At 61.2% G+C, this 115,343-nt stretch carries 104 protein-coding genes and 3 pseudogenes (1 of these 107 running past the window's edge); 62 read left to right on the top strand and 45 right to left on the bottom strand.

Features of this window, described 5'->3' with window-relative positions:
* From HJC04_RS22985 to HJC04_RS22920, 14 genes are all read left to right on the top strand, one after another.
* Positions 1–174, top strand: the 3' end of a protein-coding gene (locus tag HJC04_RS22985; protein ID WP_221147226.1) for an LLM class flavin-dependent oxidoreductase. 819 nt of this gene lie to the left of the window's left edge; only the last 174 of its 993 coding nucleotides appear in the window; its start codon lies off the left edge, out of view; the stop codon is at positions 172–174.
* A gap of 25 nt (positions 175–199) precedes the next feature.
* On the top strand, positions 200–1,549 hold the full coding sequence (locus HJC04_RS22980) for an LLM class flavin-dependent oxidoreductase (RefSeq protein ID WP_210633525.1): 1,350 nt from the start codon (positions 200–202) through the stop codon (positions 1,547–1,549).
* A gap of 17 nt (positions 1,550–1,566) precedes the next feature.
* The gene (locus HJC04_RS22975) at positions 1,567–2,766 is read left to right on the top strand and encodes a M20 aminoacylase family protein (protein WP_210633526.1); all 1,200 of its coding nucleotides are present in this window, start codon (positions 1,567–1,569) and stop codon (positions 2,764–2,766) included.
* Complete coding sequence (locus HJC04_RS22970) at positions 2,763–3,317, top strand: GNAT family N-acetyltransferase (RefSeq protein WP_210633527.1); 555 nt, start codon at positions 2,763–2,765, stop codon at positions 3,315–3,317. The genes HJC04_RS22975 and HJC04_RS22970 overlap by 4 nt, the downstream gene beginning before the upstream one ends.
* Positions 3,318–3,352: 35 nt before the next feature.
* Positions 3,353–5,128 (top strand): amino acid ABC transporter permease/ATP-binding protein, encoded by a 1,776-nt coding sequence (locus tag HJC04_RS32120; RefSeq protein ID WP_221147225.1) that lies wholly within the window; start codon positions 3,353–3,355, stop codon positions 5,126–5,128.
* 91 nt (positions 5,129–5,219) lie between these two features.
* Complete coding sequence (locus HJC04_RS22960) at positions 5,220–6,164, top strand: ABC transporter substrate-binding protein (protein ID WP_221147224.1); 945 nt, start codon at positions 5,220–5,222, stop codon at positions 6,162–6,164.
* Between the two features lie 72 nt (positions 6,165–6,236).
* Positions 6,237–7,175 (top strand): ABC transporter substrate-binding protein, encoded by a 939-nt coding sequence (locus HJC04_RS22955; protein ID WP_221147223.1) that lies wholly within the window; start codon positions 6,237–6,239, stop codon positions 7,173–7,175.
* Between the two features lie 15 nt (positions 7,176–7,190).
* Positions 7,191–8,225 (top strand): LLM class flavin-dependent oxidoreductase, encoded by a 1,035-nt coding sequence (locus HJC04_RS22950; RefSeq protein WP_221147222.1) that lies wholly within the window; start codon positions 7,191–7,193, stop codon positions 8,223–8,225.
* A 67-nt stretch (positions 8,226–8,292) separates the two neighbouring features.
* The gene (locus tag HJC04_RS22945; protein ID WP_210633532.1) at positions 8,293–8,889 is read left to right on the top strand and encodes a 2-hydroxychromene-2-carboxylate isomerase; all 597 of its coding nucleotides are present in this window, start codon (positions 8,293–8,295) and stop codon (positions 8,887–8,889) included.
* Positions 8,890–9,009: 120 nt separating this feature from the next.
* Positions 9,010–9,570, top strand: coding sequence for an FMN reductase (msuE, locus tag HJC04_RS22940; RefSeq protein WP_210633533.1), 561 nt, complete (start codon positions 9,010–9,012; stop codon positions 9,568–9,570).
* A gap of 10 nt (positions 9,571–9,580) precedes the next feature.
* Positions 9,581–9,778 carry a hypothetical protein gene (locus tag HJC04_RS22935; RefSeq protein WP_210633534.1) on the top strand — a complete coding sequence of 66 codons (198 nt, stop codon included), beginning with the start codon at positions 9,581–9,583 and terminating at the stop codon, positions 9,776–9,778.
* A 121-nt stretch (positions 9,779–9,899) separates the two neighbouring features.
* Positions 9,900–10,070, top strand: coding sequence for a hypothetical protein (locus tag HJC04_RS22930; RefSeq protein ID WP_210633535.1), 171 nt, complete (start codon positions 9,900–9,902; stop codon positions 10,068–10,070).
* A 161-nt stretch (positions 10,071–10,231) separates the two neighbouring features.
* Entirely contained in the window at positions 10,232–10,813 is a 582-nt protein-coding gene (locus tag HJC04_RS22925; RefSeq protein WP_210633536.1) for an alpha/beta hydrolase, read from the top strand.
* An 11-nt stretch (positions 10,814–10,824) separates the two neighbouring features.
* Positions 10,825–11,130 (top strand): hypothetical protein, encoded by a 306-nt coding sequence (locus tag HJC04_RS22920; RefSeq protein ID WP_221147221.1) that lies wholly within the window; start codon positions 10,825–10,827, stop codon positions 11,128–11,130.
* Positions 11,131–11,227: 97 nt separating this feature from the next.
* Here the strand turns inward: HJC04_RS22920 and HJC04_RS22915 are convergent, their stop codons facing one another.
* Genes HJC04_RS22915 through tauA form a run of 3 tightly spaced genes read right to left on the bottom strand, consistent with a single transcriptional unit; the run spans position 11,228 to position 13,937 of the window.
* On the bottom strand, positions 11,228–12,082 hold the full coding sequence (locus tag HJC04_RS22915) for an ABC transporter permease subunit (RefSeq protein ID WP_221147220.1): 855 nt from the start codon (positions 12,080–12,082) through the stop codon (positions 11,228–11,230).
* On the bottom strand, positions 12,079–12,867 hold the full coding sequence (locus HJC04_RS22910) for a taurine ABC transporter ATP-binding protein (protein ID WP_210633539.1): 789 nt from the start codon (positions 12,865–12,867) through the stop codon (positions 12,079–12,081). The genes HJC04_RS22915 and HJC04_RS22910 overlap by 4 nt, the downstream gene beginning before the upstream one ends.
* A 56-nt stretch (positions 12,868–12,923) precedes the next feature.
* On the bottom strand, positions 12,924–13,937 hold the full coding sequence (gene tauA / locus HJC04_RS22905; RefSeq protein ID WP_210633540.1) for a taurine ABC transporter substrate-binding protein: 1,014 nt from the start codon (positions 13,935–13,937) through the stop codon (positions 12,924–12,926).
* A gap of 201 nt (positions 13,938–14,138) precedes the next feature.
* On the opposite strand from tauA, the gene HJC04_RS22900 reads away from it, so the two are divergent.
* From HJC04_RS22900 to HJC04_RS22835, 14 genes are all read left to right on the top strand, one after another.
* Positions 14,139–15,509: an FAD/NAD(P)-binding protein gene (locus HJC04_RS22900; RefSeq protein WP_221147219.1), complete on the top strand. Its 1,371-nt coding sequence runs from the start codon at positions 14,139–14,141 to the stop codon at positions 15,507–15,509.
* Between the two features lie 135 nt (positions 15,510–15,644).
* Positions 15,645–16,340, top strand: a complete 696-nt coding sequence (locus HJC04_RS22895) for a GntR family transcriptional regulator (protein ID WP_221147218.1) — start codon at positions 15,645–15,647, stop codon at positions 16,338–16,340.
* A gap of 474 nt (positions 16,341–16,814) precedes the next feature.
* Entirely contained in the window at positions 16,815–17,417 is a 603-nt protein-coding gene (locus HJC04_RS22890; RefSeq protein WP_210633224.1) for an amino acid synthesis family protein, read from the top strand.
* A gap of 15 nt (positions 17,418–17,432) precedes the next feature.
* On the top strand, positions 17,433–18,278 hold the full coding sequence (locus tag HJC04_RS22885; protein WP_221147217.1) for an alpha/beta fold hydrolase: 846 nt from the start codon (positions 17,433–17,435) through the stop codon (positions 18,276–18,278).
* On the top strand, positions 18,275–19,210 hold the full coding sequence (locus HJC04_RS22880; protein ID WP_221147216.1) for a flavin reductase family protein: 936 nt from the start codon (positions 18,275–18,277) through the stop codon (positions 19,208–19,210). Before HJC04_RS22885 ends, HJC04_RS22880 begins: the two co-directional genes overlap by 4 nt.
* A complete protein-coding gene (locus HJC04_RS22875; protein WP_221147215.1) occupies positions 19,207–20,247 on the top strand; it encodes an LLM class flavin-dependent oxidoreductase in 1,041 nt (346 codons plus the stop codon). The genes HJC04_RS22880 and HJC04_RS22875 overlap by 4 nt, the downstream gene beginning before the upstream one ends.
* A gap of 4 nt (positions 20,248–20,251) precedes the next feature.
* Positions 20,252–21,715: an aldehyde dehydrogenase gene (locus HJC04_RS22870; RefSeq protein ID WP_221147214.1), complete on the top strand. Its 1,464-nt coding sequence runs from the start codon at positions 20,252–20,254 to the stop codon at positions 21,713–21,715.
* Between the two features lie 5 nt (positions 21,716–21,720).
* A complete protein-coding gene (locus HJC04_RS22865) occupies positions 21,721–22,044 on the top strand; it encodes an NIPSNAP family protein (RefSeq protein WP_210633229.1) in 324 nt (107 codons plus the stop codon).
* A 48-nt stretch (positions 22,045–22,092) separates the two neighbouring features.
* Complete coding sequence (locus HJC04_RS22860; protein ID WP_221147213.1) at positions 22,093–23,103, top strand: ABC transporter substrate-binding protein; 1,011 nt, start codon at positions 22,093–22,095, stop codon at positions 23,101–23,103.
* 112 nt (positions 23,104–23,215) lie between these two features.
* A complete protein-coding gene (locus HJC04_RS22855) occupies positions 23,216–24,088 on the top strand; it encodes an ABC transporter permease (RefSeq protein ID WP_221147212.1) in 873 nt (290 codons plus the stop codon).
* A gap of 1 nt (position 24,089) precedes the next feature.
* Entirely contained in the window at positions 24,090–24,890 is an 801-nt protein-coding gene (locus HJC04_RS22850) for an ABC transporter permease (protein ID WP_221147211.1), read from the top strand.
* Complete coding sequence (locus HJC04_RS22845) at positions 24,887–25,966, top strand: ABC transporter ATP-binding protein (protein ID WP_210633233.1); 1,080 nt, start codon at positions 24,887–24,889, stop codon at positions 25,964–25,966. Before HJC04_RS22850 ends, HJC04_RS22845 begins: the two co-directional genes overlap by 4 nt.
* Positions 25,967–25,976: 10 nt before the next feature.
* A complete protein-coding gene (locus tag HJC04_RS22840) occupies positions 25,977–27,431 on the top strand; it encodes an NAD-dependent succinate-semialdehyde dehydrogenase (protein WP_221147210.1) in 1,455 nt (484 codons plus the stop codon).
* An 8-nt stretch (positions 27,432–27,439) separates the two neighbouring features.
* Positions 27,440–28,270 (top strand): phosphate/phosphite/phosphonate ABC transporter substrate-binding protein, encoded by an 831-nt coding sequence (locus HJC04_RS22835; RefSeq protein WP_221147209.1) that lies wholly within the window; start codon positions 27,440–27,442, stop codon positions 28,268–28,270.
* A gap of 14 nt (positions 28,271–28,284) precedes the next feature.
* On the opposite strand, the gene HJC04_RS22830 is transcribed toward HJC04_RS22835, so the two are convergent.
* Genes HJC04_RS22830 through HJC04_RS22790 form a run of 9 tightly spaced genes read right to left on the bottom strand, consistent with a single transcriptional unit; the run spans position 28,285 to position 39,755 of the window.
* The gene (locus HJC04_RS22830; RefSeq protein WP_221147208.1) at positions 28,285–29,814 is read right to left on the bottom strand and encodes an FAD-dependent oxidoreductase; all 1,530 of its coding nucleotides are present in this window, start codon (positions 29,812–29,814) and stop codon (positions 28,285–28,287) included.
* Complete coding sequence (locus tag HJC04_RS22825; RefSeq protein ID WP_221147207.1) at positions 29,811–31,028, bottom strand: NAD(P)-dependent oxidoreductase; 1,218 nt, start codon at positions 31,026–31,028, stop codon at positions 29,811–29,813. The genes HJC04_RS22830 and HJC04_RS22825 overlap by 4 nt, the downstream gene beginning before the upstream one ends.
* Positions 31,029–31,037: 9 nt before the next feature.
* A complete protein-coding gene (locus tag HJC04_RS22820; protein WP_210633238.1) occupies positions 31,038–32,018 on the bottom strand; it encodes a GHMP kinase in 981 nt (326 codons plus the stop codon).
* Positions 32,015–33,964, bottom strand: coding sequence for an HAD-IIIA family hydrolase (locus HJC04_RS22815; protein ID WP_221147206.1), 1,950 nt, complete (start codon positions 33,962–33,964; stop codon positions 32,015–32,017). Before HJC04_RS22815 ends, HJC04_RS22820 begins: the two co-directional genes overlap by 4 nt.
* Positions 33,954–34,895: an NAD-dependent epimerase/dehydratase family protein gene (locus HJC04_RS22810; RefSeq protein ID WP_210633240.1), complete on the bottom strand. Its 942-nt coding sequence runs from the start codon at positions 34,893–34,895 to the stop codon at positions 33,954–33,956. Before HJC04_RS22810 ends, HJC04_RS22815 begins: the two co-directional genes overlap by 11 nt.
* Before the next feature lie 32 nt (positions 34,896–34,927).
* Positions 34,928–35,887, bottom strand: a complete 960-nt coding sequence (locus tag HJC04_RS22805) for a lysylphosphatidylglycerol synthase transmembrane domain-containing protein (protein ID WP_210633241.1) — start codon at positions 35,885–35,887, stop codon at positions 34,928–34,930.
* Positions 35,884–37,854, bottom strand: a complete 1,971-nt coding sequence (locus HJC04_RS22800) for a hypothetical protein (RefSeq protein WP_221147205.1) — start codon at positions 37,852–37,854, stop codon at positions 35,884–35,886. Before HJC04_RS22800 ends, HJC04_RS22805 begins: the two co-directional genes overlap by 4 nt.
* 19 nt (positions 37,855–37,873) lie before the next feature.
* Entirely contained in the window at positions 37,874–39,112 is a 1,239-nt protein-coding gene (locus HJC04_RS22795; protein WP_221147204.1) for a glycosyltransferase family 2 protein, read from the bottom strand.
* A gap of 16 nt (positions 39,113–39,128) precedes the next feature.
* Positions 39,129–39,755: an SIS domain-containing protein gene (locus tag HJC04_RS22790; protein ID WP_210633246.1), complete on the bottom strand. Its 627-nt coding sequence runs from the start codon at positions 39,753–39,755 to the stop codon at positions 39,129–39,131.
* A 275-nt stretch (positions 39,756–40,030) separates the two neighbouring features.
* Here HJC04_RS22790 and HJC04_RS22785 point away from each other — a divergent pair, with 275 nt between their 5' ends.
* Both HJC04_RS22785 and HJC04_RS22780 read left to right on the top strand, forming a co-directional pair.
* Positions 40,031–40,282 carry a transcriptional regulator gene (locus HJC04_RS22785; protein ID WP_221147203.1) on the top strand — a complete coding sequence of 84 codons (252 nt, stop codon included), beginning with the start codon at positions 40,031–40,033 and terminating at the stop codon, positions 40,280–40,282.
* Between the two features lie 5 nt (positions 40,283–40,287).
* The gene (locus tag HJC04_RS22780) at positions 40,288–40,638 is read left to right on the top strand and encodes a type II toxin-antitoxin system RelE/ParE family toxin (RefSeq protein WP_210633253.1); all 351 of its coding nucleotides are present in this window, start codon (positions 40,288–40,290) and stop codon (positions 40,636–40,638) included.
* Between the two features lie 56 nt (positions 40,639–40,694).
* Here HJC04_RS22780 and HJC04_RS22775 read toward each other — a convergent pair whose 3' ends face one another.
* From HJC04_RS22775 to HJC04_RS22755, 5 genes are all read right to left on the bottom strand, one after another.
* On the bottom strand, positions 40,695–41,672 hold the full coding sequence (locus HJC04_RS22775; RefSeq protein WP_210633254.1) for an ABC transporter ATP-binding protein: 978 nt from the start codon (positions 41,670–41,672) through the stop codon (positions 40,695–40,697).
* A gap of 4 nt (positions 41,673–41,676) precedes the next feature.
* Positions 41,677–42,504 (bottom strand): carbohydrate ABC transporter permease, encoded by an 828-nt coding sequence (locus HJC04_RS22770; protein ID WP_221147202.1) that lies wholly within the window; start codon positions 42,502–42,504, stop codon positions 41,677–41,679.
* Positions 42,501–43,379, bottom strand: a complete 879-nt coding sequence (locus tag HJC04_RS22765) for a carbohydrate ABC transporter permease (protein ID WP_221147201.1) — start codon at positions 43,377–43,379, stop codon at positions 42,501–42,503. The genes HJC04_RS22770 and HJC04_RS22765 overlap by 4 nt, the downstream gene beginning before the upstream one ends.
* Before the next feature lie 65 nt (positions 43,380–43,444).
* Positions 43,445–44,728, bottom strand: coding sequence for an ABC transporter substrate-binding protein (locus HJC04_RS22760; RefSeq protein ID WP_221147200.1), 1,284 nt, complete (start codon positions 44,726–44,728; stop codon positions 43,445–43,447).
* Positions 44,729–44,765: 37 nt separating this feature from the next.
* A complete protein-coding gene (locus HJC04_RS22755; protein WP_221147199.1) occupies positions 44,766–47,087 on the bottom strand; it encodes an alpha-L-rhamnosidase in 2,322 nt (773 codons plus the stop codon).
* 142 nt (positions 47,088–47,229) lie between these two features.
* On the opposite strand from HJC04_RS22755, the gene HJC04_RS22750 reads away from it, so the two are divergent.
* Positions 47,230–48,288 (top strand): LacI family DNA-binding transcriptional regulator, encoded by a 1,059-nt coding sequence (locus tag HJC04_RS22750; RefSeq protein ID WP_210633260.1) that lies wholly within the window; start codon positions 47,230–47,232, stop codon positions 48,286–48,288.
* Positions 48,289–48,340: 52 nt separating this feature from the next.
* Here HJC04_RS22750 and HJC04_RS22745 read toward each other — a convergent pair whose 3' ends face one another.
* The gene (locus HJC04_RS22745) at positions 48,341–49,252 is read right to left on the bottom strand and encodes a dihydrodipicolinate synthase family protein (protein ID WP_210633261.1); all 912 of its coding nucleotides are present in this window, start codon (positions 49,250–49,252) and stop codon (positions 48,341–48,343) included.
* Positions 49,253–49,389: 137 nt separating this feature from the next.
* On the opposite strand from HJC04_RS22745, the gene HJC04_RS22740 reads away from it, so the two are divergent.
* Entirely contained in the window at positions 49,390–50,094 is a 705-nt protein-coding gene (locus HJC04_RS22740; RefSeq protein ID WP_221147198.1) for a GntR family transcriptional regulator, read from the top strand.
* A gap of 46 nt (positions 50,095–50,140) precedes the next feature.
* Entirely contained in the window at positions 50,141–51,283 is a 1,143-nt protein-coding gene (locus HJC04_RS22735; RefSeq protein ID WP_221147197.1) for a Xaa-Pro peptidase family protein, read from the top strand.
* Positions 51,284–51,317: 34 nt separating this feature from the next.
* Here HJC04_RS22735 and HJC04_RS31905 read toward each other — a convergent pair.
* Positions 51,318–51,534, bottom strand: a pseudogene (locus HJC04_RS31905) (alpha-L-fucosidase); the annotation flags it as partial.
* A 26-nt stretch (positions 51,535–51,560) separates the two neighbouring features.
* Between HJC04_RS31905 and HJC04_RS22730 the strand changes: the two are divergent.
* Genes HJC04_RS22730 through HJC04_RS22720 form a run of 3 tightly spaced genes read left to right on the top strand, consistent with a single transcriptional unit; the run spans position 51,561 to position 54,119 of the window.
* The gene (locus HJC04_RS22730) at positions 51,561–51,656 is read left to right on the top strand and encodes a hypothetical protein (RefSeq protein WP_405047672.1); all 96 of its coding nucleotides are present in this window, start codon (positions 51,561–51,563) and stop codon (positions 51,654–51,656) included.
* On the top strand, positions 51,647–53,389 hold the full coding sequence (gene araD, locus HJC04_RS22725; protein ID WP_221147196.1) for an L-arabinonate dehydratase: 1,743 nt from the start codon (positions 51,647–51,649) through the stop codon (positions 53,387–53,389). The genes HJC04_RS22730 and araD overlap by 10 nt, the downstream gene beginning before the upstream one ends.
* Positions 53,390–53,399: 10 nt before the next feature.
* A complete protein-coding gene (locus HJC04_RS22720) occupies positions 53,400–54,119 on the top strand; it encodes a ribonuclease activity regulator RraA (RefSeq protein WP_221147195.1) in 720 nt (239 codons plus the stop codon).
* A 251-nt stretch (positions 54,120–54,370) separates the two neighbouring features.
* On the opposite strand, the gene HJC04_RS22715 is transcribed toward HJC04_RS22720, so the two are convergent.
* Positions 54,371–57,520 carry an efflux RND transporter permease subunit gene (locus HJC04_RS22715; protein ID WP_221147194.1) on the bottom strand — a complete coding sequence of 1,050 codons (3,150 nt, stop codon included), beginning with the start codon at positions 57,518–57,520 and terminating at the stop codon, positions 54,371–54,373.
* Entirely contained in the window at positions 57,520–58,551 is a 1,032-nt protein-coding gene (locus tag HJC04_RS22710) for an efflux RND transporter periplasmic adaptor subunit (RefSeq protein WP_259668929.1), read from the bottom strand. Before HJC04_RS22710 ends, HJC04_RS22715 begins: the two co-directional genes overlap by 1 nt.
* Before the next feature lie 274 nt (positions 58,552–58,825).
* On the opposite strand from HJC04_RS22710, the gene HJC04_RS22705 reads away from it, so the two are divergent.
* From HJC04_RS22705 to HJC04_RS22690, 4 genes are all read left to right on the top strand, one after another.
* Positions 58,826–59,512 (top strand): response regulator, encoded by a 687-nt coding sequence (locus tag HJC04_RS22705; protein WP_210633270.1) that lies wholly within the window; start codon positions 58,826–58,828, stop codon positions 59,510–59,512.
* A 2-nt stretch (positions 59,513–59,514) separates the two neighbouring features.
* Entirely contained in the window at positions 59,515–60,804 is a 1,290-nt protein-coding gene (locus tag HJC04_RS22700) for an ATP-binding protein (RefSeq protein ID WP_221147192.1), read from the top strand.
* A gap of 158 nt (positions 60,805–60,962) precedes the next feature.
* Positions 60,963–61,445, top strand: coding sequence for a CBS domain-containing protein (locus tag HJC04_RS22695; protein WP_221147191.1), 483 nt, complete (start codon positions 60,963–60,965; stop codon positions 61,443–61,445).
* 463 nt (positions 61,446–61,908) lie between these two features.
* Entirely contained in the window at positions 61,909–63,360 is a 1,452-nt protein-coding gene (locus tag HJC04_RS22690) for an efflux transporter outer membrane subunit (RefSeq protein ID WP_221147190.1), read from the top strand.
* Between the two features lie 18 nt (positions 63,361–63,378).
* Here the strand turns inward: HJC04_RS22690 and HJC04_RS22685 are convergent, their stop codons facing one another.
* The 6 genes from HJC04_RS22685 to HJC04_RS22660 form a co-directional block, all read right to left on the bottom strand.
* On the bottom strand, positions 63,379–64,215 hold the full coding sequence (locus tag HJC04_RS22685) for a CoA ester lyase (RefSeq protein ID WP_221147189.1): 837 nt from the start codon (positions 64,213–64,215) through the stop codon (positions 63,379–63,381).
* Positions 64,212–64,664, bottom strand: a complete 453-nt coding sequence (locus HJC04_RS22680; RefSeq protein WP_210633277.1) for a MaoC family dehydratase — start codon at positions 64,662–64,664, stop codon at positions 64,212–64,214. Before HJC04_RS22680 ends, HJC04_RS22685 begins: the two co-directional genes overlap by 4 nt.
* The gene (locus HJC04_RS22675) at positions 64,664–66,529 is read right to left on the bottom strand and encodes an acetyl/propionyl/methylcrotonyl-CoA carboxylase subunit alpha (RefSeq protein WP_221147188.1); all 1,866 of its coding nucleotides are present in this window, start codon (positions 66,527–66,529) and stop codon (positions 64,664–64,666) included. The genes HJC04_RS22680 and HJC04_RS22675 overlap by 1 nt, the downstream gene beginning before the upstream one ends.
* A 7-nt stretch (positions 66,530–66,536) precedes the next feature.
* Positions 66,537–68,147, bottom strand: a complete 1,611-nt coding sequence (locus HJC04_RS22670; RefSeq protein WP_221147187.1) for a carboxyl transferase domain-containing protein — start codon at positions 68,145–68,147, stop codon at positions 66,537–66,539.
* Positions 68,144–69,289 (bottom strand): isovaleryl-CoA dehydrogenase, encoded by a 1,146-nt coding sequence (locus tag HJC04_RS22665; protein ID WP_210633282.1) that lies wholly within the window; start codon positions 69,287–69,289, stop codon positions 68,144–68,146. The genes HJC04_RS22670 and HJC04_RS22665 overlap by 4 nt, the downstream gene beginning before the upstream one ends.
* 273 nt (positions 69,290–69,562) lie before the next feature.
* The gene (locus tag HJC04_RS22660; RefSeq protein WP_210633284.1) at positions 69,563–70,615 is read right to left on the bottom strand and encodes an AraC family transcriptional regulator; all 1,053 of its coding nucleotides are present in this window, start codon (positions 70,613–70,615) and stop codon (positions 69,563–69,565) included.
* An 83-nt stretch (positions 70,616–70,698) separates the two neighbouring features.
* Between HJC04_RS22660 and HJC04_RS22655 the strand changes: the two genes are divergently transcribed.
* From HJC04_RS22655 to HJC04_RS22615, 9 genes are all read left to right on the top strand, one after another.
* A complete protein-coding gene (locus tag HJC04_RS22655; protein WP_210633285.1) occupies positions 70,699–71,466 on the top strand; it encodes a 3-hydroxyacyl-CoA dehydrogenase in 768 nt (255 codons plus the stop codon).
* Between the two features lie 22 nt (positions 71,467–71,488).
* The gene (locus HJC04_RS22650) at positions 71,489–72,676 is read left to right on the top strand and encodes an acetyl-CoA C-acyltransferase (protein WP_221147186.1); all 1,188 of its coding nucleotides are present in this window, start codon (positions 71,489–71,491) and stop codon (positions 72,674–72,676) included.
* Positions 72,677–72,693: 17 nt separating this feature from the next.
* Positions 72,694–73,821 carry an acyl-CoA dehydrogenase family protein gene (locus HJC04_RS22645; RefSeq protein ID WP_221147185.1) on the top strand — a complete coding sequence of 376 codons (1,128 nt, stop codon included), beginning with the start codon at positions 72,694–72,696 and terminating at the stop codon, positions 73,819–73,821.
* Positions 73,822–73,883: 62 nt separating this feature from the next.
* Positions 73,884–75,116, top strand: a complete 1,233-nt coding sequence (locus HJC04_RS22640; RefSeq protein ID WP_210633289.1) for a 3-methyl-2-oxobutanoate dehydrogenase (2-methylpropanoyl-transferring) subunit alpha — start codon at positions 73,884–73,886, stop codon at positions 75,114–75,116.
* Between the two features lies 1 nt (position 75,117).
* Positions 75,118–76,131: an alpha-ketoacid dehydrogenase subunit beta gene (locus tag HJC04_RS22635; protein ID WP_210633291.1), complete on the top strand. Its 1,014-nt coding sequence runs from the start codon at positions 75,118–75,120 to the stop codon at positions 76,129–76,131.
* Positions 76,132–76,134: 3 nt separating this feature from the next.
* Positions 76,135–77,379, top strand: coding sequence for a dihydrolipoamide acetyltransferase family protein (locus HJC04_RS22630; protein ID WP_221147184.1), 1,245 nt, complete (start codon positions 76,135–76,137; stop codon positions 77,377–77,379).
* A 4-nt stretch (positions 77,380–77,383) separates the two neighbouring features.
* Positions 77,384–78,781: a dihydrolipoyl dehydrogenase gene (gene lpdA, locus HJC04_RS22625; RefSeq protein WP_221147183.1), complete on the top strand. Its 1,398-nt coding sequence runs from the start codon at positions 77,384–77,386 to the stop codon at positions 78,779–78,781.
* Positions 78,782–79,073: 292 nt separating this feature from the next.
* Complete coding sequence (locus HJC04_RS22620) at positions 79,074–79,328, top strand: type II toxin-antitoxin system ParD family antitoxin (protein ID WP_221147182.1); 255 nt, start codon at positions 79,074–79,076, stop codon at positions 79,326–79,328.
* Positions 79,328–79,621: a type II toxin-antitoxin system RelE/ParE family toxin gene (locus HJC04_RS22615; protein ID WP_210633303.1), complete on the top strand. Its 294-nt coding sequence runs from the start codon at positions 79,328–79,330 to the stop codon at positions 79,619–79,621. Before HJC04_RS22620 ends, HJC04_RS22615 begins: the two co-directional genes overlap by 1 nt.
* Before the next feature lie 318 nt (positions 79,622–79,939).
* Here the strand turns inward: HJC04_RS22615 and HJC04_RS22610 are convergent, their stop codons facing one another.
* On the bottom strand, positions 79,940–80,728 hold the full coding sequence (locus tag HJC04_RS22610; RefSeq protein ID WP_210633304.1) for a slipin family protein: 789 nt from the start codon (positions 80,726–80,728) through the stop codon (positions 79,940–79,942).
* 29 nt (positions 80,729–80,757) lie between these two features.
* A complete protein-coding gene (locus tag HJC04_RS22605) occupies positions 80,758–82,161 on the bottom strand; it encodes a nodulation protein NfeD (RefSeq protein ID WP_221147181.1) in 1,404 nt (467 codons plus the stop codon).
* A 376-nt stretch (positions 82,162–82,537) separates the two neighbouring features.
* On the opposite strand from HJC04_RS22605, the gene HJC04_RS22600 reads away from it, so the two are divergent.
* Positions 82,538–84,760: an EAL domain-containing protein gene (locus HJC04_RS22600; protein ID WP_221147180.1), complete on the top strand. Its 2,223-nt coding sequence runs from the start codon at positions 82,538–82,540 to the stop codon at positions 84,758–84,760.
* 78 nt (positions 84,761–84,838) lie between these two features.
* Here the strand turns inward: HJC04_RS22600 and HJC04_RS31900 are convergent.
* Positions 84,839–84,964 (bottom strand): annotated as a pseudogene (locus HJC04_RS31900) (dipeptide/oligopeptide/nickel ABC transporter ATP-binding protein); the annotation flags it as partial.
* Positions 84,965–84,973: 9 nt separating this feature from the next.
* The gene (locus tag HJC04_RS22595) at positions 84,974–86,266 is read right to left on the bottom strand and encodes a mechanosensitive ion channel family protein (protein ID WP_221147179.1); all 1,293 of its coding nucleotides are present in this window, start codon (positions 86,264–86,266) and stop codon (positions 84,974–84,976) included.
* A 473-nt stretch (positions 86,267–86,739) separates the two neighbouring features.
* Between HJC04_RS22595 and ugpB the strand changes: the two genes are divergently transcribed.
* From ugpB to HJC04_RS22555, 8 genes are all read left to right on the top strand, one after another.
* Positions 86,740–88,062: a sn-glycerol-3-phosphate ABC transporter substrate-binding protein UgpB gene (gene ugpB, locus HJC04_RS22590; RefSeq protein WP_210633309.1), complete on the top strand. Its 1,323-nt coding sequence runs from the start codon at positions 86,740–86,742 to the stop codon at positions 88,060–88,062.
* A gap of 60 nt (positions 88,063–88,122) precedes the next feature.
* Positions 88,123–89,007, top strand: a complete 885-nt coding sequence (gene ugpA / locus HJC04_RS22585; RefSeq protein WP_221147178.1) for a sn-glycerol-3-phosphate ABC transporter permease UgpA — start codon at positions 88,123–88,125, stop codon at positions 89,005–89,007.
* A gap of 12 nt (positions 89,008–89,019) precedes the next feature.
* Positions 89,020–89,868 carry a sn-glycerol-3-phosphate ABC transporter permease UgpE gene (gene ugpE / locus HJC04_RS22580; RefSeq protein ID WP_210633312.1) on the top strand — a complete coding sequence of 283 codons (849 nt, stop codon included), beginning with the start codon at positions 89,020–89,022 and terminating at the stop codon, positions 89,866–89,868.
* Position 89,869: 1 nt separating this feature from the next.
* A complete protein-coding gene (ugpC, locus tag HJC04_RS22575) occupies positions 89,870–90,916 on the top strand; it encodes a sn-glycerol-3-phosphate ABC transporter ATP-binding protein UgpC (protein ID WP_210633314.1) in 1,047 nt (348 codons plus the stop codon).
* Between the two features lie 61 nt (positions 90,917–90,977).
* On the top strand, positions 90,978–91,727 hold the full coding sequence (locus tag HJC04_RS22570) for a glycerophosphoryl diester phosphodiesterase (protein WP_210633316.1): 750 nt from the start codon (positions 90,978–90,980) through the stop codon (positions 91,725–91,727).
* Between the two features lie 9 nt (positions 91,728–91,736).
* Positions 91,737–92,519 carry a DeoR/GlpR family DNA-binding transcription regulator gene (locus HJC04_RS22565; RefSeq protein WP_210633318.1) on the top strand — a complete coding sequence of 261 codons (783 nt, stop codon included), beginning with the start codon at positions 91,737–91,739 and terminating at the stop codon, positions 92,517–92,519.
* Positions 92,516–93,310, top strand: coding sequence for an HAD family hydrolase (locus HJC04_RS22560; RefSeq protein WP_210633320.1), 795 nt, complete (start codon positions 92,516–92,518; stop codon positions 93,308–93,310). Before HJC04_RS22565 ends, HJC04_RS22560 begins: the two co-directional genes overlap by 4 nt.
* A gap of 58 nt (positions 93,311–93,368) precedes the next feature.
* Positions 93,369–93,902, top strand: a complete 534-nt coding sequence (locus tag HJC04_RS22555) for an NUDIX hydrolase (protein ID WP_210633321.1) — start codon at positions 93,369–93,371, stop codon at positions 93,900–93,902.
* 91 nt (positions 93,903–93,993) lie between these two features.
* Here HJC04_RS22555 and HJC04_RS22550 read toward each other — a convergent pair whose 3' ends face one another.
* From HJC04_RS22550 to HJC04_RS22510, 9 genes are all read right to left on the bottom strand, one after another.
* On the bottom strand, positions 93,994–94,908 hold the full coding sequence (locus HJC04_RS22550) for an ABC transporter permease (RefSeq protein ID WP_221147177.1): 915 nt from the start codon (positions 94,906–94,908) through the stop codon (positions 93,994–93,996).
* The gene (locus HJC04_RS22545; RefSeq protein WP_221147176.1) at positions 94,905–96,005 is read right to left on the bottom strand and encodes an ABC transporter permease; all 1,101 of its coding nucleotides are present in this window, start codon (positions 96,003–96,005) and stop codon (positions 94,905–94,907) included. Before HJC04_RS22545 ends, HJC04_RS22550 begins: the two co-directional genes overlap by 4 nt.
* Complete coding sequence (locus tag HJC04_RS22540) at positions 96,002–97,522, bottom strand: ABC transporter ATP-binding protein (protein ID WP_210633325.1); 1,521 nt, start codon at positions 97,520–97,522, stop codon at positions 96,002–96,004. The genes HJC04_RS22545 and HJC04_RS22540 overlap by 4 nt, the downstream gene beginning before the upstream one ends.
* 3 nt (positions 97,523–97,525) lie before the next feature.
* Complete coding sequence (locus HJC04_RS22535) at positions 97,526–98,626, bottom strand: BMP family ABC transporter substrate-binding protein (protein ID WP_221147175.1); 1,101 nt, start codon at positions 98,624–98,626, stop codon at positions 97,526–97,528.
* A 20-nt stretch (positions 98,627–98,646) separates the two neighbouring features.
* Complete coding sequence (locus HJC04_RS22530) at positions 98,647–100,026, bottom strand: amidohydrolase (protein ID WP_221147174.1); 1,380 nt, start codon at positions 100,024–100,026, stop codon at positions 98,647–98,649.
* Between the two features lies 1 nt (position 100,027).
* On the bottom strand, positions 100,028–100,687 hold the full coding sequence (locus HJC04_RS22525; RefSeq protein WP_210633334.1) for a glutathione S-transferase family protein: 660 nt from the start codon (positions 100,685–100,687) through the stop codon (positions 100,028–100,030).
* Entirely contained in the window at positions 100,684–101,532 is an 849-nt protein-coding gene (locus tag HJC04_RS22520; protein ID WP_210633336.1) for an aromatic ring-hydroxylating dioxygenase subunit alpha, read from the bottom strand. The genes HJC04_RS22525 and HJC04_RS22520 overlap by 4 nt, the downstream gene beginning before the upstream one ends.
* The gene (locus HJC04_RS22515; RefSeq protein ID WP_221147173.1) at positions 101,529–102,167 is read right to left on the bottom strand and encodes a Rieske 2Fe-2S domain-containing protein; all 639 of its coding nucleotides are present in this window, start codon (positions 102,165–102,167) and stop codon (positions 101,529–101,531) included. Before HJC04_RS22515 ends, HJC04_RS22520 begins: the two co-directional genes overlap by 4 nt.
* Positions 102,168–102,287: 120 nt before the next feature.
* A complete protein-coding gene (locus tag HJC04_RS22510) occupies positions 102,288–102,581 on the bottom strand; it encodes an acylphosphatase (protein WP_221147172.1) in 294 nt (97 codons plus the stop codon).
* A gap of 816 nt (positions 102,582–103,397) precedes the next feature.
* Between HJC04_RS22510 and HJC04_RS22505 the strand changes: the two genes are divergently transcribed.
* From HJC04_RS22505 to HJC04_RS22495, 3 genes are all read left to right on the top strand, one after another.
* The gene (locus HJC04_RS22505; RefSeq protein WP_221147171.1) at positions 103,398–109,346 is read left to right on the top strand and encodes an AAA family ATPase; all 5,949 of its coding nucleotides are present in this window, start codon (positions 103,398–103,400) and stop codon (positions 109,344–109,346) included.
* 50 nt (positions 109,347–109,396) lie between these two features.
* A complete protein-coding gene (locus HJC04_RS22500; RefSeq protein WP_210633342.1) occupies positions 109,397–110,023 on the top strand; it encodes a response regulator transcription factor in 627 nt (208 codons plus the stop codon).
* Positions 110,024–110,295: 272 nt separating this feature from the next.
* Positions 110,296–110,511, top strand: coding sequence for a hypothetical protein (locus HJC04_RS22495; RefSeq protein ID WP_210633343.1), 216 nt, complete (start codon positions 110,296–110,298; stop codon positions 110,509–110,511).
* A gap of 67 nt (positions 110,512–110,578) precedes the next feature.
* Here the strand turns inward: HJC04_RS22495 and HJC04_RS22490 are convergent.
* From HJC04_RS22490 to HJC04_RS22480, 3 genes and pseudogenes are all read right to left on the bottom strand, one after another.
* Positions 110,579–110,905 (bottom strand): annotated as a pseudogene (locus HJC04_RS22490) (ISNCY family transposase); the annotation flags it as partial.
* Positions 110,906–111,040: 135 nt separating this feature from the next.
* Complete coding sequence (locus HJC04_RS22485; protein WP_210633345.1) at positions 111,041–112,036, bottom strand: IS30 family transposase; 996 nt, start codon at positions 112,034–112,036, stop codon at positions 111,041–111,043.
* 178 nt (positions 112,037–112,214) lie between these two features.
* A complete protein-coding gene (locus HJC04_RS22480) occupies positions 112,215–112,778 on the bottom strand; it encodes a threonine transporter RhtB (protein ID WP_221147170.1) in 564 nt (187 codons plus the stop codon).
* Between the two features lie 130 nt (positions 112,779–112,908).
* Between HJC04_RS22480 and HJC04_RS22475 the strand changes: the two genes are divergently transcribed.
* A complete protein-coding gene (locus HJC04_RS22475) occupies positions 112,909–113,112 on the top strand; it encodes a hypothetical protein (protein WP_210633349.1) in 204 nt (67 codons plus the stop codon).
* A gap of 45 nt (positions 113,113–113,157) precedes the next feature.
* Here HJC04_RS22475 and HJC04_RS22470 read toward each other — a convergent pair whose 3' ends face one another.
* Both HJC04_RS22470 and HJC04_RS22465 read right to left on the bottom strand, forming a co-directional pair.
* Positions 113,158–115,020: an ABC transporter transmembrane domain-containing protein gene (locus HJC04_RS22470; protein ID WP_221147271.1), complete on the bottom strand. Its 1,863-nt coding sequence runs from the start codon at positions 115,018–115,020 to the stop codon at positions 113,158–113,160.
* A gap of 99 nt (positions 115,021–115,119) precedes the next feature.
* The coding region (locus tag HJC04_RS22465; RefSeq protein WP_221147169.1) for an aminotransferase class I/II-fold pyridoxal phosphate-dependent enzyme at positions 115,120–115,343 on the bottom strand (224 nt) is incomplete at its 5' end.

Genomic DNA, 115,343 nt, shown 5'->3' with positions numbered 1-115,343 from the left:
AAGGTGCCGAGCGTGCTCCACGGCACGGCCAAGCAGATCCGCGGGGAACTGGACCAGCTTCACCGCCGGTACGGCGTCAAGGAGTTCGTCCTCGACACGCCGGCGCTTTCAACCGCCGACCGCCTTGCCTCGATCGAGCTGCTCGCCGCCGAGCGGCTGTCCCTCGTCGCCTGACCCTTTTCAAGGAGGATCGAATCCCATGACTCAGAAACACGTCACGTTCGGCATCATGCTGCAGGGGCCTGGCGGCCATATGAATGCCTGGAAGCATCCGAGCGGGCCAGCCGATGCCAGCGTCAATTTCGACTTCGTCGTCGAAACGGCACGCAAGGCGGAGGCTGCCGGCATCGCCTTTGCCTTCGTCGCCGACGGACTTTATATCAACGAACACTCGATCCCGCATTTCCTCAACCGGTTCGAGCCGATCGCCATTCTCTCGGCGCTGGCAGCCTCCACCTCGAAGATCGGGCTTGTCGGCACGGTCTCGACCTCCTACAGCGATCCCTTCACCATCGCCCGCCAGTTCGCCTCGATCGATCTCATCAGCGGCGGCAGGGCAGGGTGGAATGCGGTGACCTCGCCGCTCGAAGGCTCGGGGCGCAATTACAGCCGCGAACATCCCGAGCACGAGCTGCGCTACGAGATCGCCGAGGATTATATCGAAGCGATCAAAGGCCTCTGGGATTCCTGGGACGACGATGCTTTCGTGCGCAATCGCGAGACTGGCGTCTTTGTCGATAAGACGAAGATGCATCGGCTCAACCATAAGGGCCGTTTTTTCCGCATCGAGGGGCCGCTCAACATCGGCCGTTCGAAGCAGGGCCAGCCCGTCGTCTTTCAGGCCGGTGCTTCGGATTCCGGTATCCGGCTTGCCGGCAAACATGCCGATGCCGTCTTCACCAATGGCGGGCCGTTCGATGAGGCGCAGACCTTCTACCGGCAGCTCAAGGACAGCGTGATTGCGCATGGCCGCAGTGCCGCGGAAGTCGGTATCTATCCAGGCATCGGGCCGATCGTCGGAGCGACGCCCGAGGAGGCGGAAGCCAAGTACCAGGCGATCCGCAATCTCGTCACGATCGAAGAGGCGCTCCTCTACCTCGGCCGCTTCTTCGATCATCATGATTTCAGCGTCTACCCGCTCGACGATCAGTTCCCTGAACTGGGCGATATCGGCAGGAACAATTTCCGCGCCACCACCGATCGCATCAAAAGGACAGCACGGGAAAAAGGGCTGACGCTGCGCCAGGTCGCGCTCGATTCAGCAACGCCGCGCACTGCCTTCATCGGCACTGCCGAGCATATCGCCGACGAGATCATCCGCTGGGTGGATCATGGCGCCGCCGACGGCTTCATCCTCGGCTTTCCCGTCATTGCCGAGGGCTTCGACGATTTCGCCCGATATGTCCTGCCGATCCTCACCGAGCGCGGCTATTTCGATCCCGTCCTGAAGGGCGAGACGCTGCGCGACCATCTGGGCCTGCCCTTCCGCGAAAGCCGCTATGCGACCGCTACGGATGAGCTCGAACGCGGAAAGGCTGTCGGCGCCTGAGGCGCCGGCGAACCGCCATGGACGTCATCGCTCAGAACCCGTGCAGCAACGATCCGGTCGAGAAGGGCATCGCCTGCTATCTCGATGAAATCATCGCGCTGCGCCATGATCTGCACCAATATCCCGAGCTGGCGTTCCAGGAGCTGAGGACCAGCAAGCTCGTGGCATCCCGCCTTTCCTCCTGGGGCTATGAGGTGGCGACGGGCATTGCCGGCACCGGCATCGTCGCCACCCTCAGGCGCGGCGAAGGCAAGAGGCGCCTTGGCATCCGGGCCGATATGGACGCGCTGCCGATCGAGGAGGCGACCGACCTTGGTTATGCCAGCAGCAACCCCGGCGTCATGCATGCCTGCGGCCATGACGGGCACACGTCCATCCTGCTGGCGGCTGCCCGCTATCTCGCAGAGAGCGGCACTTTCAACGGCACGCTCCGGCTGATCTTCCAGCCGGCGGAAGAGATCGGCGCGGGCGCCCGAAAGATGATTTCGGAAGGGTTGTTCGAACGTTTTCCCGTCGATGCGGTGTTCGGGTTGCACAACTGGCCCGGTGTCGCGGCAGGTCAGTTCGGCTTTGTCACCGGCCCCGCCATGGCGTCGGTCGACCAGGCGGTCGTCAGGATCATCGGCAAGGGCGGCCATGGCGCCGAGCCGCACCGCGCCGTCGACCCGGTGCTGGCGTCGGCCTCCTTCATCACCGCGCTCCAGAGCGTCGTCTCGCGGAATGTCGATCCGCAGGACATGGCGGTCGCCACCGTCGGCTCGATCCATGCCGGATCCGCCTCGAACGTTATCCCGGAAAGCGTGGAGATGAAGCTCACCATGCGGGCCTTCAGCGAGACGGTCCGCCAGCTGCTGCAGGAGCGCATTCCGGCCCTTGCCCGCGCCCAGGCCGAAAGCTTCGGCGCCGAGGCTGACGTGAACTACCGGCTCGGTTTTCCGGCGCTCATTAATCACGCAAAAGAAACGGCCTTTGCCCGCGACGTCGCCTATGACGCGCTCGGTCTTGCCGCGATCGAGAAGGATTTCCGGCCGAGAACCGCAAGCGAGGATTTCGCCTTCATGCTGCAGGCCAATCCCGGCAGCTATCTCTTCGTCGGCAATGGCGACAGCGCTCCTCTCCACAGCGCCCATTACGATTTCAACGACGCGATCATCGCGCCGGCCGCCCGCTATTGGGTGCGCCTCGCGGAAACCTTCCTCACTGAAGACAACGGGTGATGAACGATATGAGCGATTCGTTTCTCTATACGACCCCTCTCGATCCCCGCGCCAAGCCGCTGATCGATGAGCTGATCTACGAATATGACAGCCGCTACGGCAATTATTTCAACGCCGAGGGTGCAGCGGCCGAGCTCAACCGCTATCCCCCCGAGGCCTTCGCGCCGCCCCATGGCAATTTTCTGCTGTTGATCCGGAATGGTGAAACCATCGGCGGCGGCGCCTTCAAGCACTATGACGATCGCACGGCCGAGTTCAAACGCATCTGGACGCGCTCCGATCTGCGCCGCCAGGGCCTCGCGCGCAAGGTTTTGGTGGAGCTGGAAGCCCAGGCCGCGCGCCAAGGTTATGGCAGGATCTATCTGACGACCGGTTTCCGCCAACCGGAGGCTGTCGGCCTTTATCTGAATTATGGCTACACCGCGCTCTTCGACACGGCTGCCGACCCCGAGATCTACAAGAGCCTGCCCTTCGAAAAGGACATCACCCATCTCGCTGCGCCGGCTTTCGAAAGCGAACCGCGCCTGAAGGTGGCCGGCGCAAGTCTCTGAAACGGCAGACCGACAATCATAAAAGGGAAACAACAATGGCACTGACGACGGATTTTGCAGGCCTCGAGCCCGCCAGCGGGACGGCAGAACCGAGGCAGGACACTTCCCGTTACCGCATCGTGCCGGCCCGCCATCCCGAGCGGCTGGCGGGTACGATATTCGCCGCTGTCGTCATCGTCGCGGTGCTCTATTCCACCTTCACCAATCCGCGTTGGGGTTGGGGCGTCTTTGCCGAATGGTTCTTTGCCGAACCAGTGCTCGTCGGCCTTGGCAGGACATTGATCCTGACCGCGCTCGCCGCCGTTTCCGGCTCCATCCTCGGAACGGCTCTGGCGCTCGCCCGTGTTTCCAAGTCGCCGCTGCTATCAGGCCTTTCCTGGGGCTATATCTGGCTGCTGCGCTCGATCCCCATGATCGTGCTGCTCTTGATCTTGAACAATCTCGGCTACCTCTACGAAACGATCAGGATTGGGGTTCCCTTCACCGACACTGTCTTGTTCAGCTATCCCACCGTGCAACTGCTGACGCCTTTTGCCGCTGCGTACCTTGGCCTCACGCTCAACCAGTCGGCGTTTTTCGCCGAGATCGTCCGCGGCGGCATTCTGTCGGTGGATCATGGGCAGCTGGAGGCCGCAGCCGCGCTCGGTCTGCCGCGCCGCCGCCAGGCTTTCCGCATCGTGCTACCACAGGCCATGCGCTCCATCCTGCCGACCGGTTTCAACGAGCTCATCGGATTGGCAAAAAGCACATCCATGGTTTACGTGCTGGCGCTGCCGGAGCTCTTTTACACGGTCCAGGTCATCTACCGCCGCAATCTCGAAGTCATTCCGCTGCTGATGGTCGCGACGGTCTGGTATCTGATCATCATGACCGTGCTCTCGGTCGCCCAGCACTATATCGAGCGCTATTTCTCCAGGGGCGCCGTGCGCAATCCGACGCCGCTGCCCTTCCAGGCATTCCTGGAGCGCTTCCGCCGTCCGCTGCCGGCCCTCGATAATACGACCGACAGAGCACGCAATCTCGGGTTCCATGACTCGACGGCACTGCGGACAGGCGGTGCGGTGCGCATCCACGCTATCTCCAAAAGTTTCGGATCGTTGAAGGTGCTCGATGGTGTCGAGCTCAACCTGGCGGCGGGCAGCGTGACGACCCTCCTGGGCCCTTCCGGTTCGGGAAAATCGACTCTGCTGCGCTCTATCAACCATCTGGAACGTGTCGACGAGGGTTTCATCTCCGTCGACGGCGACTTCGTCGGCTACAGCAGGAAAGGAGATACGCTCTATGAGCTCAAGGAAAAGGATATCCTCAAGCGCCGCGCCGATATCGGCATGGTTTTCCAGAGCTTCAACCTCTTCCCGCATCTGACCGTTCTCGAAAACCTCATCGAGGCACCGATCCAGGTTCGCGGCATCGGCCGCGAGGAAGCCGTGCAATTGGCGCGGGAACTCCTCGCCCGTATCGGCCTCAGCGACAAGATCAACGCCTATCCGCGCCAGCTCTCCGGTGGCCAGCAGCAGCGCGTGGCGATCGCCCGGGCATTGGCGCTCCGCCCCAAGGTGCTGCTCTTCGACGAGCCGACCTCCGCGCTCGATCCCGAACTCGTCGGCGAAGTGCTCGATGTCATCAAGGAACTGGCCCGCACCGGCACGACGCTCGTCATCGTCACCCATGAAATCGGTTTCGCCCGCGAGGTCGCCGACACCGTCGTCTTCATGGAAAGCGGCCGTATCCTGGAGGCTGGCCCTCCGGCCCGGATCTTTACGCAAGCGGAACATCCTCGAACACGCGAATTCCTCGCCAAGGTTCTCTAGCGCCGACAACGCTGGTGAAATGCCGGGCCGCGACGGGCTGCTCCGGTCGAATGACAACAATCACAACCTTAAGATGAAGTGGAGAATGGGCATGACATTTACAAATAGAGCAAGGCTTCTGATAGCGGGAGCCGTCACTATTGCGGCGGTCGTTTTCGGTTCCGCTCAGGCGCAGCAGAAGTTCGATCTCAGTCCCGAACAGCCGAACCGGCTGCGGGTGGAAAAGAACGAGAAGCGCATCGCCGAAATCAAGGACTTCAAGTTCGTCGAAAAGGGCGTCTTCACTGTCGGCATCAGCACAAGCGGCAATCTGCCGCTGCACGACTACGCCTCCGATTCCAAGACCGTCATCGGCTATGACGTCGATCTCGCGCAGGCGATTGCCGGCAGCCTTGGCCTGAAGCTTAACCTCGTGTCTGTCGCATGGGCCGATTGGCCGCTCGGGCTCACCTCCGGCAAGTTCGACGCGGTAATCTCGAACGTGACGGTCACGGAAGAGCGCAAGGAGAAATTCGATTTCTCGACCTACCGCAAGGATGAGCTCGGTTTCTACGTCAGGGCCGATAATCCGATCAGCTCGATCAAGCAGCCTAAGGATATTGCCGGTCTGAAGGTCATCACCGATGCCGGCACCAACCAGGAGAAGATCCTGCTGGAATGGGATCGGCAGAATGTCGCGGCCGGCCTGAAGCCGATCGAGGTGCAATATTACGACGATGACGCGGTCAAGGATCTTGCCGTCCAGTCTGGCAGGGCCGACGCCGTCTTCAGCGTCAACGCGACGCAGGCCTATTCAGCGGGGATCAACGGCAAGACCAAGCTCGTCGGCACGGTCAGCGGCGGTTGGCCGATCACCGCCGAGATTGCCGTCACCACACGCAAGGGCAGCGGACTTGCCGCACCCGTGACCAATGTCGTCAATGATCTAATCGCCAGCGGCGCCTATAAGAAAATCCTCGATGCCTGGAATCTCGGCCCCGAGGCGATCGACAAGGCGCAGACCAACCCGCCCGGCCTGCCGAAGAGCGGTTCATAACGTTCACTTGACGGACCGGCATGTGGGCCGGTCCGTCTCCTGCTTTTCGATGCAAACGGAGACATATCGACCGTGACGACCTTTCCCGCGATCCGCACCTTCTTCTACGCAGCGCTGACGGCTGCCTTAACCGGCTTCGGTGCAGCCCAAGCGGCAGGGGAATTCGACCTCAGCCCGCAGCAGCCGGGCCGGCTTCATGCCGCCAGGAACGATGCGGCGATCGCTGCGATCCCGAAGGATTTCAAGTTCGTTACACCTGGCAAGTTCACCATCGCCGTCAGCCCCAGCGGGCCTCCGCTTGCCACCTATGCCACCGACGCCAAGACAGTGGTCGGGGCCGATCCCGATTATGCCTATGCCGTCGCCGACAGTCTTGGCCTGACGCTGGAGATCGTTCCGGTCGCCTGGATCGACTGGCCGCTCGGTCTGACTTCGGGCAAATACGATGCCGTCATCTCCAATGTCGGCGTCACCGAGCAGCGCAAGGAGAAGTTCGATTTCTCCACCTATCGCCAGGGCCTGCACGGCTTCTTCGTGAGATCTGACAGCTCCATCTCCTCGATCAAGGAGCCGAAGGACGCGGCGGGCCTCAGGATCATCGTCGGCGCCGGCACCAACCAGGAGCGCATCCTGGTGAAGTGGAGCGAAGAGGACGTCGCCGCCGGCCTGAAGCCGATCGAACTGCAATATTACGATGACGAGGCGGCAAGCCTTCTCGCGCTTCGTTCCGGCCGGGCCGACGTCATCGTCCAGCCGCATGCCCAGCTCGTCTTCATCGCCGCGCGTGACAAGAACATCAAGCGGGTCGGCACGTTGAGCGCCGGCTGGCCGGATCGTTCCGATGTCGCGATCGCCACCCGCAAGGGAAGCGGCCTGGCGGACGCGCTGACAATCGCCACCAATGGCCTGATCGAGGATGGTACTTACAAGCGGATACTCGAACACTGGCATCTTTCCGAGGAAGCCCTACCGGCATCAGAGACCAATCCGCCCGGCCTGCCGAAATATTGATCCGGAAAGCATGACATGAGCGGCCGCAATATATCGATAAGCCATATCGGCTTCCTCACGCCCGGAAACTATCCCGATGACGATCCGCTGTCGGGATTGGAGCAGACGCTCCAGCAACTGCAGTATGGCGAGGAACTGGGCTTCGACAGCGCCTGGGTCCGCCAGCGGCATCTGGAGCCGGGGATTTCTTCGGCCAGCGCCTTCCTGGCGGCGGCGACGCAGCGCACCAGCCGGATCGAGCTCGGAACCGCGGTCATTCCGATCGGTTATGAAAGCCCCTACCGGCTGGCCGAAGACCTTGCCACAGTCGATGTTCTCTCGCGCGGGCGGCTGAACATCGGCGTCAGCGCCGGCCGGCCGCTGCATGCCGAGCTGATTGGCCCGCTGGCCTTCGACGGAGACTGGACGAGCTATGATTTGTCGCACGCGCGGGTGCTGCGCTTTGCCGACAATCTGCGCGGCAGCTATCTCGGCGACGAGCAGACCTTCATCAAGACGCCCTTTGGTCCGCAGCGGCCGCGTCTGCAGCCCTTTGCCAGGGGCCTGGTCGACCGCATCTGGTATGGCGGCGGGTCGCAGCATTCGGCCGAATGGGCCGGCCACAACGGTTTCAACCTCTTGACGGGGAATGTGATAACCGGGGAGGGGACGGATGACTTCTTCGTCGCCCAGTCCCGGCTGATCGATACTTATCGTGCCTGCGGAACCGCGCGCCGGATCGCACTCGGCCGCGTTATCGTGCCTCTCGACAGCGCCGATGCGGCAACGCGCCGCCGCTACCGCGATTATACCGATGGCCGGCACGAGCGGACGCTTTCGCCGCAGGGCGAGCGGCGTACCTTGTTCGCCCGCGATATCGTTGGCACGTCGGAGGAGATATTGGAGCGGCTTTTTTCCGATCCGATCCTGCCCGAAGTCAGCGAGCTGAGGCTGGAACTTCCTTACGAATTCGAGCACGAGCAATATCGCCAAATCCTCCACGACTTCGTGGCAACAATCGCACCCGAGCTCGGATGGAAAGCGCAATCCGGAACTCGGGCCGCTTCCTAAATCTCGCCAGACCGACGATCTGCGCCATTCGATGGCTGAACATTCACTTTACGAGGAACATTCATCAGTGACCAAAACGGTAGAATATTTCTTTTCGATCGGCTCGCCCTGGTCATACATTGGATTCAACGCCTTTACCGAGCTGGCGGCGCAGAACGACGTCCTCATCACGCCCTATTTGACGACAGTGGTCGAAGAAAACGGCGGCATTTTTTCGCGCAACCGCCCGGAAATCCGCCGCGCCTACTGGATTCGGGATCTCAAACGCTGGGCCCGTGTGCGCGGCAAGCAACTGTGGCTCGAGCACCGCCCCGAGCTCAGCGACCCAACACCGGCGTCCCTCTTCGTGATCGCCGCCTATCTCGACGGGCAGGATTGGGTCGGCGTGGCCCGTGCTCTGCAGCATGCCTTCTGGAGCGAGGCGAAGGATATAGGCAAGGCGGATGTGCGGGAGGCGATCGTGAACGCCGCCGGTTTCGACGGCGCCGCACTGCTCAGGCGCCAAGCCGACGACGATGTTCAGAACAAATGGTCGGCCGACCGCGTGCATGCGCGCGACAGCGGCGTCTTCGGCTTTCCGACCTACGTCCATGACGGCGAGATCTACTGGGGACAGGACAATCTGCCCTTCCTCGAACGTCATCTGCGCGGCGACAGGCCTTAGGCGCAATCAACCGGGCGAAGACGAATATTTTTTCACCCCGGCGAGCAAGGAGAGACGCCCATTCCTTTAATCTATCAATTTTATAGACAATAGTTGAAGCAATCACAGAGAGGAAAACTGATGTCAGGTTTCAAACTCGTCGGCATTGCTGGCAGCTTCAATCGTCCATCGAAGACACTGGCCCTCGTCCGGTATGTCGCCGAACGCGCAAGTGATCGATACGGCTTTACGAGCAAGACCTATGATCTCAATGATGTCGGTCCCTCACTGGGAAGCTCCTTATGGCGCAAAGACCTCGATGAGCAGGCGAGGCGCGTCCTCGACGAGATCGTGCATGCCGATGCCCTGATTATCGGCTCGCCGACCTACAAAGGCTCCTATCCCGGCCACTTCAAGCACCTCATCGATCTGATCGACCCGCACGAATTGCGGGCGAAGCCGATCATCATCACGGCGACCGGCGGCGGCGACCGGCATGCGCTGATGGTCGAGCATCAGCTTCGACCGCTGTTCGGGTTTTTCATGGCCCATACGCTGCCGACGGCCGTCTACGCCTCCGATCGCGATTTTATCGACTACGGGGTGTCGTCGGATGCGCTTTCGAACCGCATCGGCGAAGTGGTCGGGGAATTGGCGGCTTTCTTCCCCGAGGTAAAGCCGGCACTGGCGGCGGCCGAATAGGGTGGCCGCCATGCTCCGATCTCAGAAGGCGGCGCCGGACGATGCGGAAAGGCCCGAAGCGGGCGAGCAGATGTGGAGTGTCTTCGAATTCGCTCGGCGCTATCGCCTCGCCAAGCGGGAAGAGAACCGTCTGCTGATGCTCTATGGACCGAGCGCACCGCTTGGCGATCTTCTCGCCAACGCGCGACGTCATTCGCTGATTTCCTGATGCAGTTCGCCCAAAAGTGCGCAGCGGTTTTGGCATTACGACATCAAAGGCGCTCCGCATAAATCCGATTTGATGCGATGCGCTTTCGCCCGAGAACATCAGTTCCAGACAGGAGATTCGCATGAAGTTTGATTTCCACTTCTGGCTGAAGCTCGCGATCGGCCGCTTCCTTGATCCGAAGCCAGCGCGAAAGTTTCAAAACGAATTGCTCATCCGCGACGAAGAGCGCGACCGGTCTGCACGCGAATACGAACTTCATTATTGGGGCGCTACACCCGGCCATTGGTATTGAGGAGGTGGTATGATGGCAATCGTCATCGAGACCGGCCTCCGCCGGCACGCTGCTGTAAGAGCAACGGGAAGCCTTATGTCGCGATTCCGGCATGCGGTCGGGGTCTGCACGATAGCGGGCTCATTCACATTTCTGTTCGCGCTGGTGATCGGGTTGATTCGATGAGTGATGTGCTCATTCTTCCCGGCCTGTTCGGTTCGGCTGAAGGACATTGGCAACAGCACTGGCTGCAGGACCAGCCGGGCAGTCGTTGCGTTACCCAGGACGATTGGGACCATCCGAACCTTGACCGCTGGCTGCTTCGACTGGAAAGTGCGCTCGAAGAGGCTGGCGAGGCCTATCTCGTTGCCCATAGTCTCGGATGCCTGCTGGCCGCCCGGCTCGCCGGACGGAGCGCGGCGCGCCGCGTGAAAGGGGCCTTGCTTGTTGCGCCATGCGACTTGGCGGTCACGGAAATTCTGCATCCGGGGCATATCTCGTTCGGCGAGATGCCGACAGCGCCTTTGCCTTTTCCTTCCGTCGTCATCGGCAGCATGAATGATGCTTACATGGCCGTCGACCGGTTGACCCTGTTCGGCCGCCTGTGGAACGCCGAGACCAGGAATATCGGCCTTGCCGGACATATCAACATCGCGAGCGGCTTCGGCCGTTGGCGCAACGGTTACCGGCTGCTGGAAGGCTTGAAGACGCAGGCGCGGGGTCGACATAATATCGCTTCCGCGTCGCCGGCCTTTGCGATGTGAATGGAGCCGGAATGTCCGATATCGTCGCCGATCTCCTGCGCCTGAGCGAAGATCCCAATGCCGACCCGAGAAGCAGGCGCCGGCAGACGATGGAGCGGCTGGTGCATGCGCTCCTTCGCATGACCGATAGCCAGGTTGGACCGGAAGATGCGCACAGCCGCCAGTCACTCCTCCATCTGACGACGATCATCCGCGACATGACCACAAGGATCGCCGAGGCCGATGCGACATTCTCGGCGATTGTGAGGGAGGCGGCGATGCTGATACGCAGCCTGGAGCGTCGTCGAACCGATGCGGCCAGGTTTACGGTGCATTGAGACTGAGCGCGCCGTGCGTCTTTTCGGACGCACAAAGAATGCTGCTAACTCCCTGACTCTCCGCGTCGTAAATTGAAGGAGCCGCTGAATTGCCCGCTCAAAGCTTGCCTTTCCACGGAACGAGGAAGGCCTCGAGGAAGCGGATGGCGGCCGAAAATGTGAAGGCGCAGATCGCGATGATGGCGATGCCGACAAACACGACGTCAGTTGCCAGGAACTGCGAAGCCGACATGATCATGAAGCCGATGCCGCGGGTGGAGGCGATCAGTTCGGCCGCAACCAGCGTGCTCCAGCCGACACCGAGCGCGATGCGGATGCCGGTGAGGATCTCGGGCAGGGCCGAGGGCAGGACAATGTCCAGGAAGAGCTGCAGCCGGCTTGCTCCGAGCGAACGGGCGGCATTGACGCGCTCGATCGGCAACGACCGAACGCCGGCCTGAGCCGAGAGGCAGATCGGTGCGAACATCGCAAGCACCAGGAGCGTGATCTTCGACGTCTCTCCGATGCCGAGCCAGATGATCATCAGCGGCAAGTAGGAAAGGGGCGGAAGCGGCCAGTAGAATTCGATCGGCGCGTCGAGCACGCCTTTTGCCCAGCGGTTAAGCCCCATGAGCAAGCCGAGCGGAATGCCGGCGGAGATTGCGATGAGGGCGGCGACCACGATGCGAAACAGGCTCGCAGAGACATGCTCGAAGAGCGATGCCCCGGCATAACCGTCATGATAGATGACGCCGATCTGCGTCAGCACCTCGTCCGGGCGCGGCAGAAACAGGTGCGGAACGACGCCTAGCGCGGCGACGAACCACCACAGCAGCAATATGGCGAGGGCCGTGGCGACGCTGATGGCCACCGTCGATTTCTCGCCTGCGCCGAAGGCGGCCATTTTTACCAGCTTGACCTGGCGATCCTCGGTGTGAGCCGCAATCGGCGGAGCCTGTGTTATATCGCTCATGCGACGCTCCTCAAATCTTCGTTGCTGTGGAGAATGGCGCGTATCTGCTGGCGCAACTCGGCAAATTCTGGCGAGGCCTTGATCGAGCGGGCATCTCCTGTTTCGGCAAAGCGTGTGACGAAGTCGAGGTCGAAGCGGGCGACGACGCGCCCCGGCCGAGGCGACATGACGAGCACCTGCGTGCCGAGGAACAGAGCCTCTTCGATCGAATGGGTGATGAAGAAAACTTTCTTTGCCGTCTTGTTCCAGACGGAAACCAGCAATTCCTGCATCTGCTCGCGCGTCAAGCTGTCGAGCGCGCCGAACGGTTCGTCCATCAGCAGGATGTCGGGATTGGTGGCCAGAGCCCGCGCGATGCCGACGCGCTGACGCATGCCGCCCGACAATTCGTAGGGAAAGGCGCTGGCGAACTCGTGGAGACCGACGAGCCGGAGCAGCTCCAGCGCCTGCGCTTGCCGCTCCTTCCGGCCTACGCCGGCGAATTTTAGCCCGAGCGCGACATTGTCGACGACTGACTTCCAAGGCAGCAGCGAGTCCTTCTGGAAGACGACGCCGCGGTCGGCGCCCGGACGTTCAACGCTGCGGCCATCGAGCGTGATCCGGCCATCCGAAAGCGGAAGAAAGCCGGCAATCGCGTTAAGAAGGGTCGACTTACCGCAGCCCGAGGCTCCGAGTGCGACGACAAAACCGCGTTCGGGAATATCGAAAGACACGCGATCGAGCGCGTGAACGGTCCGCCCGTCGCGGGCGGAGAAGAAAACGCTGGCGTGATCGACTTTGAGCATAGGGGAACTCGCGCGTTAGGCGCCGGCGCGGCAAGCCGCGCCGGCGCCGGGGAGGATCAGTTTGTGGCGCCGGCGAGCGCGTCGACGGTGACGAAGCTGCCGTAATTGTCCAGCACGCCGGACACCTTGCCCTGCTCCTTCAGGAAGGATGCCGTGTCCTTGAGGATCTTGCCGGCCCCCGCCTTTTCTCCGCCGCCGAGCCAGGCGTCCGATGCCTGGACTTCGGGCGTAAGAAGCGTCAGGTTCTTCAGGGCCGAGGCCTGCTGCTCGGGCGTTCCGCCGAGAAGCTTGGCGAGTGACTTGGCATTGTCGCTGTCGGGACCCCAGGCGGCTTTGTCCGCCGCGAAGGATGCGTAGTATTTGGTGACGACCGAAGCGAAGCTCTTGAGGAAATCCGGATTGTCGGCGGCGAACTTCGAGGTCGCAACCCAGGCGGAAAAGGTCGGTGCACCCTTGTCCGCCACGTCCTTGGAGGTCACAAGGACCTTGCCGTTCTTTTTCAACTCTGTCAGCGCCGGATCCCAGACGAAGCCGCCGTCGATATCGCCGCGATTATAGCTGGCAACGATTTCCGGCTGGGGGATGGCGAAGACCTGGACGTCTTTTTCGGTCAGGCCCAGCGATTTGATCAGCGCCAGCAGCTGATAGTGATCCGTCGACACGGGCGCGGCGGCAAGCTTCTTGCCCTTCAGATCGTTCAGGCTTTCGATGCCGGAGCCGTTACGGACGACAAGAGCCTCGTCGATCCCCGAGATGGACGCCAAGTAGAAGGCTTTGACCTCGAGCCCGCGTGATACCGCGGCCGCGAACGGGCTGGAGCCGACATAGCCGACCTGGACATCGCCCGAGGCAACGGCGGCAAAGATCTCAGCGCCCGAATTGAACCTGCGGAAGTCGATATCGTATCCCGTCGTCTTGGCAAATTCACCATTGGCGATCGCGACCGATGACGGTAGCGCATCAGTTTGATAGCCGACGACGACCTTCTTGTCGGCCGCTTCAGCGACGACAGCCGTTGCAAGAGTTCCGACGCCGACGGCGATCGCGGCAATGAAATTTCTGAAATTCATCTTGAGCCCCTTTGTTCAGGGCCACATCCGGCCCTTGATCTCACCCTCAAAAGGGTAATGGTTGAGAACGGGCTAGCGGGAGGAATAACAAACTATATTTATAGACTATGGAGACATTTGTTTTCGTGATTCTGCTGCTTGCGCGGTCCCCGGAACGGGTGAGCGGCAGGAGCCAAGGTGCAGACCCTCAGGGAGAATGCGTTGATATACGATGTTATCGTGGTCGGTTCTGGGTTTTCGGCGATAGCCGTAACCTGTAATCTCATCGAGCAGCTTCCAGCTTCGGCGACGGTTGCCGTCGTTGGCGACGATCCCGGCTTCGGCCGCGGGACGGCGTACCGGACGGAACTCTATCTTCATCGTCTCAACGTGCCCGCGGGCCGGATGAGCCTGATGCCGCATCAGCCCGACGACTTTGTCGACTGGTTGAAAAATCGCGGACGGAGGCTGCAGGCCGGCGATTTCGCTTCGCGCAGCGATTACGGCCTGTATGTCAGGGATACGCTCGCGCAGCTGCTTCGGAAGCGGGACGGCCGCTGTCGGGTTGATTTCATCCGGGCCAAGGCAGCGGGATGCGTGGAACGTTGCAACAGCACTCTGGCCTTCCATCTCGGCACTGGCGACGAGATTGCCGGCAGGAACGTGGTGCTCTGCCTTGGCGTCGGCAACGCCAACCTGCCCATCGATCCGGCTGGCGTGCCACTGTCGGCGCGATCGCGGATAATCGAGAACCCGTGGCGGCTCTCCTGGCTGAGACGTGTCGCATCGTCCGATACGGTCTGCATCCTCGGTTCCGGCCTGACGATGATCGATCAGGTTCTGGCTCTGCGCGCTCACGGCCATAGAGGCAGGATCGACGTGCTTTCGCGCCGCGGGCTTGCGCCGCTCGGGCATGCGAGGAAACTGCCCGCGCCTCTGAAGATCGATGTTGAGGCGCTTCCCGGTACGATCAGCGGCATATTGAAGTGCTTGCGGGAAAAGGGCAGGTCGGTCGACGACTGGCGGAGCGTGATGGATGGCCTGAGGCCTCAAACGCAGGCTCTCTGGCAACGGCTTTCCAGCAAGGAACGGGCCCGTTTCCTCAGGCATGCGCTTCCCTGGTGGAACATCCACCGTCACCGCGTCGCGCCTGACGTGTTCGACAGGTTCGACCAACTTGTCTCGGAGGGAACCGTTCGATTCCACGCCGGTTTCCTGAAATCGCTCGAGGCCGAGAAGGGCAGGCTCGTTGCCGGATACAGGGTCAGAGCGACACGCGATCTCGCCGCAATCAAGGCGGATTGGGTGATCAACTGCACGGGAATGGAGCGCGCCGGGATCAGCCATTCACCGTTTTTGAAGGAAATGAGCCGGTCTCAGCTGATCGCCGCCGATCCTCTCGGCCTCGGCATTCAGGTGGATGCCGCTTCCGAGGTCATAGGGCCATCCCGGATCTCGCCTGTCCGGCTGTTTGCGGTGGGAGCCTTGACGGCGGGACAATTCTGGGAAATTACGGCCGTCCCCGACATCCGGGTGCAGGCCAAGGCCGTGGTCGAAGAGATCGTCGCGCAGCGGCCGGCGGCCGAGTCATAGACCGGCTATCCCCAGTGGTCGGTTCGGTGCTTGTTGAATTGACAGCCGCCGACAGCTACAGTGCGTGGTACGCCATAATACGATTTCGAATTCGGCTGCCGCAGCGTGTGAAGCCGGTCAACACTGAGGTGCAGAATGAGCGGCGCTCTGAAGGACGCAACAATCAGGGTCGAGCGTCCTGCAAAGACATTGCGGGAATTGGCGCTCGACAAGGTCCGGGAAGCCATCGTGAACGGCTATTTTCGTCCAGGAGATCGGCTTGTCGAACGTGACCTCTGCGCCCAACTCGGCGTCAGCCGGACTGTCGTGCGCGAGGTTCTGAGACACCTGGAATCGGAAGGGCTCGTCGCCAATCTGCCGAACAAGGGACCGATAGTCGCCCAACTCGGCATCGAGGAAGCCAAGCAGATCTATGAGATCCGCGGTGCTCTCGAGGGCATGGCGGCGCGGCTCTGCGCGGAGCACAGCAGCCCCCAGATCGTCGCGGCGCTGGAAGAATCTCTGAACGAAATACGCAACAGCTATCGCGACAACGATATGGCGGGAGTGCTGACCAACACCTCTTCCTTCTATCAGACGCTGTTCACGATGGTTGACAGGCACGTTGCCTGGGGTGTCGTCAATCTCCTCACCGTGCGCATAAACCACTTGCGCTCGATGACGATTAAAACGGAGAGGCGCGGCATTGAAGGGCCGGCGCAGATGGCGAAGATCGTCGACGCCATCCGTCGCGGCGACGGCGAGGGGGCTTACCGGGCGGCGATGGATCATGTCGCTGCCGCGAGCGCGATTGCTGAAGCGGTGCTGTCGGCCAAAAAGGCAGCCGAGTAAACCCTGCAACCGCCGCAGCTTCCATTGGAAGCGGGCGAAGCATTCGCATCATCGATTTCTATCAGCATACGTGGTCAAGATGCCGGAGGGCCCACACTCCCGCTTGACACCCAGTTTGCCTGATGTGATGGTATGCCATAATAAATAATATGGCGTTGGCATGAGCTTGGATCCTTCCGGCTTTCAGCCTCCTTCAAAGCCGTGGGCCGCCATGCGCAGGGGCTGTGTCAGCTGACAACAATTGACAGGAACGAAGAGATCATTGGGACTAAGCGACGTTAGTGCGCCCCGAAGTTGTCAGCCAAGTAAATGCCTTGGTGGCCTATGGGGATAAGGCTGGCGAAGCGGTAATCTATTGTTTTTTGCGAATATCCTGAAAGGCGCTTGTCTCTGTCGAGGCCGCGCGCACAGCGAACTTGACAGTCCGATACTATGGTATACCATAATACAAACTAAACGAGATTGAGGTATTCGATGGCCATTCAAATTCGCAAGACGGGACTGCAGATCGAAACGACGCTGATCGAAGGCGGCAAGGCCGCGGCCGTGCCGCTGAAGCTGTTTTCGGCCTACGCTGTCGTGAAGAACCCCTGGGCAGGGCAGGGCTTCGTCGAAGATCTCAAACCCGAAATTCATGCGGGCGCTCCGGTGCTTGGCGAATTGCTGACCAAGATGATCATCGATGCCGTCGGATCGGGTGAGGCTGTCGAAGCCTATGGAAAGTCGGCCCTCGTCGGCCTGGATGGCGAAATCGAACATGCGTCCGCGCTCATCCACACGCTGCGTTTCGGCAATTTCTATCGCCAGGCCGTCGGCGCCAAGTCCTATCTCGCCTTCTGCAATACCCGCGGCCCTGCCAACGCGCCGATCATGATCCCGCTGATGGACAAGAATGACGAAGGCCGCCGCTCGCATTATTTGACCATCCAGACGTCGATCCCCGACGCGCCTGCCGCCGACGAGATTGTCGTGGCTCTCGGCGCTTCGGTGGGCGGACGTCCGCATCACCGCATTGGCGACCGCTACCAGGATCTGAAAGACCTGGGGCAGGACGTCGCCAATCCTGCGGGCGTTTGAGGGAGCGCGTCTCAGATGCTGACAGCCGGATCGACCAAAGGCACCGCTGCAGCAACGAGCGCCGCTGGTGCCTTGCCTCGAAAGAGGACGGCAAGCGGAACAGCCTATCACGAGGCCGGCAGCGGGGAACCACTAGTTCTGATCCATGGCGTCGGCATGCGGCTCGAGGCTTGGGCGCCGCAAATCGCCGTTCTGTCGGCTGGCCATCGCGTCATCGCTGTCGACATGCCGGGACACGGCGAGAGCGCGAAGCTGCCGGCGGGCAGCCGCCTCGAGGAATTCGTCGCCTGGTTCGGGCGTTTTCTCGACGAGATGGCGATCGACACGGCGAGTGTCGCCGGACATTCTATGGGGGCGTTGATCTCCGGCGGGGCGGCGGCGACCTTGGGCGAGCGAATCGGCCGTGTCGCTTACCTCAACGGCGTCTACAGGCGCGATCCGGAAGCGAAGGCGGCCGTCCTTGCGCGGGCTGCCGCCATTCCGGTGACGGGCGTCGACAAGGAAGGCCCGCTGGCGCGCTGGTTCGGCGACGACCCGGACAGCCTCATTGCGCGCGAATTGACACGGGAGTGGCTGAACCTCGTCGATCCGGAAGGCTATGCCGTCGCTTACGCCGCCTTCGCCGGAGGCGACGAGACCTATGCCGATCGCTGGAAAGACGTCCGCGGTCCGGCCTTGTTTCTGACGGGATCGGATGATCCCAACTCGACGCCTCTGATGGCATCGCAGATGGCGGCGCTTGCACCCAAGGGCTGGGCTCGCATCGTCAAAGGTCATCGTCACATGGTGAACCTGACCGCGCCTGATATCGTCAATTCGCTGCTCGCCGAGTGGCTATCGTTCGGGGAGGATGAACGATGACAATCCAGACTGTCGATCCACGAGCATTGCGAGATGCATTCGGGGCTTTTCCGACCGGCGTGACCGTCGTCACCGCCTGCGACGGGGAGGGGAATCCGATCGGCTTCACGGCGAATTCATTCACCTCAGTCTCCCTCAACCCGCCCTTGCTTCTCGTCTGCCTCGCCAAGACCTCGCGCAATTTTGCCACCATGACCGGCGCGCAGCATTTCGCGATCAATGTGCTGTCGGAAACGCAGAAGGAGGTGTCGAACACTTTTGCGCGTCCTGTTGAAGACAGGTTTGCGGCGGTCGAATGGGACAAGGGATCGGCGGGTTGCCCGATCTTCTCGAACGTCGCCGCTTGGTTCGAATGCACGATGGAAGAGGTCATCGAGGCTGGCGACCACGTCATTCTGATGGGACGCATCGAATCCTTCGACAATAGCGGCCGCAACGGTCTCGGTTATGCCCGTGGCGGCTACTTCACTCCGACGCTCGCAAGCAAGGCGGTTTCCGCCGCGGCCGAAGGCAATATCGAACTTGCAGCCGTCGTCGAACGCCGCGGCGAGGTTTTGCTCCTCGGCGACGACGTGCTCGCTCTCCCGAGCATCGATGCCCATGACGGCAACCCGACCGAGGCGCTGGAAAAATATCTGGAGGCTCTCACCGGGCTGAAGGTCAGCATCGGCTTTCTCTATTCGGTTTACGAAGGCAAGAGCGATGGCAAGCAGCATATCGTCTACCACGCTGTCGCAGGCGATGGGGAGCCGGCGAGCGGCAGGTTCGTAAAGCCTGATGCACTGGCTGCCGTAAAGTTCAAGACCAGCTCGACCGCCGATATCGTCAACCGTTTTGCCATGGAAAGCTCGATCGGCAATTTCGGCGTCTATTTCGGCGACGAGACCGGCGGCAAAGTTCATCCCATTCCAGCCAAGGGCGCAAAAGCATGAAGTTCTCCCTCTTCGTCCATATGGAACGGCTCGACGCCAGCCAGAGCCATAAGAGCCTCTACGACGAATTCGTCGCGCTCTGTGAGATCGCCGACAAGGGCGGCATGCATGCGATCTGGACGGGTGAGCACCATGGCATGGATTTCACCATCGCGCCCAACCCCTTCGTGACCATTGCCGATCTTGCACGCCGCACGTCGCGAGCAAGGCTCGGGACGGGGACGGTAATCGCCCCCTTCTGGCATCCGATCAAGCTTGCCGGCGAGGCAGCCATGACCGACATCATCTGCGACGGCAGGCTCGATATCGGCATTGCGCGCGGCGCCTATTCCTTCGAATACGAGCGGTTGCTGCCGGGTCTCGACGCCTGGGGTGCCGGCCAGCGCATGCGCGAGCTCATCCCGGCGGTCAAGGGCATATGGGCCGGTGACTACGCCCATGACGGGGAGTTCTTCAAGTTCCCCGCGACCACGTCGGCGCCGAAGCCGCTGCAGCAGCCGAACCCGCCGATCTGGGTGGCGGCGCGCGATCCGAATTCGCACGAATTCGCCGTCGCCAACGGCTGCAACGTTCAGGTCACGCCGCTCTGGCAGGGTGACGACGAGGTTCAGTCGCTGATGGACCGCTTCAACGATGCCTGCGCCAAGAATCCCCATGTCGAGCGGCCGAAGATCATGCTGCTGCGCCACACCTATGTCGGCTCTTCGGAAGAAGACGTCGCCGAGGCGGCCCATGAACTGAGCGTCTACTACAACTACTTCTTCGCCTGGTTCAAGAATGAGAAGCCGGTGACCCAAGGCCTGATCGAACGGATCCCGGACGAGCAGATCCGAGCGAACGCCATGCTGTCGGATCAGGTCATGCGCATCAACAATGTCGTTGGCGACGCCGAGACCGTCATCAGCAGACTCAAGGCCTATGAAGCCCTCGGCTACGACGAATATTCCTTCTGGATCGACACCGGCATGAGTTTCGAGCGCAAGAAGGCGTCGCTCGAACGCTTCATCGCCGAGGTCATGCCGGCATTTCAGGAGTAGGGCCATGCGGCGTTTCCAGCATTATATCGACGGCGAATTCTCGGATGGCGAAGCGAGCTATCCGAGCATCGATCCGGCCACCGGTGCGGTCTGGGCTGAAATGCCCGAAGCGCGCGAGGGCGATGTCGATCGGGCGGTGAACGCTGCCGAGAGGGCGCTCTACGAAGGCCCCTGGGCGAAGATGACGGCCACGCAGCGCGGCAAGCTGCTCTATAAGCTCGCCGACCTCGTTGCCGCCAATGCGCAGGTCCTCGCGGAACTGGAAACACGCGACACCGGCAAGATCATCCGCGAAACATCCGCGCAGATCGCCTATGTCGCCGAATATTATCGCTACTACGCCGGCGTATCAGACAAGATCGAGGGTTCCTACCTGCCGATCGACAAGCCCGACATGGATGTCTGGCTTCGCCGCGAGCCGATCGGCGTCGTTGCCATGGTCGTGCCGTGGAACAGCCAGCTCTTCCTGTCGGCTGTCAAGATCGGACCGGCGCTCGCTGCCGGCTGCACGATGGTTGTGAAGGCGTCGGAAGACGGGCCGGCGCCGCTTCTCGAATTTGCCCGCCTCGTGCACGAAGCAGGCTTTCCCGCCGGCGTCGTCAACATCATCACCGGTTTCGGCGCCTCCTGCGGTGCGGCACTCGGCCGTCACCCGAAGGTCGCCCACGTCGCCTTTACCGGCGGTCCCGAGACCGCCCGGCACGTCGTTCGCAACTCGGCCGAAAACCTCGCCTCCACCTCGCTTGAACTCGGCGGCAAATCGCCCTTCATCGTCTTCGCCGACGCCGATCTCGAAAGTGCCGCCAATGCCCAGGTCGCAGGCATCTTCGCGGCGACAGGCCAGAGCTGCGTTGCCGGATCGCGCCTCATCGTCGAACGCAACATCAAGGACAGATTCGTCGCGCTGCTGCGGGAGAAGGCTGAGGCGATCCGGATCGGGCCGCCGCTCGACATGACGACGGAGGTCGGCCCGCTTGCCACCCGGCGCCAGCAGGACAATATCGGTGCACTCGTTACCAAGTCGGTCGAAAGCGGCGCCCGTCTTGTCACCGGCGGACGCAAGATCGATGGTGAAGGCTTTTACTTCGCCCCGACGATTCTCGATTGCGATGATGTCGCTTCGCCCTCGCTGATCGAGGAATTTTTCGGCCCGGTCCTCTCCGTCGTCTCGTTCGAGACCGAGGCAGAGGCGCTGCGGCTTGCCAACGACACCCGCTACGGCCTGGCCTCCGGCCTCTTCACCCAGAACCTCACCCGGGCGCACCGGCTGATGAAGGACATCCGCGCCGGCATCGTCTGGGTCAATACCTACCGCGCCGTATCGCCGATTGCGCCCTTCGGGGGCTTCGGCCTGTCGGGCCACGGCCGGGAAGGCGGCATGGCCGCAGCCCTCGATTATACCCGCACCAAGACGATCTGGCTGAGGACGTCCGACGATCCGATCCCCGATCCTTTCGTGATGAGGTGACGCCGATGTTTTACGAGATCCGCACCTATCGGCTGAAGAACGGCGCGATCCCGCAATATCTCAAGGTCGTCGAGGAAGAGGGGATCGAAATCCAGAAGAGCCATCTCGGCCGGCTCGTCGGCTATTTCTTTTCGGAGATCGGGACGATCAACGAAATCGTTCACATCTGGGCGTTTACAAGCCTGGACGACCGGGAGGCGAGACGCCAACGGCTTCTGGCCGATCCCCGCTGGCAGGCCTTCCTGCCCAAGATCCGCGATCTCATCGAGGTGGCGGAAAACAAGATTATGAAGCCAGCAAGCTTTTCTCCCAGGGGCGAGGCGCACTGACGGCATAAGGCATACCCGTAGGACAAACCAGAACAGGGATAAGGGAACATGAAAACAACATTTGCTTTTGCGGCGGTTGCCGCATTCGTGGCGGTCTCCGCCCCGGCCAAGGCCGACAGCCTGGTTTTCTCGAGCTGGGGGGGAACGACCCAGGACGCACAGAAGGCCGCTTGGGCAAGCCCCTTCACCGAAAAAACCGGCATCACCGTCGTGCAGGACGGGCCGACGGATTACGGTAAACTCAAGGCGATGGTCGAGGCCGGCGAAGTTAACTGGGATGTCGTCGATGTCGAAGGCGATTATGCCGCCCAGGCCGGCAAGAACGGCCAGCTCGAGAAGCTCGACTTCTCCGTTATCGACAAATCCAAGCTCGATCCGCGTTTCGTCACCGATTATTCGGTCGGCAGCTTCTATTATTCCTTCGTCATAGGCTGCAATGCCGATGCGGTCAAAGCCTGCCCGAAGACATGGGCCGACCTGTTCGACACGGCGAAATTCCCGGGCAAGCGCACCTTCTACAAGTGGTCGGCGCCGGGTGTGATCGAAGCCGCGCTGCTTGCCGACGGCGTGCCTGCGGACAAGCTTTATCCGCTCGATCTCGACCGTGCCTTCAAGAAGCTCGATACGATCAAGTCCGATATCATCTGGTGGTCGGGCGGCGCCCAGTCGCAGCAACTCCTGGCCTCCGCAGAGGCGCCCTTCGGCAGTGTCTGGAACGGCCGCATGACGGCGCTTGCGGCGACCGGCATCAAGGTGGAGACCTCCTGGGAGCAGAACATCACCGCTGCGGATGCGCTCGTCGTGCCGAAGGGCGCGCCGAATGCCGAGGCTGCGATGAAATTCATCGCGCTGGCGACCTCCGCCGAACCGCAGGCCGCCTTGGCAAAGGCCACGGGATATGCGCCGATCAATGTCGAGTCGGCCAAGCTGATGGATCCTGAAACCGCCAAGACCCTGCCGGACCAACAGACCGCAAGCCAGGTCAATGCCGATATGAATTACTGGGCCGATAATCGCGATGCCATCGGCGAGAAGTGGTACGCCTGGCAGGCGAAATAAGCTGGAATGGCATAGCAACGGGCACGGCGATTGTTCGCCGTGCCTCCCGCAGCGTCGGCGCCGGTCATCGGACCTCGCCGCCAGCGGAAACTGACGGGTGGGAAGGACTGTCATGTCGACATATAGCGATGCCTCTGGCGCGATTATGCCTCTGCCGAAGGAGCGCAGGGCAACAGGTTTTGGCGGGGTCGTTCCGGCTCTGGCCTTCGTGGGAATCTTTTTCGTGGTTCCGGTGGTGGTCCTGCTGCTGCGAAGCGTAATGGAACCCGTCCCGGGTCTGGGCAATTATGCGCAACTGATCGGGTCGGCGACCTATCTCAAGATTTTCGCAAATACGTTCATCGTCTCCGGTTTCGTCACGGTCATTTCGCTTTTGATCGGTTTTCCCGTCGCCTGGGCGCTGGCGATCATGCCCGGTCGCCTGACGTCGGTGATCTTTGCGATCCTGCTCTTGTCGATGTGGACCAATCTGCTGGCTCGCACCTATGCCTGGATGGTGCTGTTGCAGCGGACCGGCCTGATCAACAAGATGCTGATGGGAATGGGCCTGGTCGACCAGCCGCTCGCACTCGTCAACAATCTCACAGGCGTGACGATCGGCATGACCTATATCATGCTGCCTTTCATCATCCTTCCGCTCTACGGTGTGATCAAGAAAATCGACCCGTCGATCCTGCAGGCGGCAGCCCTTTGCGGCGCCAACCGCTGGCAGTGCCTGACCCGCGTTCTGCTGCCCTTGGCGATGCCCGGCATGGCGGCCGGCGCCCTCATGGTCTTCGTGATGTCGCTCGGCTATTTCGTTACGCCTTCGCTTCTCGGCGGTACCGCCAACATGATGCTCGCGGAGCTGATCGCGCAGTTCGTGCAGTCGCTGGTCAACTGGGGAATGGGCGGTGCGGCGGCGCTGGTGCTGCTCGTGGTGACACTGTCGCTCTATGCCGTGCAGCTGCGGTTCTTCGGCAGCCAGAACCCGGGAGGGCGTTGATATGTTGCTCAATTTCGACCGTCTTGGCTGGTGGAAATATCTCCTCCTGACGATCACGCTTCTGACCGCGGCTTTCCTGCTGCTGCCGATCGTCTTTATCGCGGCGCTGTCCTTCGGCTCGTCGCAATGGTTGATCTTTCCGCCGCCGGGCTGGACATTTCAGTGGTATAGCGAGCTGTTCGCCGACCCGCGGTGGCTGGAATCGGCTTTGACGAGCTTCAAGATCGCGGTCATTGTGACGGTTTTGTCGGTGCTGCTCGGGCTTGTAACGTCCTTCGGACTGGTGCGCGGTTCGTTCCTGTTCCGCGATGCGCTGAAGGCGCTGTTCCTTACGCCGATGATCCTTCCGGTCGTGGTTCTCGCGGTTGCTCTCTACGCCTTCTTCTTGAGGATCGGCCTTGGCGGCACCTTGACGGGCTTTGTCATTTCGCACCTCGTGCTCGCGCTGCCCTTCTCGATCCTGTCCATATCGAGTGCGCTGGAGGGTTTTGACAAATCGATCGAGGATGCGGCGGTGCTCTGCGGTGCCGCGCCGCTCGAAGCAAAGATCAGGGTCACGCTTCCCGCGATCAGCCATGGGCTGTTTTCGGCCGCCGTCTTCTCGTTCCTGACATCCTGGGATGAGGTGGTGGTGGCGATCTTCATGTCCAGTCCGACTCTGCAGACACTGCCCGTGAAGGTCTGGGCGACGCTGCGACAGGATCTGACACCCGTCGTCGCAGCAGCCTCGACCCTTCTCATCCTGTTGACGATCATCTTGATGGCGCTGGTTGCCGTCGTGCGTAAGGTACTGAAACAATGAACGAACCATTCCTTCAGATCCGCGGCATACGCAAGGAATACGGCCCTGTCGTCGCCGTCCACGACGTCAATCTCGACGTCCGGCGCGGGGAGTTCCTGACCTTTCTCGGACCGTCCGGCTCCGGCAAGAGCACGACGCTCTACATCCTGGCAGGCTTCGAAAACCCGACCAAGGGCGACATTACGCTCGAGGGCAAGACCTTGCTCGCCACACCGTCGCACAAGCGCAATATCGGCATGGTGTTCCAGCGCTACACGCTGTTTCCACATTTGACAGTGGGCGAGAACATCGCCTTTCCGCTGAAAGTCCGGCGCAACTCGAAGGCCGAGATCGACTTGAAGGTGAAGGAAATGCTGCGCCTCGTCCGACTCGAAGGCTTCGAGGATCGCAAGCCCGCGCAGATGTCCGGCGGCCAGCAGCAGCGTGTCGCCCTTGCCAGGGCGCTTGCCTATGATCCGCCGGTGCTGCTGATGGACGAGCCGCTGTCGGCGCTCGACAAGAAGCTGCGCGAGGAGATCCAGCACGAGATCCGCCGCATCCACCAGCAGACGGAAGTGACGATCCTTTATGTCACGCACGACCAGGAGGAAGCGCTGCGGCTCTCCGATCGCATCGCTGTCTTTTCGAAGGGCGTCATCGACCAGATCGGGACTGGCCCCGAACTTTACGCCAATCCCAAGACCCGCTTCGTCGCCGAATTCATCGGCGATAGCGACTTCATTTCATGCGACCTGGTATCCTCCTCCGATGGACAGGCCACCATTGCGCTCGGAGGCGGAACCATCTTCAATCAAATCCCGGTGCATGGCAAAGGCACCTCCGGCGCAAGGGCGGCGCTGATGCTGAGACCGGAGCGCATTCGGCTGTCGCGCGCAAGAGCCGCCGGCGCAGGCCTTGCCGCAACTGTCAGCGACATTACCTTCCTTGGCAACAATATCCACGTCTCCACAGAGACGACGACAGGCGAGGCGCTTTCGGTTCGCTTGCCGTTCGGTCATGAGGCTATTGCCGGGCTCAATCGTGGAGATATAGTCCATCTGGATTTCGATCCCGGCGCCGCTCACGTATTCTGCTGAAAGTTGTCCCATGAAGCTCAATGATCCCTCGCTGTTCCGTCAGGCCTGCCCCATCGCCGATCGCTGGATCGAAGCGGAGGGGCGCCGGGCGGCCATGGTCCGCAATCCGGCGACAGGTGAGGTGCTGGGCGCGGTCCCTGACTTGGGTGCGGCGGAAACGGAAGACGCTATCCGGGCAGCCGTCGTCGCCCAGAAGCTTTGGGCCAAGAAGACCGCCGGCGAACGCGCCGCCGTTCTCAAAGCATGGCACCGCCTGATGATCGAAAACCGCGATGATCTGGCGATGATCCTGACGCTGGAGCAGGGAAAGCCGCTCGCTGAGGCCAAGGGGGAGATCACCTATGGCGCGAGTTTCATCGAATGGTTTGCCGAAGAGGCAAGACGCATCAACGGTGAGACCATACCGGGACACCAGCCCGACAAACGCCTCCTCGTCCTGCGTCAGCCGGCCGGCGTGGTCGCGGCGATCACGCCCTGGAATTTCCCGAACGCGATGATCACCCGCAAGATCGGCCCCGCCCTTGCCGCCGGCTGCGCCGTCGTTCTCAAGCCGGCGCTGCAGACGCCGTTCTCCGCAATCGCGATTGCCGTTCTCGCAGAGCGCGCCGGCTTGCCGGCGGGGCTTCTCAATATCGTCACGGGTGACGCCGCCGCAATCGGCGGGGCGATGACCGCAAGCCGCGACGTCCGGGTCCTGACATTCACCGGTTCCACCCGGACGGGCGAACTGCTTTACCGGCAATGCGCGCCGACGATCAAGAAACTCGGTCTCGAGCTCGGCGGCAATGCGCCCTTCATCGTCTTCGACGACGCCGATCTCGACGCTGCGGTCGAAGGCGCAATCATCGCCAAGTTCCGCAACAACGGCCAGACCTGCGTCTGCGCCAACCGGCTTTACGTCCAGGACGGCGTCTACGAGGCATTTGCCGTAAAGCTCGCCGCGGCCGTTTCGGCATTGAAGGTCGGCAACGGTCTGGAACGTGACGTCGTGCTTGGCCCGCTCATCGACGACAACGCCGTCGCCAAGGTCGAAAGCCATATTCAGGACGCCGTTGCAAAGGGCGCCGGCATCGTTTCGGGCGGCAAGCGCCACGCGCTTGGTGGTCACTTCTTCCAACCGACGATCCTGCGTGACGTCGATGCCGGCATGCAGGTCGCACGCGAGGAAACCTTCGGGCCGCTTGCCCCGCTTTTCCGTTTCCGCGACGAAGAGGATGTCATCGAACAGGCAAACGATACCGAGTTCGGCCTTGCTTCCTATTTTTACGCCCGCGACCTGTCGCGAGTATTTCGCGTCGCCGAAGCGTTGGAATATGGGATGGTCGGCGTCAATACCGGTCTCGTCTCGACGGCGGAAGCGCCATTCGGCGGCGTCAAGATGTCGGGTCTCGGCCGCGAGGGGTCAAGCCACGGTTTGGACGAATATACCGAACTCAAATATGTGTGCCTGGGCGGCATCGCCTGAGCGGGCCGATGCTTGCGCTTCCCGCGGAAAGCACCGGAACGGGGCTCGTCAGCATCGCCATGTATGTCACATCAGAGCCGCTCGCGCATGCGACGGCCGAGCTGTGGTCGTTCCTCCGAGACTACCTCTCGAACGCCGGCCTTCAGGATGTGCCGGAAAAGCTTGACCGGACGGTCGGCTATGACGAGGCCTGGCTACGGCCGGATCTGCTCCTGTCCCAGACATGCGGTTATCCTTTTGCCAGGCGCCTGCGTGGCAGGGTCCGCCTGGTGGCGACACCTGTCTACGGACATCCCGGCTGCGACGGCGCGCTGATGCGCAGCTTCATCATCGTCCGAAAGGATTCTCCGCTTCGGTCGCTGGAGGATTTGCGCGGCACCACCGCCGCGATCAACAGTCTCGACAGCAATTCCGGCAGCAATCTGTTTCGCGCCGCAATCGCTCCGCTTGCCCGGGGCGGCCGCTTCTTTGGTCGGATCATCGAAACCGGCAGCCACGGCGGCAGCATTGCCGCCGTGGCTGAAGGCCGGGCAGACAGCGCGGCCATCGATTGCATCACCTATGCCAATATAGGCCGGTTCGATCCCGACGATCTGAGGCAGGTTCGCATCATCGCCGAAACACCCAAGGGCCCCGGCCTGCCGTTCATCACCTCGGGCGATGCACCGGAGGAGAGGGTCGAGCTCCTGCGTAATGCACTGCGTGCCGCCATCAAGGATCCGTCGCTGGCCGCCATGCGTGCGGCTCTGGGTCTCATTGATATCTCGGTGCTTTCCGAAGCCGATTACGAGCCGCTTCTGTCAATGGCCGGAGATGCGTTGCCGCAGCTGAGAGCTTGATGAGCCGAATGGATTCAGAGTGCCGGCTTTGCTTCTGTTTCGGCAAGACGGTGGGCGATGCGATCGGCATTGGCCATGATCGTCATCGTGATATATTTCGATGACAGATCCGGAATAATCGAGCCGTCGACGATGTGAAGACCGGGATGGAGGTTCAACTCGCCGTCGGCAGAGGTGCCGGACGGACCGGAGGCACCCATCGGTAAGGTGCCGGCGAAATGCGCGTCGACACCCGGCTCTGCCAGCGATGCGCCCGGCAGCTGAATCAATCCCAATCGTTTCCATTCGCGACGAAGCGCCTTTTTCAAAGCTTCGGCACGAATCTCAAAGCCGTCCGCGAAGCCGCCCCGGATGATCAAACTCCTTCCCGTCGTTGCATCTCGGTGGATATAGCTGCGGCTTTGATCGCCAGGATAATAAATCGTGGCGACGAGCAGGCTTCCGGCGATCGTCTCGAACGCTGCACGTCCGGCCTTCCGGCCGAGCGGCATCCTGTTGATGAAGCTTTGTGCCGGCAGGGAGCCCACCTCATAGATCGCTCCCGTCACATAATCGGATGTGCCCCCGCCGTAGCGCAGCGATAATCCGAGCTGCGCCAGGCTGTGCGTCGGCGTTGACGAGCGCAGCAATCTCGCGGGGGAGAGCAGGGGAATGGCCAGCGTGGGACTGTTCAAGAGGCGCAGTCCCTGTTCCTCAAGCGGAAGACGGTCGGCCAGCAGGGCGGCCGTTCCAAGCACCCCTGCGGCAAGAATGATCCTCGGAGCGGAAAACGACAAGCCGTCGGCCGTTCCGACCGTCCAGCCCGCGCTGCGGGCCAACGAGACGGCCCGCATGTTGTCGAGCAAACGAAAATGCGGGGATTTCCGCAACAGAAGGAGATCTTGCCTGCTGTTATATATCGCCCCGCTCGGGCAACCATAGAGACAGTCGCCGCGCAGGTCGCATGCCGCCCGCCCGGGTCTCGCCTGCGAAAGCATGGCATTGACGGCAGGAAAAAGCCGAAACGATCCGTCCACCGGCTTCGCGACCTTGTGTCTCTGAAGAATATGGGCGGCCGTCGCCCCGAGCGGCAGGACGGGCTGCTCGTTGGCGCTTTCCGTAAAATCGGCATTCCTGCTGATCCCGATGCGTTGGGATATGCGCTCGTAGGATCTTTGAAGGGAAGCAATGTCTATCGGCCAATCGGCAATGTCCTCGGCGTCGAGATAGCTGATCTGCGCGCCCCAGATATTGGAGAGGCCGCCGCGGGCGAGGCTGCCGATGGGCATGAAGCCGGCGCCCGCTATGCCGGAATCGCGTCGAAACCGTTCGACAATTCCACGCGACACCGGCGTCTGCAGTTTTGGCGAGCTGCCATCGTCCACGCGCAGGGATTCGAGATCGCTTCCGAGGATGCGCACACTGCGGCTTTCCTCCTGCGATCCGAGATCATTGCCCGCATCCAGCATCAGAACACGGCGGCCGGCCGCTATAAGCGGAAACGCGGCGGAAACACCAGCAGGGCCGCTGCCGATGATGATGAAGTCGGCATCGGCCCCTTTCATCGATATCTCCCGGCGAAAAGAGCGCGGAGCGGAAGCAGCAGGACATCGCTTGATATGGTCAGGATTGCCTTGAAGAAGCCGGCCTTTTTGCGCCGCTGCCGTTCCGGCTCGCTCGCGAGATCGGCGAGGTAAAGCGCTCTTGCGAGGCGATGCTGCGTCTGATTGGCGGGTGGTTCAAAGAGCGACAGCAGACGCGGATGCCTGATCAGCGTCGGGGAGAGACCGAGCGGCGCCAGTCCCTCGCGCCGAAGCCCTTCAGAGAGGCGCTGCACCTGCGCTTCGGTGGGTGCGGCGCCGAGATAGTGCAGCAGCGCCTCGGCCTCGTTTCGCGACGGTTCTCCACTCTTCTGGCCGAACTCCGCGGAAAGCACCACCAATGGATCAGCCAAGTTCAACTTCAGCAGCCTGAGGCTCTCGCCGCTTTCCATAGGAGCGGCCCCCGCGAGCCCCAGGACGCGCTCCGGATCGACCGTCGGGATCAGCGGCAGAAGCTTCGTCATGCGACAGGCAAACAGGGCCGCAGTGAGGGGGATCGGGATGAAATGCAGATTCCCTTTGCCTTGGCTGCGGCGAAGAATGCGCAGCCAGGCGGCAAAGCTTATCGGCTTCTCCTGAGCGAGCACGAATGTTTGCGGCAGCTGGCTTTCGTCTGTCGCCAGCGTCAACAAGCCCGCTGCGACTTCGTCGAGATGAATGGGCTGAACCTTCCGGCTAAGCCCAATCATCGGCAGAAGCGGACTTAAGGCCGATAATTTCGCCATGAGACCGTACATCGCCGCGCGCGGGCCGCCGTAAACAAGCCCTATTCGCGCGATCCGAACGATCGGTGCCGCGAAGCTGGCCGCCAAATGCCGTTCAATTCTGTACTTGGTGCGGCCGTAGACGTTCAGCGCTTCCTGCCTGGACGAGGTGGAGGAGGCAAAGACGAAGCGTAGCACTCCGGCTGCCTTTGCCGCTTCCGCCAATTTTACGGTGCCCGAGATATTGATGTTGTTTTCCTCGGCCGTCTCCGGCCCGGTGGCCCAGGAATGCGCGAGATGAACGACGGCAGCCCCCCCCTTCAGATCGGACGCGGCGGGCTCATCGCCGATGCGCCACTTTGCTTCGGAGCGCCGGCCGAGCTCGACCACCTCGAAGCCGCGCTCACGCGCCAGCGCGGCAAGTCTTGCACCGATATAGCCGGTTGATCCGGTGATGATGAGACGCGGTGCCATTCACGTCCTCTATTGTGCGAAGGCGATACGCGCGCCGCTCCAGTCAAAACGAAACTCGATTTCCTTGAGCTGCGACAGCGCTTGCCGGACTTTTGCCTGGCGATCTCTGGGGCAATAGAGAACGAGGAAGCCGCCTCCGCCGGCGCCTGCGAGCTTGCCGCCGATCGCGCCGGCAGCGCGTGCCGCCTCGTAAAACTCGTCAATGGCGCTATTGGTGATCTGTGACGTCAGCGATCGCTTCATCATCCATCCGCGATGCAGCGCTTCGCCAAAGGCGCCGAGGTCGCCAGCCATCAGGATGTCGCGCATTTCGTAAGCCAGCTGCACCATGCTCTCGACCGTCCGGAACTTTTCTTCGTTCGTCTCCATGGCCTGCACCTGCGTCGACAGCACAGAGCGCGTGTCGCGCTGGCTTCCGGTGAAAAACAGGAGGATATTGCTCTCGAGCTCCGCCATCTTGTTGGCGCTGAGCACGACGGGCTGCACGTTGACGCTGCCGTTGGAATTGAATTCGATGAAATTCAAGCCGCCATGGGCGGCTGCGTACTGGTCCTGTTTGCCGATCGGCTCCTTCAGGATGTCGATTTCGAGTCTGCAGGCTTCTTCCGCCAACTGATCCTTGGAAGCAAAACGCGACCTGTGGGCATAAAGCGCGTTGATCAGCGCCACGGAAAAGGAGCTGGATGACCCCAGCCCAGTCCCGGAGGGAATGTCGGCGACGGAAGCGACTTCGATGCCCGGCTCGACCTGATGCATACGCAGGGCTTCGCGCAGCAGCGGATGCGCGACCTCTTCAAGGGTGTCAGCCAGTTCGGTGCGCGTGTATTTCAAATGGTATTTGTTTTCGTTGAAATAGTTATGCACGATGACGAAGCTGTACTTGGCTATCGCGCAGGACAAGACCGCTCCGGCTTGCCGACGGTAATAGGACGCGATGTCCGAGCCGCCGCCGGCGAAGCTGACCCGAAAAGGTGCGGATGAAACGATCAAAGGGTTGTCTCCTCGAGATTGATGACGATATCGGCCGATGTGCGCTGCAGATCGATCCTCGGCCACTCTTCTTGAATTCGCGACTGCCAGAGCCCTTCGGCGGCAAGCGGCGTGAGGCCTTTCCAGGCATAGAATGTGTGAAAGCGGTTCAGCAGAGTCTGCTGCGACGCTTCGACGAAGACGGCTATATCGACCTCTTCGCGGATCGACGCATGGCCGGCAAAGATGCCGTCCAGCAGGATGACCTCGGCATCTCGCGCATCATAGATGGCAGGACCCCTCAGCTGGGCACGGCTGGCCGCGTCGTAGCCGGGTGCTTCGACCCGTCCCGCTCGGCGCAGCACGCTGACGATTTCGGGATAGAGCTCTACCCTGCTGCGCTCTTCCGCGCTCATATCCGGGCTGCGATGTTCGAGCGGCAGTATCCAGCGGTCGAGTTCCAGCCTCAGCACCCTGCGCCCTGCTTCCGAGAGGATGCGTTGAACGGCATGCGCAAACGTACTTTTCCCGGAGCGGGAACGACCGCATATGCTGACGAGCAGAGGCCCTGCCATACCTGAAAGCCGTTCCTCAATCGCTCTGGCTGGGGCTTTCCCGATATGCTGGTAGCCGCACTGAAAGCGAACGGCGTCATAGACCGTATCGAAGACAAGGTCGGCTCGCGGGATTTCGGTTTCGGCGGCAGGATAGCTCTTCACATCCCGCAGTCCATAACCGGTCCGCACACCATAGGCCCAGATGCCCGCCTTGCGGCCCGCACCTATGTCGCGCAGGCTGTCGCCGATAATGACGGATTTCGATTTTTCGATCGGCAGTTCCGACATGGCCCGGCGGATCATCAGATCGCCCGGTTTGCGGCAAGCGCATTCGATCTTGAGTTCGGGGACCTCGTCAGGGAATCCCTTGTCCGGATGGTGCGGACAAAAATAGATTCGGTCCAGGACGCCGCCGTCTTCGGCAAGCTCGGCCTCCAGGCGACCAAGAACATGATCCAGGCCGGTCTCGTCCAGCAAGCCTTTGGCGACCTGCGGCCGGTTGGTCACGGCAACCGCAAGGAAGCCGGCCTCGCGCGCGAGCCGCACCGCTTCGCCGGCTCCGCTCACCAGCTTCACCTGGTCTGGACGTATGACTCCGTGGCCGCCGACATCTTCGTTGAGCACGCCGTCGCAATCGAAAAACACAGCGGGTCTTCGAACCGAGAGATGGACGGCATGAACCCGATCATGGCGAATATCCTCAGCCGCGGCGGCATGTCGGCTCGGAGAGCCGGTATCCTTTATATATTCGGGCGTATCATAAATTGCGACCGGTATGGATCGCTCGAGGAGGCCGGGGATCACATCATGGATCATATCGGCCGGCTGCCCCGACTGGAGAGTGTCGAAGAACTGGCCGCAAGCCACGTACAAACCGGCCGGCACCAGATTGCGCCAATCGGCGTCACGTGGCGCCTTGCGGGGCAACAGGCGCTGGAGATAGCCGTTCTTCTGAACGACGATATCGGATGTGCGAGGATGATCGTTGGGATGGGCGATTATCGTCAGCGCGGCGGGAAATTGCCGCCGATGACGCGCAAGGGCCGACAGATCGATATCGAAAAGCATGTCACCGTAGACGATAAGGACGTCATCGGCGATCGTGTCCAAAGTCGTCAAGCAACCGGCCGTACCGAGCGGAGACTTCTCAACGAAGACGTCGATCGCAATGCCAAGCTTTTCGGCTTCCGGTCCAAGGGCAGGCTTGAGCTGGCTGCCAAGGTGGCCGCCAAGCACACGCACATGCTGAACGCCTTCGCGGGCGAGCACGCGAATCTGCCTGACAATGATCGGCACGCCGGCAAGCGGCAGAAGAGCCTTCGGAATGACATCGCCCGTCATGCTGCGCGCGCGCGTTCCGAGGCCTCCGGCGATAATGATAGCCTCGCAGATAGCGTTCTCAGAACCCATTCGCCAGGATCCGCTCGACGGCGAGTTCAACAGCCTCGGTGGACTTCCGCTTCGGCGTCCAGCCGAGCGCGACAAGTCGGCTTATGTCGTAGCTGAAGCGCGGCACGTCGCCCAGCCAACCACGGTCTTCGCTGCCGTATTCGATAGCGGCTCCGGATGCGACCTTGGAGACTACGATCTCGGCGATATCCCGGACAGACGTTTCACCGATGCCGCTGGCATGAAATACCTCATAGGCACCGGGCGCCTTTTCCCAGGCAAGCAGAATGGCATCCACCAGGTCGCCGACATAGAGATAGGGTTTTGTCTGCATGCCGTTGCCGAGCACCTGGAGCCGCGCAGGATCAGCCTTCAGTCTGTTGATGAAGTCATAGATGGCTCCGTGGGTGGAGCGTTCCCCGACGACATTGGGAAAGCGCAGCACGAGCGTCTTGATGCCGAATGACAGCGCGTAGACGGACAAATAGGCTTCGGCGGCAAGCTTGCTGGCGCCATAGAGCGAAATCGGCCGCAGCGGGCCATGATTTTCGTGAATGTTGCCTTCGGCTTCACCGAATACGGCGGAGGTGCTGGCGAAAAAAAGCTTGCCGATCTCATGCTTGCGCATGATGGCGAGCAGCGTCGTCGTCGTCAGTTGGTTCAGCTGGAGGTCGAGTTCGACATTGGCATTGCCGGCGGCAATATCGGAGTTGGCGGCGAGATGGAAAACGGCGTCGGGACGATCCGCGCCAATGAGCCGATCCATGCCTTCCCGATCGAGCATATCCAGCTCATGGAAGCGGAAATCCGATCGCTGCAGCAGATGATCGATGTTGCGCATGCGGCCAAGATGAAGATTGTCGATTGCGGTTACCCGATAACCCGAATCCAACAGACGATCGCAGAGATGGCTGCCGATAAAACCGGCCCCTCCTGTTACCAAGGCATGCATGTCGGCAGCTCCATATGATCTGTTAAGGCTCTTCAGAGCGCTTTGATCTTTCCCGAATGAGGACGCGATAGGACGAATACACCACCGGCCAAGCCGACCACAAGCTGCAACAGGCCGAAAACCACCGACAGCGTCGCGGCATCTGTCGTGCCGATGCCGAACACTGCAAGGGAAACGATCATGCCGCCTTCGCGCAGCCCCCATCCTCCGACGGAAATCGGAACCATGGCGATCAACAGGACTGGCGGGAAAGCGGCTGCGGCCTGACCCCAATCGAGCGGAAGACCGAGACCGAGAACGAGGATTTCAAGCGAGACGACACTCAATCCGTGAATGACGAGGGTCAACAGGAATACCCCGAGCATTCTTCGGTGGGCGAGAAACGCTGCTAGCGCCTCGGTCAGCGCGTGCAGCTTTGCCGGAAGAAACCGCACGAAGAAATGCCGGCGCCAGCTGAAGACCAGGGCCGATGCGATCGTTCCCGCCACGCCAAGGGCCGTGAGTTCGACCAAATAGGGGATTGGGAAGTCGTGCCCGTAAAAGCCGCGCATGATGATCAGTCCGATCAGCGCAACCACCGCCAGCCCGAAAAGCGTGAGGATACGGTCGATTACCACACCCAGTGTCGCTTCCGTTATCGTCAGGCCATATTTGATGGCGCCGAATATGCGGGCGGCATCGCCTGGAATGGGACTTGGAAGAGCTTGATTATAAAAGAGGCTCTGCATGAAGAGCTTCGTGGCGCCGGTCAGTTTCAGTCTTTGCCCTATCATTTCCGACAGGAGGCACCATCGCCATGCCGAAAGCACGGCCTGCAAGAGAAGCAGGAAGACGCTGGCCCAGATGATCGTTACCGACAGGGTCCGGATCGCAGCCCACCCTTCTGCGAAATCGACCTTACGCGCGATCCATATGACGAGGCCAAGCGCGACGGCCACTTTCAGAACCGGGATGGCGATGCGAAGCAATGCGCGGAGGGATGGTATAGTCACGATGCCCGATCCGCTTCAAAGCGATAGAGCTTCCAGCCGAACCGATCCGTCAATATCAGCGAGGAGCGAGGCATCATATGGGCTATGATGCTGTTGGCCATCACGATCTTGTTTTCTCCGATGCGTTCGGCGAGAAACGCGCTATCGGCATCGGGTGGAACGATGAAGTAAGCTATCTTATTGTCTTTGATGAAAGCATCGATATCCGAACCCGGCGCTGGCAGCACGTAGCGCGGCAATTGCCAGCCGCCGTCACGACCGTCGTTATAAGCCGTGGACAATAACATATTGGCCGTATCGAAAGGTTGAAAGACGGTTCGCAGGTCGTGATCTGCGATATAGCGGTACATGAAATAAGCTTCGCGATGGCTCTCCAAGTATTTATCGACGCTTATCATCCCGAGCACCACATCGAAGTCTTTCGCCTTGACGGGGTCGATGTCGCGACCGCCCATTCGGTGCCAGTGGGCAATCCAGAGCCCGCCGGCCAGCAAGACTATTATCATCGGGCTGGCGACCATGCCTGCTGGCGAAGAGGCCATTTTTGTCAGTGGAGCCATCTGCGGCATGACCCGTCGGTCGAGCCATGCATCCAATCTTTCCCGAACCAGGGAGGCGCCGATAAACCCGGTCGAAAAGAAAAGCAGATAGGCTGGCGTCGCCCACCGTATGTGATTGAACATAACGGTGTACCATATCACGAACATGGCAAGGACCATCGCTGCGAGAAAGGCGATGCGCCGGAAAGCCACTGCCAGACCGGCCAGAATCAAAGCGAGAGCGACGAAAGCATTTGGCTTATTTTCGAGAAACCAGTCGTAAAGGATATAGAGGAAGTCGTGCCAACCCTGCAAAGTAGCGAGGTTCGTAACAAAGTGCCGGTTGGCGGGATCGAAGGCCCTGCCCAATTCGAGCATGTAATCCGCCATCCAGGCATCGCTGAGGCCCTGATGGCCGAACATGAAGGGATAGATCGGATTGCCGAGGGCGATCAGGTTTTTCGCATACCAGTAGCCGGCGACCGCGAGGAATGCGCAAAGGCATGACAGAAGGAGCGGCAGGGATATCCTTCCCTTGAGAAGCATCGGTATCAATACCAGCCCTACGAGGCCGACCATTTGCAGTTCCGTATATTTTCCTCCGACTGCGCCTCCCAATACGAGCGCACAATGAAAGAGCTCCGCCGGCCGCCGGGTCTCCAGATAACGCCACAGGAAAAGCACGGCTGCGACGGAGAAACACGACCGGGCCAAGTCCGTCATCGGTTCGCCGATACTCCCCCTGAAGAAGGGGATGCTGAGGATCAGCGCTGCCACCAGGAAAAAACCGCATGCTCGCCAACGACTGGCGCAACTTGAAAGCAGGAACAGAAATCCGAAGAAAATTGCGATGTTCATGGCGGCCGCGCCGGTCCAGTGACCGCTGACCATCATGACGAGCGCAAACAGCAGATTGAAGAAGAGGGGAATATTGCCGTAGAAGGGATGATCGATCTGCGGCGACACAAAGCCGGCATGATCGATGATACTGTTGGCGAGCGGGATATGGAAAACCCACACGTCGGCAACGGCTGACGGGAAGAGGGACAGCACGCTCCACACATAGCAGAGTATGATGCATGTGAAGGCCGCAAGCGCCGGAATTGGATTTCCGTTTTTCGATTCAGTTGCGATTCTACGAAACAGCAAAGCCAGATCGCAAAGAACAGCGACGAGATCGCGCCGCCGCCAGATCATCGAGACTGCCACTATGGGAAGAACGATTTCCCATCTCAATCCATGAAACGCGCCAAGAATGGTGGCCGCGCCGCCGGCGATCGCCAGAGCCGGCAGAATACCGCTGAACAGAAAATCGATGCTGTCTCGAAAGGGCTGATCGCAACGTCGGTTGAGCCGGGCAACAATGCCTCTGTCGATCACGAGGCCCCATAATATTATGGAAAGAACCGTGCACCAGCCTAGGATCATGATCGCCCTTTCGTGGCTCTTATCCCGCGAGAGGCGGCGCAGGCTTCTTGACGGGCAGCATGACCCCGAGCGCTCGTATCATGAGCCCTGATATAAAGATCTGGAACGCCGTGATGATAAGCCACAGCCCGAAGACGGCCCAGTTGGTCTCGATGCCGATCTCGGGCAGCACGTAGCCGTTCCCGACATAGGAATCGAAGAGCGGAACCGCCAGCAAGACGCCTGCCAGAACGGCGATAACCGATCCCCATATCGTTGCATTGTAGGGAAGGCGCCGCTCGAGGCGAGGCTGCACATGTCCCGAATAGTCAAAGATCACCCGACCGATCGCTGCCGAAATCAGCATTGATTGACCAAGGACGGCCAGAGCCATCGCAAACAGCATGGCATTCGAGGAGAACCGCACGCCTGCTATCGACATAGGTCCCGCGAGCAGCGGCAACATGGTGATCAAGCCGAGGGCCAGCAGCAGGAAGCCCGGCCAGATCAAAAAGAAATCGAACCCGTAGACAAACATCGCTTGCAGATTGCGCCAGCCGGCGCGCCAGGGCTCCATCCAGCCTCGGCGCTTCATGTGACTCAGCCGTCCTTCCGGATCCTTCAGGAAGTGAATCGGCACCTCGGTCGTCGCAAGCTCCATATGGACTGATTTCAGCACCATTTCCGAGGCGTATTCCCACCCTTGCGAGCGGAGATCCATACGAAGCAGCGCATCGACACTGATGCCCCGCATGCCGCAATGGATGTCGGAAAAGCGGCTGCCGAACATCCGATTGAGAATCCACGTCGTCAGCGGCGTTCCGAAATAGCGATGCAGCAGCGGCATCGCATTGTCCTCGATCGAGCCTTTGAACCGCGAGCCCATGACAAATTCGGATCCCTTCCGGAATGCCTCGATGAAGGGCGCTATCTGGCGAAAATCATAGGTGCAGTCCGCATCGCCCATGATGATGAACTTGCCGCGGACGAAGGGAATGGCATCGATGTAAGCTCTGCCCAAGCCGCGCTTCGGCGTCCGCAACACGCGCGCGCCCCGCTCACGTGCGATTTCCGGCGTGCGATCGGTCGAACTGTCGACGATCAGGATTTCGACCGCCGCACCACTTGCCGCGATGCCTTGACGGCACCAGTCGACGAAGGTTCCGATCGTCAATTCCTCGTTGAGCGAGGGGACGAGAATGGTGACTTCCGGGTCGGTGACGTCGTCGTCCGGCGTAAGGAGCGACAGTTCCGGATCGTGGATGTGGGGGAAATTCATGGGCGTGATAAGGCTCTTAGGAAAGGCTGGGCGGGACGAGGCCGCAGGAAAAATCCAATATGGCGTGGCAGATCGCCAGATGGGCAATCTCCACATAGCCATATTGATCGGAGGCGACGTAGAAGTTCAAATCGCCGAGCGCACGCAACGGGTTGCCTGGAGCGAAGCCGCTCAGGGTGATAACGGCGCCGCCTTTTTCGCGGGCGGTGCGGACGGCCTTGGTGATGCTTTCCGATCTGCCTGAACTGCTGATCGCGACCAGCAGATCCCCTTCATTTGCATGCATTTCGATCTGCTTTGCGAATACGTTCTCATAGCCGAGGTCGTTCGAGAGGCATGTCAGCGTCGCGCCATCGTTCATTGCCATGGCGCGGAGTCCGCCATTTTTGGAATAGTCCGTCGCCATATGGCTGGCAATCGCGGCGCTGCCGCCGTTACCGATGAAGATGATCTTCCGGCCGGCATCATGGGTAGCACGGGCCAGCCGCATGGCCTCACTCATCGCAGTTGCATAATCGAGGCTTTCGTCACCCCGCCGCGACGCGGCTGCATTCACGAGAACATGGCGGAGAAATGTAAAATAGCGATCGAGATCGCCGGCCGTCACGGCGAGGTCCGAGGGTATGGTCTGGTTGTGTGACATGCTGGTTCAGCCTCTACGCCTTCGAAATTGGGGCGTCCTTAAAGACTAAATGATACAAAGGCAAGTTGCCCGGCATCCCTCCGGATGGTTGTTAACGAGTGTCACGGGCTTGCAACTAACGGTCTTCCGTCAAGCATCCGGCCCCGACGTGAGGGTTACTGCTCGACCTTAGCGCTGCTGAACCCGACCAGTTATTAAAGCTACGAAGGCGTGCGTGATGAATATTGACAATATGTGCCACGCTACCCATCATAGACAAAACGAAGGGTATGCCGATGGCATCGGGTAGCATTCATGTGAAGGTCAGTGGGCAGTTGCAGGATCATATCCAGCAGCAGATCGGCGATGACGGCCTTTATGAAAACGCCAGCGAGTATATTCGTGCGCTCATTCGCCGCGACTTGCAGTCCCGTAATGAGGCCTGGGACATGCTGCAAAGAGAGCTTGCGCCGGCGGTGCGGGCTGAAGACAGCGAATTCATCGCGGTTTCGGCCGAAGACGTCATCCGCCGCAACAAGCGTCAATAAGCCTGATGGCAGCCTATCGATTTTATCCGCGCCCTGACGACGCGCAGGACAAGATTTGGCGCGACACGATTGAGGCGTGGGGAGAGAAGCAGGCGGATGCCTACATTTTCGGGCTGCACGCCTATTTGCAGCGTTTGTGCGAGGATCGGTCGATCTGGCGACAGCTTCCGCAACGTCTGGCAGTTCCGACAGACATCAAGCGGTTGGCCTATTTCGGTCGTTATGAACAACATTACGTGTTCTTTCGCGAGCTTAAGAACGGCGATCTTGGTGTCATGAGCATTCTTCACGAACGGATGAATCTGCCGGTCCGGCTCAAAGAGGATCTGGCGGCTCTCTCAAACAAACTGCCGTGAGGGCGCGGAATCTTCGGTCGGTAGGATTGATCCTCGATGTGCGCTTTAACCCGGACTCAGAACCGGTGTTCCGCTCCCTCCAGCGGGTTTGCCCAGACCGTCATGCCAGGCCCGAAAGGCGTTTCGCCTTCGGCGCGCACGATCATTTCACCGAGTTCGGGGACGTCGAGATAAAGGATCGCGTCGGCGCCGAGCCGTTCCACATGGCGGATTCTGCCTTGCCACTGGCCGGTGCCTTCCGAAAGCCTGACATGTTCCGGGCGGATGCCGTAGGTCGCGCAATTCATTCGCCGTGCCGTCTCGCCGCCATAGAGGTTCATTTTCGGGCTGCCGATGAAGCCGGCGACGAAGGGTGTCGCGGGATTGCGGTAGAGCTCCATTGGGCTGCCGATCTGCTCGACCGCGCCACCGTTGAGGACGACGATCTTGTCGGCCATCGTCATGGCCTCGACCTGGTCATGGGTGACATAGATCATCGTCGACTTCAGACGGGCGTGGAGTTCCGAGATCTCCAGGCGCATCTGTGCCCGCAGGGAAGCATCGAGATTGGAGAGCGGCTCGTCGAAGAGGAAAACCTTGGGATCGCGCACGATGGCCCGGCCGATGGCGACACGCTGCCTCTGGCCGCCGGAAAGCGCTTTCGGCTTTCTCTGCAAGAGATGGGTGAGCTGCAGCGTTTCGGCCGCCGCCGCAACCTTCTCGGCGATTTCAGCCTTAGGGCGGCGGGCGAGCGAAAGTCCGAAGCCGATATTCTCGGCAACCGTCATATGCGGGTAGAGCGCATAGCTCTGGAACACCATGGCGATGCCTCGCTCGGAAGGTTCCGCATAGGTCACGTCCTTGCCGCCGATGGTCAGCCTGCCCGAGGTCGTCTCTTCCAGGCCGGCGATGATGCGCAGCAGCGTCGACTTCCCGCATCCCGACGGGCCGACGAAAACGACGAACTCGCCGGAGGCAACCTCCAGATCGACGCCCTTGATGACCTCAAGGGCGCCAAAGCTCTTGCGAACCTGTTTGAGAGTGAGCTCAGCCATTCTGCTATCCCTTGACCCCGCCTGCCGTCATGCCTGCGACGATCTGGCGGTTGAAGAAGATGAAGACGATCAGCGGCGGGATCGTCACGAGGAGGATGTTCATGAAGAGCAGATTATACTGGCTCGAATACATGCTCTGGAAATTATAGAGCGTCAGCTGCACCGTCACGTTCTCCTTGCCCGGCAGGTAATAGAGCGGATTGGTGAAATCGTTGAAGATCGCGATCGACTGGACGACGATATTGGTCACGGTCACCGGCTTCAGCAGCGGCAGGACCACCCTGAAGAAGATCTGCCGAGGCTTGGCGCCGTCGATCAGCGCCGCCTCGTCGAGATCGCGCGGGATGGTCGAAATGAACGACCGATAGAGCAGGACCGAAAAGGAGAGATTATAGGCAACCTGGATCAGGATCATTCCCGTCATGGTCTTGAAGAGGCCGATGTCCTGCAGAAGGCCGATGGTGGGAACAACGGCCGGCGGCATCATCAGGCCCATGAACAGCGCAGCGAAAGCCACGCGGTTCCACGCCGTCTTGCGGCGCTGCATCACATATCCGACCATCGCCGACAGCAGGATCAGGATCGTGACGGAAACGACCGTGATCAGCGTCGAATTGAAATAGGCGAGCACGAGCTGATAGTCGCGCGCCTTGAAGACGGCGACGAGATTGTCCCGGAACAGCCAATGCTCAGGAAGTTCGAAATCGAGCCGGGAGGCCTCGGATTTGGATTTGACCGCCTGCAGGGCGACGAAAACGAAAGGCATAACGAAGATGACGGCCGCGACGGCAAGGGCTATCGCACCCGTCAGATAGGGGCGGACGCTTCTCATTCCTCGACCTCGCGCCGGTTGAACCATAGGGTGAAGGGCAGGATGATCACGGCGATCAGCGCGAACAGGATGACGTTTCCAGCCGTCGACAGTCCATAGAAACCAGCCTGGTACTGCTTGTAGATAACCGAGGCGATCACATCGGAGGAGAAACCGGGTCCGCCGCGGGTCATGGCCCATATGAGATCGAAGGAACGAAGCCCGCCGATCAGCGACAAGGTCACCACGATGACGGTGGCGGGACGCACGAGCGGTAGGGTGATCCGAAAGAATTGCTGGAGCCGCGTGGCGCCATCGATCCTCGCCGCCTCGTAATAATCGGGGCTGATCGCAGCAAGACCAGCGATGAAAATCAGGGTGGCGAGGCCGACGCCCTTCCAGACGTCGACGAGGGCCACCGAAAAAAGCGCGAGCGCCGGATTGGTCAGCCATCCCGGCCCAGGAATGCCGAGCGTCTCGAGCGTAACATTGATGATGCCCTTCGTCGGATGCATCATCACCGTGAAGGTGATGCCGATGCCGATGGTCGAGACCAACACGGGAAAGAAGACCAGCGTGCGCAGGAAGCCGCGGGCGAAGATATTGCTGGTGAGCAGCACGGCGAGCAGCAGGCCGCAGACCGTTTTCAGGCCAGATGTCGTCACGGCATAGAGCAGGGTGTTGACCAGCCCCTTGACCAAGAACGGCTCGGAAAAGAACTGCTGGAAATTTTCGAGCCCGATGAATTGGGCCGTCGAGAGATCCCAGCGCGTCAGGCTGTACCAGAGAGACGATATGGTCGGAAAAAGGAACAGCACGCCGTAGATGATGGCGGCGGGAATGAAAAACCACAGCGGGTAGGGCGATTTGCGCGAGTGCGGGGGTGTCTCGGTCATGACTACCTCTTCGATCGGGGAAACCTCGCCCCGTCAGGAGCGAGGTTAGCTGGCCCGAGTGACCGCTACCAGTTGGGCAGGCCGAGCTGCTTGGCCTGTTTGCGCACATCCTCGTCATAGAGCTTCGCTGCCTCGGCCGGCTGGCGAATGCCGGAACCGAATTCGACGGTGATCTGCTCGAGAGCCGGGCCCTTCACCGGCGATACGAATTCCAATGCGGGGGTCGTCTTTTCCTTGGCGTCGAAATAGGGGAGCATGTCCTTTACGGCAGGCGGTACGTTGGCAGGCAGATCGCAGCCGTTGATCAGCGGAGGCCCCTGCACGGTGTTGGTTTCCACCATGATCTTGCAGCCTTCGACACTTCCGGCGAAATCCACGAATTTCTTCGCTTCCTCTGTGTGCTGGCTGGTCAGGGGAATATAGAGGGCGGGCGGCATCCAGACGGTCAGACCATTCGTCGCCGCATCGTCGCTCGGCTGCGCGAAGAAACCGACATCTGCAAAATTTTCGGGATAATTCTGCTTGATGGCGCCGATGGCGAAGCTCAGCATCGGATAATGCGCCGCTTCGCCCGTCGCCACCATTCTGAGGCCATCGTCATAGCTTGCCGCGCCGAAATCCTCGTTCATCAGGCCGGCGTCGTGAACATCCTTCAGCCGTTCGAAGCCTTTTGTGGCGGCGGGCGTCTCCGCATATTTCGCCTTGTTGGCGGTATAGTCGCCGGCGAAGTTCGGCACGGCGGCATGCAGATTGTAATAGTCGGCCAGAACGAACAGCTGCGAGGTCCAGGTATCGCGATAGGTCTGGGCCACGGCGACCTTGCCCGAAGCCTTGACCTTGGCATTGTTGGCCATGAAATCCGCCCATGTCTTCGGAACGGTGAGGCCGAGGTCCTGATAGACCTTCCTGTTGTAGAGGATGCCACCCGCCATCGCCGTGCCGAAGGGAACGCCGTAGAGCTTGCCATCGGCACGGACGACCGATTTGAAGCCTTCAACCACCTTCGCCTGTGAGGCGAGACCGCTCAGATCGACAAGTGTCTGCGCCGGCTTCAGCGCCTGTAAGAGGGATCCGGAATTATAGAGGAACACATCGGACATCTCCCCCGTCGCCAGGCGCGTCTTGATGATGTTGTCACCCTCGCCGCCGCCTGCCCGCGGCTCGATTTCGATCGTCACGTCGGGCGCTTTGGCCTGGTAGGCGGCAACCAGTGCTTCGGCTGCCGCGACCGTGTCGGGGTTGTTGTCGATCAGGAAAGACAGCGTGGTTTCCGCATGCGACGGGCTGGCCGCAGCCAAGGCCAGAAGCGCGGATGCGCCGGCAAGAATGAGCTTTATCCGATGTGTCATGACGTTCCTCCTCTGAACGGTGTGACCTATATGCTCCTCAGTAATCGGGTAGGGAAAAGACCAGCTGGTGCGTACCCGGGGGGAGAACCGCCTCCTCAATGACAGGCTCGCCATTGAGTGACGCATTCCGGTGCCGCCGGCCGGGCCGGAAGCGGCCGACGCAACCCTCCGGAAGCGTCAGCACATAGGTGACCTCGCTGCCGGTGCAGTGCCAGCCGGCCTCGATGCGCCCTTGGCTGATATCGTGATAGGCCGAAACCGACGAAAGCGACCGGATCGGTGCCGGGTCGACGATCACTTCGGCAAAGCCGGGTGCGGCCGGGCTCGGCGAAATGCCGGCAACACATTCGAACAGCCATTGGCAGACCGCGCCATAGGCATAGTGGTTATAGCTGTTCATGTCGGGTTCGTAGATGGTGCCGTCGGGCGCCATGGAATCCCACCGCTCCCAGATCGTCGTCGCTCCCTTCGACACCTGGTAAAGCCAGCCCGGCACGTCGTCCTGCAGGAAGACCTTTTCAGCGAGATCGTCCATTCCGAGCTTCGTCAGGGCCGGCAAAAGGGCAGGCGTGCCGATGAAACCGGTGCCGATCTTGTAGTCGGCGTCGACGATCACCTTCCGGAAATGCTTCCGAGCGGTTTCCTCATGCACCGCCGGTATCAGATCGTAGAGGAAAGCGAGTGCGTAGGATGTCTGGTCATTATGGGCGAGCCGCCCTGCCGGCGTGATGAACTCATTAGCAAAGGCCATCCGGATATTGTCGGCGCGGCCTTTCATCTGTTCTTCAAGCATTTGCTCGCCGAGCACGCCTGCGATCTTCGCCAGAAGATCCGTCGAGATGAAGTGGTAGAGGGTGGCTGCACAATCGTCGGCAATTGTCGGGCGCGGCTTTCTGTTATCGCCGACCGGCTGCAGCCAGTCGCCGAAGGTGAAGCCGCGGGCGCCCCAATGCGAGGGCGGACGGACGATCGGGCCATCCGAGATGGACCAGACGAAATCGACCCAGCGCACCATCGAGCCCAGGCACTCCGAAAGAACCGACCGGTCGCCGTAATGGGTGTAGAGGACCCAGGGGATCACGACAATCGCGTCACCCCAGCCGGTCGAGCCGGCATAGCCCGGGAAATTGCCCGGGTGCAGACGTGTCGGGTCAGGCGAGAAATGCGAAACGGCGCCGTCTTCGCGCTGGTCGGCCATCACATCCCGCAGATATTTCCTGAGGAAGGACTGGCTGTCGCTCAGCCAGCAGGCCGTCGCGGCAAAGACTTGGGCATCACCCGTCCAGCCAAGCCGTTCGTCGCGCTGCGGGCAATCCGTGGGCACTTCGATGAAATTGGCGCGCTGCGACCAGATGGTATTCTCAACCAGTCGATTGACGAGAGGATTGCCCGAGGTAAAGCCGCCGGCCGGTTCCGGCACCGAGGAGATCGGGATCGACTGGATCGCAAGAATCTCCGCTTCGCCTTTGATCGTCACCCTGGCATAACGGAAGCCGTGGAAGGTGAAATGGGGCGCATAGGTCTCGTCGCCATCTCCGCTGAGCGTATAGAGGGTATGCGCGGCCGCCGCGCGATAGTTGCGATTGTCGAAATGGCGTTCCGGCCCAAGGACTTCCGAGTGCTCGACCCGCACTTCGGTGCCGCCGACGCCACGGACCGCATATCTGACGTAACCGCCGACATTCTGGCCGAAATCATAGATCGTTCTGCCTTCGTGATCGGTCCAGCTTTCGATAGGGGCGAGCGGCTGCAGCTCCCGCACCGCCGCAGTCTCATGCGCGACGAGCAGCCCCGTGTCGAACGGCAATCGCGCGGTCCCGTGGGTTTCGGCGACGTTTTCCAGGCGTGCGTCGTAAATCTCGCCGAAATAAATCCCCGACTTCTGGATCGGCAGAAGGCCGCTTTGCCATGTCGTGTCGGTAGAAAGAAGGGTGCCGCTGGGGCCGACCAGATCCGCAATGGCCCCGATCCTGTCGCCCCAGCAATTGGGAATAGCCTGGGCGCCCCACATGATCGGCGAGCGGTACCATCCGTCGGCGAGCCAGATTTCTATCCTGTTGAAGCCTGACTTCAGCAATCTCGAGATGTCGTATCGCTGATAGGCAATGCGGGCGTCGTAATTTGTCCAGCCGGGCGTCAGCACATCGTTCCCGACGCGGGCGCCGTTGATGAAGCAGCGATAGAGGCCGAGCGCCGAGATGAAGAGTTCTATCGGAAGGCCGGTGCCGTCATGATCAAAGGTCTTGGAGACGAAGCTTGCGGCCGTTCCCTGGCCGCGGTCCGATAGTGGTGCGATCATCTCTCCGGCCCAGGCGCGCGAAACGAGATTGCCGTCGATGGCTGCCGGCTGAAAGTTCATCAAGTCCTCCCGGAGAGTTGTAGAACGTTCTCCATATAACGTTCTACATTTTTTTCGGAAGCGCAATAGAAATTTCGTCGCCAGTCTGCCATGGTGGTTCTGCGAGCGATTGTGACGGCCCGCAGAGTAGTCCAGAGATTTCATGTCGATCGAAGAGCAAAAAAGACTGCAACGAAATGATCGCGTGACGATCCGGACAGTGGCAGCGCATGCGGGCGTGTCGGTCGCCGCAGTTTCCAAGGTGATGCGAAACGCTTATGGCGTTAGTGAAGCATTACGGGCAAAGGTGATCGAGGCTATCGAAGTTCTCGGATATCGCCCCTCACGGGCGGCGCGCGGGTTGCGCGGCCGGAGTTTCACCATCGGCGTGCTTTTGATCGACATCCGCAACCCCTTCCTTCCGGAGGTGATTGCCGGCGTCAACGGCGTGCTCGCGCCTTCGCACTACCAGGCGATGATCGGCGTCAGCGACGCGCGCGTGCAGCTGGAGACGTCGTTGATCGAGTCGATGATCGATTACAAGATGGACGGCCTGATCCTGGTTGCGCCGCGCCTGCCCTCGGACATCATCGCAAAGTTTGCGGCTCAGATACCGATCGTTGCGGTCGGTTATCACGATGCCGGCGCCACGGCCTTCGATACGGTCAATGCCGACGACCAGCGCGGGGCGGAAATCGCAGTCGAAGCGCTGCTTGCCTGCGGCTATCGCGACATCGAGATGCTGAGCCTCGGCGAGCGTGAAGGGCACCAGGTCTCCGTCGTGCGTCAGCGTGAGATCGGCTTTCGCCGGGCGATACAGCGCGCCGGACTGGGATCGTCTGCGCCGATCACCAAAATTCCGATCGCCCCGCCAAAGCGGGAGGAAACGATGCGAAAGTTCCTGTCGAGAAAGAACAGGCCGCGCGCGGTGTTCTGCTGGAGCGACCTCGACGCCATCACCCTTCTGAGCCTGGCGATGGAAACGGGTGTGCGCGTGCCCGAGGATCTTGCCGTCGTCGGATATGACAATTCGTCGACCGCAGCGCTCGGCCTCGTCAATCTCGCAAGCATCGATCAGTCGGGCAGGGAACTCGGCCAGGTCGCCACCCGAACGTTGATTTCCAGAATAGAGGGCCGCACCGGCGCCGAGCACATTTTCCAGATACCGTCGCTGGTCAGCCGCAACAGCCTGACTCGCTCCGTTAACGCTCCAGGCACATAGCGCCAGAGATGGTAAGGCCGGCTGCGGCTGCGCGCTCGCCGGCCTCGTGATCTCAGGCTGCCTTGCCGAGTTTCGAGGGGCGCGTCGCAGCAGCCTTCTCGACCATGGCGGTGACTTCGGTGCGCCGTGCACCCGAAAGCGGCAGGCGCGGCATGCGGACGCGCTCGGAGCCGCGGCCCATGATCTGCTCGGCGAGCTTGATCGACTGCACGAGGTCATGCTCGGCATCGAGATGCAGCAGCGGCATGAACCAGCGGTAGATCCTGCGGGCCTCTTCCCAGTCGCCGCGTTCGGCCGCTGCAACGAGCTGCACGGACTCCTCAGGGAAGGCGCTGGTCAGGCCGGAGACCCAACCCTTGGCGCCGAGCATCAGGCCCTCAAGCGCGACGTCATCGAGGCCGGCAAAGATATCGAAACGATCGCCGAAGGCATTGATGAGATCGGTGAAGCGGCGTGGATCCGGGGCGCTTTCCTTGACCGCTTTGATGTTCGGCACGTCGGCAAGCACCTTCAGCACGTCGACGCCGATGTTGACGCGGTAGGCGGGCGGATTGTTGTAGAGCATGATCGGCAGCGAGGTCGCCTCGGCGACGGTGCGGAAATGCGCGATCAGCTCCTCCGGCTTCGGGACATAGACCATGGCCGGCAGCAGCATCAGCCCGTCGGCGCCGAGTTTTTCGGCGTCGCGGGCATAGGCGACGGCGCGGCGCGTGTCGAATTCGGAGACGCCCGTCACGACAGGAACGCGGCCGTTGACGACCTCGACGGCGGCTTTGAGGATCGTGCGCTTCTCATCGGGATCGAGCGAGTTGTTCTCACCGCATGTGCCCATGACGATCAGGCCGTTGACGCCGTCGTTGACGAGCGCGTCCTGAACACGCTGGGTTGCGGAAAGATCCACGGAAAGATCTTCGTTGAACTGCGTCGTTACGGCGGGAAATACGCCCTTCCATCCTGTTGTCATCTATCGAAACTCCGTTAAAGTCGGTTCGTTATATACAAACTGTCGACAAGACTCAATCGCGGTTATTTGTAAATTCGTGGGGCGTTGCCGAAATCGGCCAAAACGCACTACAAGGCTCTCATCAAGGGGAGGGACGCATGCAGAACGACGCGGAAAATGTGCGGGTGCGCGGTTCCGGCACGCAGAGCATCTATGCCGCGCTGCGCCGGGAGATCCTGTCGATGGCGCTGGAGCCAGCCAGTCCGCTCGACGAGGTGCGGCTGTCGGAGCGTTTCGGCATGTCGAGGACACCCATCCGCGAGGCGCTGTTACGGCTTGCCGCCGATGGGCTGGTCACGACCCTGCCGAACCGGAACACGATCGTTGCGCCGATCGATTTCGCCAACCTGCCTACCTATTTCGAAGCGCTGACGCTGATGTACCGGGTGACGACGCGCGGGGCCGCCGGTCGGCGGAACGACGCGATCATGGAGACCATCCGCCGCCACCAGAAGGACTTCGCCGGCGCGGTTGCCGCGCGCGACGCCTATGCGATGATCGAGGCGAACCGCGAATTCCACGTGGCGATCGCCGAGCTTGCCGGCAACGCCTATTACACGGCCTTCTTCGCCAAACTGCTCGACGAAGGCCGGCGCATCCTTCGCTTGTATTATTCGACCTTCGACGACCGGCTGCCCCGCCAATACGTCGACGAGCATGAGGAAATCATCGCCGCCATCGACGCCGGAGACGCCGAACGCGCCGATCGGCTGGCGATTGCCCACGCCGGCCAGATCGTCCGGCAGATTCAGGATTATCTCGCCCGCAACCTCGATCGGCCGGTGGCGATCGGTCTGTCGTGAAGCGCTACGCTGGACCAGGCATAAACGGTAAGAACAGGAAAACGACATGTCATGGCAGCACCCCGTACCCCGGATCACTGAAGACGAGCGTCAGATCCGCCTTTCCAGGCTTCGCGAAGCGATTGAAGCCGAAGGGCTTGCCGGCCTGCTTCTCGGCCCGACCGAAAGCCTGCGTTATTTCACCGGGCTCGTCTGGCATCCGAGCGAAAGGTTCCTCGGCGCGCTGATCACACCCACGGCCGTTTCCTACATCGTTCCGGGTTTCGAGCGCAGCCGCGTCGAAACGCTGCCGCATCTGCCGGGGGAAATCCTGGTCTGGGAAGAGGAGGAAAGCAGTGCAGCGCTCATCGCCCGGCTTGTCGGCCAGGGCGGCACGCTCGCCCTCGACGATGGTTTGCCGCTGTTCTTCTATCACGCCTTGGCAGCGGCGATGGGCGCCGACAGGCTCGCCGACGGCGGGCGGCTGATCCATGGCCCGCGCCGCATCAAGTCGGCGGCCGAGATCGCGCTCATTCAACATGCGATGAACCTGACGCTCGACGTCCACAGACAGGTGCACGCGCTGTTGAAGCCGGGCATCACCTCATCCGAGGTGGTCGATTTCATCGATCGGCAGCATCGCCAGGCGGGTGCCGACGACGGCTCGACATTCGCAATCGTTTCCTTCGGTGCGGCGACTTCGCTTCCTCATGGCGCCGACGGCGATCAGATCCTGGGCGACGACGAGGTCGTTCTCGTCGACACGGGCTGCCGGATCGACGGCTACCATTCCGATATTACCAGGACCTATATGCTCGGCGGCGGTAACGGCGACTTCGAACGCGCCTGGTGGATCGAACGCGAGGCGCAGCAGGCCGTCTTCGATGCCGCCCGGATCGGCGCCGCCTGCTCGAGCCTCGACGATGCGGCCCGCAAGGTGCTCGCCAAACATTCGCTCGGCCCCGACTACCGCCTGCCGGGCTTGCCGCATCGCGCCGGACATGGCCTTGGGCTCGAGATCCATGAAGAGCCTTACATCGTTCGCGGCAACGACACGCCGCTTGCCGCCGGCATGTGTTTTTCCAACGAACCGATGATCGCCTTCCCCGATAAATTCGGGATCCGGCTGGAGGACCATATCTGCATGACCGCGGACGGTCCGCGCTGGTTCACCGATCCGGCGGCCGGACCGACCGAGCCGTTCTCCTGAGCGGGCGCCGTCCGCCCGCTCAGGCAACTGCACCTCAATTTTGAACGCCGGCAGCGCTTCCGGACTTGAGCTTGACCTCTATGACCGGGACCACGAGCTTAGGTCGGCGCACCGCAGGATGAAGGTCAGTTCATCCTCGGCGACCGGGAACTGGTATTTGCTCATAAGGTATCGGCGGCCGGGCGCAGCCAGGTGACATCGCTGGCGTCATGTAGGAATTGCGCATATTCGATCTTGCCGGCCAGCGCATCCAGGCCGCCGGGGCAGGCTTGAGGAATTGACGGGCGCCTGTATCTTTCTGGCCTCGGAGGCTTCGAGGTACATCAATGGTCACAGACTTTACGAAGACGGAGGCATGTGGGCATGTCCTTGAAAATCAGTAAGGCGCCGGGGGAATTGCGGTCGGCGCGCTGGTTCGCATCCGAAGACCTGCGCGGCTTCGGCCATCGCTCGCGCCTGATGCAGATGGGTTATGACGCCGGTGACTGGGGCGGCAAGCCGCTGATCGGCATCCTGTCCACCTGGTCGGACCTCAATCCCTGCCACGCCCATTTCAAGCATCGCGTCGAAGACGTGAAGCGCGGCGTGCTACAGGCGGGCGGCTTTCCGGTGGAGATGCCGGCGCTGGCGCTGTCGGAAAACTTCATGAAGCCCACGACCATGCTCTACCGCAACCTTCTGGCGATGGAGACCGAAGAGCAGATCCGCGCCCACCCCATCGATGGCGTGGTGTTGATGGGAGGATGCGACAAGACCACACCTGGCCTCATCATGGGCGCGCTCAGCGCCGGCGTGCCGATGATCTACCTGCCGGCGGGGCCGATGCTGCGGGGCAACTATGCGGGCCAGCAGCTCGGTTCCGGCTCGGATGCCTGGAAATACTGGGACGAGCGGCGCGCCGGAACGATATCGGACAAGCAATGGGCCGGCATTGAAGCCGGCATTGCGCGCTCCTACGGCCATTGCATGACGATGGGCACCGCTTCGACGATGACGGCAATTGCCGATGCGATGGGGCTGACGCTGACGGGGGTCTCTTCGATTCCCGCGGCTGATGCCAATCATATTCGCATGTCGGCTCATTCAGGCCGGCGGATCGTCGAGATGGTCTGGGAAGATCTGACGCCGGACCGAATCGTCACTCCGGCGGCCATTCGCAATGCGGCGACGGTCGCCATGGCGACCGGCTGTTCGACCAATGCCGTCATCCATCTCCTGGCCATGGCGCGCAGGGGCGGGGTCGCGCTGACGCTCGACGATCTCGACGCGCTTGGCCGCGTCACTCCGGTAGTCGCCAATGTCCGTCCGTCCGGAAAGACCTATCTGATGGAGGATTTCTACTATGCCGGCGGTCTTCTGGCGCTGATGTCGCAGATCCGCGAGCGGCTCGATCTCGACGCATTGACGGTTTCGGGGGAAACGCTGGGCGCGGCTCTGGCCGATGCAAAGATCTATAATGACGATGTGATCCGCCCGCTTTCCAATCCGATCTATCCGGAGGGCTCGCTTGCCGTACTCAAGGGCAATCTGGCGCCCGACGGCGCGGTGATCAAACCCGTCGCCTGCGACCCGCGCTTCCATGTCCACCAAGGCCCGGCCCTGGTCTTCGACAGTTACCCCGACATGAAGGCGGCGGTGGAGGACGAGACGCTCGATGTGACGCCGGATCATGTGATGGTGTTGCGCAATGCCGGACCGCTCGGCGGCCCCGGCATGCCGGAATGGGGCATGCTGCCGATGCCCAAGGCGCTGCTGAAGCAAGGATATCGCGACATGCTGCGGCTGTCGGATGCGCGCATGAGCGGCACCAGCTATGGCGCCTGCGTGCTGCACGCGGCGCCCGAAGCCCATGTCGGCGGCCCGCTCGCTCTGTTGCGGAACGGCGACATCATCAGGATCGACATCCCCAACCGCCGGCTGGATATGCTGGTCGACGAGGCGGAGCTGATCCGGCGCCGCGCCGCCTGGATGCAGCCGGCGGATCGTTTCGGCCGCGGCTACGGCTGGATGTACGCCTCCCATGTCAGCCAGGCCAACAAGGGTTGCGATTTCGATTATCTGCTGCCCGAATTTGGAGCGGCAGCCGGAGAACCGGACATTTTCTAGGAGGACATGCATGATCACACTTTCAGACAGCACGCGCGAAAAACTCATGCGGGTGAGCGTCGCCACCATCAGCACTGCGCTCTTCAAGCGCGGCCTGCGCAACCAGACGATCCAGGATGTGCAGCCGGTCGCCGGCAAAGGCCGCAATATGGTCGGCCCGGCCTATACGCTGCGCTACATTCCGGCGCGCGAGGACCTGAACAAGCTCGAGGTTTTCCGCAATCCCGAACACCCGCAGCGCGCCTGCGTGGAAAGCTGCCCCCCCGGCGCCGTGCTGGTGATGGACAGCCGCAAGAATCCACGCGCCGCCTCCGCCGGCTCGATCCTCGTCACGCGGCTGATGGTGCGCGGCGTGGCGGGTGTCGTCACCGATGGCGGTTTCCGCGACAGCCCCGAAATAGCGAGATTGGCGATCCCTGCCTATCACAACCGCCCCTCGGCGCCGACGAACCTGACGCTGCACCAGGCGCTCGACATCAACGTGCCGATCGGTTGCGGCGACGTGGCGGTCTGGCCCGGCGATATCATGGTCGGCGACGACGAAGCGGTGATCGTCATTCCGGCGGAACTGGCCGACGAGATTGCCGAGGAGGCCGTGGAAATGACCGCTTATGAGGACTTCGTGACCGAGCGCGTGCTGGCCGGCCAGTCGATTATCGGTCTCTATCCGGCGACGCAGCCGCACATTCTCGAAGAATTCGCCGCCTGGCGCGCCAAGCACGGCCGCTGACATTTTCCGACTGGAAGCATGCGGAGTTCAGGGATTATATGCATTTGAAGGTGCGCCTCATTATGCTCTCCTGCAGCGCCCTGGCTTATCGGATGGACAGGACGCGCAGGCGGCTGACGCCGCCTGCGGGGGAACACGTCCCGCGGTCTTGTTCCGGGGGGAACGCGACCGAAGAGGTTGCCATCAAGATTCACCGAGCCTCGCCCGCAGCGGGCGTGGGACGATCCGGCTGATCGCTCGCCGGAAGGCGATCATCGCTGACCTTGCCCTCGCCTCGATTGCCCGGGCTTGAAGGTGATTGCCGCGTGATCGTTGGAAGCCTGCGGTTCGCGGTCGGGAGCTTTCGGTTCGGCTCGACGGAAAAGACGCTTGAGCGCCTCGTCCAGATCGTCGACGAAGGTGAAGATGACGGGGATGACGATGAGGCTGAGCAGCGTCGACATCATCACGCCGCCGATCACCACGATCGCCATCGGCTGCCGGAAGCTCGAATCGCCGCCGGTCAGGCTGAGGGCGACCGGAAGCATGCCGCATGCCATGGCGATGGTGGTCATGACGATCGGCCGGGCGCGCTTGTGGCAGGCATCGACGAGGGCATCGAAGCGGGCCATGCCCTGGCGGCGCGACATGATCGCGTATTCGATCAGCAGGATCGAGTTCTTCGTCACCACGCCCATCAGCATGAGCAGCCCGATGACGGCCGCCATCGAAAAGCTGGTCCCGGTCAGCACCAGCGGCAGGAGCGCGCCGCCGAGCGAGAGCGGCAGAGCCATCAGCAGGGTGAGCGGCTGCAGGAAGTCGTGGAAGAGCAGGACGAGGACCGCATAGATGCAGAACACGCCGATCGCCATGGCAAGGCCGAAGCTCTGGAACAGCTCCGAGCTGCGCTGAAGTTCACCCTGTTCGACAAGCGTGACGCCGGACGGCAGATGCTGGAGCGCCGGCAGCGCCTGCGCCTCGCGGTTGACGTCGCCGAGGATGCGGCCGTTGAGCTCGACCGATACGGTGACATTGCGCATCCGGTCGATGCGATCGATTTCGGAGGGGCTGCCGCCGATCCCAATATCGGCAATCGATCCGAGATCGACATTGCCGTTCGTGCCCGCCACCCGCATGTTCTTGATATCGTCCAGGCTGGTGCGCGACTCCGGGCTGAAGCGGACGACGATCGGAACCTGGCGCTGCGGCAGGTTGAGTTTTGGCAAACTGGCGGAATATTCGCCATTCGTCGCCACGCGGACGGCCTCGGCGATGGAACTCGACGTCACGCCGAGCGCTGCTGCGCGGTCAAAATCCGGCTTGATCTGGATTTCGGGCGCCTGCCTCGCGGCAGTCGACGTCACCGCGCCTATACCCTGCAGCGTGCGGAGCTGTTCCTCAAGAGCCGTGCTTGCACTTTCCAGGACATTCGCATCGTCGCTCGCCAGCGTGATTTCGAGCTTCGTGCCGTTGCCGCCGCTGCCGACCTCCACGCGCACACCGGGCAGCAGGGAGAGCGCCTGCCGGATGTCGTTTTCGATTTCCGACTGCTTGCGGTCACGCTCGCCGATCGGGGTCAGCACGGCGACGATCGTGGCGGAATTGACGCTGCTCGTGGTGCTGGCGTCGGCGCCGCCACCCGAAGATGCGGAGCCGACCGAAGAGAAGACACGGGTGACATCCGTGAGCTTGCCGACGAGATCGGCGGCTTTTCTGGTCGCCGCATCGGTCTGCTCTATGGTGGCGCCCGGCTGCATGGTCAATGTGATCTGGGTGCGCGCGTCGTCCGAAGCCGGCAGGAAGCCGGATTTCAGCAGCGGAATAGCGGAGAGAGAAAGCGCGACGACAATGGCGGTTACGGCCACGGTGGTCTTCCGGCGGTTCATGGCAGCTTTCACGATTGCCAGATAGGCGCGCATGATGCGGCCATCATTTTCCTCCGTCGGCGGGACCGCTTTCATGAAATAGGCTGCCATCATCGGCGTCAGCAGGCGGGCAACGACGAGCGAGGCGAGAACGGCGACGGCGGCGGTGACCCCGAACTGGCGGAACAGAAGCCCCGGAATGCCGCTCATGAAGGCCGTCGGCAGGAAGACCGCGACCAGCGTGAAGGTGGTTGCGATGACGGCGAGCCCGATCTCGTTGGCCGCTTCGAGGGCGGCATCGATCGGCCGTTTACCCATCTGCAGGTGGCGGGCGATGTTTTCGATCTCGACGATGGCGTCGTCGACCAGGATACCGACCACCAGCGACAGCGCCAGCAGCGTGATGATATTCAGGCTGAAGCCGTAGAGGTACATGACCAGGAAGGTCGGGATCACGGACAAGGGCAGTGCCACGGCCGACAGGATCGTCGCGCGCCAGTCCCGCAGGAAGAGCCAGACGACGATGATCGCCAGGATCGCCCCTTCGAACAGCATGTGCATCGAACCGTCATAATTGTCGATGATCGGGCCGATCGTGCTGTAGGCTTCGTCGATCTGCACATTGGAATGTTTGGCGGCGAACTGTTTGATCGCCTTGTCGACGTCGCCGGCGACGCCGCTGTCGGAAAAGCCGTTCGAGCGCTTGATCTCGACCGCGATCACCGGCTTGCCGTCGAGATAAGCCATCGAGGACCGCTCCGCGAAACTGTCCGTGACCGATGCGACTTCGTCGAGACGAACCTGCTGGCCGTTGGCCAAGGGAATTCTCAGCCCTTTCAGTGCCTCGACCGACGGCAGAGCGCCGAGCGTGCGCAGGGTTTGACGAGTGCCGCCGATTTCGCCGAGGCCGCCCGACGTATCCGCCTGCACCGCCTTCAGCTGCGACGATACGGTCGCCGCAGTGACCCCGAGCGACGCCATCGTCGCGGGATCGAGATCGACGTGAATCTCGCGGTCGATGCCGCCGATGCGGTTGACTTGTCCGACGCCGGGCACCGAAAGCAGCGTCTTGGTCAGATCATTGTCGACAAACCAGGAAAGCTCGGTTTCGTTGAGAGCAGTCGAGCGGACGGCATAGGTGACCAGCGCGGAGCTTTGGACTGTGACCTTGGTGACGCTTGGTGTCTCCATCTGCGAGGGAAGATCACTCTTGACGCTGTCGACGGCGTTGCGGACTTCGTTGAGCGCCGCTTCGCTGTTTTTCTCCAGCTTGAAGGAAACCTTGATCGAGACGGTGCCGTCGGTGATGGTCGTGGTGATGTGGTCGAGATAGCTGAGCGAAGCCAAACTGTCTTCGATGGTGCGGGCGACCTCGGTTTCGAGCTGTGCCGGCGCCGCGCCGTCGAGCGTCGCCGTGACGCTGATCGTCGGAAGATCCATATCGGGGAAGTTCTGGACCGCCAGGGTCTTGAAGGCCAAGAGTCCCCCAACCGTCAGCATCACGAACAGCAAGATTGCCGGGACGGGGTTGCGGATCGACCATGCCGAGAAGTTCATCAGTTTTTCTCCGCGATCTTCACGAGGTCATTGTCCGAGAGGAACGCGCCGCCCGAGGTCACCACCTTCGACGTCCGATCTATGCCGGAGACGATTTCCACCTCGCCATTGTTGCGGCGGCCGGTTTCCACCCGGACCCTTTGCACCCGTTGATCCTCGCTCGCAGTGAAGACGTAACTGATCCCGTCCCGGAACACGATTGCGGTCTCGGGCACGGTCAGCGCCGGGGAGGTCTGCAGCTCGATGTTGCCCGTGACGTAAAGGCCCGTGCGTGGACGGGTGTCGGCCGGCAGCGTGACATAGACGATTGCCCGGCTGGTATCAGTGCTGACCGACGGCCCGACAAGCCTCACCTTGCCCTCGATGGCGTGGCCTTCAGGCCCGTTGACTTGGACGCTCAGGCCTTGTGAAATGCGTGGGAGGTAGCGAGCGGAAACCTCGGCCTGCCATTCGATCCGCTGCTGGCGAACCATGCGGAACAGTTCGGTGCCGGCGGAGACGACGGCGCCGAGATCGGCGGAACGCGACGTGATGAGGCCGTCATCGACGGCCGTTATGGTCGTCTGCGCAAGCTTGATCTTTTCGCTGTCGAGCGCGGCCTCTTCGGATGCAAGACTTGCCGTCGCCGTCTGCTCGTCGGCGAGATATTCGACGATCTTCTCGTCGGAGAGCGCCCCTGAAGGCTGGAGCTGCCGCGCCCGGTCGGCATTGGCTTTGGCCATTGAAAGGCTTGCCTTGGCGGTCGCGACGGCGGCCTCCTGCTTGCGAAGATCGGCAAGCACGCTCTCCTGCGAAAGCCGCACGAGCGTCTGGCCCTTGGTGACGACCGAACCGACATCGACCAGAACATCGGTTATGCGCAGCCCGCTCGTCTCGGAGGCGATGACCGCTTCCTGCCACGGTTTCAGCCATCCGCTCGCGGGAACGGTCTCAGGCCAGTCCCGCTGAGCCGGCGCCGTCAAAGAGACAGTGAGGGCGGTTGCCGCGGCCTGTTCCGCCATGGCGTTGCGGAGGGGAGCAAACAGCGCCATCGCAACGAAGGCGGAGGCGAATAGTCTGGAGGTTTTTCTCAACGATGCATTCCTTGTCGTCAAGGCATCGGCGCCTTTTCCCGATCGGCGCCAATTCGACCAAGAATTACCGTTCATGCATGGCAACCGGGTCTCGGCGCGGGTCGATGTCATGACCGCTATGTAACGGGGCGAACGTTAAGTGCGGTCAAGTTAGTGTTAAGTTGGGTAAAACTTGGTCGCCTGAGCGTGTTTGTGCTGTATGGCTTGCCCGGCTTGATAATGGATGACGCGAATGAACAAGGTTCTCCTGATCGACGATGATGCGGAGCTGACGACACTTCTGCAGGAATATCTGGTCGAAGAAGGATATGACGTCGTAACGGACACGGATGGCCGCGCCGCCATTGCCGCGGCGGCCGGCAATACGGTCGACATCATCGTGCTCGACATCATGATGCCCCGGATGAACGGCATCGAAGTGCTGCAGCGGATCAGGAAGCTGAGCCAGGTTCCGGTGCTGATGCTGACGGCCAGAGGCGACGACGTGGACAGGATATCCGGTCTCAATCTCGGCGCCGACGACTATGTGCCGAAGCCATGTTCGCCGGGCGAACTGGCCGCGAGGCTGCGCGCCATCCTGCGCCGGGCAGGTCAGCCGGCGGCCGGCATGTCCACAGACACGGTCAGGGCAGGGCGGCTGGTGATCCATCCGGGCAGCCGGATCGCCGAATGGCGGGGGGAAAGCCTTGACCTCACCGGCACGGAGTTCAGCCTGCTCGAGGTTCTCGCCCGCAGCGCCGGCCAGCTCGTGTCGAAACAGGATATTTCCAAGCGGGCCTTCGGCAAGCCGCTCACCCCGTTCGATCGCCGCATCGACGTCCACATCAGCAGCGTTCGCCAGAAGCTCGGGCTGCGGGAGGACGGGCAATCCTGGATCCAGTCCGTTCGCGGCCAGGGCTATCAACTTCTCGTGGACTGACCATGCCCCGGCTTTTCTGGAAGTTCTTCAGGATTATCTGGCTGACTCTGGCGGCAAGCCTTGCTGCCGTTATCCTTATCGTCAAACTCCTTCAGGCGGTTCCCTTCGCAAGCGAGCTGGAACATGAGCGGCGGACGCTTGTGCTCAACCTGACTGCAAATATTCTGGCTGAGGACGGCGAAGCCGCCGCCGCGCGTTTCGTGACCACAAGCCAGAAGACGCTACCGCTTGGCCTGACCTTGTCCAAGCCCGACGACGCCGACGCCTGCGCCGAGAAGGACACGGGCACCGCCCGATCCATGCTGAAGGATGGAGTCTGCTATCGGCTTTCCGTGTCGGCCCCGGCCGGTTCCACTTTCGACAGCCTTGGACCATTCCTGCCGTGGCTCACCATCCTGGTCGCCAGCACGACCGCGGCCGGCGCGCTGGCGCGATACCTCATTCGTCCCGTCGTCCACCTTCGCGATGGCCTGAGCGCGCTTGCCCACGGCCGTTTCGACGTCCGTATCGGCGACAAGATGGCGGGACGCAGGGACGAGGTCACAGCACTTGCGCATGATTTCGATTCCACTGCCGCCCGCCTTCAGGAGCTACAGGATGCGCAGCAGAGGCTGTTCCATGACGTCTCCCATGAGCTGCGCTCGCCTCTGTCCCGGCTGCAGGCCGCCGTCGGTGTGTTGCGGCAAAGCCCCGCCAAACTCGGCGCCATGCTGGATCGAATGGACCGCGAGGTCGAACGGCTCGATATGCTGGTGGGCGAGGTTCTGACGCTCGCCAGGCTGACGGCAGGATCCAGCCTGCCGCTGAAGACGCAGACCATCGATGTCATCGAACTCCTCAACGAGATCCTCAGCGATGCGGCATTCGAAGCCCAGGCGCGGGAGATCTCGATCACGACGAGCGTCGATGGCACCTTTCGGGCCGAAGTCGAAGGCGAGCTTATCTATCGGGCGCTCGAAAACGTCGTTCGAAATGCCGTCAAATATACGGCCGACCATTCGCACATCTCGGTCTCCTCAGAGGCGACAGCCGACCGGCTAAAAATCTGCGTCACGGATCAGGGGCAGGGCGTCCAACGGGACGAACTCGAACGCATTTTCCAGCCGTTCTCTCGCGGGAGAGAGGCGGTGCCGAGAGGCGGATACGGTCTCGGTCTTGCAATCACCCGGCAGGCCGTCGAACGGCATGGCGGGCGCGTGCATGCGTCATTGCCGGAGGCGGGGGGGCTGGCGATCACCCTGGAGCTTCCCAGGAAGCCGATACCCTATGGTTTGGCGGACGAACAGGCCTGAGCACCAATCGACGAAGCTTGGTATCGTGGTTGCTCATCCCGAAGTAAAAGCGACGGGCGCGATGGTCGCGAACCGCGCCATCGCACATTGCGGTAAGTCAAGGCGGCCGCCAAGCCGATCCGGTATCGTGCATGCTCCTTTAGCTGGAGCCTTTACACATGACGATCCCTGCCAAGTCGGTGATGACAACGGATTTAATTACGGTATCGCCTGAGACCACGGTGGCCGAGGCCGCCCGGTGCATGCTTATCCATCATATCACCGCCGTACCGGTGGTGGACGCCGATAACCGGCCGCTTGGATTGGTCAGCGAAGGCGATGTGATGCGCCACTTTGGCTCGCAGTTTCAAAGCAAGCGAGCGCAATGGCTGCGCATGCTGGCCGAAGGCGAGAAGCTCGCCCCGGAGTTTCTCGCCGAAATCCGCCTCAACCAGCAGCATGTCCGCGAGATTATGAACGAGACCATCATCGCCGCGGATGAGGAAGCCTCGCTTGCGGAGTTGGCCGATCTGATGCTGAAACATCGGATCAAGCGCGTCCCTATCCTGCGTGACGGCGTGTTGGTTGGCATCGTCAGCCGCGCTGACGTGGTTCGGGCCGTCGTCGAAAAACTGGACGATTTGCTTGAGCCGACGGACTAGCACCGGAAGCTGGTCGGTCGGGCTCCATCATCCGCCAGCGCAGCGGCCGGCCGGACCAACAGCAGCGGCAGGACAAAAAGCAGCGAGTGGCAGGGGCGGCACGGCTTGATCCCGTCATGTTGAGCAGCATTTGCATTGTCGATTTGAGGCAAGAGTTCGCTGGCGCGAAGGCGGGCATAGCCCCCAAGCCTCTCGACGATCTGACCGACGAGAAGATCGCGAATAAGCTGGGTGCCCCTCGCTATCTTCCCACCCGCTCGCGGCATCAATGAGGGAATTGCGGTGCCTTCCTTCCATCCGGACTCGATGCATCTCTCCCTCATCGAGGACGAGGCCGCGCAGCTCTGCTGAACCGAGATGTGCGGCGGGACGCTGCTTTTACCTAACTTTACCGTTTCTTAACCGCCATTAACGCTAGCGCCGCTAAGCCTGAACCCACGATCCCGGTTCAGAAGGCTCCCCCGTGAGTACGTCGCTTAGCACTAGATTATCATCCCTCCGCTACACCGCAGCCGCATTCACACTGCTGCTGGCAGGCTGCGTCAGCGGCCCGGATCACGTTGCCCCCGAGATGCCGCTTCCCGCCAAGTTCGAAGACGGGGGTAATAAGAGCAACGGCGATGTCGTGACGGCAAGGTGGTGGACGGCCTATCGCGACAAGAAGCTCAACGGGCTGGTCACGCAGGGTCTCAGCGAGAACCTAGATGTGTTGCAGGCACTCGAGAGCATCAATTCGGCTTCCGCCAACGTCACGGTAGCCGGCGCCGGCGCCCTGCCGAGCCTGACGGTCGACGGATCGCATACTCTCTCCGGGGAGAAGGGGCGGCTGCGGACGACGGTCGGCACCACGAACACGACGGGAGGCGATGCCAGCCTTTCCTGGCTGCTCGACGTCTTCGGCCAGTACCGTCGCTCGAAAGAGAGCGCCCTCGCCTCGCTTGGAGCCGCTTACGCGACGGCCGACAATGCCAGGCTCACCTTTCTGAAAGACCTGGTCGAGACTTATATCGACGCCCGCTACTACCAGGAGCGCATCGCCCTTTCTCAGGCGAATTTGAAATCCCGCCAGCAGACTTACGAACTCACTGAGCTGCAGTTGAAAGCTGGTGCGGCCTCCCGCCTCGACGTCGTCCGGGCCGAGGGTCTTGTACAGTCGACGAAGTCCGACATTCCCGGCCTCGAACAGAGTTTTACCGAATCGGCCCATCACATTGCCACACTGCTCGGGATGCCGGCGGCTTCGCTGACGGAAGAGCTGCGCAGGAATACTGGCCAGCCGGTGTTCCGCGGCGACATTGGTGCCGGCATCCCGGCCGATCTCATCCGCAACCGTCCCGATATAAGAAAGGCCGAACGCGAGCTGGCGGCAGCTGTCGCCGATATCGGTGCTGCCGAAGCCCAGCTTTACCCGTCGATCTCGCTTTCCGGTTCGATTTCGCCGAGCTGGGTCAAATCATCGGGCGCCACCGGCGCAAGCCTGACGAGCTGGTCTTTCGGACCGACGCTCAACCTGCCGATCTTCGATGGCGGCAAATTGCGGGCCAATGTCGATATCGAGAAATCCGATGCCAAAACGCAATATCTGGCGTGGAAAGCGGCGGTGCTGAACGGCGTCGAAGAGGTCGAAAACGCGCTTGCGGCCGTTCGCCACGACACGCAGACGCTGGGACCGTTGCGCAGGCAGGTACAGACGGCGCAGGAATCGCTGGCGCTTTCGACCACGAGCTACAAGGATGGCGCCTCTTCGCTGCTCGACGTTCTGGACGCGCAGCGGTCCGTCTCGGATGCTCAGGAAAGCCTTGCTGCCACCATGCAGCAGGTCGCGAAGGATTATGTGGATCTCTATGTCGCCATCGGCGCCGGTTACCTCGAGCCGGAGCAGGCCGCCTCCAGGCAAATCGCAAAACCGGGCTGATCCGCTGGATGGGTGGGCTTATCGTCCGGCGCTTTCCAGAATGCGCAGCGCAAGCTTGAGGTGCGGCAGGTCAAGCATGCGTCCGTCAAGCTGGATGACGCCGGCGTCAGGCCTGGCGGCGAAGGCGGCGGCGACCTTCTCTGCCCAGGCGAGCTCGGCGGCGTCAGGTGTGAAGGCGTGGTTGATCGTTTCGACCTGGCTCGGATGGATGGCCATCATGCCGGAAAAGCCGTCGCGCCGGCCGCGGCTGGCATAGGCCCTGAGACCGTTGAGATCGCGCAAATCGGGATAGACGGTTTCGATTGCCGGAACGGCGGCGGCATGGGCTGCGAATAGGGTGAGCGAGCGGGCAAGCTCGTAGGGCGGCGTATAACGGCCATCCGTCCTCCGCGCTGTCGCAGCCCCTATCGCGGCCGGCAGATCCTCGGCGCCCCAGGTCAGGCCGCAAAGCTTCGCCGAGACGTCGCGGTAGCTGCCAATCTCGAAGATCGCGGACGGCGTTTCCGTCGCGATCGGCAAAATGGGAACGGCCGGCGTCAACGAGGCTGCGAGTTTGCCCACGGAAACGGCCCCCTCGGCCTTCGGCAACATGATGGCGAAGGGATGAAGACCGTTCAGAGCGGCAAGGTCGGCTTCGAATTCAGGGGAGGTGAGGGGATTGACGCGGATCAAGAGAACGGTCTCGCCGGCATAGCGGTGGGCGAATTCGTGCACGGTCTCGCGTGCTTTTGGCTTGTTCGCGGGCGCAACCGAATCTTCCAGATCGAGAATGACGGCATCGGCGCCGGAAGCGAGCGCTTTCTCGAAACGCTCCGGCCGATCGCCGGGTACGAAGAGCAGCGAGCGCAGCCTCATGACGGTTTCACCTTCAGCATCGCCGTGCGCAGGCACTGGCAGACGATCTCGTCACGTTGGTTCAACGTGACATGCCGGAAAGTGACGATGCCGGCATCGGGGCGGGAGTTCGAGCGGCGCAGCTCCGTCACCTCGGTTTCCACCCGCAGCGTATCGCCGATGAAGACCGGCCTCGGCATCGTCACCGTGTCATAGCCGAGATTGGCGACGAGCGTGCCGAGTGTGGTGTCGCCGACCGAAAGGCCGATGGTGAGCGCAAAGGTGAAGGTGCCGTTGACAACGATGCGGCCGAACTCGGTGCCGGCGGCATAATCGGCATCGAGATGCAGCGGCTGCGGATTGTGGGACAGCGTCGTGAACAGCAGGTTATCGGTCTCGGTGACGGTGCGGCGGATCTCGTGGGCGATGCGGTCGCCGACTGTCCACTCGTCGAAATAACGGCCGGCCATCACGCCTGCTCCTTGATGACGCTGACGACCAGCTGGTTTTCCGAGACCCTGGCGCCGGTGGAAACCTGCAATTTCCCAACGATGCCGTCGAAGGGCGCGCGTAACGTATGTTCCATCTTCATCGCTTCGACCGTCAGCAGACGATCCCCCTTGGCAACAGTGTCGCCTTCGGCGACATCGACCGAGATGACGAGGCCCGGCATGGGCGAAAGGATCGCGCCGTCGCCCGCACCCTGATTTGCCTCGACTTCGCCCGCATGGGGCAGGCCGATCGGCCAGGCATTGCCGGCGTCGAAAAGCACGGTCTTCGCGTCGATCTCGACGGCATTCGCCTCAAGGTCGGGGCGCACGCGCCCCCAGTGGAGGTGACCGTCGATGCGCACCCGAACGCGGCCGTCACTTGGCCCGGCGATGCGAAAACCGGTCAGCACCGACCAGGGATCCTCATTTGCGGCCTTCGAAAGTGCCGTTGCCGCTTTGTCGATTGTCGTCTCATCTGGCTCCGTCGCCACAAGGCCCTCGCCATGCCGGTCGAGGAAGCCGGTATCGATCCGGGCGGCGCGAAAATCCGGGTTGGTGGCGACGCGGGCGAGAAGGCCGGCATTGGATCTGACCGGCCAGATCTCGATACCGGCACAAGCGGCGGCCAGCTTCGACAGCGCGGCTTCGCGGTTCGGCCCATGCGCAATGATCTTGGCGATCATTGGATCGTAGAAGGCGGTGATCTCATCGCCCTGTTCGACACCGCTCTCGACGCGGACGGTTCGGGGGAGTTTGAGATGTTCGAGCCGGCCGGTCGAGGGCAGGTAGCCGGCGGCGGGATTTTCGGCATAGAGCCGGGCCTCGAGGGCCCAGCCCTTCATGGCGATCTCATCCTGGCTTTTCGGCAGCGGCTCGCCGTTAGCCACCTTCAGTTGCCAGAGCACCAGATCCTCACCTGTTATGGCTTCAGTGACGGGATGTTCCACCTGCAGGCGTGTATTCATCTCCATGAACCAAATTCGATCCGGACGCAGGCCTTGCGAGGCATCGGCGATGAATTCGATCGTGCCGGCGCCGACATAGTTCACCGCTCTTGCGGCCTTCACCGCCGCATCGCAGATCGCAGCCCGCGTGGTTGCATCGAGCCCGGGAGCGGGGGCCTCCTCGATGACCTTCTGATGACGGCGCTGCAGCGAGCAGTCGCGTTCGAAGAGGTGGACGCAGTTGCCATGCTCGTCAGCGAAGATCTGCACCTCGATATGACGCGGATTGGCGATATAGCGTTCGATGAGAACGCGATCATCGCCGAACGAAGCGGCGGCTTCGCGGCGGCAGGAGGCGAGAAGCTCGGTGAAATCCTGCGGGCGGTCGACGCGGCGCATGCCCTTGCCGCCGCCGCCGGCCACCGCCTTGATGAGTACGGGATAACCGATGGCCTCGGCCTCGGCCGCCAGTCTTGCTTCGCTCTGGTCTGGTCCGAGATAACCTGGAGTGACCGGCACGCCGGCTGCCTGCATTAATTCTTTGGCCGCGTCTTTCAGCCCCATCGCCCGGATAGCGGCCGCCGGCGCTCCGACCCAGATGATACCGGCCTTCTCGACTGCTTCGGCAAATTCGGCATTTTCCGACAGGAAACCATAGCCCGGATGAATCGCGGCCGCCCCGGTCTTGCGGGCGGCTTCGAGGATGTGTACCTCAGACAGGTAGCTTTCGCGGGCCGGCGACGGCCCGATGGCGATCGCCTCGTCGGCTTCTCCGACGAAGGGCAGGCCGGCATCGGCCTCGGAATAGACGGCGATGGTGCGGATGCCGGCAGTCTTTGCCGTGCGGATGATGCGGCGAGCGATTTCGCCTCTGTTGGCGATGAGAAGGCTTTCCATCATAGCCGCCTCACATCCGAAACAGTCCGAAGCGCGGCCCTTTTGGGATCGGCGCGTTCAGGCAGGCGGAAAAGGCAAGGCCGAGCACGTCCCGCGTCTGGCCGGGATCGATGATGCCGTCGTCCCAGAGGCGGGCAGTGGCATAATAGGGATTGCCCTCCGCCTCGTAGCCGGCGCGGATCGGCGCCTTGAAAGCCTCCTCTTCTTCGACAGACCAATTCTCTCCGCGCGCCTCCAGTGCGTCGCGGCGGATGGTGGCGAGCACGGAAGCCGCCTGTTCGCCGCCCATGACGCTGATGCGGCTGTTCGGCCAGGTGAAGAGAAAACGGGGGCGATAGGCGCGGCCGCACATGCCGTAATTGCCGGCGCCGAAACTGCCGCCGATGATGACGGTGACCTTAGGCACGGTCGCCGTCGCAACCGCCGTCACCAGCTTTGCCCCGTCCTTGGCGATGCCGCCGGCCTCATAGCGGCCGCCGACCATGAAACCGGAAATATTCTGCAGGAACAGCAGCGGCACGCGGCGCTGGCAGGCGAGCTGGATGAAATGCGCACCCTTCAGCGCGCTTTCGGAAAAGAGCACGCCGTTATTGGCGATGACGGCGACCGGCATGCCCCAGATGCGGGCGAAGCCGCATACGAGCGTGGAGCCGTAGAGCGGCTTGAACTCGTGCAGTTCCGAGCCGTCGACGATCCGTCCGATCACCTCGCGCACATCATAGGGCGAGCGCACGTCATCGGGAATGAGGCCAAGAAGATCCTGGAAATCGAGTTTCGGCGGCCGCGGAGGCTGGATGTCGATATCGACCGATTTGACGCTGTTGAGGCTGGCGACGATGTCTCGCACCAGAAGCAGCGCATGTTCGTCATTCTCGGCAACATGATCGACGACGCCGGAGCGGCGGCCATGGGTTTCGGCGCCGCCGAGTTCTTCGGCCGAGATGATTTCGCCGGTCGCGGCTTTGACCAGCGGGGGACCCGCGAGGAAGATCGTGCCCTGATTGCGCACGATGACGGTTTCATCAGACATGGCGGGGACATAGGCGCCGCCGGCCGTGCAGCTTCCCATCACGCAGGCGATCTGCGGAATGCCTTCGGCCGACATCTGCGCCTGATTGTAGAAGATGGCGCCGAAATGGTCGCGGTCGGGAAAGACCTCGGCCTGATGCGGAAGATTGGCGCCGCCGCTATCGACCAGATAGAGGCAGGGCAGCCGGTTCTGCAGGGCGATCTCCTGCGCCCTAAGATGTTTCTTCACCGTCATCGGGAAATAGGCGCCACCCTTCACCGTCGCGTCATTGGCGACGATCATCGCCTCGCGGCCGCAAACGCGGCCGACGCCCGATATGATGCCGGCGCCCGGCGCCTCGTCGCCATACATGCCGTTGGCTGCCAGCGTGCCGATCTCCAGGAAAGGGCTGCCGGCATCGAGCAGGAGCTGGATGCGGTCGCGCGGCAGGAGCTTGCCCTTGCCGGTATGGCGCGCGCGCGCCGTCTGCGATCCGCCCTCGCGCGCTCTCGCCGAATGCGCGTAGAGTTCGTCGACGAGGGCTTTATTCTTGGCGGTATTGGCTTTGAAGCTTTCGCTGTCGCGATCGATCGCAGTCGAAATCACCGTCATGATGCGATGAGCTCCCGCCCGATCAGATAGCGGCGGATCTCGTTGGTGCCGGCGCCAATATCGTAGAGCTTGGCGTCGCGCAGGAAACGCTCGACCGGCCATTCCTTGGTATAGCCGGCGCCGCCGAGCGCCTGGATCGCTTCCAGTGAGACTTTCACGGCATTTTCGCTGGCAAAAAGGATCGCGGCGGCCGCATCGGTGCGCGTTGCCCGGCCGGCATCGCAGGCGCGGGCCACGGAATAGACATAGGCGCGCGCCGAATTCAGCGCGACATACATGTCGGCGATCTTGCCCTGCATCAGCTGGAAATCGCCGATCGCCTTGCCGAACTGCTTGCGCTCGCGCACATAGGGCAGCACGACATCGAGGCAGGCCTGCATGATCCCGAGCGGGCCGGCGGCGAGCACGGCGCGTTCGTAATCGAGGCCGGACATCAGGATTTTCACGCCTTCTCCCTCCCGGCCCATCAGCGCATCGGCTGGCACCTCGCAATCCTGAAAGACCAGTTCGGCCGTGTCGCTGCCGCGCATGCCCAGTTTCGAGAGCTTCTTGGAGACGCTGAAGCCGGTCAGGCCCTTTTCGATGATGAAGGCGGAAATGCCCTTCGGGCCGGCGGCCGGATCGGTCTTGGCATAGACGACGAGTACGTCGGCATGCGGGGCATTGGTGATCCAGAACTTCGTGCCGTTGAGAATATAGCGGTCGCCTCTTTTCTCGGCTCGCAACCCCATGGAGACGACATCGGAACCGGAGCCGGCCTCGGACATGGCAAGCGAGCCGACATGGTCGCCCGAGATCAGCTTCGGCAGATGGCGGCGTTTCTGCTCCGTTGAGGCCCAGCGGCGGATCTGGTTGACGCAGAGATTGGAATGAGCACCGTAGCTCAAGCCCACGGAAGCCGAGGCGCGCGAGACCTCCTCCATGGCGACGACGTGCTCGAGATAGCCGAAACCGGCGCCGCCGAACTCTTCCTCGACGGTGATCCCATGCAGGCCGAGTGCGCCCATCTGCGGCCAGAGCTGGCGTGGAAACGTGTTGCTTTCGTCAATCTCCGCGGCGAGCGGAGCAATATGATCGGCGGCAAATCGCGCCGTCGTTTCGCGGATCGCGTCCGCGGTTTCGCCGAGCGAGAAATCAAACATGGCACTCCTCCCGCTGAAATATGTAGCGCGGGTTGCGGCAGGTTCAAAGAGGCACCCCATGCCTCCCTCATGCCTGTGCTTGTCACCGGCATCCAACCATCGCGCGTCCGCGCGGAGAATGGCTCGTTGCTCGCTCGAAGAAAGTCTCTTGCGCCCAAGGACTTGGGCGCGCTGGATGCCTGTGACAAGCACAGGCATGAGGGAGGGTGTGGAACCGCCAGCGCCAAATAGCGACTGGGTCTAGATGCAGGTCTCGGCTTATTACCCACTGCGCTATTCCCCCGCTTCCTCCCGTCGAAAAGTCTCAGGGCTCTTGCCCATCCATTTGCGAAATGCGCGAAAAAAGGCGCTGGGTTCGGAATAGCCGAGCTGTACGGCGATCTCGCCGATCGTTTTCGAGGTATTCAGCAGCAGTTCGACGGCGAGATCCCGGCGGATGTCGTCCTTGATGGCGGCATAGCTTTGTCCTTCGTCGTGCAGGCGGTGGCGCAGCGTCGAGGGCGGCATGCGCATGTCGGCGGCGAGTTCGGCGAAGCTGCGCCACGTCGCCGGCGTTGCCTGGCTCAATCGCCGACGGACGGCGGCGGCGATGCCCGCGTCGTAGCGGTAGCGCACCAGAATATTGGCGGGCGCGCCGCGCAGGAACTGTTTCAACGCCTGTTCGCTACGGGAAATCGGCAGGTCGAGCAGGGTGCTGTCGAAGCCGAGACGGCTGATCGGTTGCGAGAAGCGCACCGGAGCGCCGAAGAACAACCGGTAGTCGGCGCCCTGTTTCGGTTCGGCGCAGCGGAAGTCGACAAGCCGGATGGGGATGCGGCGGCCGACCAGCCAGCATATGATGCCGTGCAGGATGATCCAGTAGGTGCGATAGGCGAAGGCCGATCGCGGGCCGCCCACATCCCTGAGCTCAATCTCGGCCAAGCCGTCGCGGATGACGAGCCGGCCTCTAGGGTCGTCGAGCACGACATCGAGAAAACGTAGCGCCCGACGCAGCGCCTGACCGAGCGTCGGCGCATGCAGCACACAATGGCAGAGCAGCGTGAAGCTGCCGCTGCGCATCGGTCGGCCGCCCATGCCGAAGAATTCGTCGTCGAGTTCGGCGGCGATCATCAGCCAGAGGGCGCCATAAGTTTCGGCAGACACCGGCTGATCGACGATCGGCGGCAGGCCGACCCGCGCAAGGATCGGCGCCGTCGGCTTGCCGAGCCGCCGCAGGCTGTCCAGCGCCTCTTCGACGAAGCCCGGTGCAATCATGCGTCGCTCGATCTCGGCCATCTCAACCCCGCTATGGCAAAACTGGCCGAAATAATGGAGCAGTTCTGTCATCGCTTGCAATAGGTGGAACGAATAGAATCGTGACCGTCGGTGGCGCTCGGAGGAGGACGCAGCCGACAGGGAGGAACAGATTCATGCTGATCCGTGGGGCAAGTTTCATCGTCACCGGCGGCGGCTCCGGGCTCGGAGCGGCGACGGCGCGCATGCTCGTCGAGGCCGGCGGGCGCGTGACGATCGCCGATCTCAACGTTGACCTGGGCGAGGCGATCACGCGGGAATTTGGCATCGATGCCCGCTACGTCAAGGCGGATGTGACCGATGGCGAGGCTGGAGCAGCTGTGGTTGCCGCGGCGGCCGAAGCCTTTGGCGGTTTGCGCGGGCTGGTGAACTGCGCGGGCGTGGCGCCGGCCGAAAAGGTGATCGGCCGCGACGGGCCACACCGGCTGGAGAGTTTCGCGCGCACCGTCGGCATCAATCTCATCGGCACGTTCAACATGATCCGGCTTGCCGCCGCTGCGATTCAGACCGGGGAGCCGGATGCCGAAGGCGAGCGCGGCGTGATCGTCAATACGGCCTCGGTTGCCGCCTTTGACGGTCAGATCGGCCAGGCGGCCTATGCCGCCTCCAAGGGCGGGGTGGCGGCGATGACCTTGCCGATCGCCCGCGAGCTCGCCCGTCACGGCATCCGCGTCGTGTCGATCGCGCCCGGCATTTTCGAGACGCCGATGATGGCCGGTATGCCGGCCGAGGTTCAGGCGGCACTCGGCCAGAGCGTGCCCTTTCCACCGCGGCTCGGCCGGCCGGCGGAATTTGCTGCGCTGGTGCGCCATATCTTTGAAAACACCATGCTGAACGGCGAGGTCATCCGCCTCGACGGCGCATTGCGGATGGGCGCGCGCTGAGCGTTTGCCCCAGGGAGGAAACATGGCACTGCAGGACCCTATCGTCATCGTCGGCGCGGCGCGCACGCCGATCGGCAGTTTCCAGGGAGAGCTGAAGGAGGCGACAGCGCCGGAACTCGGAGCCACGGCGATCCGCGCGGCAATGGAGCGTAGCCATGTCTCGGCCGAGGCGGTTGAAGAAGTCGTTTTCGGCTGCGTGCTGCCTGCAGGCCAAGGCCAGGCGCCGGCGCGCCAGGCGGCGATCGGCGCCGGCCTGCCTTTCGCGACGGGGGCAAGCACCGTCAACAAGATGTGCGGCTCGGGCATGAAGGCGGTCATGACGGCTCATGACCTCATCACCGCCGGCAGTGCTTCTGTGGCAGTCGCCGGCGGCATGGAAAGCATGACGAACGCGCCCTATCTCCTTGACAAGGCCCGCGGCGGCTACAGGCTCGGCCATGGGCGTGTCGTGGACCACATGTTCCTCGACGGGCTGGAGGATGCGTATGACAAGGGGCGCTTGATGGGCAGCTTCGCGGAGGACTGCGCCCAAGCCTATCAGTTCACGCGCGAAGCGCAGGATAATTACGCCATCGCCTCCCTGACGCGGGCGCAGAAGGCGATCGCGGAAGGCTGGTTTGAAAGCGAGATCGTGCCGGTGACGGTCAAGTCGGGCAAATCAGAGCAGCGGGCGAGCCGCGACGAGCAGCCGGGTCGGGCGAAGCTCGACAAAATCCCGATGCTGAAGCCCGCCTTCCGAGAGGATGGCACGGTGACGGCCGCCAATTCAAGTTCGATTTCCGACGGCGCGGCAGCGCTCGTGCTCATGCGCCGCTCCGAGGCAGAGCATCGCGGCCTGACGCCGCTCGCCACCATCCTCGGTCATGCCACCCATTCGCAGGCGCCCAATCTTTTCGCCACCGCGCCGATCGGCGCGTTGCAGAAGCTCTCAGATCGGACCGGCCTGGCGCTTTCGGACGTCGACCTCTTCGAAATCAACGAGGCTTTTGCCGTCGTCGCCATGGCGGCGATGCGCGATCTCGACCTGCCGCATGAAAAGGTCAATGTGCATGGCGGCGCCTGCGCGCTCGGCCATCCGATCGGCGCATCAGGCGCCCGCATCCTGGTGACGCTGCTTTCAGCATTGGAGCGCTACGATCTGAAGCGCGGCATGGCGGCGCTTTGCATCGGCGGCGGCGAGGCGACGGCCGTCGCCATCGAGCGGCATTAGCGGGAAGGAGGAGCGACATGATCCTTTCCGACCTTCAGCAGCAGATCACAGATCTCGCCCGCGACTTTGCCCGCGACCGGTTGGCGCCGGGAGCCGCCAAACGCGACCGGGAACATCTTTTCCCGCGCGAGGAACTGAAGGAGATGGGCGAACTAGGACTGCTCGGCATGCTGGTGCCGGAGGCCTATGGCGGCTCGGACACGGGTGTTGTCGCCTATGCCGCGGCACTCGAGGAGATTGCCGCCGGCGATGGACCCTGTTCGACGATTATGAGCGTGCACAGCTCCGTCGGCTGCGTGCCGATCCTGAAATTCGGCACCGAGGAGCAGCGGCAGCGTTTCCTGCCGAAGCTTGCGACCGGCGAATGGATTGGCGGCTTCGCCCTCACCGAGCCGCAGGCCGGATCCGATGCCTCGAACCTGAAGACAAGGGCCCGGCGTGACGGCGACCACTATGTGATCGACGGTGCCAAGCAGTTCATCACCTCGGGAAAAAACGGCAATGTCATCATCGTCTTTGCCGTCACCGATCCCGATGCCGGCAAGAAGGGCATCACCGCCTTTATCGTGCCGACGGACACACCCGGCTATGAGGTGATCCGCGTCGAGGAAAAGCTCGGACTGCATTCCACCGACACCTGTCAGATCGCCTTCAACACGATGCGCATTCCCGTGGATCTGAGGCTGGGTGGGGAAGGCGAAGGCTATCGCATCGCGCTCGCCAATCTCGAGGGGGGGCGGATCGGCATTGCCGCGCAGGCGGTCGGCATGGCACGGGCGGCCTTCGAGGCGGCGCGTGATTACGCCAAGGAGCGCACGGCTTTCGGCAAGCCGATTTTCGAACATCAGGCCGTCGCCTTTCGCCTTTCCGACATGGCGATGCAGATCGAGGCGGCGCGCCAGCTCGTCTTTCACGCCGCGTCTCTTCGGGAGGCGGAGTTGCCCTGCCTGTCGGAAGCCTCGATGGCGAAGCTCTTCGCCTCTGAGATGGCCGAGCGCGTCTGCTCCGATGCGATCCAGATCCACGGCGGCTACGGCTACATGGCCGATTATCCGGTCGAGCGCATCTACCGCGATGTGCGCATCTGCCAGATCTACGAGGGAACGAGCGACGTGCAGCGCATGGTGATCGCCCGCAATCTTTAGGAATGACATCCGGCCCGCTTCCGGGAGGGAGGCGGGGTCGGCAAAGGGAGGAACGCAAAAACATGGTGGATTCCGCTCATTTGAGCCTGCACGTCCCCGAACCCGCCGTCCGCCCGGGCGGCCAGCCCGACTTTTCCAACGTCAAGATCGCCAAGGCCGGTTCCGTGCCGCGGCCGGAGGTCGATGTCGCGTCCGAGGATATCCGCGATCTCGCCTATTCGATCATCCGTGTCTTGAACCGTGACGGCGAGGCGGTCGGTCCCTGGGCCGGATCGCTCACCGATGAGGAACTGCTGACCGGGCTTCGTAACATGATGAAGCTGCGCGCCTTCGATGCCCGCATGCTGATGGCGCAGCGCCAGGGCAAGACCTCCTTCTACATGCAGCATCTCGGCGAAGAGGCCGTCAGCTGCGCCTTCCGCAAGGCGCTTGCTAAGGGCGACATGAATTTCCCGACCTATCGCCAGGCGGGCCTCTTGATCGCCGACGACTATCCGATGGTCGAGATGATGAACCAGATCTACTCTAACGAGAGTGATCCGCTGCACGGCCGGCAGCTGCCGATCATGTATTCTTCCAAGGAGCATGGCTTCTTCACCATTTCGGGCAATCTCGCCACCCAATATGTGCAGGCCGTCGGCTGGGCGATGGCTTCGGCGATCAAGAACGACAGCCGCATTGCCGCGGCCTGGATCGGCGACGGATCGACGGCGGAATCGGACTTCCATTCGGCGCTCGTCTTCGCCTCGACCTACAAGGCCCCTGTGATCCTCAACATCGTCAACAATCAGTGGGCGATCTCCACTTTTCAGGGAATTGCTCGCGGCGGCTCCGGCACCTTTGCCGCCCGAGGCCTCGGCTTCGGCATTCCGGCGCTCAGGGTCGACGGCAATGATTATCTCGCCGTCCATGCCGTCGCCCGCTGGGCAGCTGAACGCGCCCGGCGCAATCTCGGGCCGACGCTGATCGAACATGTCACCTACCGCGTCGGCGCGCATTCGACCTCCGACGATCCGAGCGCCTATCGGCCGAAGACGGAATCGGAGGCCTGGCCGCTCGGCGATCCCGTGCTGCGGCTGAAGAAACATCTGATCGGCAAGGGCGTATGGTCGGAGGCACGGCATGTGCAGGCGGAAGCCGAAATCGCCGATGAGGTGATCGAGGCGCAGCGCCAGGCCGAGGCGCATGGCACGCTGCATGCCGGCGGCAGACCTTCGGTGCGCGACATTTTCGAGGGCGTCTATGCCGAGATGCCGGCGCATATCCGCCGCCAGCGGCAGAAGGCAGGATACTGACATGGCCAGGATGACGATGATCGAGGCCGTGCGCAGCGCCATGGACGTGTCGATGGCGAAGGATGACAATGTCGTGGTCTTCGGCGAGGATGTCGGCTATTTCGGCGGCGTCTTCCGCTGCACCCAGGGCCTGCAGGCAAAATACGGCAGGACGCGCTGCTTCGATACGCCGATCAGCGAATCCGGCATCGTCGGCACGGCAATCGGCATGGCGGCCTACGGGCTCAAACCCTGCGTCGAGATCCAGTTCGCCGATTACATGTATCCCGCCTATGACCAGCTGACGCAGGAGGCGGCGCGTATCCGCTACCGTTCCAACGGCGATTTCACCTGCCCGATCGTCGTGCGCATGCCGACTGGCGGCGGCATCTTCGGCGGCCAGACGCACAGTCAGAGCCCGGAAGCGCTCTTCACCCATGTCTGCGGGTTGAAGGTGATCGTGCCGTCCAATCCCTATGACGCCAAAGGCCTGCTGATCGCGGCGATTGAGGATCCGGATCCGGTGATGTTCCTCGAACCGAAGCGGCTCTATAACGGCCCCTTCGACGGCCACCACGAGCGGCCGGTCACACCCTGGTCGAAACACGCTCTCGGCGAGGTGCCCGATGGCCATTATACGATCCCGATCGGCAAGGCCGAGGTGCGGCGCACGGGATCGGCGGTAACAGTCGTTGCCTATGGCACGATGGTGCATGTGGCGCTGGCCGCGGCCGAGGATGCCGGCATCGACGCCGAAGTGATCGATTTGAGAAGCCTGCTGCCGCTCGATCTCGATACGATCGTCAAATCAGTTTCGAAGACGGGCCGCTGCGTCGTGGTTCATGAGGCGACCTTGACGTCGGGCTTCGGCGCCGAGGTCGTGGCGCTGGTGCAGGAACATTGCTTCTATCATCTCGAAGCGCCTGTCGTGCGCGTCGCGGGCTGGGATACGCCCTATCCGCATGCGCAGGAATGGGACTATTTCCCCGGTCCCGGCCGGGTCGGGCGGGCGCTTGCCGAAGTCATGGAGGCCTGAGCCATGGGCGAATTCATCATCAAGATGCCCGATGTCGGGGAAGGGGTCGCCGAGGCCGAACTTGTGGAATGGCATGTGAAGCCGGGAGATCCCGTCCGCGAGGACATGGTGATCGCCGCCGTGATGACCGACAAGGCCACAGTGGAAATTCCCTCTCCCGTCGATGGCACGGTCATCTGGCTCGCCGGCGATATCGGAGACCGCATCGCGGTCAAGGCGCCGCTGGTGCGGATCGAAACGGCGGAAGGTGCCGGCGAGGCCCAGCCGATGCGGATTTCGCAGGCGCCGACCGCCGAAGTCGTCACAGCGGAAATCACGAGGCCTGCCCCGGCAGCGCCGGTCTCCGCAATCCCGTCTACTGCCTGCCCGCCCGTCGAAAAACCGCTTGCTGCCCCTTCCGTTCGGCTCTTTGCCAGGGAAAGCGGCGTCGATCTCAGGCAGGTGCAGGGGAGCGGGCCGGCCGGACGTATCCTGCGCGAAGATGTCGAGCAATTCCTGATGCAAGGCGCCGCTCCGGCCCTCCTAAAGGGTGGATCCGTCAAGAAGACAGCGACGGAGGAGATCAAGCTCACCGGACTGCGGCGGCGCATCGCCGAAAAAATGGTGCTTTCCACCTCGCGCATTCCCCACATCACCTATGTGGAGGAAGTGGACATGACGGCGCTGGAGGAGCTGCGCGCCACCATGAACGGCGACCGCAGGGAGGGCCATCCGAAGCTGACGGTCCTGCCCTTTCTGATGCGGGCGCTGGTCAAGGCCATTGCCGGGCAGCCGGAGGTCAACGCCACCTTCGACGACGATGCCGGCATCATCACGCGCCATAGCGCCGTCCATATCGGCATCGCCACGCAGACGCCGGCCGGCCTGACCGTGCCTGTCGTGCGGCATGCGGAAGCGCGCGGCCTCTGGGATTGCGCCGCCGAAATGAGCCGGCTGGCGGATGCGGCGCGTTCGGGCACGGCGACGCGCGACGAGCTTTCCGGCTCCACCATCACCATCAGCTCGCTCGGTGCGCTCGGCGGCATCGTTTCGACGCCTGTCATCAACCATCCCGAGGTGGCGATCATCGGCGTCAACAAGATCGCCACACGCCCGGTCTGGGACGGCACGCAATTCGTGCCGCGCAAGATCATGAACCTCTCTTCGAGTTTCGATCATCGCATCATCGACGGCTGGGATGCGGCGACCTTTGTCCAGCGTATCCGCACGCTCCTTGAAACGCCGGCGCTCATTTTCATCGAAGGCTGAGCACATGAAAGAAATGGTCTGCAAGCTCCTCGTCATCGGCGCCGGCCCGGGCGGCTATGTCTGCGCCATCCGCGCCGGACAGCTCGGCATCGATACCGTCATCGTCGAAGCCGGCAAGCCGGGCGGCACCTGTCTGACGGTCGGCTGCATTCCTTCCAAGGCGTTGATCCATGCGGCCGAGGAATTCGACGCCACGCAAAAAATGCTGGCAGGCAAGAACCCGATGGGCATCCGCGTCGAAGGCGCCTCGATCGATCTCGCAAGGACGATCGCCTGGAAAGACGGCATTGTCGGCCGGCTGACGGGAGGTGTTTCAGGTCTGTTGCAGAAGGCGCGGGTGAAAATCGTCCATGGCCGCGCGCACTTCCGTGACGGCAAGACGGTGGAGGTGGAGACCGAAACCGGTCAGCAGGTCATCCGCGCCGAGACCGTGGTGATCGCCACCGGTTCCGATCCGGTGGAGCTTGCCAACCTGCCCTTCGGCGGCCGCGTCATTTCCTCGACCGAGGCGCTGTCGCTGACGGAACTACCGAAAACGATCGTCGTGGTCGGCGGCGGTTATATCGGGCTGGAACTCGGGATGGCCTTTTCGAAGATGGGCTCGGAGGTGAGCGTCGTCGAGGCGACTCCCCAGGTGCTGCCGCTCTATGATGCGGAATTGGTGCGTCCCGTGATGCGCAAGCTGACCGAGAGCGGCATCCGGGTGCTGACGGGTGCGAAGGCGATGGGTCTTGCCGATAATGGCGAGTCATTGACCGTTGAAACGTCGGATGGCCGGCATGAGACACTGCCGGCGGATCGCATCCTTGTCACTGTCGGCCGCCGCCCGCGAACGGCAGGGTCCGGTCTCGAGGAGTTGGATCTCGACCGCGCCGGTCCATATCTGAGGATCGACGATCAATGCCGCACCTCGATGCGCGGCATCTATGCGATCGGCGACGTGACCGGCGAACCGATGCTGGCGCATCGGGCGATGGCGCAAGGGGAGATGGTGGCAGAAATCGTTGCGGGCAAGAAGCGGGGCTGGGACAAAAGATGCATTCCCGCCATCTGCTTTACCGATCCTGAGATCGTCAGCGCCGGCCTGACGCCGGCGGAGGCGCGCGCGCAAGGATATGAGATCCGCACCGCCCAGTTTCCGTTCAGCGCCAACGGGCGGGCGATGACGATGGTCTCTGAGGAAGGTTTCGTGCGCGTCGTCGCCCGTGCCGACACCAATCTGGTTCTCGGCTTGCAGGCGGTGGGAGCCGGAGTCTCCGAGCTTTCGGCAGCTTTTGCGCTAGCGATCGAGATGGGAGCACGCCTGGAAGACATCGCCGGCACCATTCACGTCCATCCGACCCGCAGCGAAGCGCTCATGGAAGCGGCGCTGAAAGCGTTGGGAAACGCTTTGCACATCTGAGCCGACTGGACCCGGATCACGCATTGACGTCTGCCGGTTCGGATCCCATCAACTGAGACCGGAATAAGGCCGTGCCGATGCCGAAAAGCTTTGCCCACAAGGGCAAGAGCTCGACCTGTCGTACGAGGATCAGCGTCACACGGACGTTGATCGACAGGCCGACTACCCCTGAAGCGCTGACTTCGTCATCGCGTAGGCGGCAATCCCCGGATATGACACAGATCGCCGTTCGTGGAGCCGATTGACAAACTTTGCCAAGTCCAGCTAACCTACTCGCACCATGGAGGCTCGAATGGCTACGATGAACGTATCTCTTCCGGACCCGATGAAAGATTGGGTTGAGGCACAAGCAAAGAGCGGGCGATATTCCAATGCGAGTGACTATGTGCGCGACCTGATCCGGAGGGACCAAATTCGCAGTGACAAGGTTGCCGCCATGCAGCGTTTCGTTGATGACGGTTTTAAAAGCGGTATTGGCAGCCGCTCGAAGGACGAACTCTTTGCCGCGGCAGTGGCACGTGCAGAAACAACGCGCGGCGGTAGATAATGCGCTTTGACCTTTCAGTCGAAGCGGAAGAGGACATCATTGCGATCGCCGAACAAGGAGTGCGCATGTTCGGAGCCGCACAGGCTAGGCAGTATCATGACGAGTTGTTTACCGTGCTTGATCTGATTGCGGCCAATCCGCGAATGGCGCGTGAGCGAGAGGAGATTTCGCCGCCAGTTAGAGTTCATCCGTTCAAAGCCCATCTCATTGTCTACCGGATCGAGGAGCACGGAGCTATATTCGTGATCCGAATACGCCATGGACACGAAGACTGGGCCAGCGATCCTGCTTAGGCCTGGCTGAGCGAATGAACAAGCACAGTTGCATGGCGGCAATAGGCCCCGGGAATATCGTCAGCAAAGCCTGTTAAGAGAACGCCGACCGACCGCTGGAGGAACCGCGTCGTCTCCTCGGATAGCAGGGGACGAGGTGTTCGCCGCGATCAGCCCCTCCGAGAGGCAAACACGTAATCGCCTCCCATGCGCTAGAGCAGATCCTGTGATCGATGAATCGATTGTGAGGTGACGAGGCGAGTCGAAGCTGATTCAACATTCATATCATTTCTCTGGGGCGTGGCCTCATTTTGGCCCGAGGGCGACACAGAAGCCGGATCAAACATCAACGCCAGTGCCGTTCGATCTCTTCGGCTTAATGGCAATTAGATTGCCCAATTCCATCGGGAAGGGGAATAAAATCGTCGAAGTCTTCTCGCTGGCGATGACGTTCAAAGTGCTCAAGTAACGAAGTTGCATCGCCTCCGGCTGTTTGGCCAGAATTTCCGCCGCTTCCAGTAGCTTCGCTGCAGCTTGCTGTTCGCCCTCGGCATTGATGACCTTTGCGCGGCGTTCGCGTTCGGCTTCCGCTTGGCGAGCGATCGCCCGTATCATCGACTCGTTGATATCCACATGTTTGATCTCGACAGTGGCTACTTTAATTCCCCAAGCGTCCGTCTGAGAGTCGAGGATTTCCTGAATATCGGAGTTGAGCCTGTCGCGTTCTGCCAGCATTTCATCGAGGTCGTGCTTGCCGAGCACGGAGCGCAAAGTCGTCTGAGCAAGCTGGCTTGTTGCCATCATGAAATCCTCGACCTGTATTGTCGATTTCTCGGGGTCAATGACCCTGAAGTAGATCACCGCGCTGACACGAACCGAGACATTGTCATGTGAGATGACGTCCTGGCTAGGGACATCGAGTACGCGCGTGCGCAAGTCGACCCGGATCATCTGCTGGACATAGGGAATGAGCAGAATCAAGCCGGGTCCCTTGACTCCGGTAAAGCGGCCAAGTGTGAACACGACGCCGCGTTCATATTCCCTCAGGATCTTAACCGCGGATGCGAGGATGGCGACGGCAATGACTATGGCCACCAAGTAGAAGGCAAGATCTGCAAACATATCCATGACTTCTCCTCCTGCGTCCTTGAATGCCGCTAGGTGTTCTTAGGACGGCTGGCGACCTCGAGCGCCAGCCCGTTGCGGCCCGTCACCCTGACAGGGTCACCAGCAACAAGGGGTTCGGCGGAAACGGCCTTCCAGCGTTCGCCATGCGCGATGACGTACCCCGTGAGCCCCGTCCAACTCTCAACTTTGCCGGAAATGCCAATCATCTCCTCTGCACCGGTGGCTACCCGGCGCAATCGCGAGGTGAATGCCACGCGAGCAACGACAAGGCTAAAGGCAAGAGTCGCAAATGCAATTGCGCCCAGTAGGGGGCGCGATACTTGCAGCCCGGGTATATCGGCATCAAACAGGATGGTTGCTCCCAGGATCATGGCTACCCCGCCGCCGATGCCCAGAGCGCCGAAGCTTGGCGAATGCGCCTCAGCCACAGTCAATCCCACGCCGAGTAAAATAAGCCCAACGGCGGCAAAACTTACCGGCAGCAATGCCAGGGCATAGAGACCAAGGAGGAGACAGATGCCGCCGATCGTTCCAGGAAGCATTGTCCCAGGTGCGAGAAATTCGAAGATCAGGCCATAGATACCAACCATCATCAGGATGATTGCGATGTTCGGATCGGTAATGACGGAAAGCAGGCGCGTGCGCCAGTCAGGCTCGAATTCCTGCACGGCCAAACCGGCGGTATCGAGCCGGACCTCCGTTTGACCGACCCGCACCATGCGGCCCTGCGCCTTTGCAAGGAGATCGTTGACATCAGTTGCCGTGAAATCGATGGCATGTTCGCGCACTGCCGCTGTGGATGAAAGGCTTGCAGCTTCGCGGACAGCACGCTCTGCCCAGTCGGCGTTGCGATTGCGCAATTCCGCAAGCCCACGAATGTAAGCGACTGCGTCGTTAACGGCTTTTGCTTCGTGGGCATTGCCTGAAGCTTCCGGCTGCTTGCCACTAGGTTCGCTCGGCTTCTTTTCCGGTTCCTCATCACCGCCGAAAGGCTTTACGCTGAGCGCGATTGGTGTCGCCGCACCCAAATTGGTCCCAGGGGCCATTACCGCAATGTGGCTTGCGTAGAGAATATAGGTGCCGGCGCTGGCAGCCCGTGCCCCGCTTGGCGCGACGAAACTCGCGACAGGCACCGGCGAGGCAAGGATCGCGCGGATGATTTCCCGCATGGAGGTGTCAAGGCCGCCTGGTGTATCCATTTGCAGGACGATCAAGACCGCTGCACGTTCGCCAGCACGCTGAATGCCTCGTACCACGTAGTCAGCTATAGCAGGCCCAATGGCGCCATTCACCTTGAGGACGACAGACGCCCGGTCAGACGCCGACGGTACGCCGAATCCCCAAGCTGAAAGCAGCAAAAACAACAAAGTGAAGATTGGCGGTTGCCATCGCCAACACCTCAATCCCCGCGTGCCAATCGGCGAAACGTACATAATATTTAATGTATGTCGGAAATTACAAAGAAAAAGACGGAGGCGTTAAAGGCTCAGCCGTCTTACGCGCTCGTAAAGGCGAAGTTGGCTAAGCGCGTTACACGGATGCGAACCGCGTGGCCTATGTTTTTTGAAGGTCGCTGGGCCATCGACCGATCGGAGATGGCATGTCACTCAGATATTCAGTATCTTGCGGCCAGGCGAGAATATCCCGTTCGGCAGGATGTCTTACGATCAAACTATATGTGGGCCGCTTCAATATTTGGCAACCAGATTGTGCCATTCTACAGATCGTCAGCGGTTAGTTCTTCCGCTTCCATGACCCATGAAGGGTTTCACTCCGCGTCATCAAGTGCTGCGAGGAGCCCAAGGTCGCATGTCCCTTTCAGAAGATGAGAGATTGAATCTCCTTCACCAGGCCAGTATTCTCGATACGCCGCCGACGGAAGAGTTCGATGCAATCGTGCGGCTGGCTTGCAGCGTGTTCGACATGCCGATGGCGTTGGTTTCGTTCGTCGACGGGGATCGGCAGTGGTTCAAGGCCGAGCACGGTCTCTTTTTGAAAGAGACGCCTCGCGAGCATTCCTTCTGCAGCCACATCGTACAAACGAAGTCACCGCTCGTCGTTAAAAACGCCGACAAGGATTCTCGCTTTTCCGGAAACGTCTTCGTCAGAGAGCGTTCGGTCCGGTTCTATGCGGGAGTGCCGCTTTCGGAAGGGGAGACCTGCTACGGCAGTTTCTGCGTCCTCGACACCAAGAACCGCCGCTTCGGCGATCGGGATCTCGGACAGCTTCGCAGTTTGGCAAGCGTCGTCGTCGGCCTCATCAGGGAACATCGTCAGCAAAGCCTGCTGAGAGAGCAGCAACGTGAACTTGAATTGAAGCAGGCCCGCTTCGAGCAGACTGAACGCTCCGCCAAGGTCGGCGGCTTCGAGATGGATCTCGAGACCGGCACGATCATTTGGTCCGACCAGATTTACCGCACCGTTGGATTGCCGGTCGGCAAACGAATGACCTCGGAGGAGGTGATCGGCTGCTATGCTCCCGAAGAGCGCGAGAGCGTCAGACGCAGGATACGCGATGTCCTCGATGGTTCTGCGGCCGGCATCGACAGGGAATATCGCATCATGACGCCAGAGGGGGAGGAGCGCTGGGTTCGCGTGGTCAGCGATATCGAGCGCTTGAGCGACAAGCCCAGTCGTCTGTTTGGCATCGTTCAGGATGTTTCCGAAAAAGTGCGGTACGAGCAACGTCTGCTCCAGGCGGCAAACGCCGATCCGCTGACCGGACTTGGCAACCGGGCAGCCTACAACGCTCATATGGAGCGGCTCACAGCGGCCGACGCTCCTTCCATCGGTTTGCTGCTGATCGACGTCGATCGCCTCAAGCAAGTGAACGATATCCTTGGCCATGCGACAGGTGACCTGCTGCTGAAAGGCGTGGCCTCACGTCTGGATGAACGCTTGGGAAAGCGAGGAAGGGTCTTTCGCCTGGGCGGCGATGAGTTCTCCGTTATTCTGGACGCGCCCGCAAGCGTACGCCGCATGGGTTCGCTCGCCCGCCACCTGATCGAATATATCGGTCGCCCTCTGGATGTTGGGGGGTCGACGATAAATCCGACGATAACTGTGGGTGGAGCGATTTCGGAGGGCAGGATGGATGCCGCAACGCTTTCGCAAAACGCGGATTTCGCCCTCTATCATGCCAAAGAAACGCGGCGCGGCAGCTATGTCCACTACGAGCCCAGCCTGCGTTCGAGGATAGCGCGACGCATTCAGATCATCCGGGAGGTGGAGTCGGCTCTTACCGATTATCGGATGGTGCCGCACTATCAGCCGATCGTCGGTTGTGCCGACGGTCGGGTATGGGCGTTTGAAGCGCTGGTGCGAATGCAGCATTCGGATGGTTCAATCGTGTCGGCGGCGCAATTTCACGAGGCGTTCACAGATCCAAGCGTTGCCCACCACATTACGACCCGCATGCTCGAGCAGGTCGCGACCGACATTCGAAGCTGGATCGACCGCGGGCTGGAATTCGGGCGGGTGGGTCTCAATATAAGCGCCTCCGATTTCATGAGGGGCGACTTGGAAACCCGGATCGTTGCCGCCTTTGCGTCGAGAGGCATCCCGCTGGATAAGCTCGTGCTGGAGGTGACGGAAACGGTCTTCCTGCAGGGCTTGGAAGATACCGTTGCAACAACCCTGCAACGTTTGCGCAAGAAGGGCCTGACAGTGGCGCTTGATGACTTCGGGACAGGTTATGCATCGCTGACGCATCTGCGAAGTCTGCCGGTCGACATCATCAAGATCGACAAGAGCTTTATCGACACCATGCTCGTGGATGAATCGAGCCTCGCAATCGTCGAACTGGTGCTCAATCTGGCGCGGAAGCTCGATATGAAGGTCACGGCGGAAGGCGTAGAGAGCCATCGGCAGGCGATGTGTTTGCTGGAAATGGGCTGCACCACGCTGCAGGGCTATTTGTTCGGCAAACCCATGGGTCGCGAACATGTTGGCGAATACCTGTGTGCACGCAAACCCGACGTGACGGAGAACGCCGACCGACCGCAGGAGGAACCGCGTCGTCTCCTCGGATAGCGGGAGGCGAGATGTTCGCCGCTATCAGCCGCTCCGACAAGGCTCCGGCGGCGGCCGTGGAAAGATCCGCATCGGCTGGTGGGAGGCGGTGAGCAGTCCGGGCGCTGCCGTCCTGTTCTTCAAGGCCGGCTCCTGTTCGGCACAGATCGATGTCGCCTTCCAGCAGCGTGTTCGAAAACGGCATCCGCTCGGCGGATCGACGGGCTTGGCAAATCAGTCCTGTTGTTTGATCTCTATAGGGCTTTTCATGATGATTTCATGATGCGGAAATGGGATAGAGATGCCAGCTTTCTTGAAGGCGTCCCACAGCGCCATCAGGACTTGCCCACGAACATTCGTCAGCCCGTTCGCTGGATCCGAGATCCAGAAGCGAAGCCGGAAGTCGAGCGACGAAGCGCCAAAGGCGGTCAGCCAGCAGACGGGTGGCTTGTATTCGGTAGCGACCCGGGGCACGGTCGATGCTGTCGCAATGGCGATCTTAACGACTTGATGAGGATCACTATTATAGGACGTCCCGAAGTCAACGTCGATCCGCACATAATCACTGGAGAACGACCAGTTGACGACCTGCTGCGATATGAAGTCCTCATTTGGAATGAGGTACTCCTTGCCATCGCGGGTGATGACGGAAACAAACCGCGATCGCAGGTCGCGGATCGACCCGAACGTGTCGCCAAGGGTGATCGTGTCACCCGGCTTTATCGACTTGTCGATCAAGATGATTATGCCGGATATGAAGTTCGATACGACTTTTTGAAGGCCGAAGCCTATTCCGACGCCGACTGCGCCTGAGAAAATGGTCAGGGCCGTCAGGTCGACCCCGGTCGCCGACAAAGCGATGGCTCCAGCGATTATGATCAGGCTGATCTTGATGCATTTGCTGATCAACACCTTGATGGAAGGCGACAAGTCGGCCGACCGCTGAACCCAGTGGGAAAGCATATTGCCAATGAGGACGGCCAGCCAGATCAGGGCGATCGCCAGCACGAGGGCTTTGAGCACAAGCAGAAGCGAGAGTCTCACCGCGCCTAAATTAATCGCGAGACCGTCAAGAGCAGATAGAACTGGGCCGTCAAGACCGACTGCATAAAGAGCGATGTAGCTCCAACTGCCGATCGCGACGGCGCGTGACAGGGTTGGGTTGCGGATGATTTTGGTCAGAACGGAGATGACGAACCATGCCGCTGCCAGCGTCAGAGCCGTTGACACAAGCCAGCGTTGTGAGGGCCACGCGCTCTTGCTCAGCACAACGTTGGCGAGCCATAACCAACCTACAAGGAAAAGCCACATCATCCGGCGCATAGGAGCAATGATGACCCGAAGGAGGTCTGGATTACCCTTGATCAGGCGCGCCTTTGCCTCCATCGCAGGCTCTGTGCGTGACGCAAGTAAGGACGCAAAACCCAAGCCCGCCACGATGATCGCAAGCTGAAAGAACGTCCATTCGTTCAGAATGAATGTCGTTAGCCACTGCTCGGCGATCTCGGTCATCTGCCTGATATTCATGATGATGATCCGATGAATGTCAGCTAGAGAAAGCTAGCGCACGAGTTTAGTTCATTTGGAAGAAACAAGCATCAGCATTCCATTTCGTCGTGCGAAAACAGGTCGATGAAACGATACTCGCGGGGTATCGAGCAGCTTGCGCGCCTGCGCAGCCATGTGCGGCCTTCTTTCGCTGAGCTTCACGTCGAAGATGGAACGGTGCTGCGGCAAAGTCTGGGTTCCCGCAAAAAATGATATTTCGGCGCCAACTGACACAAGACGTTCATTTGAACACTGTATCGAGCATCCGAGTGGCTGACGGCGAAATCCGTGCCAGCCAATCATGCTTTGGAAGCAGGAGGCCCGTGCGGCCTTCGGTTTACGAGCGCTTCAAATGTTCATGTGAACATTCCGTTGTTGCAAAGTGAAACTCGGCTGCTACCATCCGCGCGTCTGGAGCGGGAGGCTGCGGACCGAGAGAAGTGGGAGAGATTATGAACAAGATCGCTTTTTTCCTGTCCGCAGGATTGACCAGCCTGTCCTTGTCCGTTCCGGCGATGGCCGCCACGAAAATCCAGTGGTGGCACGCGATGGGCGGCGAGAACGGCGCGAAGCTGGAGCAAATCGCCAAGGGCTTCAACGCATCTCAGTCCGATTATGAAATCGTGCCGGTTTACAAGGGCACCTACGACGAGACGCTGACGGGCGCTATCGCTGCGTTCCGCGCCAAGCAACAGCCGGCCATCGTGCAGGTCTATGAAGTCGGCACCGGCACCATGATGGCAGCACAGGGCGCGGTCTATCCGGTGTATCAGTTGATGAAGGACCAAGGCGAACCCTGGGACCAGAACAAGTTCATCGCGCCGGTTGTCGGCTACTACTCCGACACCAGCGGCAACGTGTTGTCGCTGCCCTTCAATTCGTCGACGCCGATCATGTATTACAATAAGGATGTCTTCAAGAAAGCCGGGCTTGATCCGGAGACGCCGCCAAAGACATGGGCCGAGGTGGAGGCCTTTTCGCGCACGATCATCAAGTCGGGCGCCGCCAAATGCGGCTTCACCAGCGCCTGGATCTCCTGGATTCAGACGGAAAATCTCAACGCCCTGCACGACAAGCCTTATTCCACCAAGGCCAACGGGTTCGGCGGCCTGGATGCGGAGTTCACCTTCAACAATGATCTGACGATCCGCCATTGGGGGAACCTGAAGAAGTGGCAGGACGAAGGGCTCTTCAAGTTCGGCGGGCCGGTCGGCGGAGATAACGCGCCTCCGATGTTCTATTCGCAGGAATGCGCGATGTACATGAACTCGTCCGCCGGCCGGGCGGGCGTCATCAACAATGCCAAAGCCTTCAAGGTCGGTTTTGCGCCGCTTCCCTATTATGACGACGTCATCAAGCAGCCGCTCAACTCGATCATCGGCGGCGCCACACTCTGGACGCTGAGGGGGCGTCCGGAAGAAGAATATAAGGGTGTGGCAAAATTCTATACCTATCTGCAGAAGCCGGAAGTTCAGGCCGACTGGCATCAGTTCTCGGGGTATCTGCCGATCACCGAGGCTGCCTACAAGCTGAGCCAGGAGCAGGGATATTACGAAAAGAACCCCGGTGCAGATGTTGGCATCAAGCAGCTGACGCGGGTGACGCCGACCGAAAATTCCAAGGGCATCCGCTTCGGCAATTACGTCCAGGTCCGCGGCATCATCGATGACGAATTCGCGGCATTGCTCGGCGGCAAGAAGACCGCCAAGGAAGCGGTTGATTCCGTCGTCGCACGCGGCAACGAACAGCTTCGCGATTTCGAATCTGCCAATTAAGGGCTCGGGGCAGGGGCCGGCCAAACCGGCCCCTGCCTCTCCGTCATTCTGTGAGGGCCCATGCAAACGAAACGAACCGTCTTTCCCAATAAGGTTTTGCCTTATCTGCTTATTGCTCCCCAGCTTCTGATAACCGTCGTCTTCTTTCTCTGGCCGGCCGCAACCGCCTTCTGGCAATCGTTCCTTCGCCAGGATGCGTTCGGTTTCAAAACGAACTTCGTCTGGTTCCAGAATTATCGCCGGCTGTTTGCCGATCCGCTCTATATGGACGCCTTTGGTCACACCCTGGTTTTCGCCGTCTCGGTGACGGTTCTGTCGACGACGATTGCGCTCACTCTGGCCGCCGCGGCCATGCGTGTGCTGCGGACGTCCCGCATCTATTCGACCTTGCTGATCTGGCCTTACGCCGTTGCGCCTGCGATCGCCGGCATACTCTGGTGGTTCATGTTCAATCCCTCGATCGGCATCGTCGCCTATATGCTTCGCAGCATGGGGATCAGCTGGAACCATCTGATCAATCCGGACAACGCGATGGTCCTGATCGTGATCGCCGCCACCTGGAAGCAAATTTCCTACAATTTTCTGTTTTTCCTGGCCGCGCTGCAAAGCGTGCCGCGCTCGCTCCAGGAAGCCGGCGCCATCGATGGCGCCGGGCCGGTGAAGCGCTTCTGGACGATCGTCTTTCCGCTGATCTCGCCGACAACCTTCTATCTGGTCGTCATCAACATCGTTTACGCCATGTTCGACACTTTCGGCATCGTTCATGCGACGACGCAGGGCGGACCGGCGCGCGCCACGGAAATCCTCGTCTACAAGGTTTATTTCGACGGTTTCATCGGCCTCAACCTGGGCTCCTCGGCAGCGCAGTCGGTCATACTGATGATCATCGTTGTTGCTCTGACCGCGGTCCAGTTCCGCTTCGTCGAACGCCGTGTGCAATATTGAGGAGCGTCAAAGGTGGTTGAAAATCGTCCTTTCCTGAATTTTCTGGCTCACCTCGTCCTTATCCTCGGCGTCACGATCGTGATCTTCCCGGTCTATATCGCCTTCATCGCCTCGAGCCATGGCCCCAACGACTTTTTGTCCGGTGTCGTGCCGCTGAAGCCGGGACCGCACCTCATTGAGAATTATTCGACCATGCTGTCTTCGGGTATGACGAGTTCCGGCGCACCGCCGATCGGACCGATGCTGTTCAACTCGTTGATCATGGCCGTCGGTGTCGCGGTCGGTAAGATTGCCATTTCCATCCTTTCCGCCTTCGCCATCGTCTATTTCCGATTTCCCTTTCGCACGCTCGCCTTCTGGATGATCTTCATCACCCTGATGCTGCCGGTCGAGGTGCGCATCGTGCCGACCTACAAGGTGGTCGCCGACCTGGGAATGCTGAACAATTATGGCGGACTCATCATTCCGTTGATTGCATCGGCGACGGCCACCTTCCTGTTTCGTCAGTTTTTCCTCACCGTGCCCGACGAGCTGATGGAGGCTGCGCGTGTCGACGGGGCGGGGCCGATGAAATTCTTCCGCGATATCCTGCTGCCCTTGTCGGTGACCAACATCGCAGCCTTGTTCATAATCCTGTTCGTGCTCGGCTGGAATCAGTACCTGTGGCCGCTCATCGTCACGACCGACCAGAGCCTCTACACCGTCGTCATGGGCATTCAGCGCATGGCCGCGGTCGCGGATGCCGAGCCGCGCTGGAATCTTGTCATGGCAGCGGTCATCCTGGCCGCCTTGCCGCCCGTCCTCGTCATCGTCGCCATGCAACGCCTTTTCGTCAAAGGCCTGGTCGAAACGGAGAAATGAAATGGCCCCGATCAATATCGTCGACGTCAAGAAAAACTATGGTTCGATTCCTGCTGTCAAAGGCATCAACCTGACGGTCGAAGACGGTGAATTCATCGTGCTCGTCGGCCCTTCCGGCTGCGGCAAGTCAACCTTGCTGCGCATGATCGCCGGATTGGAATCGATCACCGGCGGCCAAGTCGAAATCGGCGGCCGTAACGTCAACAAGGCGGAGCCGGCCGAGCGCGATATCGCCATGGTCTTCCAGAATTATGCGCTTTATCCACATATGACGGTGCGCGGAAATCTTGAATATGGCCTGAAGAACCGCGGCACGCCGCGGGCGGAAATCGATCGCCGCGTCAAGGAAGCGGCCGACATTCTCGAAATTGGGCCGATGCTGGATCGCAAGCCGCGCGAATTGTCGGGAGGACAGCGCCAGCGCGTCGCGATGGGACGGGCCATCGTGCGCGAACCGGCGGCGTTTCTTTTCGACGAGCCTCTGTCCAATCTTGATGCCAAGCTGCGCGTGCAGATGCGCGTCGAAATACGCCGGCTGCAACGCCGCCTGAGGACCACCAGCATCTACGTCACCCATGATCAGCTCGAAGCGATGACGCTTGCCGACCGGCTTGTCGTCATGAATGGCGGACTGGTCGAACAAGTGGGAACGCCCGTTGAAGTCTACGACCGTCCGGCAAGTTTGTTCGTTGCCGGCTTCATCGGCTCTCCGCCGATGAACCTCGTGCCGATCGAGGTGCTGGGTACGGCCGATGCCAGGAACGTCCTAGCCTTGCCTGACGGGACGGACATCGTCGGTCTCAGGCCGGATGCTCTTCTCATCGCAAAGCCCAGCGAGCCTTCCGTTCGTCTGAACGCCATCGTCGAATTGCTCGAGCCGATCGGCGGCGAAAGCCACTTGCATGTAAGACTGGGGGAAGGCCAACAGACGGTCGTCCTGACGGTTCAGGGCCGGCCGGACTTCGCCGAGACTGCAAAGATCGAGATCTTCGCGCGGATTGATCAGATGCATCCATTCAACAGCAAAACTGGACGACGTACGGACTGAAACGGCCGGATAGAGCTGTCCGACATCTGCAGCGTCGAAAAGTGAGGAAAAAGAGAAAGACATGCCAAAGTCAGAGCCGCGATCCGGACCCGGCCGCAGTGAGGTTCAAGCACATCGAGGCGCATCCGCTGTCGCGCCCGAAAACACGATTGCCGCGTTTCGGGCGGCTGCGGACCGGGGCGCCGAATGGGTCGAACTGGACGTCGCGCTCCTTGGCGATGGGACCGCAGTCGTCATCCACGACGTGTCCGTCGACCGTTGCTCCTCATCGACCGGCAGGCTCGGCGATCTCACTGCATCCGACCTGCGGGAGATCGACGCCGGCGCGTGGTTCGCCCCCCGTTTCAAGAGCGAACCCTTGCCGACCCTTGCCGAGGTCCTGTCCGCATTGGGAGAGCTGGGATTGAACGCCAACGTCGAGATCAAGCAGCATCCGCATCACAAATCTCTCGACCAGCTGGTAAAGACCGTTGACGAGCATCTGAAGGCGCGCGCGCCGCAGACCAAGATCATGATATCGAGCTTCGACGCGGCGGCGCTCAGGCGCATGCACGAAATCGATCCCAGTTACGAGCTCGCTATGTTGTGGAGTAGACTGCCGGATGACTGGAGTGATGTTCTCCAATCAATTCCCGCAAGAACGATCCATCTTGGTTACAAGTCTCTCAGCATCGGTTTCCTTGAGGAGGCGGCGCACCAGGGGATCAAGGTGCGGGCATGGACCTGCAATGACCCCAAGCTCCTCGCATCTTTTTGGCCTGTCGGCTTGACCGGTGTGATAACAGACGACCCGAGTGTCTATCTCTCATAGGAAAAAGCGATGGGGCAGCGGGTCATATCGAGCCGACAACGCGAAATACTGGCGCTGATCGAAACGGAGGGCGTCCAATATATCGATGATCTGGCGCGCCGGTACGATCTGACGACCCAGACGATCCGCCGTGATATCAATGCGCTGTGTGATCTCGGGCATGCCCGCCGCTTTCACGGCGGTGTCGATGTGCCGGTCGAAGGCAGCAATATTTCGCTGAACGCCCGCGCCCAACTGAACCGTCGGGCCAAGCGGCTGATCGCCAAGCGGGTCGCCGCCGACATCGGCCCGGATGCGACGGTATTCCTGGGAATCGGCAGCACGGTCCAATTCGTCGCGGAGGCGTTGCGCGATCACCAGGGGCTGACTGTTATCACCAACAACATTCATGTCGCTCTGACCCTTTGCGAATCGCCGAGTGTCGAGGTCCATCTCACCGGCGGCCTGCTGCGCCATGACGACCGCGACGTCGTGGGCAGCGATGTGATCAAATTCGTGGAAAAATTCTATGCGACTTATGCCGTCGTCGGTGCCGGTGCACTCAGTCCGGTGAACGGCATGATGGACTTCAGCTATAGCGAGGCGCAGATCACCAATGCGCTTCTGGAGAATTCGCAAACGCGTCTTTTGGCTGCAGACGTCAGCAAATGGACCCGCCATGCGGCGGTGCGCGTTGCACCTTTCAATAAGATAACCCGCTTTTACACGGATCGGCTGCCGGCCGATCCGTCCGTCGCCAGTGTGCTGGCCGATAGCAGCATGGAGGTGGTGACCTGCGAGGACATGACGTGACGTTCGTAGATCTGGCACCCTCCGCGCATGAATTGCAGCATGTGCGTTATCTCTTCACCGATATCGACGACACGCTGACGACAGAAGGTAAACTTCTGCCGCGCACCTATGATGCCCTTTGGGAACTCAGCCGGGCCGGCATCGCCGTCGTGCCGGTCACGGGTGGTTCAGCCGGCTGGTGCGAACACATCGTGCGTGCCTGGCCTGTTGCCGCGGTCATCGGCGAAAGCGGTGCTTATGCCGTCACCCGCCGCAACGGTGAGGTTGTTTTCGATTACTGGGAGAACGGCGCATTGCAGGGCGAGCGTCAACGCCAGCATCTTGGTGCCATCGAAAAACTGATCGCGGAAAAAGGCGGCACATTCAAGATCGCACACGACCAGGTGTTCCGCCTGGCTGACGTGGCAATCGACATTCAGCGTCATGATACCCAGGACGTCGAAGATTTTGCATGCGATATCAGGGCAATCGGCGGCACCGTCGCCATCAGTTCCATCCACATCAACACCTGGATTGGCGATTATGACAAACGCGCCATGAGCGAGCGCCTCCTGACCAGCAAATTCGGGGTGGATCCCATAGAATTGCCATCGGTCACGGCGTTCGTCGGCGATTCTCGAAACGATGCGCCGATGTTCGGCTTCATCCGCAACTCTTTCGGTGTCGGCAATATTCTTCCTGTTCTTCCGCACCTTCAGCATGTGCCGCGTTGGATCTCCTCCCAGCCGGCAGGACTTGGTTTTGCCGACATTGCCGGGACAATCCTGAATGCCAGGACCACCGGCGAATAACCGGCGGGGAGCCCACAAGGCCATGCGCGGCCGCACGATGCGCTGAAGACGGAGCGTCATGAAGCCTACAAAAAAACGCAGCAAGTCCCGACCAGACAAGTCTCAGCCATTGCTGCGGCAGCTCGCTGCGGTTCCTGCGAAGCTGTTTGCCGGCGCCTTCCGCCAACAGTACGGCGCCATCTGCTTCCGCTATTGCGATGGCGGGCCGAAGATCGAAATTCTCGTGATCACATCGCGCGAGCGCGCGCGCTGGGTCATACCGAAGGGCTGGCCGATGAAAGGAAAGAAGCCTTTCGAAGCGGCGGCGATCGAAGCCTGGGAGGAAGCAGGCATGCGCGGGGCGGTGAAAAGGAAACCTGTCGGCCGCTATACCTATCTCAAGGAATTCGACGACGGCGATGTGGCGCCATGTATCGTCGATCTGTTTCAGATCGAAGTCACCGAGATCGGAAACGACTTCAAGGAGCAAGGCCAGCGTATTCTCGAATGGGTCAGCCCTGACGAGGCGGCGCGACGAGTTCGAGAGGTCGAACTCAAGTCGCTGCTCGTCGAATTTGAACCTCGGGGTCAGAAGAAGTCTGACCACGGCTGATACGATTGCGGGGCTCCTCGTTCTGATTACCGTTCGTGGCGGGCTCGGAAGGCAAGTTGACTCTCAATTGCCATCGCTTCGACGGGCGTTATCATGATCGCTCGAACGGCTCGCCGAGCGAGGCGACGCCATTGAGTTTGAGCAGGCGGCGATCCGCCGAAATAATACCGAGCACGATGATCGTCACCAGATAGGGCAGGCAGGCGAGCAGCTGCGACGAGACGTTGAGACCGGTTGCCTGGGCGGCAAGCCCCATCAGCGATACTGCGCCGAACAGGCATGCCCCGAGAAAGATGCGGCCGGTCAGCCAGGTTCCGAAGACGACGAGCGCAATCGCAATCCAGCCGCGACCGGCAATCATCCCATCGGCCCAGAGCGGCGTGTAGATCGTCGCTGCATAGGCGCCCGCAAAGCCGGCCATCATGCCGCCGACTGCGACCGCGGCGAATCGGATGGCGATAACCGGATAGCCGATGGCATGCGCCGCTTTCGGGTTTTCACCGACGGCGCGGATGATCAGGCCGAGCTTGCCATAGGCAAACATCGCCCAGATGGCGACAGTCACGAGCAGTGAAAGCCAGACGACGATATCCTGGCTAAACAGGCCGCCGATGACGGGGATATCGGAGAGGCCGGGAAGGGCGATTTTCGGCACAGCTTTAACCGTCAGGCTCTCATAGGTTTTGCCGAACAACGCTGACAGGCCCTGGCCGAGAATCCCGATCGCCAGCCCGGTCGCCACCTGGTTCGCGTTGAAGCCGAGGACAATCGCCGCAAAGATCAGGGACAGAAGCAGGCCGCCGAGGCCGGCGGCGAGAAAAGCCAGAAAATGCCCGCCGCCGTGATAGACAATGATGAAGGCGATGACGGCGCCGAATGCCATCAGCCCCTCGACGCCAAGATTGAGCACGCCGGCACGCTCGACGACAAGTTCTCCGAGAGCGGCCAGGAGAAAGGGTGTCGCAGCCGCCAGCATTCCGGCCAGAACGAACTCGACGGCGTTCATGTGGGGCTCCTGGTGGATGTGGACCGCCAGGCAAGACGGTAGCGCACGAAGGCGATGGCCACCAGATAGGCAAGGAGCAGGCTGCCCTGGAAAACCCGGACCGCCGCAACCGGCAGATTGGCGGAGACCATCGCATTGTCGCCCCCGATATAGAGCGCGGCCATGACGATCGCTGAGACAACGATGCCGACCGGGTGCAGGCCGCCGAGATAGGCGACGATAATTGCCGCATAGCCGTATCCGGTCGAGATCGAGCGTTGCAGCTGGCCAAGCGGACCGGCGACTTCGGCTGCACCGGCAAGACCGGCTGCGGCTCCACCGATCAGCAGCGAAAGCCAGATTGCGCCGCTCTCCCGGAATCCGGCATAGCTCGCAGCGCGCGGCGCCAGTCCGCCGACCTGCAGTTTATAGCCGATGAAGCTCTTCTGCATGAAGACCCAAGCGGCAATCGACAGGAGAACGGCGAGGATGAGCGCGACATTGACGCGCGTTCCCTCAATCAGGATCGGCACCATCGCGTCATATTGGAACATGACGGACTGCGGGAAATTGAAGCCGTTCGGGTCCTTCCAGGGGCCGAGCAGCAGATAATTGAGGAGCTGCACGGCGACAAAACTCAACATCAGGGAAACGAGAATTTCGTTGGCATTGAGCCGGACGCGCCAGAAGGCGGTGAGCGACGCCCAGAATGCGCCGCCCATCGCGCCGAACAGCAGCATTAGCGGCCAGATCCACTGGCCGGTTGCGCCGGGCCACCAGATCGGAATGGCGGAGGCGAAGATCGCGCCGAGGACGAATTGTCCTTCGGCACCGATATTGAAGACCTTGGCACGAAAGCCGACCGCAAGCCCCTGCGCGATGAGGAGCAGCGGTCCGGTCTTCAGCAGCACTTCGGAAAACGACGCACATGAAAAGAAGGGCTCGATCAGCATCGCGTAGACGACCGCAGCCGGATCGCGCCCCATGATGACGTAAAGTCCGAGATTGAGAATGACGGTGACGATGAGGGCTATGGGCGGCGCCAGGAGGGTGGCGGCAAGCGATGCCCGCTCCCGGCGGACGAGAATGGGCGGAGCGGCGAGGAAGGGTCTGCTCATGCGGTGGCTTTCTCGCGCTGCGGCTGAGCTCCGATCATGTATCGGCCGATCTCCTCCGGGTTGGTGTCACGCGTGAGCAACGGCGGGCTCAACGTGCCGTGATGCAGGACCTGTATAAAGTCGCTCAGTTCGAAGAGTTCCTCGAGCTCTTCGGAAATGACCAGGACGGCCATGCCCTTGTTGCGAAGACTCATGAGGCGCTTGCGGATCGCCGCCGCCGCGCCGATATCGACGCCCCAGGTCGGCTGGGCGAGGAAAAGAAGCTTCGGCGCCAGCATGATTTCGCGTCCGACGATGAATTTCTGCAGATTGCCGCCGGAGAGCGAACCGGCCTCTGCCCCTGGACCGCGCGTGCGCACGTCGAAGTCCCGGATACAATCACTTGTGAAGGCCTTCGCCCTCACCTTGTCAAGCAGGCCATGTTTTACAAGGTTCAGCGGGTGGGCGGTCAGCAGGCTATTATAGGTGAGCGACATCTCAGGGACCGCGCCGCGGCCGAGCCGGTCCTCCGGGACGAAGGCGAGACCGAGCCGTCGGCGGGCGGCGGAGTCGAGCGTGCCGACATCCTGGCCCATCATGAAAATCTGGTCGCGTTGATCCCGCGGCAATTGGGTTTCACCCGAAATCAGCGCTGCGAGTTCGCTTTGACCATTTCCCGAAATGCCTGCAATGCCGAGGATTTCGCCGGCGCGCACGACCAGGCTCACATTCGAAAGCGGCACGGCGAAAGGATCCGCCCGGTAATCGAGCCCGACAAGTTCCAGCCGCTTTTCACCTTCTCCCAAAGGCAGCGCAGGCATGGGTTCCGGCATGTCGCGGCCGATCATCAAGCGGGCAAGCTCGTGGGCATCGTGTTCGCGGGGATCGACGTGGCCGGTCACCCGACCGCCGCGCAAGATCGTGGCGCGATCGCAGAGCGACTGGATTTCTTCCAGCTTGTGAGAGATGAACAGGATGGACACGCCGCCGTCCCGCAGCCGGCGCAATGTTTCGAAGAGCTTTTCCACCGCCTGCGGCGGCAGCACCGAGGTGGGCTCATCAAGGATGAGCAGTTTCGGATCGGTCATCAGGCAACGGATGATTTCCACCCGCTGCCTCTCGCCGACGGAAAGCGAATGGATATGAGCGTGTGGATCGACCTCGAGGCTGAACTCATGCCCGAGCTTGCGAACGCGCTCTGCAAGCTCGCTCTTCTTGCCGGACACGATCAGGCGGATATTCTCCACGACCGTCAGGCTCTCGAACAGCGAGAAATGCTGGAACACCATGCCGATACCGGCTCGCCTTGCCTCTGCGGGAGAGGCAAGGCTAAGGGCTTTCCCGTTCCATGCGACGGTGCCGCTGTCCGGCTGCTCGACGCCGTAGATCAGCTTCATCAGCGTCGACTTGCCAGCCCCGTTTTCTCCGAGGATGGCATGGATGGATCGTGGAGCGACGTCGAGATCGATCTGCTGATTGGCATCGACCGGGCCGTAGCTCTTGGTAATGCCGCGCAGCGACAGGAGCGGGCTCGGCATGGCTTACTTCGGCAGCGGCGTCGTGACACCCTTGACGTGCCAGTCCATCGCGACGATCTGGGCGTCCGTCGCCGTGGTCCCCGAAGCGACACCTTCGCTCCCATCAGCCTTGGTGATCGGACCGGTAAACGGCGAGAAGCTGCCATCGGCAATCTTGGCCTCGATTTCCTTGATCCTGGTCATAATATCGGCCGGGATTGCCGGGTTCCAATCGACGACCTGGACAACCTTGTCGGCAACGCCGAGGAAGGCGTTGGCGCCCTTGAAGGTGCCGGCAAGATGGGCGTCGACCGACGCCTTAAAGAAGGGCGACCAGTCGGTGGCGATGCAACCCAGATAGGTCTTCTCGGCATATTTCTTCATCGACGAGTTGAGGTTGAAGGCATAGACGCCGGCTTCCTCGCAGGCCGAGATCACCGAAGGGGTATCCTGCGCATTCGAGAAGATCACGTCGCAGCCCTGAGAGATCAGCGCCTTGGCGGCTTCCTGCTCCTTGGCCGGATCGAACCAGGAATTGACCCAGACGACAGACACTTCGATATCCGGCTTGACGGCCTGGGCGCCGAGCGTGAAGGCGTTGACGGAGGTGATCAGCTCAGGAATGGCAAAGGCTGACACCGAGCCGAGTTTGCCGCTCTTGGAAAGGGCCGCCGCCGCCATGCCGAACAGGTAGGTTCCCTGAAAATATTTGGCGGCGAAGGGCGAGAAGTTCGGTGCGACCTGGAAGCCTGAAGCATGTAGGACGGTCACCTTCGGATTGCGGCGGGCAATCTGCAGCGCGCCATTCTGATAGCCGAAGGAGCCGGCGATCAGGAAATGGTTTCCGTCGGCAACGGTCTTGTTCATGATGCGGTCGGCGTCCGGGCCCTCGGCGATGTTTTCGATGACCGTGACCTTCACCTTGTCGCCATAGGCGGCCTTGATCGGATCGATGCCGGCGGCAAGCGCATGACCCCAGCCGACGTCGCCGATAGGCGAGGGAACGACGAGCGCGATGCCGAGCGGTTCGTCGGCGGCAAGCGCTGAGCGGCCGGCAAAGGCCGTCGCGAGACCGGCAGCCGCCGCGCTCTTCATAAGTTTTCTGCGGGTGAAATCGTTGGTCATGTCAGTTCCCTCTTTTGGTTTTAGAATTCGACTGTCTCGAGCGCCGCTTCCGCGGCGGCGAAAAGCTGAGCTTCGTCGAGGCCGGTAAATTCGCCGGCCTGCCAGACGATGCGCCCGTTGATCATGGTCAAATCGGTCGGCATGCCGATCCCCACCTTGGCAATCAGGCTCAACGGGTCGTGGCGGGTTCCGACATAATCCATGCGCCTGGTATCGATGGCGAAGAGGTCGGCGGCCATGCCGGGAGCAAGGCGGCCGATATCGCTGCGGCCAAGCAGGCTTGCGCCACCCGTGGTCGCGTAGCTCAGGAAATCGACGGGCGCTGGAATCGGATGGGCGCGCGTCGAGGCCGTCAGGGATTGCAGCATATAGGCAGAGTGGATGCAGTGCATAAGGTTGGAATTGTCGTTCGAGGCCGCGCCATCGCAACCGAGGCCAATACGTAGGCCGAAAGCGGCCATAGCGGGAATGTCCGTCACTTCGGCGCCGACCAGATAGACCGGTTCGGGGCAATGGGAGACACCCGTGCCGCTTGCCGCCATCTTGCGTAATTCGTCGTGTGTCAGCTCCCAGCAGTGGGCATAAAAGCTGTCAGGCCCGGCAAAGCCGAGTTCGGCGCAGTAGTCGACCGTCCGCATTCCATGCCGCGCCTGGATGACCGGGCTTTCGCCTTCACCGACATGCGTGTGCAGTCGGACGCCGCGATCTCGGGCGAGCGCGACCGACTCGACGAAGGTTTCGCGGTGGCAATTGACGGGCTGGCAAGGCGCGACGACCACCTGCCGCATGCTGAAGGCGCCGGCATCGTGGTAGCTGTCGATCAGCCGGGCGCAATCGGCGATGAACTCGTCCGTCGTTTCCAGCATGGCGTCCGGGATCGTCGAGCCCTCGGACTTCGGCAGCGTGTTGCCGCCGCGTCCCGCGTGGAAACGCATGCCGAGAAGATCGGCCGCCTCGAACTGACGATCGATCAGGCGTTTGCCTGCGTGCCGGGGGAAGCAATATTGATGGTCGAAGGCCGTGGTGCAGCCGTGCTTGATCATCTCGGCCATGGCCGTGACCGACGAATGAAAGAAGCAATCCTCGTTCAGTCGCGAGAAGATCGGATAAACCCGGTCGAGCCATTCGATAACCGAAAGCTTCGTCCAGTCGAGATCGGCCCGATTGCGCACGAAGCATTGGAAGAAGTGGTGATGGGTGTTGACGAGACCCGGATAGACAAACCAGCCTGATGCATCCTGAATGACCGTGTCCGCAGGCAAGGGCTCTTGCGACAGGTTCGTCCCGATCGCCTGGATCGCCGGACCATTGGTCAGCAGATCGGCGTTCCGGCGCACGGCCGGCCCGTTGCCTTCGTCGACGATAATCGCTGCGCAGTTCTTCAGCAGGTAGCCCGCCATCTCACGTCTCCTCGTTGACGGGATGAGGGTCGGGTTTCAACTCGTGCAGCCGGTGGATGCCGGGCATTTCGATAAAACCTTCAAGGCTGCGGATGGCGCGCAGCCAAAGCCTAATGTTCGGATAGGGATCGAGCGAGATTCCGCCGTCGGGCGCCAGTGCCACATAAGGGAAACAGGCGATGTCGGCGATCGTCGCACGGTCGCAAGCCAGGAACCGCATGTCGCGGAGCCGCTGCTCAAAGAGGCCGGCTTCGAGCTCGCGCAGCGCCGCGACTCCTTGTGCCTGCAGGACTTCGATATTGCCGGGACGCAGAAGCATCTGATGCAGCCGTGCGCCGCCGAGATTTGTCGTCAGCCGATGCGAAAACGAGAGCCATTGGTGCACCCGCGCGGTCTCCTCAGGCGCGCTCATACCCAGCCAGTCAGGCCCGCTCCGGGCGGCGAGATAGGCGAGCATGGCCGAAGATTCTGTCAGCACCAGATCGCCATCCACGAGGATCGGGATTGAGCCTGCCGGATTGAGGGCCAGAAGCTCAGGACCACGATGTTCCTTGCCGGGATGGAAATCGACCGGCCGGATATCCAGCTCGACGCAGAGGATGGCAGCCATCAGGCGGATCTTGTAACAGCTCGGCGATAGGATGTAGTCGTAGAGCTTCATTGTGCGACCAACTGCGCGCCATAGAGATAATTGTGGCGCTTCAGCCAGCGCCGGTAAGCGATAGAGGTCAGGTCGGCCCTGGTCGGGATTTCCATGCCCGGATCGAGCGGCAGAAGCGCCGGGATCTGGTTTTCGAGGATCGATCGATCCTGCAGGAAAATCATTTGCTGAAAATGGATGAGGTCCGTCATTGGCGTCACGTCGTCGAAGAGGGCCATCCACGGCCATACGTCACAGAGATCTTCGGCAAGCGGCTGGACGAATAGGGTAATGACGTCCCATTCCTCCGGGCGGGGAGGGCAGGTCTTGTAAAGCACCGAGCAGGTCGGGGCAGGCACGCGGTACATATACTCGGTGGTTATTCCGCCGGTCGCCGACTTTGCAGCCTGCGGCTGGTAGAATTTCACCTGCGTCGCCCAGACTTCATCCTCCTTCTCGCGGATCTCGACTTTATAATTTTCGACCTCCGTATGCGGCTCGGCGCCGAGTATATCGGTGTGGACGAAGGGAAAATGCGCAATATCGAGGAAGTTCTCGACTGCTCTCAAGGGGGAACAGCGTACCCGCACGACACCGACATCGACGAAGCGGCGGCCGGGCTGATCCGCTTCGGGAATGGCGAAGAGCTCCTTGGCGGGGGTGCCAAGAGAAGACCAGACATGACCATAACGGACGCGGACGGGCAGGGCACGCCCATCGCCCGATGTGACCCGCGCCGCGCCATCAGCCGTGCGCATCACCTCTATGGGCTCGCCCATCAGAGCAGTCCTGCTTCCTGCACCGGTGAGCTGGCTGAAGAGGCCAACCGGGTACCATTCGTCGATCATCGCACCGGCCCCTTTCATGCGACATCCTTCTGGCGTGTTTCCGCGCGGCGGCGCAGGGCTTCGGCAATGCGGGACGCCGCAGTCCGATCTGCGACAGTGCGCTCCCGTTCGACCAGGACATGTATCAGAGTGCATCCGATCTGCGCCGCGGGCAACAGCCGAACCCATGGATGGTCCGCGACTGGGATCAACCCGCTCGCGGCCTTGCCGCCGGCTGCTGCTTCGATTGCCACGATGTCGGCAACAAGCGTCAGCGAGCGTATTGGCGCCAAACCATCCAGGCTTGGCGGCGGCATTGCCGGCTCGCCGACTGCGACCCAGACGATTCCATCTGATTCCTCGACCCGCTGAACTGCCACGCGGATCGTTTCCGGCGGCACAAGGTCTGGATGAGCCGGGATGCGAATGCATCCTCCCGCCGGAGAATAGCTCCAGCCATGATAGATACAGGAGAGCGCCTCGCCCCGCACGAAGCCGTGCGACAGTCGCATCCCGCGATGCGGACAGCGATCCGAAGAAGCTGATGCGCGCCCGGACCGGCTGCGCCAGAGAGCGATCGATCCTGCCGGCGTCCAGGCCGGAATGACGCTTGCCGGAGGCAGATCGGCAGAAAGGGCGACAGGCGTCCAGGAGCCGGTCGTATCGGAAGGCATAACGGTCAATTCCTCAATCTTACCAGTGGGCTGGCGCCTGCGAGCTGGTGTCGGTGCAACCCCGGTTTCTGACGCTTGCATAAAAAATTCGCATTGGCAACAATGATCAAATTAAGGGCATCAAGTCGGATGGCGTTCCGACTTCGGTGTAGAGATGGGATCTACAATCCTGCGCTGAATCTCGTCGACCCAGACATCGATTGGCCCCAACGAACACGCCATTTCCAGCATGTCGATCAGCTCGACAGGCCCTGCGACCTCGAGTTCGATCCGCTCGGCGCCGGCCTGCAAAAAATCTTGGGAAAGGCCGAGCTTGTCGGCATGGCGGCGTATCCACGGGACGAATGAGGCGGAACTGACGTCGCCAAGGATCGCGATCCGTTCGCGTAGCTCGTTCTGCCGTGATCGTGTCATGGAATTCTCTCGTTCGACCTGCGATAAACAGCATAGCAATTCGCCGTCGTTGCGAAAGGGGCATAAGGGGCATAAGGGGCGTTCCTGGATCGTTCGAGCGATCACGGCTGAGGGTGCGTGCAATCTCTGCCTGCCAGATCTTCTTGGCATGCATCTGCGCTATCACTCGGCGTTCGTCCGAACTCAACTGCACGAAAAGCAGACCATTCCGGGATCGCCCGTGGCGCGATCCGTCTCCCATTGCAGCCGGCGTCGATTATGTTGAGGTCATCGCCGGACTTTCTTGCAGACTTATAGAGGTTGCGCCGCTCGCTGCCGATAGCTTCCAACGGGATCCGCCGGCATCGAATGCTAGTCTAGCGACTGGGTGATCAGCACGAAGAAGGGCGAGCTGATACATCCGGCATTATGGGTCTCGTTTAGGAAATCGGGCGAAAGGGCTAAACAAATATACTTCGGCATAATAGCGGGGGCGCTCCAGGCAGAGTTAATGTTGCAACGGCCCTAAAGCAAAACGCCCTCCCATCACGGGCCGACTTGCCGCGCCGGCGTTTTGCTTGACCGCAAGACCTTCACCCCTGCCGGCGCGGCGCCTCTTATAGCATGAAACCGCATTGCCGCAGCTTTGCTCTTCGCGGACCTGCCTTAACAACATGCACTGGAACCTGAGTCGGGAAGATCAGCAGAGATGCGACCCCCTCAATAATCCGAAGCATAGGCTCGTTGACATGAGAGGAAAGTCGGTGAAGCTTGATTGGGTCTCCGATGCCTGCACCTCCGATCGTATGCGGGCAGCATCGAAGCGAGCGGTGTGCAATGGACGACACGGTCAAAGATGCGCAGAAGACCAGGAAAAACATGTTCGGACGGAAGCGCGCTCTCGCTTCCGTCGGCCAGCAGACTTCGACTGACCTTCGGCACTACGAGCCACAATCATCCTGGAGTGACGGCGATCGCATCTTTACACGAGAGCTGATCCGGAGCGGCAACGGCGCATCAAAAGCCGTTCTGAGGGTGCAGCTTGCAGCCGAACATCCCAGCCGAACCAGCCTCGACAGACTGGCCCACGAATATCGCCTGAAAGACGAACTCGACCGGGAGTGGGCAGCCAAACCGCTGGATTTCACAACGGAAAACGGTCGTGTCGTGCTCGTCCTCGAAGATTGCGGCGGCGTGCCCCTCCCGCAGTTGATGGGACGGCACAGCCATGGCATGGCCGCCGAACTCACCGTCTTTTTGCGTCTTGCCAAGGGCATTGCGGCGGCAGTCGGCAAGGCTCACGGATGCGGCCTCATTCACAGGGACATCAAGCCGGCGAATATATTGGCGGACGAGACGGAAGGGCGGGTCCGTCTCACGGGCTTCGGAGTGGCGTCGCATCTTTCTCGTGAGCGCCAGGCCGCCGAGCCCCCTGAGGTCATTGCTGGCAGCCTCGCATACATGGCGCCCGAACAGACCGGGCGCATGAACCGGTCGGTGGACTCGCGTAGTGACCTCTACGCCGTCGGCATCACGCTCTACGAAATGATCACCGGCCAGTTGCCGTTCACCGCTTCGGAGCCGATGGAATGGGTGCACTGCCATGTTGCCAAGCGACCGGTGCCGCCGTCCGAGCGTGTCAGAGAGCTACCAGGCGTTATCTCGGCAATCGTGATGAAGCTGCTCGCCAAGAACGCAGAGGAACGCTACCAGACGGCCGCAGGGCTAGAGGCGGATCTGCGACGTGCCCTCGTCCAGAGCGAGAAGCATGGGCGGATTGCAGAATTTCCGCTCGGGACACGCGATGTGCCGGACAGACTGGTGATTCCCGAGCGGCCCTACGGTCGCGAACGCGAAATCGCCGCCCTAACCTCCGCATTCGACCGGGTCGTCGCAGGCGCCGGGCCGACGCTGGTGCTGGTTTCGGGTCATGCCGGCGTGGGCAAATCCATGGTCGTGAATGAGCTCCACCGCGCGCTCGTGCCGCTGCGTGGGCTGTTTGCCTCCGGCAAATTCGACCAGAACCAGCGCCACATTCCTTATGCGAGCGTAGCGCAGGCCCTGCAAGGCCTCGTCCGAGTGCTGTTGGGCAAGAGTGAAGCGGAACTCGCGCCCTGGCGCGCTGCTTTAACCAAAGTACTGGGCGCGAGCGGTCGGCTGCTGGCACCGCTTATTCCGGAACTTGAATCTCTCATCGGCCGGCTTCCGGCGGTTGCGGATCTGCCGCCTCAGGACGCCAAACGCCGCTTCCAATTGAACATTAGGCGCCTACTGCGCGTGTTTGCCACAGCAGAACATCCGCTCACGCTGTTTTTAGACGATCTCCAATGGTTGGACGCAGCAACGCTCGATTTGCTTGAAGATTTGTGCACCCAGCAGGACATGCGTCACCTGCTGCTCATCGGCGCCTATCGCGACAACGAAGTATCGTCCACCCATCCGCTGATCCGCCGGCTGGCAGCGATCCGGGAGGCCGGTGCCCAGGTGCATGAAATCGTGCTGACACCCCTTAGGCTGGAAGATCTGACCCGGATGCTGGCCGACGCTCTTCATTGCGGAAGCAGCCGTGTCCAGCCGCTTGCTCGACTAGTGCACAAGAAGAGCGGAGGCAATCCCTTCTTCGCGCTCCAGTTCCTGAGCACCCTGCCGGACGAAGGCCTGCTGGAATTCAATCCCGAACAGACGCACTGGGATTGGGATCTCGATCGCATAAGAGCCAAAGGCTATACCGATAACGTCGCGGATCTGATGCTAAGCAAGCTGCGGCGCCTGCCCGATATCACGCAGGCTGCCCTGAACATGCTGGCGTGTCTCGGCAATCACGCGGCGGTTGATACCCTGGCTTTGATCAGGAGCGAAAATCACGACGCGGTTCATGCAGCCTTTTGGGCCGCGGCGCGGGCCGGACTCGTGCTGCTTGAAGAGGGGTCATCATACCGCTTCCTGCACGATCGTGTGCAGGAGGCCGCCTATGGGCTGATCCCTGAAGACGAGCGGGCGGCAGCGCATCTTTCCATTGGCCGCCTCCTGCTGATGCATACGCCGCCGCAGGCACTCGAGGAGAATATTTTCGAGATTGTCGGCCAACTCAACTGCGGCGGCGCGCTCATCGCGCCCGGCGAAGAGCGCGAGCGTCTCGCGGACCTGAACCTGCTTGCCACTCGCCGCGCCAAGGCGTCGGCTGCATACGAATCGGCGCTGGCCTATGCCGGCACGGGTGCGGCTTACCTGCCGGACGATGCCTGGGAGCGCCGATACGAACTCGCTTTCGCCCTCGAACTCCACAGGGCCGAATGCGAATTCTTGACCGGAGCACCGGCGGAGGCGCAGGCCCGCCTTGCAGAATTGGCAAGCCGAGCCGCCAGCCTCGCCGATCTGGCCCGCGTCACGCGCCTGCGCGTCGACCTTTTCATGAGCCTGGGTCGGAGCGATCAGGCCATCATATTCGGCCTCGACTACCTGCACCGGGTCGGCATTTCGTGGTCGTCCCACCCGACCAGGAGCCAGGTGCGCCAGGAATACGCGCGGCTTTGGCGACAACTGGGGGGCCGCCCTATCGAAGCGCTGCTTGAATCGCCCCCTATGGCGGAGCCTGTCGCGCTCGCGACCATGGACGTTCTGACTTCACTTGTTACTCCGGCCCTGTTTACCAACGAGAATCTGCGCTGCCTCATCATCGGGCGAATGGGCAACATCAGCCTCAAGCACGGCAACAGCGACACATCGCCTTATGCCTTCACTGCTGTGGGCACGGTGCTCGGGCCGTATTTTGGCAATTATGAAGCCGGTTTTCGGTTCGGACTGCTCGGACTTGACCTGACGGAACAGCCTGGAATGGAACGCCTGAAGGCACGGGTCTACCTCGCCTTCGGTAACCTTGCGAAATCGTCGTCGCGTCATGTCCGCACCGGCCGTGCGCTTGCGCAGCGCGTATTCGAAACGGCACAGCAGGTCGGCGATCTCACCTACGCCGTTTTAAGCCGGAATAACCTTGTGACTTATCTTCTGGCCGCCGGCGAGCCCCTCTCGCAGGTTCAGCGCGATGCGGAAGCCGGCCTGGACTTCGCGCGTCAGGCCGGCTTTGGAGTCGCCGTCGGTTTCATCAGCGGGCAGCTCCAACTCATCCGAACGCTTCGCGGGCTGACGCCAATCTTCGGATGCTTCAACGATGAAGGGTTCGACGAGCAGCAATTCGAACTTAAGACCGACGGCAAGCCGGGCAGTTGCTTGTACTGGATCCGCAAGCTGCAGGCTTGTGTATTTGCCGGGGATACCCTCACGGCGCTTTCGGCAGCGGCGAAAGCAGAAAGCCTCCTCTGGATGACTCCTGCTATTTTCGAGCGGGCGGAATATCACTTCTACACAGGCCTTTCATTGGCCTCTGCTTTGCAAGGATCGACGACTGAAACAGCTCATTATCGCAAGGCCATGCGCGCTCACCGCCGCCAGCTCGACACTTGGGCCGCGCACTGCCCGGAGAATTTCGCAAGCCGCGCAAAATTGCTTGGCGCAGAGATCGCCCGCCTGGGAGGCCGCGAGTTGCATGCCGAGCGCCTCTATGAACAGGCGATCCAGTTGGCGCATGCGCACGCGCTCCCACACGATGAAGCGATTGCGTATGAGCGCGCTTCCGCCTTTTACCGGGCGCGCGGCTTCGATCAGATTGCTCGCCTCTATCTTCAAAACGCCCGTCGCTGTTATCTCAGTTGGGGAGCCGACGGCAAGGTGCGGCAGCTCGAAGAAGCCTATCCCCAGCTGCGGGATGGACAATCGGCACCGGCTGCAACAAGCACGATCGAAGCGCCGATCGAGCATCTCGACCTCGCCACCGTCATCAAGGTGTCGCAAGCCGTCTCCAGCGAAATCGTCGTCGAGAAGCTGATCGATACGGTCCTGCGATTGGCCGTCGAGCAGGCCGGAGCCGAACGTGGCCTTCTGATCCTGTCGCGTGGCGGCGAACCGCGGATTGCCGCTGAGGCGACGATCCGCGGCGAAGCGGTCCTCATAGAGTTGCGTAATGAGGCCATCGCCGGCGTGATGCCGGAGTCAGTTCTCAATTACGTCCTGCGTATGCGGGAAATCGTCAGCCTCGACGATGCCTCGGCTGAAAAGGCCTTTGCGGGCGATCCCTATATTCGCTATCGCGCGGCCAGATCCATTCTCTGTTTGCCGCTGATCAATCACGCCAAGCTGATCGGTGCGCTTTATCTGGAAAACACTCTGGCGGGCCGTGTCTTCGCGCCAGGGCGCATTCCGGTGTTGAAGCTGATCGCCTCGCAAGCCGCCAGCACGCTCGAAATAACCGGACTTTACCGAGACCTGGCAGAACGTGAAGCGCGAATAGGCCGGCTTGTCGAAGCGAACATCATCGGAATTTTTATCCGGGATATCGAAGGTCGGATTATCGAGGCCAACGAGGCGTTCCTGCAAATGGTGGGCTACAGCCGTGACGAACTCTTGGCCGGTCAGATCATCGATAAAGAGCTGACGCCGCCGGAATGGCGCGAGCGTGACGCCGAAGCCGAGGCCGAGCTGAGAGTGACCGGCAGCGCCCGCCCCTTTGAAAAGGAGTATCAGCGAAAGGATGGCGGTCACGTACCCGTGATGATCGGTGAGGCAAGTTTCGAGGGGGCCGGGAGCCAGGCCGTGGCCTTCGTGCTCGACCTGTCCGAGAGCAAGCGAGCAGAGGAGAGGCTTCGAGCAAGCGAAACTCGTTTTCGGACCTTCGTCGACCATGCCACCGATGCCTTTTTCCTCCATACGGATGATCTGATCGTCATAGACGTCAACCGCCAAGCCTGTGAAAGCCTCGGTTACACCCGGGAGGAATTGATTGGCATGCACCCGCGCGACTTTGACGGAGCTATCGACGAAAAGGCTCTTGCGACATTGGTGGATCGCGTCGACGCAGGACAGCCAATGACTTTCGAAACGCTCCACCGGCGCAAGAACGGAACAACGTTTCCGGTCGAGGTTCGCGTCGGCAAATTCCGACAGGAAGAGCAATGGTTTCGTCTTTCGCTGGCGCGTGACATCACCGACCGCAGGCAAGCCGAGGATGCTATTCAGCTTGCGCGAGCAGAACTTGCCCATGTAAGCAGGCTCACCACCATGGGAGAACTTGTAGCCTCCATCGCCCACGAGGTCAGACAGCCGCTCACCGGGCTGGTCAGCAGCGGCAATGCCTGCCTTCGCTATCTCGACGCTGATCCTCGTGACATCGTCTCCGCCCGTCGCGCCATCGAGCGCATGATCAGCGACGCTTTTCGCGCATCCGAGGTCATCGACCGGATTCGGGCAATGGCGAAGAAATCACCCGAACGCCGGGACCGGCTGAACATCAACGATATCGTGTCCGAGACGATTGCGCTGGTGTCCACGGACCTCGAACGCAGTGCGGTGTCGCTTCGTACAAACCTTACCGACGGCTTGCCCCCGATCGTAGGGGACCAAGTGCAGATCCAGCAGGTGATCCTGAACCTTATCATGAACGCCAGCGACGCGATGGCGGCGATGCCAAAAGGAGCGCGCGAACTCATCGTAAGCACTGAAAAGGCAGCACCCAAAACCGTTTTAGTGGCAGTCCGCGATAGCGGCCCTATCCTCGACCTTGCGAAGATCGGCGATATATTCGAGGCGTTCTTTAGTACCAAACCCAAGGGTATGGGCATGGGCCTGACGATCAGTCGTTCGATCATAGAGGCTCACAAAGGCCAACTCTGGGCCACGCCAAACGCGCCCCACGGTGCCATTTTTCAGTTTACATTACCAACCGAGGAGAAATAATGATCCATGTCCGGGGCGGCGCCTGACCGGCGCGAAACTTGGGGACATGGATGAAGGAGATTGTCTACATCATTGATGATGACGCATCTGTCCGCGAAGGCCTCGGCGATCTCCTGCGCTCGGTTGGACTTGAGGTACTGACATTCGCTTCCAGCCAGGAGTTTTTGGACAGCAAGCGCCCTGACGTTCCGGGCTGTATCATTCTCGATGTAAGGCTGCCGGGGCGGAGCGGCCTGGAATTTCAGAGCATGCTCACTTCCCTTGGAATTGAGCTTCCGGTCATTTTTATCAGTGCCCACAGCGACATTCCGATCTCTGTGCGGGCGATGAAAGCCGGCGCTATCGAATTCCTGACGAAGCCGCTGCGCGAGCAGGAATTGCTCGATGCCGCCTATGCCGGGATCGAGCGCGACTGCGCTCGGAGGCAGGAAGTCGCGCTCATTGCCGAGCTGCGGTCCCGCTATGATTCCTTGACGCCGCGCGAGCGCGAGATCATGAACCTGGTGGTCGCGGGCAGCGTCAACAAGCAAATCGCTGCTCAAGTGGGCTTGAGCGAGGTAACCGTCAAGGTTCATCGCGGCCACGTCATGCAGAAGATGCAGGCGAGATCTCTCGTTGACCTGGTCCGGATGGCGGACAGCCTCGGATTGACGACGAAGCCGGCGTGGGTCCGGTAGGCTCACATATCTAGACCAAAGTATCGGGCGCCTGCCACGGGTGGATAGTCGGGGCTTCAATTCGGCTGGTCGCTTATCTCATTCGGCAATACGTTCCGAAGGCCGTCGGCTCTATCCTCTTACCAGCTGAAAAAACATGCAGAGACAAGACGGACGTTATCACGTCTCGGTGCAAGAATCTGCGTCGGGTCGGCGCATCCCTACCATTGGACGGACGCTCATCGATGTTGACGCAACGCGAGTAACCGAAAGATCGTGGAAAGGTATGATCCATGCAAAACCAGAGATACGCCCTGCAGAAGAACCTGAACATCTACTGGACGGTAATCGATACGGTTTCAGACCGGAAAGCTCTCGTCGATGGCTTCGTTATGGACATGCTTACCGCCGATGAGGGCGAAGAATTGGTCAACATGCTGAACCGTGCAGAATCTCATGCTATCCTTGCGCCTGCCGAGATGGAGCACCGCGATCGAAGACGACAGTAACTGTTCGATCGCCATCGTATGGCGAACCGGCCGTCATCGTCGGTCGCTCGAGCGTGCAGTCCCGGCGAAAGGCGCTCCAAGAGCACGAACCGCAACACTGCATCAACTTGCCTGTCGCATCATCGACAAACACCAACAGCGAGCACGGATCTCGACGATCTGAAACCAGCGGTGCTCGGCCCCGTCGATCTGCACCGGCTCGCCACAGGCTTCGCGCCGTAATCGTGGCTGATGAAACGTCCGCCGTGGCTTGCGCGACAGCCAGAATCTCCGACATCAAGCCGCGCAACGTCTCGCGCGACACACGCAATCTATCGCGCTCGGCAAGCTTCTCGGCCGCCAGCGTCGGGCCGAAGCCCGCATGACGTTCACGAACCAGCGTCAGCGCATAGTCTCAAAGCTAAAGCCGATGGTGCCACGAACCCGTCCCGATCTGATCTTGCAACCCGGACCAGCGCTCAGATCGGGGCTGGTCGGCGCAATCACCGCAGGATCATTCATGAAATCCGTCCTCCGCCCCGGCTTGCCGTCATTTGTTCACTTCACGCCTGAACACTTCAGCTGGGGTGCGGAACCCAAGGCATTTTCTCGGCGTACTGTTCAACCGATCGATCAGTGATCGTATCGATTCATCAGGAACGGACAGGACAGCAGTATCCCTCGGCAGGTAACGCCGAATCCGCCGATTCATGTTCTCAACGGAACCTTTTTGCCAGGGCGCAGACGGATCGCAGAACCATGCATCGGTTCCCATTCCTTGCTTCAGTCGCCGCCAGGAGACGAATTCAAATCCGCGATCAAACGTCAAACTTTGCCGGGCATGCCTGGGCAGGGGGCTGAGCACGTTGATGAGCCGCTCCATGATCGGCTTGGACTGCCGGTCGTTGTTCTTGAACAGCATGGTGAACCGGCTCATCCGCTCGACAACCGTTGCCACATTGGCATTGCCCTGAACCCTTTCGAAGATCATCAGATCGGCTTCCCAGTGACCGAATTCCTTGCGATCGTTGATGGCTTCCGGCCGATGTTTGATCGAACGCTCATCTGGAAAGACCGGGTTCTGCGGTTTGCGAGCATATCTCGGCCGGCGCTTTCTCCGCCGTTCCGGAAGAAGCCGCGCCAGTTGCTGCCGTTGTCCTTCCGGTGAATAGACATATCGGTAGATCGTCTCGTGACAGACGCTTGCCTTGGCCGCTGGTTCGATCTTCAGTCGTCCAGCAATCTGCTCCGGCGACCAGCCGGATTCCAACTTTCCGATCACTTCGTTCCGCAGATCCTCGCGACGAAAGAGCTTGCCGATCCGCCGGCGCCTGTCGCGCGCCATGTCGTTGGCGGTCATCGCCCAGTAGCCCTCGGCATCGGGGAATTCCTGATCGTGCCAGTAGTTGCGTTTGATCTCCCGGGAGATGGTCGCGCGGTCCCGGCCGAGGCGTCTGGCGATCTCAGACTGGCTAAACTTCTGATCCAACATCCTGGAAATCGATCGGCGTTCGTCAAAACTCAAATGCGAAAAGGTACGGATCAAACCATGGCTCCCGAAAAGCAGGCAGCTTAGCGCCTTTGTTGCAGTTCGAGATAGAATGTGCCCCCCGCTACAGGCGATTTCTGGCGTAATCGACATTATGGAACAACGGCCTTTGCCAGCCGCACCAAGGGCTTGCGCAGGCAGTCGCTCCGCCGCGCGCAGCGCAACAGCGCGGGTTTCATCCGCCAAGGGCGCTGAACGTCAGCACGGCGGAGAATGCGACGAGGGTTGCGGATCCGCACCGCCGGGCAAATGGCGGTATCCGTTTTTCACGTCCGAGGATGAGCCTGCCGATCGACAGCCAGATCGAGGAGACTGCCAGGACCACCGATGCGAGAATGGCGATGGATCCTGTCAAAGGCACCTCCTGCGCGGGAGGCACCATCGTCAATCCGATGATCAGCGCTTTGGGATTTAACAGCGTCGTCACGGCCAGCTGCCGCACGCGCACAGCCTCGACAGGGCTCGATCCGATGCCCCAGAGCCGCAGCGCCAGGTACAAAACCCAGGTCGCCGAGACAAGTTTGACGCCTTGCGAAACCAGAGGGTGGTCGCGGAGAAAAGAACTGGCCAGACCGGCCGCCGGAAGGACGATCGCAAGATATGCGGACATGACGGTGGCGAGCAGGGCGATCGCGCGTCCGAAGGTCAGCCCCTGAGATGCCATCGCCAAAATGGCGTTGGTCGGTCCGGGCAGGATGAGAAGCGTGAAAACGCCCGCTGCGAAAGGCAGAAGATGCACTGTTACGGTCTCCGGGTTTCTTCCGCATCTTGCACGGCCGCGCCTGCCGGTCGTTGACAGAGATCATTTGCGGGACGGAACATTCCGGGCACCCCCGACGTTTATTGCGGTTATGTCAGAGGTGGGCGCCATGCCCGGCATGATCAGGTTCATACTCACTCGATTGGCCACGGGCTTTGCAATCGGAAGCGCCGTGGGGTTCTTCGTCTGGCAGAACGGTTTTGCCGCGGCAGGCGGACCGCAAAATTATCTCGCTCAGGGCCTGTTCATCTACCTCTTTGCGAGCACAATCGGCATGGGTTATCTCGCGACGGCTCTCCTCCTGGAAGAATAGCTCCGGAAGATCAAAGTCCCGTTGCGCGGACGCCGGATGATGTCATCACGCTGCGTGCTGTTCCGGTTCAAGACCGGCCGGAATCTTGAACTGCAGCTCCGCCAGGCGCGTATAAAGGCCGCCTTGGCGCATGAGCGAGGCGTGAGTCCCCTCTTCTACGATCTTGCCCTTGTCCATCACCAGAATCCTGTCCGCCTTGAGCACGGTGGCGAGCCTGTGCGCGATCACGATGGTGGTCCGTGCCTCCATCAATTCCTCCAGGCCGCGCTGCACGAGCGCCTCGTTTTCCGCGTCCAGCGATGCGGTTGCCTCGTCCAGGAGCAGGATCGGAGCGTTCCTGAGCATGGCCCGTGCGATGGCCAGTCTCTGCCTCTGTCCGCCCGACAGCGTCAGCCCACGCTCGCCGAGAACCGAACCGTAGCCGTTCGGCAGCTTCGTGACGAAACCATGCGCCTGCGCCTTGATCGACGCGGCGATCACATCTTCGCGCAGCGCGTCCGGCCTTCCGAACGCAATGTTGTCGTAAACGGAGGCGGCAAACATCGTCACCTCCTGCGGGACAATGGCGATTTCCTTGCGCAGGGTCTGCGGGGAGATCAGGGCAAGCTCCCTGCCGTCGATGGAAATGCTGCCCGCCTGGTTTTCGTAGAAGCCGAGGAGCAGGGAGAAAACGGTGCTCTTTCCGGATCCGGAAGGGCCGACCAGGGCGACGGTTTCGCCTGGCGAAACGCGGAAGGAAAGTCCGCTCAGAACCTCCTTTTCCGGTGCGCCCGGATAGGAAAAGCGCACGTCATGCAGTTCCATGCCCCCCTGGGCGGGGGTCCGGAGCGACGTGCAGGTGTGCGGTTCGCGCTCGTCAGTCTGTTCGTTCAGCAGTTCGAACAGCCGTCCGGCGGCGCCGGCTGCCTGCGAAAGTTCTCCCCAGACCTCCGACAGTGAGCCGAGAGAACCGGCTGCGATCACCGCGTAGATGAGAAATTGGCTCAGGCTGCCAGGCGAGAGCGTTCCCGCCAGCACCTTATGAGCCCCCAGCCACAGCACGCCGACGACGCTGACGAAGACCAGCGTGATGGCAATGGCGGTCAGCAAGGCTCTTGCCCGGGAGGCCGCAACCACCCGGTCGAAGGACAGGTCGACATCGCGCCCATATCTCTGCCCCGCAGCATCTTCGCCGTTGAATGCCTGCACGGTGCGGCTTGCCGCAATGATCTCGCTTGCATAGGCCGAAGCCTCGGCAAGCGCATCCTGTGCGACACGGGATTTCTTCCGCACCGAGCGACCGAACAGGACGAGAGGAGCCACCACCAGGGGAATGGCCCCGAGAGCGATGGCCGACAGGCCGGGACTGGTCACGAACATCATGGCAAGGGCGCCGAGGCAGAGGATTGAATTTCTCAAAGCCACCGATGCCGTGAGACTGACGGCGGATTTGATCTGGGTCGCATCTGCCACGAGGCGCGAGGCAATTTCGCCTGAGCGGTTTCGATCGAAGAATGCCGCAGGAAGCCGGATGATATGGTGGAAGACCTCGAGGCGAAGGTCGGTGACCAGCCGCTCTCCCAATGTGGTGACGAAGTAGTAGCGCGCCGCACTTGCGATTGCCAGCGCGACGGCGAGCGCGATCAGCATGAGAAAATAGCGATTGATGAAGGCTCCGTCCGCCTGGTTGAAGCCGTGATCGACCATGCGCCGCACAGCCATCGGCAGGGCGAGCGAGATGAGAGCTGCGGATGTGAGCGCCAGAAGTGCGCAAACCGAGAGCGACCTATGTGGGCGAAGACGCGGAAGCAGGCTGAAGAGCGGAGTGAATGTCCGATTCCGCGAAGGGGGTTCTTTCCCGCCGTCCTTGCCGATGGCGGAGGCTATTTCTGGTGAAATGGCGGCTTGCCAGTCATGCGGGGCTATCATCAACGCCGTTGTCTCCTCGGTGCTTGCTTCACTTTTTGTCCCGCGAGCGGCGACTTATCTCTTTGATCGCGGTCAATCTCGTGCATCTTTCCCCTGTGCTCAGGCTACCATCCGCGCCAGCGCGCAGCGCGACCAAAGCGAATGCAGGGCGTCGACCAGATGGGCGATATCGGCGTCGGAATGCAGCGGTGTCGGCGTGATGCGCAGCCGCTCGGTCTTCTTCGGCACGGTGGGATAGTTGATCGGCTGGACATAGACGCCGCAATTGTCGAGCAGCAGGTCGGAGATCCACTTGCACTTGGCGGCATCGCCGACCATCACCG

The organism is Rhizobium sp. NLR8a (assembly GCF_019685235.1).
GTDB lineage: Bacteria > Pseudomonadota > Alphaproteobacteria > Rhizobiales > Rhizobiaceae > Rhizobium.
Note: the sequence above shows the minus strand (reverse complement) of the source record. Positions and strands in the feature narration are given on the sequence as shown.

What these genes read in the sequence shown, in the direction of transcription:
- HJC04_RS22980 (WP_210633525.1), top strand. Translation starts at nt 200, where the DNA reads ATGACTCAGAAACACGTCACGTTCGGCATCATGCTGCAGGGGCCTGGC.
- HJC04_RS22975 (WP_210633526.1), top strand. Translation starts at nt 1,567, where the DNA reads ATGGACGTCATCGCTCAGAACCCGTGCAGCAACGATCCGGTCGAGAAG.
- HJC04_RS32120 (WP_221147225.1), top strand. Translation starts at nt 3,353, where the DNA reads ATGGCACTGACGACGGATTTTGCAGGCCTCGAGCCCGCCAGCGGGACG.
- HJC04_RS22960 (WP_221147224.1), top strand. Translation starts at nt 5,220, where the DNA reads ATGACATTTACAAATAGAGCAAGGCTTCTGATAGCGGGAGCCGTCACT.
- HJC04_RS22950 (WP_221147222.1), top strand. Translation starts at nt 7,191, where the DNA reads ATGAGCGGCCGCAATATATCGATAAGCCATATCGGCTTCCTCACGCCC.
- msuE (WP_210633533.1), top strand. Translation starts at nt 9,010, where the DNA reads ATGTCAGGTTTCAAACTCGTCGGCATTGCTGGCAGCTTCAATCGTCCA.
- HJC04_RS22935 (WP_210633534.1), top strand. Translation starts at nt 9,581, where the DNA reads ATGCTCCGATCTCAGAAGGCGGCGCCGGACGATGCGGAAAGGCCCGAA.
- HJC04_RS22930 (WP_210633535.1), top strand. Translation starts at nt 9,900, where the DNA reads ATGAAGTTTGATTTCCACTTCTGGCTGAAGCTCGCGATCGGCCGCTTC.
- HJC04_RS22925 (WP_210633536.1), top strand. Translation starts at nt 10,232, where the DNA reads ATGAGTGATGTGCTCATTCTTCCCGGCCTGTTCGGTTCGGCTGAAGGA.
- HJC04_RS22920 (WP_221147221.1), top strand. Translation starts at nt 10,825, where the DNA reads ATGTCCGATATCGTCGCCGATCTCCTGCGCCTGAGCGAAGATCCCAAT.
- HJC04_RS22915 (WP_221147220.1), bottom strand. Translation starts at nt 12,082, where the DNA reads ATGAGCGATATAACACAGGCTCCGCCGATTGCGGCTCACACCGAGGAT.
- HJC04_RS22910 (WP_210633539.1), bottom strand. Translation starts at nt 12,867, where the DNA reads ATGCTCAAAGTCGATCACGCCAGCGTTTTCTTCTCCGCCCGCGACGGG.
- tauA (WP_210633540.1), bottom strand. Translation starts at nt 13,937, where the DNA reads ATGAATTTCAGAAATTTCATTGCCGCGATCGCCGTCGGCGTCGGAACT.
- HJC04_RS22895 (WP_221147218.1), top strand. Translation starts at nt 15,645, where the DNA reads ATGAGCGGCGCTCTGAAGGACGCAACAATCAGGGTCGAGCGTCCTGCA.
- HJC04_RS22890 (WP_210633224.1), top strand. Translation starts at nt 16,815, where the DNA reads ATGGCCATTCAAATTCGCAAGACGGGACTGCAGATCGAAACGACGCTG.
- HJC04_RS22885 (WP_221147217.1), top strand. Translation starts at nt 17,433, where the DNA reads ATGCTGACAGCCGGATCGACCAAAGGCACCGCTGCAGCAACGAGCGCC.
- HJC04_RS22880 (WP_221147216.1), top strand. Translation starts at nt 18,275, where the DNA reads ATGACAATCCAGACTGTCGATCCACGAGCATTGCGAGATGCATTCGGG.
- HJC04_RS22875 (WP_221147215.1), top strand. Translation starts at nt 19,207, where the DNA reads ATGAAGTTCTCCCTCTTCGTCCATATGGAACGGCTCGACGCCAGCCAG.
- HJC04_RS22870 (WP_221147214.1), top strand. Translation starts at nt 20,252, where the DNA reads ATGCGGCGTTTCCAGCATTATATCGACGGCGAATTCTCGGATGGCGAA.
- HJC04_RS22865 (WP_210633229.1), top strand. Translation starts at nt 21,721, where the DNA reads ATGTTTTACGAGATCCGCACCTATCGGCTGAAGAACGGCGCGATCCCG.
- HJC04_RS22860 (WP_221147213.1), top strand. Translation starts at nt 22,093, where the DNA reads ATGAAAACAACATTTGCTTTTGCGGCGGTTGCCGCATTCGTGGCGGTC.
- HJC04_RS22855 (WP_221147212.1), top strand. Translation starts at nt 23,216, where the DNA reads ATGTCGACATATAGCGATGCCTCTGGCGCGATTATGCCTCTGCCGAAG.
- HJC04_RS22850 (WP_221147211.1), top strand. Translation starts at nt 24,090, where the DNA reads ATGTTGCTCAATTTCGACCGTCTTGGCTGGTGGAAATATCTCCTCCTG.
- HJC04_RS22845 (WP_210633233.1), top strand. Translation starts at nt 24,887, where the DNA reads ATGAACGAACCATTCCTTCAGATCCGCGGCATACGCAAGGAATACGGC.
- HJC04_RS22840 (WP_221147210.1), top strand. Translation starts at nt 25,977, where the DNA reads ATGAAGCTCAATGATCCCTCGCTGTTCCGTCAGGCCTGCCCCATCGCC.
- HJC04_RS22835 (WP_221147209.1), top strand. Translation starts at nt 27,440, where the DNA reads ATGCTTGCGCTTCCCGCGGAAAGCACCGGAACGGGGCTCGTCAGCATC.
- HJC04_RS22830 (WP_221147208.1), bottom strand. Translation starts at nt 29,814, where the DNA reads ATGAAAGGGGCCGATGCCGACTTCATCATCATCGGCAGCGGCCCTGCT.
- HJC04_RS22825 (WP_221147207.1), bottom strand. Translation starts at nt 31,028, where the DNA reads ATGGCACCGCGTCTCATCATCACCGGATCAACCGGCTATATCGGTGCA.
- HJC04_RS22815 (WP_221147206.1), bottom strand. Translation starts at nt 33,964, where the DNA reads ATGGGTTCTGAGAACGCTATCTGCGAGGCTATCATTATCGCCGGAGGC.
- HJC04_RS22810 (WP_210633240.1), bottom strand. Translation starts at nt 34,895, where the DNA reads ATGCATGCCTTGGTAACAGGAGGGGCCGGTTTTATCGGCAGCCATCTC.
- HJC04_RS22800 (WP_221147205.1), bottom strand. Translation starts at nt 37,854, where the DNA reads ATGATCCTAGGCTGGTGCACGGTTCTTTCCATAATATTATGGGGCCTC.
- HJC04_RS22795 (WP_221147204.1), bottom strand. Translation starts at nt 39,112, where the DNA reads ATGAATTTCCCCCACATCCACGATCCGGAACTGTCGCTCCTTACGCCG.
- HJC04_RS22790 (WP_210633246.1), bottom strand. Translation starts at nt 39,755, where the DNA reads ATGTCACACAACCAGACCATACCCTCGGACCTCGCCGTGACGGCCGGC.
- HJC04_RS22785 (WP_221147203.1), top strand. Translation starts at nt 40,031, where the DNA reads ATGGCATCGGGTAGCATTCATGTGAAGGTCAGTGGGCAGTTGCAGGAT.
- HJC04_RS22780 (WP_210633253.1), top strand. Translation starts at nt 40,288, where the DNA reads ATGGCAGCCTATCGATTTTATCCGCGCCCTGACGACGCGCAGGACAAG.
- HJC04_RS22775 (WP_210633254.1), bottom strand. Translation starts at nt 41,672, where the DNA reads ATGGCTGAGCTCACTCTCAAACAGGTTCGCAAGAGCTTTGGCGCCCTT.
- HJC04_RS22770 (WP_221147202.1), bottom strand. Translation starts at nt 42,504, where the DNA reads ATGAGAAGCGTCCGCCCCTATCTGACGGGTGCGATAGCCCTTGCCGTC.
- HJC04_RS22765 (WP_221147201.1), bottom strand. Translation starts at nt 43,379, where the DNA reads ATGACCGAGACACCCCCGCACTCGCGCAAATCGCCCTACCCGCTGTGG.
- HJC04_RS22760 (WP_221147200.1), bottom strand. Translation starts at nt 44,728, where the DNA reads ATGACACATCGGATAAAGCTCATTCTTGCCGGCGCATCCGCGCTTCTG.
- HJC04_RS22755 (WP_221147199.1), bottom strand. Translation starts at nt 47,087, where the DNA reads ATGAACTTTCAGCCGGCAGCCATCGACGGCAATCTCGTTTCGCGCGCC.
- HJC04_RS22750 (WP_210633260.1), top strand. Translation starts at nt 47,230, where the DNA reads ATGTCGATCGAAGAGCAAAAAAGACTGCAACGAAATGATCGCGTGACG.
- HJC04_RS22745 (WP_210633261.1), bottom strand. Translation starts at nt 49,252, where the DNA reads ATGACAACAGGATGGAAGGGCGTATTTCCCGCCGTAACGACGCAGTTC.
- HJC04_RS22740 (WP_221147198.1), top strand. Translation starts at nt 49,390, where the DNA reads ATGCAGAACGACGCGGAAAATGTGCGGGTGCGCGGTTCCGGCACGCAG.
- HJC04_RS22735 (WP_221147197.1), top strand. Translation starts at nt 50,141, where the DNA reads ATGTCATGGCAGCACCCCGTACCCCGGATCACTGAAGACGAGCGTCAG.
- araD (WP_221147196.1), top strand. Translation starts at nt 51,647, where the DNA reads ATGTCCTTGAAAATCAGTAAGGCGCCGGGGGAATTGCGGTCGGCGCGC.
- HJC04_RS22720 (WP_221147195.1), top strand. Translation starts at nt 53,400, where the DNA reads ATGATCACACTTTCAGACAGCACGCGCGAAAAACTCATGCGGGTGAGC.
- HJC04_RS22715 (WP_221147194.1), bottom strand. Translation starts at nt 57,520, where the DNA reads ATGAACTTCTCGGCATGGTCGATCCGCAACCCCGTCCCGGCAATCTTG.
- HJC04_RS22710 (WP_259668929.1), bottom strand. Translation starts at nt 58,551, where the DNA reads ATGGCGCTGTTTGCTCCCCTCCGCAACGCCATGGCGGAACAGGCCGCG.
- HJC04_RS22705 (WP_210633270.1), top strand. Translation starts at nt 58,826, where the DNA reads ATGAACAAGGTTCTCCTGATCGACGATGATGCGGAGCTGACGACACTT.
- HJC04_RS22700 (WP_221147192.1), top strand. Translation starts at nt 59,515, where the DNA reads ATGCCCCGGCTTTTCTGGAAGTTCTTCAGGATTATCTGGCTGACTCTG.
- HJC04_RS22695 (WP_221147191.1), top strand. Translation starts at nt 60,963, where the DNA reads ATGACGATCCCTGCCAAGTCGGTGATGACAACGGATTTAATTACGGTA.
- HJC04_RS22685 (WP_221147189.1), bottom strand. Translation starts at nt 64,215, where the DNA reads ATGAGGCTGCGCTCGCTGCTCTTCGTACCCGGCGATCGGCCGGAGCGT.
- HJC04_RS22680 (WP_210633277.1), bottom strand. Translation starts at nt 64,664, where the DNA reads ATGGCCGGCCGTTATTTCGACGAGTGGACAGTCGGCGACCGCATCGCC.
- HJC04_RS22675 (WP_221147188.1), bottom strand. Translation starts at nt 66,529, where the DNA reads ATGATGGAAAGCCTTCTCATCGCCAACAGAGGCGAAATCGCTCGCCGC.
- HJC04_RS22670 (WP_221147187.1), bottom strand. Translation starts at nt 68,147, where the DNA reads ATGACGGTGATTTCGACTGCGATCGATCGCGACAGCGAAAGCTTCAAA.
- HJC04_RS22665 (WP_210633282.1), bottom strand. Translation starts at nt 69,289, where the DNA reads ATGTTTGATTTCTCGCTCGGCGAAACCGCGGACGCGATCCGCGAAACG.
- HJC04_RS22660 (WP_210633284.1), bottom strand. Translation starts at nt 70,615, where the DNA reads ATGACAGAACTGCTCCATTATTTCGGCCAGTTTTGCCATAGCGGGGTT.
- HJC04_RS22655 (WP_210633285.1), top strand. Translation starts at nt 70,699, where the DNA reads ATGCTGATCCGTGGGGCAAGTTTCATCGTCACCGGCGGCGGCTCCGGG.
- HJC04_RS22650 (WP_221147186.1), top strand. Translation starts at nt 71,489, where the DNA reads ATGGCACTGCAGGACCCTATCGTCATCGTCGGCGCGGCGCGCACGCCG.
- HJC04_RS22645 (WP_221147185.1), top strand. Translation starts at nt 72,694, where the DNA reads ATGATCCTTTCCGACCTTCAGCAGCAGATCACAGATCTCGCCCGCGAC.
- HJC04_RS22640 (WP_210633289.1), top strand. Translation starts at nt 73,884, where the DNA reads ATGGTGGATTCCGCTCATTTGAGCCTGCACGTCCCCGAACCCGCCGTC.
- HJC04_RS22635 (WP_210633291.1), top strand. Translation starts at nt 75,118, where the DNA reads ATGGCCAGGATGACGATGATCGAGGCCGTGCGCAGCGCCATGGACGTG.
- HJC04_RS22630 (WP_221147184.1), top strand. Translation starts at nt 76,135, where the DNA reads ATGGGCGAATTCATCATCAAGATGCCCGATGTCGGGGAAGGGGTCGCC.
- lpdA (WP_221147183.1), top strand. Translation starts at nt 77,384, where the DNA reads ATGAAAGAAATGGTCTGCAAGCTCCTCGTCATCGGCGCCGGCCCGGGC.
- HJC04_RS22620 (WP_221147182.1), top strand. Translation starts at nt 79,074, where the DNA reads ATGGCTACGATGAACGTATCTCTTCCGGACCCGATGAAAGATTGGGTT.
- HJC04_RS22615 (WP_210633303.1), top strand. Translation starts at nt 79,328, where the DNA reads ATGCGCTTTGACCTTTCAGTCGAAGCGGAAGAGGACATCATTGCGATC.
- HJC04_RS22610 (WP_210633304.1), bottom strand. Translation starts at nt 80,728, where the DNA reads ATGGATATGTTTGCAGATCTTGCCTTCTACTTGGTGGCCATAGTCATT.
- HJC04_RS22605 (WP_221147181.1), bottom strand. Translation starts at nt 82,161, where the DNA reads ATGTACGTTTCGCCGATTGGCACGCGGGGATTGAGGTGTTGGCGATGG.
- HJC04_RS22600 (WP_221147180.1), top strand. Translation starts at nt 82,538, where the DNA reads ATGTCCCTTTCAGAAGATGAGAGATTGAATCTCCTTCACCAGGCCAGT.
- HJC04_RS22595 (WP_221147179.1), bottom strand. Translation starts at nt 86,266, where the DNA reads ATGAATATCAGGCAGATGACCGAGATCGCCGAGCAGTGGCTAACGACA.
- ugpB (WP_210633309.1), top strand. Translation starts at nt 86,740, where the DNA reads ATGAACAAGATCGCTTTTTTCCTGTCCGCAGGATTGACCAGCCTGTCC.
- ugpA (WP_221147178.1), top strand. Translation starts at nt 88,123, where the DNA reads ATGCAAACGAAACGAACCGTCTTTCCCAATAAGGTTTTGCCTTATCTG.
- ugpC (WP_210633314.1), top strand. Translation starts at nt 89,870, where the DNA reads ATGGCCCCGATCAATATCGTCGACGTCAAGAAAAACTATGGTTCGATT.
- HJC04_RS22570 (WP_210633316.1), top strand. Translation starts at nt 90,978, where the DNA reads ATGCCAAAGTCAGAGCCGCGATCCGGACCCGGCCGCAGTGAGGTTCAA.
- HJC04_RS22565 (WP_210633318.1), top strand. Translation starts at nt 91,737, where the DNA reads ATGGGGCAGCGGGTCATATCGAGCCGACAACGCGAAATACTGGCGCTG.
- HJC04_RS22555 (WP_210633321.1), top strand. Translation starts at nt 93,369, where the DNA reads ATGAAGCCTACAAAAAAACGCAGCAAGTCCCGACCAGACAAGTCTCAG.
- HJC04_RS22550 (WP_221147177.1), bottom strand. Translation starts at nt 94,908, where the DNA reads ATGAACGCCGTCGAGTTCGTTCTGGCCGGAATGCTGGCGGCTGCGACA.
- HJC04_RS22545 (WP_221147176.1), bottom strand. Translation starts at nt 96,005, where the DNA reads ATGAGCAGACCCTTCCTCGCCGCTCCGCCCATTCTCGTCCGCCGGGAG.
- HJC04_RS22540 (WP_210633325.1), bottom strand. Translation starts at nt 97,522, where the DNA reads ATGCCGAGCCCGCTCCTGTCGCTGCGCGGCATTACCAAGAGCTACGGC.
- HJC04_RS22535 (WP_221147175.1), bottom strand. Translation starts at nt 98,626, where the DNA reads ATGACCAACGATTTCACCCGCAGAAAACTTATGAAGAGCGCGGCGGCT.
- HJC04_RS22530 (WP_221147174.1), bottom strand. Translation starts at nt 100,026, where the DNA reads ATGGCGGGCTACCTGCTGAAGAACTGCGCAGCGATTATCGTCGACGAA.
- HJC04_RS22525 (WP_210633334.1), bottom strand. Translation starts at nt 100,687, where the DNA reads ATGAAGCTCTACGACTACATCCTATCGCCGAGCTGTTACAAGATCCGC.
- HJC04_RS22520 (WP_210633336.1), bottom strand. Translation starts at nt 101,532, where the DNA reads ATGAAAGGGGCCGGTGCGATGATCGACGAATGGTACCCGGTTGGCCTC.
- HJC04_RS22515 (WP_221147173.1), bottom strand. Translation starts at nt 102,167, where the DNA reads ATGCCTTCCGATACGACCGGCTCCTGGACGCCTGTCGCCCTTTCTGCC.
- HJC04_RS22510 (WP_221147172.1), bottom strand. Translation starts at nt 102,581, where the DNA reads ATGACACGATCACGGCAGAACGAGCTACGCGAACGGATCGCGATCCTT.
- HJC04_RS22505 (WP_221147171.1), top strand. Translation starts at nt 103,398, where the DNA reads ATGGACGACACGGTCAAAGATGCGCAGAAGACCAGGAAAAACATGTTC.
- HJC04_RS22500 (WP_210633342.1), top strand. Translation starts at nt 109,397, where the DNA reads ATGAAGGAGATTGTCTACATCATTGATGATGACGCATCTGTCCGCGAA.
- HJC04_RS22495 (WP_210633343.1), top strand. Translation starts at nt 110,296, where the DNA reads ATGCAAAACCAGAGATACGCCCTGCAGAAGAACCTGAACATCTACTGG.
- HJC04_RS22475 (WP_210633349.1), top strand. Translation starts at nt 112,909, where the DNA reads ATGCCCGGCATGATCAGGTTCATACTCACTCGATTGGCCACGGGCTTT.
- HJC04_RS22470 (WP_221147271.1), bottom strand. Translation starts at nt 115,020, where the DNA reads ATGATAGCCCCGCATGACTGGCAAGCCGCCATTTCACCAGAAATAGCC.